This window comes from Pseudomonas sp. p1(2021b), from assembly GCF_020151015.1.
Lineage (GTDB): Bacteria > Pseudomonadota > Gammaproteobacteria > Pseudomonadales > Pseudomonadaceae > Aquipseudomonas > Aquipseudomonas putida_K.
Window position 1 is genome coordinate 4,267,789 of the sequence record NZ_CP083746.1, and the last position, 112,296, is coordinate 4,380,084.

The 112,296-nt window shown below is 64.5% G+C and carries 106 protein-coding genes, 2 tRNA genes, 2 pseudogenes and 1 riboswitch (2 of these 111 cut by a window edge); of the genes and pseudogenes, 47 read left to right on the forward strand and 63 right to left on the reverse strand.

Going from position 1 to position 112,296, the window contains the following annotated elements; translation table 11 throughout:
* Window positions 1–531: the 3' portion of a glycosyltransferase family 4 protein gene (locus tag K8374_RS19885; RefSeq protein WP_224456892.1), read on the forward strand. It extends 687 nt beyond the left edge of the window; the window shows 531 of its 1,218 coding nt (coding positions 688–1,218); its start codon lies off the left edge, out of view; the stop codon is at window positions 529–531.
* Between the two features lie 94 nt (window positions 532–625).
* Here the strand turns inward: K8374_RS19885 and K8374_RS19890 are convergent, their stop codons facing one another.
* On the reverse strand, window positions 626–1,108 hold the full coding sequence (locus tag K8374_RS19890) for a glutathione peroxidase (RefSeq protein WP_224456893.1): 483 nt from the start codon (window positions 1,106–1,108) through the stop codon (window positions 626–628).
* A 145-nt stretch (window positions 1,109–1,253) separates the two neighbouring features.
* Window positions 1,254–1,739 carry a peptidylprolyl isomerase gene (locus K8374_RS19895; RefSeq protein WP_084858548.1) on the reverse strand — a complete coding sequence of 162 codons (486 nt, stop codon included), beginning with the start codon at window positions 1,737–1,739 and terminating at the stop codon, window positions 1,254–1,256.
* On the opposite strand from K8374_RS19895, the gene K8374_RS19900 reads away from it, so the two are divergent.
* Window positions 1,738–2,040: a DUF3565 domain-containing protein gene (locus tag K8374_RS19900; RefSeq protein ID WP_224459369.1), complete on the forward strand. Its 303-nt coding sequence runs from the start codon at window positions 1,738–1,740 to the stop codon at window positions 2,038–2,040. The genes K8374_RS19895 and K8374_RS19900 overlap by 2 nt on opposite strands.
* 31 nt (window positions 2,041–2,071) lie before the next feature.
* The gene (gene pta / locus K8374_RS19905) at window positions 2,072–4,162 is read left to right on the forward strand and encodes a phosphate acetyltransferase (protein WP_224456894.1); all 2,091 of its coding nucleotides are present in this window, start codon (window positions 2,072–2,074) and stop codon (window positions 4,160–4,162) included.
* Window positions 4,163–4,305: 143 nt separating this feature from the next.
* On the opposite strand, the gene K8374_RS19910 is transcribed toward pta, so the two are convergent.
* From K8374_RS19910 to K8374_RS19955, 10 genes are all read right to left on the reverse strand, one after another.
* A complete protein-coding gene (locus tag K8374_RS19910; protein WP_084858551.1) occupies window positions 4,306–5,025 on the reverse strand; it encodes an OmpA family protein in 720 nt (239 codons plus the stop codon).
* Between the two features lie 95 nt (window positions 5,026–5,120).
* The gene (locus tag K8374_RS19915; RefSeq protein ID WP_224456895.1) at window positions 5,121–5,765 is read right to left on the reverse strand and encodes an MBL fold metallo-hydrolase; all 645 of its coding nucleotides are present in this window, start codon (window positions 5,763–5,765) and stop codon (window positions 5,121–5,123) included.
* A 22-nt stretch (window positions 5,766–5,787) separates the two neighbouring features.
* Complete coding sequence (locus K8374_RS19920; RefSeq protein WP_224456896.1) at window positions 5,788–6,138, reverse strand: type II toxin-antitoxin system ChpB family toxin; 351 nt, start codon at window positions 6,136–6,138, stop codon at window positions 5,788–5,790.
* Window positions 6,135–6,413 carry an AbrB/MazE/SpoVT family DNA-binding domain-containing protein gene (locus tag K8374_RS19925; RefSeq protein ID WP_411969558.1) on the reverse strand — a complete coding sequence of 93 codons (279 nt, stop codon included), beginning with the start codon at window positions 6,411–6,413 and terminating at the stop codon, window positions 6,135–6,137. The genes K8374_RS19920 and K8374_RS19925 overlap by 4 nt, the downstream gene beginning before the upstream one ends.
* Window positions 6,414–6,581: 168 nt before the next feature.
* A complete protein-coding gene (locus tag K8374_RS19930) occupies window positions 6,582–7,274 on the reverse strand; it encodes a sensor histidine kinase (protein WP_224456898.1) in 693 nt (230 codons plus the stop codon).
* Window positions 7,271–8,878 carry a tetratricopeptide repeat-containing response regulator gene (locus K8374_RS19935; RefSeq protein ID WP_224456899.1) on the reverse strand — a complete coding sequence of 536 codons (1,608 nt, stop codon included), beginning with the start codon at window positions 8,876–8,878 and terminating at the stop codon, window positions 7,271–7,273. The genes K8374_RS19930 and K8374_RS19935 overlap by 4 nt, the downstream gene beginning before the upstream one ends.
* Window positions 8,879–9,081: 203 nt before the next feature.
* Window positions 9,082–11,796: a LuxR C-terminal-related transcriptional regulator gene (locus K8374_RS19940; protein ID WP_224456900.1), complete on the reverse strand. Its 2,715-nt coding sequence runs from the start codon at window positions 11,794–11,796 to the stop codon at window positions 9,082–9,084.
* Window positions 11,797–12,115: 319 nt separating this feature from the next.
* On the reverse strand, window positions 12,116–13,480 hold the full coding sequence (locus tag K8374_RS19945) for a DUF1329 domain-containing protein (RefSeq protein WP_084858558.1): 1,365 nt from the start codon (window positions 13,478–13,480) through the stop codon (window positions 12,116–12,118).
* Window positions 13,481–13,504: 24 nt separating this feature from the next.
* Window positions 13,505–15,394 carry a DUF1302 domain-containing protein gene (locus tag K8374_RS19950; protein ID WP_224456901.1) on the reverse strand — a complete coding sequence of 630 codons (1,890 nt, stop codon included), beginning with the start codon at window positions 15,392–15,394 and terminating at the stop codon, window positions 13,505–13,507.
* 312 nt (window positions 15,395–15,706) lie between these two features.
* Entirely contained in the window at window positions 15,707–17,389 is a 1,683-nt protein-coding gene (locus tag K8374_RS19955; RefSeq protein WP_224456902.1) for a fatty acid--CoA ligase, read from the reverse strand.
* Window positions 17,390–17,697: 308 nt separating this feature from the next.
* Here K8374_RS19955 and K8374_RS19960 point away from each other — a divergent pair, with 308 nt between their 5' ends.
* From K8374_RS19960 to K8374_RS19970, 3 genes are all read left to right on the forward strand, one after another.
* Entirely contained in the window at window positions 17,698–18,663 is a 966-nt protein-coding gene (locus tag K8374_RS19960; RefSeq protein ID WP_224456903.1) for a 2-hydroxyacid dehydrogenase, read from the forward strand.
* A 48-nt stretch (window positions 18,664–18,711) separates the two neighbouring features.
* Complete coding sequence (locus K8374_RS19965; RefSeq protein WP_224456904.1) at window positions 18,712–19,710, forward strand: class I SAM-dependent methyltransferase; 999 nt, start codon at window positions 18,712–18,714, stop codon at window positions 19,708–19,710.
* Between the two features lie 39 nt (window positions 19,711–19,749).
* A riboswitch (yybP-ykoY riboswitch) is annotated at window positions 19,750–19,950 on the forward strand.
* A gap of 23 nt (window positions 19,951–19,973) precedes the next feature.
* Complete coding sequence (locus tag K8374_RS19970) at window positions 19,974–20,555, forward strand: TMEM165/GDT1 family protein (protein WP_196154629.1); 582 nt, start codon at window positions 19,974–19,976, stop codon at window positions 20,553–20,555.
* A 95-nt stretch (window positions 20,556–20,650) separates the two neighbouring features.
* Here K8374_RS19970 and K8374_RS19975 read toward each other — a convergent pair whose 3' ends face one another.
* Window positions 20,651–21,466: a M48 family metallopeptidase gene (locus K8374_RS19975; protein ID WP_224456905.1), complete on the reverse strand. Its 816-nt coding sequence runs from the start codon at window positions 21,464–21,466 to the stop codon at window positions 20,651–20,653.
* A 1,330-nt stretch (window positions 21,467–22,796) separates the two neighbouring features.
* Between K8374_RS19975 and K8374_RS26575 the strand changes: the two are divergent.
* Both K8374_RS26575 and K8374_RS26580 read left to right on the forward strand, forming a co-directional pair.
* Window positions 22,797–22,856: pseudogene (locus K8374_RS26575) on the forward strand (hypothetical protein); the annotation flags it as partial.
* A 198-nt stretch (window positions 22,857–23,054) separates the two neighbouring features.
* Window positions 23,055–23,759 carry a methyl-accepting chemotaxis protein gene (locus K8374_RS26580; RefSeq protein ID WP_411969660.1) on the forward strand — a complete coding sequence of 235 codons (705 nt, stop codon included), beginning with the start codon at window positions 23,055–23,057 and terminating at the stop codon, window positions 23,757–23,759.
* 66 nt (window positions 23,760–23,825) lie between these two features.
* Here K8374_RS26580 and K8374_RS19985 read toward each other — a convergent pair whose 3' ends face one another.
* Genes K8374_RS19985 through K8374_RS19995 form a run of 3 tightly spaced genes read right to left on the reverse strand, consistent with a single transcriptional unit; the run spans window position 23,826 to window position 24,905 of the window.
* Window positions 23,826–24,446, reverse strand: a complete 621-nt coding sequence (locus K8374_RS19985; protein ID WP_224456907.1) for an SOS response-associated peptidase — start codon at window positions 24,444–24,446, stop codon at window positions 23,826–23,828.
* A 13-nt stretch (window positions 24,447–24,459) separates the two neighbouring features.
* On the reverse strand, window positions 24,460–24,720 hold the full coding sequence (locus tag K8374_RS19990; RefSeq protein ID WP_084858568.1) for a putative signal transducing protein: 261 nt from the start codon (window positions 24,718–24,720) through the stop codon (window positions 24,460–24,462).
* Window positions 24,720–24,905, reverse strand: a complete 186-nt coding sequence (locus tag K8374_RS19995; protein ID WP_084858569.1) for a CPXCG motif-containing cysteine-rich protein — start codon at window positions 24,903–24,905, stop codon at window positions 24,720–24,722. Before K8374_RS19995 ends, K8374_RS19990 begins: the two co-directional genes overlap by 1 nt.
* Window positions 24,906–25,026: 121 nt before the next feature.
* Here K8374_RS19995 and K8374_RS20000 point away from each other — a divergent pair, with 121 nt between their 5' ends.
* Window positions 25,027–26,196 (forward strand): 1-acyl-sn-glycerol-3-phosphate acyltransferase, encoded by a 1,170-nt coding sequence (locus K8374_RS20000; protein ID WP_224456908.1) that lies wholly within the window; start codon window positions 25,027–25,029, stop codon window positions 26,194–26,196.
* A gap of 50 nt (window positions 26,197–26,246) precedes the next feature.
* On the opposite strand, the gene K8374_RS20005 is transcribed toward K8374_RS20000, so the two are convergent.
* Window positions 26,247–26,507 (reverse strand): hypothetical protein, encoded by a 261-nt coding sequence (locus K8374_RS20005; RefSeq protein WP_084858571.1) that lies wholly within the window; start codon window positions 26,505–26,507, stop codon window positions 26,247–26,249.
* A 166-nt stretch (window positions 26,508–26,673) separates the two neighbouring features.
* Here K8374_RS20005 and K8374_RS20010 point away from each other — a divergent pair, with 166 nt between their 5' ends.
* Window positions 26,674–26,880, forward strand: coding sequence for a hypothetical protein (locus K8374_RS20010; protein ID WP_224456909.1), 207 nt, complete (start codon window positions 26,674–26,676; stop codon window positions 26,878–26,880).
* 108 nt (window positions 26,881–26,988) lie between these two features.
* Here the strand turns inward: K8374_RS20010 and K8374_RS20015 are convergent, their stop codons facing one another.
* Window positions 26,989–27,573: a YajG family lipoprotein gene (locus tag K8374_RS20015; RefSeq protein ID WP_224456910.1), complete on the reverse strand. Its 585-nt coding sequence runs from the start codon at window positions 27,571–27,573 to the stop codon at window positions 26,989–26,991.
* A gap of 143 nt (window positions 27,574–27,716) precedes the next feature.
* On the opposite strand from K8374_RS20015, the gene K8374_RS20020 reads away from it, so the two are divergent.
* Both K8374_RS20020 and mqo read left to right on the forward strand, forming a co-directional pair.
* Window positions 27,717–27,950, forward strand: a complete 234-nt coding sequence (locus K8374_RS20020; RefSeq protein WP_224456911.1) for a hypothetical protein — start codon at window positions 27,717–27,719, stop codon at window positions 27,948–27,950.
* 601 nt (window positions 27,951–28,551) lie between these two features.
* Entirely contained in the window at window positions 28,552–30,060 is a 1,509-nt protein-coding gene (mqo, locus tag K8374_RS20025; protein WP_084858575.1) for a malate dehydrogenase (quinone), read from the forward strand.
* 153 nt (window positions 30,061–30,213) lie between these two features.
* Here the strand turns inward: mqo and K8374_RS20030 are convergent, their stop codons facing one another.
* From K8374_RS20030 to K8374_RS20045, 4 genes are all read right to left on the reverse strand, one after another.
* A complete protein-coding gene (locus K8374_RS20030; protein WP_224456912.1) occupies window positions 30,214–30,504 on the reverse strand; it encodes a PA4642 family protein in 291 nt (96 codons plus the stop codon).
* Between the two features lie 69 nt (window positions 30,505–30,573).
* Window positions 30,574–31,044 carry a hypothetical protein gene (locus K8374_RS20035; protein WP_224456913.1) on the reverse strand — a complete coding sequence of 157 codons (471 nt, stop codon included), beginning with the start codon at window positions 31,042–31,044 and terminating at the stop codon, window positions 30,574–30,576.
* A 99-nt stretch (window positions 31,045–31,143) separates the two neighbouring features.
* Window positions 31,144–31,617, reverse strand: coding sequence for a WbuC family cupin fold metalloprotein (locus tag K8374_RS20040; protein ID WP_224456914.1), 474 nt, complete (start codon window positions 31,615–31,617; stop codon window positions 31,144–31,146).
* A 2-nt stretch (window positions 31,618–31,619) separates the two neighbouring features.
* Window positions 31,620–32,177: a hypoxanthine-guanine phosphoribosyltransferase gene (locus K8374_RS20045; RefSeq protein ID WP_084858579.1), complete on the reverse strand. Its 558-nt coding sequence runs from the start codon at window positions 32,175–32,177 to the stop codon at window positions 31,620–31,622.
* Between the two features lie 165 nt (window positions 32,178–32,342).
* Here K8374_RS20045 and upp point away from each other — a divergent pair, with 165 nt between their 5' ends.
* Together upp and K8374_RS20055 are read left to right on the forward strand one after the other, a co-directional pair.
* Window positions 32,343–32,981 (forward strand): uracil phosphoribosyltransferase, encoded by a 639-nt coding sequence (upp, locus tag K8374_RS20050; RefSeq protein WP_028691132.1) that lies wholly within the window; start codon window positions 32,343–32,345, stop codon window positions 32,979–32,981.
* Window positions 32,982–32,983: 2 nt separating this feature from the next.
* A complete protein-coding gene (locus K8374_RS20055) occupies window positions 32,984–34,249 on the forward strand; it encodes a uracil-xanthine permease family protein (protein ID WP_224456915.1) in 1,266 nt (421 codons plus the stop codon).
* Between the two features lie 114 nt (window positions 34,250–34,363).
* Here the strand turns inward: K8374_RS20055 and hemH are convergent, their stop codons facing one another.
* Both hemH and K8374_RS20065 read right to left on the reverse strand, forming a co-directional pair.
* A complete protein-coding gene (hemH, locus tag K8374_RS20060) occupies window positions 34,364–35,377 on the reverse strand; it encodes a ferrochelatase (RefSeq protein WP_224456916.1) in 1,014 nt (337 codons plus the stop codon).
* A 13-nt stretch (window positions 35,378–35,390) separates the two neighbouring features.
* Window positions 35,391–36,296, reverse strand: coding sequence for a TIGR01777 family oxidoreductase (locus tag K8374_RS20065; protein ID WP_224456917.1), 906 nt, complete (start codon window positions 36,294–36,296; stop codon window positions 35,391–35,393).
* A 188-nt stretch (window positions 36,297–36,484) separates the two neighbouring features.
* Here K8374_RS20065 and K8374_RS20070 point away from each other — a divergent pair, with 188 nt between their 5' ends.
* From K8374_RS20070 to phrB, 3 genes and pseudogenes are all read left to right on the forward strand, one after another.
* On the forward strand, window positions 36,485–37,471 hold the full coding sequence (locus K8374_RS20070) for an NAD(P)/FAD-dependent oxidoreductase (protein WP_084858583.1): 987 nt from the start codon (window positions 36,485–36,487) through the stop codon (window positions 37,469–37,471).
* A 208-nt stretch (window positions 37,472–37,679) separates the two neighbouring features.
* A pseudogene (locus K8374_RS20075) lies at window positions 37,680–38,129 on the forward strand (YbgA family protein); the annotation flags it as partial.
* 19 nt (window positions 38,130–38,148) lie between these two features.
* On the forward strand, window positions 38,149–39,564 hold the full coding sequence (gene phrB, locus K8374_RS20080; RefSeq protein WP_224456918.1) for a deoxyribodipyrimidine photo-lyase: 1,416 nt from the start codon (window positions 38,149–38,151) through the stop codon (window positions 39,562–39,564).
* Window positions 39,565–39,672: 108 nt separating this feature from the next.
* On the opposite strand, the gene murI is transcribed toward phrB, so the two are convergent.
* Genes murI through hemA form a run of 5 tightly spaced genes read right to left on the reverse strand, consistent with a single transcriptional unit; the run spans window position 39,673 to window position 44,399 of the window.
* A complete protein-coding gene (gene murI / locus K8374_RS20085) occupies window positions 39,673–40,470 on the reverse strand; it encodes a glutamate racemase (protein ID WP_224456919.1) in 798 nt (265 codons plus the stop codon).
* Window positions 40,463–41,218 (reverse strand): molybdopterin-synthase adenylyltransferase MoeB, encoded by a 756-nt coding sequence (locus tag K8374_RS20090; RefSeq protein ID WP_224456920.1) that lies wholly within the window; start codon window positions 41,216–41,218, stop codon window positions 40,463–40,465. The genes murI and K8374_RS20090 overlap by 8 nt, the downstream gene beginning before the upstream one ends.
* Window positions 41,212–42,042 carry a peptide chain release factor N(5)-glutamine methyltransferase gene (gene prmC, locus K8374_RS20095; protein ID WP_224456921.1) on the reverse strand — a complete coding sequence of 277 codons (831 nt, stop codon included), beginning with the start codon at window positions 42,040–42,042 and terminating at the stop codon, window positions 41,212–41,214. The genes K8374_RS20090 and prmC overlap by 7 nt, the downstream gene beginning before the upstream one ends.
* Window positions 42,043–43,125, reverse strand: a complete 1,083-nt coding sequence (gene prfA, locus K8374_RS20100) for a peptide chain release factor 1 (RefSeq protein WP_224456922.1) — start codon at window positions 43,123–43,125, stop codon at window positions 42,043–42,045.
* A complete protein-coding gene (gene hemA / locus K8374_RS20105; RefSeq protein ID WP_224456923.1) occupies window positions 43,122–44,399 on the reverse strand; it encodes a glutamyl-tRNA reductase in 1,278 nt (425 codons plus the stop codon). Before hemA ends, prfA begins: the two co-directional genes overlap by 4 nt.
* Window positions 44,400–44,638: 239 nt before the next feature.
* Here hemA and K8374_RS20110 point away from each other — a divergent pair, with 239 nt between their 5' ends.
* The 8 genes from K8374_RS20110 (at window position 44,639) to ychF (ending at window position 51,438) form a co-directional block, all read left to right on the forward strand.
* Window positions 44,639–46,366, forward strand: a complete 1,728-nt coding sequence (locus K8374_RS20110; protein WP_224456924.1) for a tetratricopeptide repeat protein — start codon at window positions 44,639–44,641, stop codon at window positions 46,364–46,366.
* 3 nt (window positions 46,367–46,369) lie between these two features.
* Window positions 46,370–46,987, forward strand: coding sequence for a lipoprotein insertase outer membrane protein LolB (gene lolB / locus K8374_RS20115; protein ID WP_084858592.1), 618 nt, complete (start codon window positions 46,370–46,372; stop codon window positions 46,985–46,987).
* 2 nt (window positions 46,988–46,989) lie between these two features.
* A complete protein-coding gene (gene ispE / locus K8374_RS20120; protein WP_084858593.1) occupies window positions 46,990–47,850 on the forward strand; it encodes a 4-(cytidine 5'-diphospho)-2-C-methyl-D-erythritol kinase in 861 nt (286 codons plus the stop codon).
* 19 nt (window positions 47,851–47,869) lie between these two features.
* Window positions 47,870–47,944 (forward strand) — tRNA-Gln (locus tag K8374_RS20125).
* A gap of 47 nt (window positions 47,945–47,991) precedes the next feature.
* Entirely contained in the window at window positions 47,992–48,933 is a 942-nt protein-coding gene (locus K8374_RS20130; protein WP_016391678.1) for a ribose-phosphate pyrophosphokinase, read from the forward strand.
* 121 nt (window positions 48,934–49,054) lie between these two features.
* Window positions 49,055–49,651, forward strand: coding sequence for a 50S ribosomal protein L25/general stress protein Ctc (locus K8374_RS20135; RefSeq protein WP_084858594.1), 597 nt, complete (start codon window positions 49,055–49,057; stop codon window positions 49,649–49,651).
* Window positions 49,652–49,730: 79 nt separating this feature from the next.
* Window positions 49,731–50,315 (forward strand): aminoacyl-tRNA hydrolase, encoded by a 585-nt coding sequence (gene pth, locus K8374_RS20140; protein WP_084858595.1) that lies wholly within the window; start codon window positions 49,731–49,733, stop codon window positions 50,313–50,315.
* Window positions 50,316–50,337: 22 nt separating this feature from the next.
* The gene (ychF, locus tag K8374_RS20145) at window positions 50,338–51,438 is read left to right on the forward strand and encodes a redox-regulated ATPase YchF (RefSeq protein WP_084858596.1); all 1,101 of its coding nucleotides are present in this window, start codon (window positions 50,338–50,340) and stop codon (window positions 51,436–51,438) included.
* A gap of 163 nt (window positions 51,439–51,601) precedes the next feature.
* Here the strand turns inward: ychF and K8374_RS20150 are convergent, their stop codons facing one another.
* Genes K8374_RS20150 through ycaC form a run of 5 tightly spaced genes read right to left on the reverse strand, consistent with a single transcriptional unit; the run spans window position 51,602 to window position 56,552 of the window.
* Complete coding sequence (locus K8374_RS20150) at window positions 51,602–52,543, reverse strand: LysR substrate-binding domain-containing protein (RefSeq protein ID WP_224459370.1); 942 nt, start codon at window positions 52,541–52,543, stop codon at window positions 51,602–51,604.
* Between the two features lie 27 nt (window positions 52,544–52,570).
* Entirely contained in the window at window positions 52,571–53,518 is a 948-nt protein-coding gene (locus K8374_RS20155) for an HlyD family efflux transporter periplasmic adaptor subunit (protein ID WP_411969561.1), read from the reverse strand.
* A 1-nt stretch (window position 53,519) separates the two neighbouring features.
* Window positions 53,520–53,726: a DUF1656 domain-containing protein gene (locus K8374_RS20160; RefSeq protein WP_224456925.1), complete on the reverse strand. Its 207-nt coding sequence runs from the start codon at window positions 53,724–53,726 to the stop codon at window positions 53,520–53,522.
* Window positions 53,716–55,872, reverse strand: a complete 2,157-nt coding sequence (locus tag K8374_RS20165) for an FUSC family protein (RefSeq protein WP_224456926.1) — start codon at window positions 55,870–55,872, stop codon at window positions 53,716–53,718. Before K8374_RS20165 ends, K8374_RS20160 begins: the two co-directional genes overlap by 11 nt.
* A gap of 59 nt (window positions 55,873–55,931) precedes the next feature.
* Complete coding sequence (gene ycaC / locus K8374_RS20170; protein WP_084858599.1) at window positions 55,932–56,552, reverse strand: isochorismate family cysteine hydrolase YcaC; 621 nt, start codon at window positions 56,550–56,552, stop codon at window positions 55,932–55,934.
* 412 nt (window positions 56,553–56,964) lie between these two features.
* Between ycaC and K8374_RS20175 the strand changes: the two genes are divergently transcribed.
* From K8374_RS20175 to K8374_RS20190, 4 genes are all read left to right on the forward strand, one after another.
* Window positions 56,965–57,354: a YybH family protein gene (locus K8374_RS20175; protein WP_224456927.1), complete on the forward strand. Its 390-nt coding sequence runs from the start codon at window positions 56,965–56,967 to the stop codon at window positions 57,352–57,354.
* Between the two features lie 87 nt (window positions 57,355–57,441).
* On the forward strand, window positions 57,442–58,941 hold the full coding sequence (locus tag K8374_RS20180; RefSeq protein WP_224456928.1) for a purine-cytosine permease family protein: 1,500 nt from the start codon (window positions 57,442–57,444) through the stop codon (window positions 58,939–58,941).
* Window positions 58,942–58,954: 13 nt separating this feature from the next.
* Window positions 58,955–60,385, forward strand: a complete 1,431-nt coding sequence (locus K8374_RS20185) for an aldehyde dehydrogenase family protein (protein ID WP_224456929.1) — start codon at window positions 58,955–58,957, stop codon at window positions 60,383–60,385.
* 257 nt (window positions 60,386–60,642) lie between these two features.
* On the forward strand, window positions 60,643–61,860 hold the full coding sequence (locus K8374_RS20190; RefSeq protein WP_224456930.1) for a DUF3422 domain-containing protein: 1,218 nt from the start codon (window positions 60,643–60,645) through the stop codon (window positions 61,858–61,860).
* Between the two features lie 72 nt (window positions 61,861–61,932).
* On the opposite strand, the gene K8374_RS20195 is transcribed toward K8374_RS20190, so the two are convergent.
* The 6 genes from K8374_RS20195 to K8374_RS20220 form a co-directional block, all read right to left on the reverse strand.
* Window positions 61,933–64,326 carry a DUF3772 domain-containing protein gene (locus tag K8374_RS20195; protein ID WP_224456931.1) on the reverse strand — a complete coding sequence of 798 codons (2,394 nt, stop codon included), beginning with the start codon at window positions 64,324–64,326 and terminating at the stop codon, window positions 61,933–61,935.
* 56 nt (window positions 64,327–64,382) lie between these two features.
* A complete protein-coding gene (gene ada / locus K8374_RS20200) occupies window positions 64,383–65,450 on the reverse strand; it encodes a bifunctional DNA-binding transcriptional regulator/O6-methylguanine-DNA methyltransferase Ada (RefSeq protein WP_224456932.1) in 1,068 nt (355 codons plus the stop codon).
* Window positions 65,451–65,676: 226 nt separating this feature from the next.
* Complete coding sequence (locus K8374_RS20205; protein ID WP_224456933.1) at window positions 65,677–66,303, reverse strand: DNA-3-methyladenine glycosylase family protein; 627 nt, start codon at window positions 66,301–66,303, stop codon at window positions 65,677–65,679.
* Window positions 66,304–66,391: 88 nt separating this feature from the next.
* Complete coding sequence (locus K8374_RS20210) at window positions 66,392–67,549, reverse strand: MFS transporter (RefSeq protein ID WP_224456934.1); 1,158 nt, start codon at window positions 67,547–67,549, stop codon at window positions 66,392–66,394.
* Window positions 67,550–67,672: 123 nt separating this feature from the next.
* Window positions 67,673–67,816 carry a hypothetical protein gene (locus K8374_RS20215; protein WP_224456935.1) on the reverse strand — a complete coding sequence of 48 codons (144 nt, stop codon included), beginning with the start codon at window positions 67,814–67,816 and terminating at the stop codon, window positions 67,673–67,675.
* 115 nt (window positions 67,817–67,931) lie between these two features.
* A complete protein-coding gene (locus K8374_RS20220; RefSeq protein ID WP_224456936.1) occupies window positions 67,932–69,146 on the reverse strand; it encodes an MFS transporter in 1,215 nt (404 codons plus the stop codon).
* A gap of 238 nt (window positions 69,147–69,384) precedes the next feature.
* Between K8374_RS20220 and K8374_RS20225 the strand changes: the two genes are divergently transcribed.
* Window positions 69,385–69,461, forward strand: a tRNA-Met gene (locus K8374_RS20225).
* 57 nt (window positions 69,462–69,518) lie between these two features.
* On the opposite strand, the gene K8374_RS20230 is transcribed toward K8374_RS20225, so the two are convergent.
* Window positions 69,519–70,136: a LysE family translocator gene (locus K8374_RS20230; protein ID WP_224456937.1), complete on the reverse strand. Its 618-nt coding sequence runs from the start codon at window positions 70,134–70,136 to the stop codon at window positions 69,519–69,521.
* 231 nt (window positions 70,137–70,367) lie between these two features.
* On the opposite strand from K8374_RS20230, the gene K8374_RS20235 reads away from it, so the two are divergent.
* Entirely contained in the window at window positions 70,368–71,285 is a 918-nt protein-coding gene (locus K8374_RS20235; RefSeq protein WP_224456938.1) for a LysR substrate-binding domain-containing protein, read from the forward strand.
* On the opposite strand, the gene K8374_RS20240 is transcribed toward K8374_RS20235, so the two are convergent.
* The 4 genes from K8374_RS20240 to K8374_RS20255 all read right to left on the reverse strand — a co-directional run bounded on the left by K8374_RS20240 (window position 71,225) and on the right by K8374_RS20255 (window position 73,802).
* Window positions 71,225–71,797, reverse strand: a complete 573-nt coding sequence (locus tag K8374_RS20240) for a D-Ala-D-Ala carboxypeptidase family metallohydrolase (protein ID WP_224459372.1) — start codon at window positions 71,795–71,797, stop codon at window positions 71,225–71,227. The two genes, K8374_RS20235 and K8374_RS20240, sit on opposite strands and share 61 nt — an antisense overlap.
* Window positions 71,798–71,870: 73 nt before the next feature.
* Window positions 71,871–72,509 carry a carbonate dehydratase gene (gene can / locus K8374_RS20245; RefSeq protein WP_084858612.1) on the reverse strand — a complete coding sequence of 213 codons (639 nt, stop codon included), beginning with the start codon at window positions 72,507–72,509 and terminating at the stop codon, window positions 71,871–71,873.
* Between the two features lie 52 nt (window positions 72,510–72,561).
* Window positions 72,562–73,017 carry a ribosomal protein S18-alanine N-acetyltransferase gene (gene rimI / locus K8374_RS20250; protein ID WP_224456939.1) on the reverse strand — a complete coding sequence of 152 codons (456 nt, stop codon included), beginning with the start codon at window positions 73,015–73,017 and terminating at the stop codon, window positions 72,562–72,564.
* On the reverse strand, window positions 73,014–73,802 hold the full coding sequence (locus K8374_RS20255) for an energy transducer TonB (protein ID WP_224456940.1): 789 nt from the start codon (window positions 73,800–73,802) through the stop codon (window positions 73,014–73,016). The genes rimI and K8374_RS20255 overlap by 4 nt, the downstream gene beginning before the upstream one ends.
* Before the next feature lie 176 nt (window positions 73,803–73,978).
* Here K8374_RS20255 and mksB point away from each other — a divergent pair, with 176 nt between their 5' ends.
* The 3 genes from mksB to mksF are packed head-to-tail and all read left to right on the forward strand — an operon-like array spanning window position 73,979 to window position 78,793.
* Window positions 73,979–75,268, forward strand: a complete 1,290-nt coding sequence (mksB, locus tag K8374_RS20260) for an Mks condensin complex protein MksB (RefSeq protein WP_084858615.1) — start codon at window positions 73,979–73,981, stop codon at window positions 75,266–75,268.
* Window positions 75,258–75,965 carry an Mks condensin complex protein MksE gene (gene mksE, locus K8374_RS20265; RefSeq protein WP_224456941.1) on the forward strand — a complete coding sequence of 236 codons (708 nt, stop codon included), beginning with the start codon at window positions 75,258–75,260 and terminating at the stop codon, window positions 75,963–75,965. The genes mksB and mksE overlap by 11 nt, the downstream gene beginning before the upstream one ends.
* A complete protein-coding gene (mksF, locus tag K8374_RS20270) occupies window positions 75,962–78,793 on the forward strand; it encodes an Mks condensin complex protein MksF (RefSeq protein ID WP_224456942.1) in 2,832 nt (943 codons plus the stop codon). Before mksE ends, mksF begins: the two co-directional genes overlap by 4 nt.
* 137 nt (window positions 78,794–78,930) lie before the next feature.
* On the opposite strand, the gene K8374_RS20275 is transcribed toward mksF, so the two are convergent.
* From K8374_RS20275 to rplU, 5 genes are all read right to left on the reverse strand, one after another.
* Window positions 78,931–79,374 (reverse strand): CreA family protein, encoded by a 444-nt coding sequence (locus K8374_RS20275; RefSeq protein WP_224459373.1) that lies wholly within the window; start codon window positions 79,372–79,374, stop codon window positions 78,931–78,933.
* Between the two features lie 22 nt (window positions 79,375–79,396).
* Window positions 79,397–80,515 (reverse strand): glutamate 5-kinase, encoded by a 1,119-nt coding sequence (gene proB, locus K8374_RS20280; protein ID WP_196143764.1) that lies wholly within the window; start codon window positions 80,513–80,515, stop codon window positions 79,397–79,399.
* A gap of 216 nt (window positions 80,516–80,731) precedes the next feature.
* Complete coding sequence (gene cgtA / locus K8374_RS20285) at window positions 80,732–81,955, reverse strand: Obg family GTPase CgtA (protein ID WP_196143765.1); 1,224 nt, start codon at window positions 81,953–81,955, stop codon at window positions 80,732–80,734.
* 188 nt (window positions 81,956–82,143) lie between these two features.
* On the reverse strand, window positions 82,144–82,401 hold the full coding sequence (gene rpmA, locus K8374_RS20290) for a 50S ribosomal protein L27 (RefSeq protein ID WP_070092741.1): 258 nt from the start codon (window positions 82,399–82,401) through the stop codon (window positions 82,144–82,146).
* A gap of 38 nt (window positions 82,402–82,439) precedes the next feature.
* A complete protein-coding gene (gene rplU, locus K8374_RS20295; RefSeq protein WP_011532169.1) occupies window positions 82,440–82,754 on the reverse strand; it encodes a 50S ribosomal protein L21 in 315 nt (104 codons plus the stop codon).
* Window positions 82,755–82,998: 244 nt separating this feature from the next.
* Between rplU and K8374_RS20300 the strand changes: the two genes are divergently transcribed.
* The 3 genes from K8374_RS20300 (at window position 82,999) to K8374_RS20310 (ending at window position 84,874) form a co-directional block, all read left to right on the forward strand.
* The gene (locus tag K8374_RS20300) at window positions 82,999–83,967 is read left to right on the forward strand and encodes a polyprenyl synthetase family protein (RefSeq protein WP_084858621.1); all 969 of its coding nucleotides are present in this window, start codon (window positions 82,999–83,001) and stop codon (window positions 83,965–83,967) included.
* Between the two features lie 168 nt (window positions 83,968–84,135).
* A complete protein-coding gene (locus K8374_RS20305; protein WP_224456943.1) occupies window positions 84,136–84,477 on the forward strand; it encodes a zinc ribbon domain-containing protein YjdM in 342 nt (113 codons plus the stop codon).
* A 151-nt stretch (window positions 84,478–84,628) separates the two neighbouring features.
* Window positions 84,629–84,874, forward strand: a complete 246-nt coding sequence (locus K8374_RS20310) for a hypothetical protein (protein ID WP_224456944.1) — start codon at window positions 84,629–84,631, stop codon at window positions 84,872–84,874.
* A gap of 129 nt (window positions 84,875–85,003) precedes the next feature.
* Here the strand turns inward: K8374_RS20310 and K8374_RS20315 are convergent, their stop codons facing one another.
* The 5 genes from K8374_RS20315 to K8374_RS20335 form a co-directional block, all read right to left on the reverse strand.
* Window positions 85,004–85,621, reverse strand: a complete 618-nt coding sequence (locus K8374_RS20315) for an FKBP-type peptidyl-prolyl cis-trans isomerase (RefSeq protein WP_224456945.1) — start codon at window positions 85,619–85,621, stop codon at window positions 85,004–85,006.
* A 92-nt stretch (window positions 85,622–85,713) separates the two neighbouring features.
* Window positions 85,714–86,019 (reverse strand): DUF6482 family protein, encoded by a 306-nt coding sequence (locus K8374_RS20320; protein WP_084858625.1) that lies wholly within the window; start codon window positions 86,017–86,019, stop codon window positions 85,714–85,716.
* 134 nt (window positions 86,020–86,153) lie between these two features.
* Complete coding sequence (locus K8374_RS20325; RefSeq protein WP_084858626.1) at window positions 86,154–86,642, reverse strand: TIGR00645 family protein; 489 nt, start codon at window positions 86,640–86,642, stop codon at window positions 86,154–86,156.
* A 186-nt stretch (window positions 86,643–86,828) separates the two neighbouring features.
* Window positions 86,829–87,167, reverse strand: coding sequence for a hypothetical protein (locus K8374_RS20330; protein WP_224456946.1), 339 nt, complete (start codon window positions 87,165–87,167; stop codon window positions 86,829–86,831).
* A 162-nt stretch (window positions 87,168–87,329) separates the two neighbouring features.
* Complete coding sequence (locus K8374_RS20335; RefSeq protein WP_224456947.1) at window positions 87,330–89,768, reverse strand: Lon protease family protein; 2,439 nt, start codon at window positions 89,766–89,768, stop codon at window positions 87,330–87,332.
* Between the two features lie 253 nt (window positions 89,769–90,021).
* On the opposite strand from K8374_RS20335, the gene K8374_RS20340 reads away from it, so the two are divergent.
* The 4 genes from K8374_RS20340 to K8374_RS20355 all read left to right on the forward strand — a co-directional run bounded on the left by K8374_RS20340 (window position 90,022) and on the right by K8374_RS20355 (window position 93,506).
* The gene (locus K8374_RS20340; RefSeq protein ID WP_196154620.1) at window positions 90,022–90,510 is read left to right on the forward strand and encodes a DUF3015 domain-containing protein; all 489 of its coding nucleotides are present in this window, start codon (window positions 90,022–90,024) and stop codon (window positions 90,508–90,510) included.
* Window positions 90,511–90,589: 79 nt separating this feature from the next.
* Window positions 90,590–92,443 carry a DUF4105 domain-containing protein gene (locus K8374_RS20345; RefSeq protein WP_224456948.1) on the forward strand — a complete coding sequence of 618 codons (1,854 nt, stop codon included), beginning with the start codon at window positions 90,590–90,592 and terminating at the stop codon, window positions 92,441–92,443.
* Window positions 92,444–92,584: 141 nt separating this feature from the next.
* A complete protein-coding gene (locus K8374_RS20350; protein ID WP_224456949.1) occupies window positions 92,585–92,941 on the forward strand; it encodes a hypothetical protein in 357 nt (118 codons plus the stop codon).
* 67 nt (window positions 92,942–93,008) lie between these two features.
* A complete protein-coding gene (locus tag K8374_RS20355; RefSeq protein WP_224456950.1) occupies window positions 93,009–93,506 on the forward strand; it encodes a GreA/GreB family elongation factor in 498 nt (165 codons plus the stop codon).
* Window positions 93,507–93,629: 123 nt separating this feature from the next.
* Here the strand turns inward: K8374_RS20355 and gdhA are convergent, their stop codons facing one another.
* From gdhA to K8374_RS20370, 3 genes are all read right to left on the reverse strand, one after another.
* On the reverse strand, window positions 93,630–94,970 hold the full coding sequence (gdhA, locus tag K8374_RS20360) for an NADP-specific glutamate dehydrogenase (protein WP_224456951.1): 1,341 nt from the start codon (window positions 94,968–94,970) through the stop codon (window positions 93,630–93,632).
* Between the two features lie 339 nt (window positions 94,971–95,309).
* Window positions 95,310–96,977: an energy-dependent translational throttle protein EttA gene (ettA, locus tag K8374_RS20365; RefSeq protein ID WP_224456952.1), complete on the reverse strand. Its 1,668-nt coding sequence runs from the start codon at window positions 96,975–96,977 to the stop codon at window positions 95,310–95,312.
* A 238-nt stretch (window positions 96,978–97,215) separates the two neighbouring features.
* The gene (locus tag K8374_RS20370) at window positions 97,216–97,605 is read right to left on the reverse strand and encodes a hypothetical protein (RefSeq protein ID WP_224456953.1); all 390 of its coding nucleotides are present in this window, start codon (window positions 97,603–97,605) and stop codon (window positions 97,216–97,218) included.
* Window positions 97,606–97,853: 248 nt separating this feature from the next.
* Between K8374_RS20370 and K8374_RS20375 the strand changes: the two genes are divergently transcribed.
* Both K8374_RS20375 and glyA read left to right on the forward strand, forming a co-directional pair.
* Entirely contained in the window at window positions 97,854–101,684 is a 3,831-nt protein-coding gene (locus K8374_RS20375) for an EAL domain-containing protein (protein ID WP_224456954.1), read from the forward strand.
* 185 nt (window positions 101,685–101,869) lie between these two features.
* Window positions 101,870–103,123 carry a serine hydroxymethyltransferase gene (glyA, locus tag K8374_RS20380; protein ID WP_084858448.1) on the forward strand — a complete coding sequence of 418 codons (1,254 nt, stop codon included), beginning with the start codon at window positions 101,870–101,872 and terminating at the stop codon, window positions 103,121–103,123.
* Window positions 103,124–103,227: 104 nt separating this feature from the next.
* On the opposite strand, the gene yjiA is transcribed toward glyA, so the two are convergent.
* The 3 genes from yjiA to K8374_RS20395 all read right to left on the reverse strand — a co-directional run bounded on the left by yjiA (window position 103,228) and on the right by K8374_RS20395 (window position 106,648).
* Window positions 103,228–104,193, reverse strand: coding sequence for a GTPase (gene yjiA / locus K8374_RS20385; RefSeq protein WP_224456955.1), 966 nt, complete (start codon window positions 104,191–104,193; stop codon window positions 103,228–103,230).
* Between the two features lie 170 nt (window positions 104,194–104,363).
* The gene (locus K8374_RS20390; protein WP_008094130.1) at window positions 104,364–104,561 is read right to left on the reverse strand and encodes a YbdD/YjiX family protein; all 198 of its coding nucleotides are present in this window, start codon (window positions 104,559–104,561) and stop codon (window positions 104,364–104,366) included.
* Window positions 104,562–104,581: 20 nt separating this feature from the next.
* On the reverse strand, window positions 104,582–106,648 hold the full coding sequence (locus tag K8374_RS20395; RefSeq protein WP_084858449.1) for a carbon starvation CstA family protein: 2,067 nt from the start codon (window positions 106,646–106,648) through the stop codon (window positions 104,582–104,584).
* 168 nt (window positions 106,649–106,816) lie between these two features.
* Here K8374_RS20395 and K8374_RS20400 point away from each other — a divergent pair, with 168 nt between their 5' ends.
* Together K8374_RS20400 and K8374_RS20405 are read left to right on the forward strand one after the other, a co-directional pair.
* Entirely contained in the window at window positions 106,817–107,182 is a 366-nt protein-coding gene (locus tag K8374_RS20400) for a PilZ domain-containing protein (RefSeq protein ID WP_224456956.1), read from the forward strand.
* A gap of 261 nt (window positions 107,183–107,443) precedes the next feature.
* Window positions 107,444–108,961 carry a nucleobase:cation symporter-2 family protein gene (locus tag K8374_RS20405; protein WP_224456957.1) on the forward strand — a complete coding sequence of 506 codons (1,518 nt, stop codon included), beginning with the start codon at window positions 107,444–107,446 and terminating at the stop codon, window positions 108,959–108,961.
* A 118-nt stretch (window positions 108,962–109,079) separates the two neighbouring features.
* Here the strand turns inward: K8374_RS20405 and radA are convergent, their stop codons facing one another.
* Window positions 109,080–110,447 (reverse strand): DNA repair protein RadA, encoded by a 1,368-nt coding sequence (gene radA, locus K8374_RS20410; RefSeq protein WP_224456958.1) that lies wholly within the window; start codon window positions 110,445–110,447, stop codon window positions 109,080–109,082.
* Between the two features lie 162 nt (window positions 110,448–110,609).
* Between radA and mscL the strand changes: the two genes are divergently transcribed.
* Window positions 110,610–111,020 carry a large-conductance mechanosensitive channel protein MscL gene (mscL, locus tag K8374_RS20415; protein WP_224456959.1) on the forward strand — a complete coding sequence of 137 codons (411 nt, stop codon included), beginning with the start codon at window positions 110,610–110,612 and terminating at the stop codon, window positions 111,018–111,020.
* Window positions 111,021–111,127: 107 nt separating this feature from the next.
* Here the strand turns inward: mscL and K8374_RS20420 are convergent, their stop codons facing one another.
* Entirely contained in the window at window positions 111,128–111,904 is a 777-nt protein-coding gene (locus tag K8374_RS20420; protein WP_224456960.1) for a ferredoxin--NADP reductase, read from the reverse strand.
* A gap of 167 nt (window positions 111,905–112,071) precedes the next feature.
* On the opposite strand from K8374_RS20420, the gene K8374_RS20425 reads away from it, so the two are divergent.
* On the forward strand, window positions 112,072–112,296 hold the beginning of the coding sequence (locus K8374_RS20425) for a methyltransferase (RefSeq protein ID WP_224459374.1). It continues 900 nt past the right edge of the window; the window shows 225 of its 1,125 coding nt (coding positions 1–225); its start codon is at window positions 112,072–112,074; its stop codon lies beyond the right edge, outside the window.

The following is a 112,296-nucleotide window of genomic DNA, read 5'->3' on the forward strand; positions in this document are numbered from 1 at the left end:
GCGTTGCACAAGGCTTATCCACAGCGGCGCATGCGCTTGGTGGTCGTGGGCGACGGGCCACAACGCGAGCGCCTCGAGCAGTCGCTGCCCGATGCCGTGTTCTGCGGTGCGCAGCGGGGCGAAGCGCTGGCAGAGCACTATGCCAGCGGCGACCTGTTTCTGTTCCCCAGCCTGACCGAGACGTTCGGCAACGTGGTACTCGAGGCGTTGGCCTCAGGCCTGGCCGTGGTCGCCTACGACGAAGCGGCCGCCGCCCAGCATATCCGTCATGGGCATAGCGGGAGCCTGGCCATGCCGGGTGACCAGGCGGGGTTCATCGACGCGGCGTGCTGGTTGCTGGAGGAAGAGGAAACCTTGCGCAGGGTGCGCCTGAATGCACGCCAGCATGCCAGTCGACAAGGCTGGCCCACGATCATCGAGCAGTTCGAGGGATATCTGGCCGGTGCGTGCCGTCAGGTTGCCCGCCAGGATGGCGGAGCAGTGAAGGGAGCGTTGGCGACCAAGCCTGGCTCGACAGCACCGCACAGTTAATCACCTCAAGGCCCCATCGCGGGGCAAGCCCGCCCCACCGAGATTACGCCGCTCTCTTCTACGGGGGCTTTTCCCGCGATAGCCCCCCGGATATTCAGCCCAAGGCCTTCTCGATCGCCTGCACGACCGCCGGATCATCCGGTGCGGTACGCGGTGCGAAACGGGCCAGCACGCGCCCGTCCTTGCCCACCAGGAACTTCTCGAAGTTCCAGGTGATATCCCCTGGGAACTCGGCACCCTCGCCCGCCAGCAGCCGATACAGCGCATGACGCTGCGGCCCGTTGACCTCGAGCTTGGCGCCCAACGGGAAACTCACCCCGTAGTTGAGGCTGCAGAATTCCTGGATGTCCTTTTCGCTGCCCGGCTCTTGCCCGGCGAACTGGTTGCACGGCAGGCCCAGGACATTGAAGCCTTTGTCCTTATAGACCTGGTACAGGTTCTCCAGGGCTTTGTATTGCGGCGTCAGGCCACACTTGGAGGCGACATTGACCACCAACACCACCTGGCCCTTGAACGGTGCGAGGGGCAATTCCTCGCCGTTCAGCGCCTTCAACGTCAGGTCGTGAAATGCACTCATGATGACTCCCCTCTCAGGTTCCCGATGGTCGCAGGGGCGAATCGCGCCCACTAAAAAGGCGCGCGGCCAAACCGTCATCCTTCCCCAAGGAAGGCAAAACGGCTTGCCCGAGCGCCTGGCGACTCTCTGAGCTTAGCGCAGAAAATCAGTGGTGATGACCACCTTCACCGTGGATGTGACGGTGAGCGATTTCTTCGTCGCTGGCGTCACGCACGTTGACTACCTTGACCTTGAAGTTCAGGCGCTGGCCGGCCAGCGGGTGGTTGCCGTCGACGGTGATGTCGTCGCCGTCGATGTCGCGGATGGTGACGATCTGCATCTGACCGTCCGGCGCCGACGCGTGGAACTGCATGCCGACTTCCAGTTGGTCGACGCCTTCGAACAGGCTGCGGTTCAGGGTGCTGACCAGCTCGGCCAGGTATTCGCCGTAGGCTTCTTCAGGTTCGATGGCGACGTTCAGCTCGTCACCGGCCTGCTTGCCTTCCAGGGCTTTTTCCAGGCCCGGGATGATGTTGGCGGCACCGTGCAGGTACACCAGCGGCGCACCACCGGCGGAACTGTCGATGACCTCCCCGGCGTCGTTGGTCAGGGTATAGTCGATGGAGACAGCCTTGTTGGCGGCGATCAGCATGGGGCAAGACCTTTTGCAAAAGAATGTAGAGCGATCAAGTGTAACCAACGCATCGCCCGATTGCGAACGCGTGTCGGGGAATGACAAATCCGTCAGTCGGATCACCGGCTTTCACCAGGACGAAGAGGGCCATTGGGTGGTCGAGCTGTCGTGCGGCCATACCCAGCATTTGCGCCACCAGCCTCCATGGCAGGCGAGGCCCTGGGTGCTGGACCCGGCCGAGCGCCAGCGCCACATCGGCCAGGTATTTGCCTGCGGCTGGTGCGCCCAGGGGGTCGATAGCGATACCCTTGGCGGCTGACCCCTTGCACCGCTTATTTCGAGAAGCACGCATGCAGACATTTTTCATCGCGCCGACCGACTTCGGTGTCGGCCTGACCTCCATCAGCCTGGGCCTGGTGCGCACCTTGGAGCGCGGCGGGCTGAAGGTCGGCTTCTTCAAGCCGATCGCCCAGCATCACCCCGGCGATACCGGCCCCGAGCGCTCCAGCGAACTGGTGGCGCGCACCCATGGCATCCGCCCGCCGACGCCCCTGAGCCTGGCCCAGGTCGAGCGCATGCTCGGCGATGGCCAGCTGGACGAGCTGCTCGAGGAGATCATCCGTCTTTACCAACAGGCCTGCATCGGCAACGACGTGGTGGTGGTCGAGGGCATGGTGCCGACCCGCCACGCCAGCTACGCCGCGCGGGTCAACCTGCACTTGGCCAAGAGCCTGGACGCCGAGGTGATCCTGGTGTCGGCGCCGGAAAACGAAGTGCTCAGCGAGCTCTCCGGGCGTGTCGAGCTGCAGGCTCAGCTGTTCGGCGGCCCACGCGACCCGAAGGTGCTCGGGGTCGTGCTCAACAAGGTGCGCACCGACGAAAGCATGGCCGCCTTCGCCGCCCGCCTGCGCGAGCATTCGCCGCTGCTGCGCGGCGACGACTTCCGCCTGCTGGGGTGCATCCCCTACCAGCCCGAGCTCAACGCCCCGCGTACCCGCGACGTGGCCGAGCTGCTCGGCGCCCAGGTGCTCAATGCCGGGGACTACGAACAACGGCGCATGAACACCATCATCATCTGCGCCCGTACCGTGGCCAATACCGTGCCACTGCTCAAGCCCGGCACCCTGGTGGTGACCCCGGGCGATCGCGACGACATCATCCTCGCCGTGAGCCTGGCAGCCATCAATGGCGTACCGTTGGCTGGCCTGCTGCTGACCAGCGACAGCAAGCCCGACCCGCGCATCCTGGAACTGTGCCGAGGCGCCCTGCAGGCCGGGCTGCCAATTCTTTCGGTGGGTACCGGCTCGTATGACACCGCCAACCGTCTCAATTCGCTCAACCGGGAAATCCCGGTGGATGACCGTGAACGCGCCGAGTTCATCACCGACTTCGTCGCCAGCCACCTCGACGCGGCCTGGCTGCACCAGCGCTGCGGCACGCCGCGCGAGCTGCGCCTGTCGCCAGCGGTATTCCGCTACCAGCTGATCCAGCGCGCCCAGCAGGCGAACAAGCGCATTGTCCTGCCCGAGGGCGCCGAGCCGCTGCTGGTACAAGCAGCGGCCATCTGCCAGGCCCGCGGCATCGCCCGTTGCGTGCTGCTGGCCAAGCCCGAGGAGGTCGAGGCGGTAGCCCGCGCCCAGGGCATCACCCTGCCGCCTGACCTGGAAGTCCTCGATCCAGAGGCGATTCGCGGGCGCTACGTCGAGCCCATGGTGGAGCTGCGCCGCAGCCGCAACCTCAACGCGCCGATGGCCGAACAGCAGCTGGAAGACCCGGTGGTGGTCGGCACCATGATGCTGGCCCTGGATGAAGTCGACGGTCTGGTCTCGGGCCTGGTGCATTCCACTGCCAACACCATTCGCCCGGCCTTGCAGTTGATCAAGACCGCGCCGGGCAGCAGCCTGGTGTCCTCGGTGTTCTTCATGCTGTTCCCCGAGCAAGTGCTGGTATATGGCGACTGCGTGATGAACCCGCACCCCAGCGCCGCGGAGCTGGCCGAGATCGCGCGGCAGAGCGCCGAGTCGGCCCAGGCCTTGGGTATCGCGCCACGGGTGGCGATGCTCAGCTATTCAAGCGACTCGGCGGCCAGCGACGAAGAAGTGGAGAAGGTGCGCGAAGCCACGCGTCTGGCGCAGGAAGCCGAACATGACCTGCTGATCGACGGCCCGTTGCAGTACGACGCGGCGGCCAACCCTGAGATCGCGCGCCAGTTGGCACCGGCAAGCCCGGTGGCGGGCCGTGCCACGGTGTTCGTATTCCCGGACCTCAACACTGGCAACACTACCCACAAGGCGGTGCAGCGCAGTGCCGATTGTGTCAGCCTGGGGCCGATGCTGCAGGGGTTGCGCAAGCCGGTGAACGACCTGCCACGGGGGGCACAGGTGGACGATATCGTGCATACCATCGCCTTGACTGCGATTCAGGCCAGTACCGTGCGCTGACATGCAAAAAGGGGCCGCTATGCGCCCCAATCGCGGGACAAGCCCGCTCCCACAGGAGTTGCGCCATCTTGGAGGCAGCTAGAAACCTGTGGGAGCGGGCTTGTCCCGCGATTGGGGCGCGTAGCGGCCCCTCGTTTTCTGCCTTACGGATACTGCTGCACGGTACCCTGCTGGTCATACTGCTGGCCAGGAATCGGCTTAAGGTTCACTTCCACGCGACGGTTCTGGGCACGGCCATTGGCGTCGGCGTTGCTGGCGATCGGCTGGTCCGGGCCCATGCCGCGGACGGAAACGCGCGACGGGTCGACACCCTGGGAGGTCAGGTAGGTGCTGACGGCCTGGGCACGGCGCTGGGACAGGTCCATGTTGTGCTGACGGCTGCCGGTGCTGTCGGTGAAGCCCACCACCTCGATGGTGTTCTGGTTGAACTGCTTGAACGAGTTGGCCAGGTTGTTCAGCGGCGAATAGAAGCTTGGGGAGATGTTCGCCGAATCGGTGGCGAAGGTGATGTTGCCCGGCATGATCAGCTTGATCTGGTCACCCTGGCGCTGCACCTCGACACCGGTGTTGGCCATCTTCGCACGCAGCTCGGCTTCCTGTTTGTCGGCGTAGTAGCCGTATCCTGCAGCAGCGGCGCCCACCGCGGCGGCGCCGATCAGCGCACCCTTGCCACGGTTGTCATGGTCGATGGCGGCACCGGCGATGGCACCGGCCAGCGCGCCCAGGCCGCCGTACTTGGCGGTCTTGCTCATCCCGGTGGAGCCTTGAGCCTGGCCCTGGCTGTCATAGGGGTTCTGGCCGGCACAGCCAGTCATCAGGGCAGCAGCAGTAGCGACGATAATCAGACGACGCATGGTGAACATGGACAAGCTCCTACAGATATTCGAGAGTGCAACAGGTCATGGATGGCCCTATGCCAGCCTTGGACCCGGGCGAAACGGAAAAATTCCCTGAAACCTCAGGCCCGCACGAAAGGATTTTCGCGCATCTCGTCGCCAAGGCGGGTATCCGGGCCATGGCCAGTTACCACCACCGCCTCTTCATCCAGGCAATACAGCCGCGACTTGATGGAACGAACGATAGCCCGCTGGTCGCCACCCCACAAATCGGTACGGCCGATGCCGCGGCGGAACAGGGTGTCGCCGGCGATCAACAGCTTGGCATCGGCGAACCAGAAACTCATCGAGCCAGGCGTGTGCCCAGGCGTATGCAAGGCCACACCGCAACCGCACGCCAGCGCCTCGTCATCGCCCAGCCAACGGTCCGGCGACGGCACCGGCGTATAGGGCACACCGAACATCTGGCATTGCATCTCGAGGTTGTCCCACAACGGCTGGTCATCCTTGTGCAGGTGCAAGGTCGCGCCGGTCAGTTCCTTGAGCTTGCCCGAGGCGAGGAAGTGATCGAAATGGGCGTGGGTGTGGATGATGCTCACCAGCGTCAGACCATGGGCCTGAAGGCGCGCCAGGATCTTCTCCGGGTCACCGCCTGGGTCGACGACGATGGCCTTCTTGCTGACCGGGTCGCCGATCAGGGTGCAGTTGCATTGCAATGGGCCTACGGGGAAGGTTTCGCGGATGAGGGTGGTGTCTGGAGGATTCATGGAGGCCGAGGTCTTGGAAGGTCTAGTGGTCGAAAAGTGTCTGGACACGTGCCAAGGCGTCTTCGATGACCACCCCGGGCGCCGACTCGATACGCTTGGCGTTCCTGGCTTCGAGGTCGACGGCACGTAGCTGGTTACAAAGGATGACGCCTTGTGTTTGCGTGCCGACGCCACTCAGCGTCACGGCAAAACCTGCATGCCGCGCGAAATCACCGCCTTGGATGATAGGCACTATCACAGCCAGGCCGGAAGCATTGTACGCGGCAGGTGTCAGGACCAGCGCAGGTCGGGAATTGCCTTGCTGTTCCCGTCCAAGTGTCGGGTCAAGGCACACCCGAACGATATCACCTCTGGCGAACCTGCCCCGCCTCATACTTCACGACCTGCCGGGCGCATCGCGTTCCAGCCCTCCAGTTCCGTTGGCTCGGGGGCATCGAGATCGCATTGGGCGATAAGCTCCTCAAGCGTGTACTTGGGCTTGGCCCTCACTGGCTTGAGTACCATCGACTCACCTGCTGTATCGAGGCTCAATATGGAACCGACGCCCAGCTGCATCTGTTTGAGGACCGCTGCTGGCAACCGAATCGCGGCACTGTTGCCCCATTGCTGAATCTTGACTTCCATAAGTATCTCCAAAGGTAGATACATAGTAGAAACCCTCCGAATGACTGCAAGTAAAATGTAGAAACACCGTATCTACATTGTCATTCGGCAAGCCGTTGAAAGAGCCCTCAACGTACGAACCAGACATCTCCTACCGTACATCGAGAAAAACGGCGCAGGGTCAAGCCACCAGCAAGGCCTGCTCAGCCTAGGTCAAGGCAGATACAACCGGAACAACCCACCCCCCAGTGCCCCGCCGTTGGCAATCTCGATGCGCCCGCGTACACCGTTGCGTTCATGCAGGGCCGCGATACGCGCGGCGAAATACAGGCCAAGGCCTGTGCTGCCGGTACGTGAATCGATGCCCTGGAGGTAGTCCTGCTGGCGTTCGAGCATGCGCTCTGGATAACCCGGGCCGTCGTCGTTGACGCTGATGACCAGTTGCTCGCCCTGCTCCTCGATACTGATCAGCAAGGCATGGCCGGCATGGCGGATGGCATTGGTGAGCACATTGGCCACCACCGAGGCGACCAGTTCACGGTCGAAGAAACCCAGCGGGTTGTCGGTGTCGATGCGCCAGGTGGCGAGGATATCGCGATGCCTGAGCACCTCCTGATGCGCCGCAAGCTGGGCCTCGATGAAATCGTCCAGCTCATGATAGTCGGGGCAGATCGGCAACTGGTTGATGCCCAGCTTGTACAGGCCCAGCAGTTGCACCAGCATGCCGTTCAGATGACGAAACTCGTGCTCTATCACGCCTTGTTCGCTGCCACCGTGCAGCACCTCGGGCAAACGCGCCAACCACTGGTCGTGGGCCTGGATCAAGGCCGACAGCGAATTCTTCATGTCGTGCACGGTGGAGGCGATCACCGTGGAGAAGTCCAGCCCCTTTTCGTCTCGATTCATGCGCCGAAGATCCGGATGTGCAGTTTGCGGTAGCGGTCGTAGCGGCTGTCGCTGGCCGGAATGCCGGCAACGCTTTGCAGGCAGTTGCGGCATTCCTGCATGATCGCCGGCGTCGGGCTCTCGCCGCCCACACGCAGCAGCGCCTGAGCGGTGTTGAGGGCGATGCTGATGTTCTTCGGCTGTAATGCCAACGCCCGGCGGAACAGGTCCAGGGCCTCGCTGAGCTGGCCGGCCTGGTAGCTACGTACTCCCTGGCGGTTGAGGTCGACCGCCTCGGTGACCGCCCCGAGCACTGTCGGATCGTCCGTGATCTGGGCGACGCTCTGCATGACCTTCGGATCGTCGCCATAGGTTTCCACACAGCCTTTCAGGATGCTGGTACCCGCGGCTTGCTGGCCGAGCGCCTGCAACTGCCTGGCCACACTCAAGGCGGCCTCGACCGAGAAGAACTGGTCCATTTTCTCCAGCCGCTGCAGGGCCTGCTCGGTGAGCTTGCCGGCGGTTTCGGGGTCGCCGGCTTGCTGCAGGCTGGCGGCTTTCATCAGACGGGCGCGAACTTGCAGTCCCTGGTCCTCGACATGCTCCTTGGCGACATCGCTGAGCACGCTGTTGATCTCGACGCGGGTGCGCGCGTCCAGGCCGTTGCCAACGTTCTTGTTCATCAGCGCCTGGACCAGGCCCAGGTTGCTCTCCGGGTCCTTGTAGCGCGAACTCTGCCCTTGGTTGACCGCATGCCGATAGGCCTTGGAGGCGCTTTCGAAATCTTCGTTGTCCAGGGCCAGCTTGCCCAATGCCGCCTGCCGACGCACGGCCAGGGGCGACAGGCGCACCGCCTCCTCGAGCATGTGCTGGGCGCGCTTGGTCTCGCCCTGGGCCACCAATACCTCGGCCAGGCCGTCGTACAGGCTGGGCATGATCGGGAAGGCCTTGAGCGCTTGCTCGAAGACACCCTGGGCTTCGCCGTGCTGGCCGCGCTTGTGCAACAGGTTGCCCAGGGCGGCATAGACCCAAGGTTGCGGGCGGCTGGCCAGGATGGCCTTGAGGAACTTCTCCAGTTCCTCGACGCGGTTGAGGTCGCGCAGGGCATCGGCCCGATAGCGCAGGCACAGCGGTGCGAAGCGTGGGTCCTGCTTGCACAGCTCGGCGCAGGCCGCCAGCACCTCGGCCGGGCGACCGCGATCCAGGGCTTGGAGGATGGGCTTGAGCAACGTCTTGCGCTGCGCCAGCTTTTCCAGGCGCTGGGCCAGGCCCACACGGTTGAACGGCTTGGTCAGGTAGGCGTCCGGCTCATGCTCGAGGGCACTGAGCACGATCGCCTGGCTGCTCTCGGCAGTGACCATGATGAACACGCATTCATGGCTGATCAGCTTGTCCAGCAACAGGTCTTCGAGCACCTGCTGGCCGTTTTTCTTGCCGTCGCCGAGGTGAAAGTCCTGGAGCACGAAGTCGTAGCGCTTCTGCGCGCACATGCGCAGGGCCTGTTCACCGCTGTCTGCGGTGTCCACATCGCGTGCGCCCAGCTCCCGGAGCATGGAGCGGGTCGAGGTACGAAAGTCGGTGAAGTCATCGACGATCAGAAAGCTTTTTTGCCCGTACTGCAGCATCAATACGACCTGTATTGGCGAGTGGTTGGAGGGTGGCACGCGACGATGCCCGCCATCGGGTTCTGGCGCTGCCGGCGTACACCACTCCTTGTAGGAGCGGGCTTGTCCCGCGATGACGTCGGCACGGAATCCAGTAACCCGAACAGCTTATCGGCAGCAGGCGAGGAAAAATGAGGGCGCGATGACGCCGGCAGCGAGGGTGGTCAGACAAGCAACCCGAGCGACTTGGCCTTGGCCACCGCCTGGGTGCGCCGCTCCACGCCGAGCTTGCTATTGATGTGGCTGGCATGGGTCTTGACGGTATGCAGGGAGATGAACAGCCGCTCGCTGATCTGCTGGTTCGAGCAGCCCTGGGCAATCAGTTCGAGCACCGCCAGCTCGCGACCGCTGAGCGCTTCGGTACTTTCGTTGGCCGCTACCGGGCGCGGCAGGCTCGCCAGCAGGTCGACCTGGACGAGACAGGCCGGGCGCGCCGCCAGTTGCTCGCGCAGCCATACCGGGTGCGCCTCGAGCAACCGTTGGAAGGGCTGCAGCACCCCACCCCGCGCCGCCTCCAACGCCTTGGGCAGCAGCGCTGCGGCCTGCCCCTCCTGGCCTTGGGCAAGCAACTGTGCCATCCAATGGCACAGGGCGCAGACCACCAGCATCAGGCCGCCGCTGCCCTCGCCACGGCTCACCAGCGCCTGCAGACGCCCGCTGGCCTCCTGCGAGCGGCCCAGGACGCCATCGAGCAGGGCCTGCTGCAATTCGATATGCAACGGCAATAACGGGTGGAACTCTGGCGCCGCTGCCGGTTGTTCACCGCCGTAGGTCTGGCCCAGGCGTAGAAGCCAGGATTCGGCGAGGTCCGTGCGCCGCTGGGCAAGCCACAGCTCGCACTTCACCAGGGTGATCATGGCCAGGTAGAAGATCGGCGGCACATCCCAGATATGCATCAGCCGCTCGGCCTCGGCCAGTTCGGCGAAAGCCTCGGCAAAACGCCCTTCGCGACCGTCGAGCGAGGCGATCACGCAGTGGCCGATCAGCACGCTGATGTCGCGACAGGCCCGTGCCTCGCTGAGCCCGGCGCGCAATCGGGCACGACCCTGGGCAGGTTGCAGGCGGGTGACCAGCAGGTAGCCCTCATACAAGGTCAGCCTGGCCCGCACGGCATACAGGCGCTGGCCCGACAAACCCTGCAGGCGCTGCAGCCCCTGGCGGACTTCGTCCAGAGCACGCAGCACCTCGCCCCGCGCATGCAGGACCCGCGCGCGGTCATAGTGGGCCAAGGCCTCGAACAACGGGTTGCCGACCCGCTGCGCCAGCTCCAGGGCCTCGCGGTTCCAGCCACGTGCGCGCCAGAAGTCACCGTCGGCGATCGCCAGGTTGGACAAGGTCGACAGGCACACCAGGCGCTGGCCGTAACGCTTGTACGGCAGGCTCTGCAGCGCTTCGCCGCAGTAGTCCAGGGTCCGCTGGCGATCCCCCCGCCCCCGGGCGATCACACCGCTCAGCGCCAGCCACTGGGCCAGCATGGATTTTTGCGCAGTGGCCGAGGGCGCCGGCAGGAAGCGGCTGAGGTGAGCGGCCAGCTCCTCGGCCGCGTCCAGCTGGCAGGCCAGGCCCAGGGCCCAGCTGTACAGCACGATCAGCCGCGGCGTGCTGATCAGCAGGCTGTCGGGCAGGTCCATCTTCCAGCGCAGCAACATGCCGACATTTTGTTCGGCCAGCAGTTGTTCCTCGGAAAGGCTTTGCACCAGGTCGGCGGCCACGTCCAGGTGGCCGGCGCGCAGGGCCTGTTCGACCGCCTCGTCCAGCAGCCCGTGGGCCTGGAACCAGCGGCAGGCCCGTAGGTGCAGGGCAGCCAGCGGCTCGCTGGCCTGGCGGCTGCGCAACAGGTCGGAGAACAGATGATGGTAACGGAACCAGTGGCCATGTTCGTCCAGCGGCACCAGGAATACCTGGTGGGCCTGCAGGTAATGCAGGATGCCTAGGCTATCGTCGCGCTCGCGCAGCGCGTCGCACAACTCGGCGCAGAAACGCTCCTGGCAGGCGGTGTCGTAGAGGAAGGCCTGTACGTGCGCCGGCAGGATCTCGATGACCTCTTCGAGCAGGTAGTCGCGAATCAACCCTTCGCCACCGTGCAAGGCCTGGGGCAAGGCGTTGTCCTCGCCCGACTCGCTGGCCGCCAGTTGCCAGAAGCGCAGCCCGGCGACCCAACCGTCGCTGCGCTGGATCAGGTTGTCCAGGGCCTGGCCGCGCAAGCCCGTCGGTTGGCGGCCGATCACCGCCAGGGCTTCGTCGGGCGTCAGGCGCAGGTCTTGCTCGTTGAGCTCGACCAATTGGCGCGACAGGCGCAGCCGCGCCAGGTGCCAGTCAGGCCGTTGACGGCTGGTGACCAGCAGCATCAGCCCGTTTGGCAGATGGTTGAGGAAGAACTGCAGGCAGCGGTCAAGCACTGCCCCCTGGGCCAGGTGGTAGTCATCCAGCACCAGCAACACGGGCGACTCAGGCTGCAGGTAGAGGGCCAGTTCGTCGAGCAGACCGTCGAGCCACTCTTCGAAGGCGAACGGCTGGTGGCGCTGGCGCATCTTCAGAAGGCCCATGGCCTGGCCGCCAAGTGCCGGACAGAATTGCTGGAGCCCTTCGAGCAGGCGTTCGAGGAAGCGCCCCGGGTCGGCGTCCCGCTGGCTCAGCCCGAGCCATAGGCTGCGCCAATGGGCCGGCAGGGCCTGGCAGAACTCGATGGCCAGGGAACTCTTGCCGAAACCTGCCGGGGCATTGACCAGCAGCAGGCGCCCACTCAAGCCCGCGTGCAGCCGCTGGCACAGGCGCGACCTGGGGACATGCCCCTCCGGCAGCGGTGGCCGGAAGAAACGCCCGTCCAGCAGGCCCAGGGCCTGGCTGGCGAATCCATGCGTACGGGACAGGTCTGTCATGGCCGGCTCGTTCTGGGGTGGAGGACTATGGCAGTACGGATTGTTGCGAGACTAGCGGGTAACGCGGCGCATTTGAAGATGATGGGCGCGTCGGGCGAGGAAAAGACTACAACAAAAAGAAACAAGACCGATGGCGGGAATGGGTAGGTATTGGATGCATGAATGGGCGTTAGGGTAGGTCTTGAGATGGGTGCTGCCGGTGCGATCGAGCGCCGCGCGGGCGGCGCTCGATCTCACCGGCACCAAAGCTGCTACGGCGAACCGCGTGCATCACCAAAGGGCTGCGAAGCAGCCCCGTGGCTTCACACCCTGACGAACCTCAACGCACGCCATCCTGGCGCAGCGCCGCAGGCTGGAACTCGCTGCGGCTGGCACTGAAGCCGAAGTCGTAGGCGCGCTTTTCCTCGTTCTTCATGCCCAGCGCCAGGTAGCGGCCCGATTGCAGGTCGTAGATAGCCTCCAGCGTGTACCACGGCACCTGGACGTTGTAGTAGTCCTGGGCATGGGCCTCCGATACCCGCCACAACTGGCCACGGCCGTCGTACTGGTCGATCACCGCGGCCTGCCAGGTGTCCTCGTCGATGTAGAAGTCACGCTTGGCATAGATGTGCCGCTGGCCCGGCTTCAAGGTTGCGACCACATGCCAGACGCGGCGCAGCTCATAGCGGGCCAGGTCCTGGTTGATGTGCCCGGGCTTGAGGATGTCCGCGTACTTGAGCGTCGGCGAGTCGAGCTTGTAGGCGTTGGAGGCGATGTACATCTCCTTCTTGCCCTCGAGCTTCCAGTCGTAGCGGTCCGGCGCCCCGTTGTACATGTCCAGGTTGTCGGAAGTACGCAGGCCGTCGGCCGCGGTGCCCGGGCCGTCGTAGGAAACCTGCGGGGCCTGGCGCACACGGCGCTGGCCGGCGTTGTAGATCCACGCCTTGCGCGGCTCCTTGACCTGGTCGAGGGTCTCGTGAACCAGCAGCACGGTGCCCGCCAGGCGCGCCGGGGCGGTGACCTTCTGCTTGAAGTAGAACAGGATGTTGCCCGGATTGTTCGGGTCGTAGTCCTTCATGCGGTCACGGAAGACGAACTGGTCCTGGAAGTACACCAGGCTGTACGAACCGTTCTGCTGTGGCGTGGCCTGGGTGACCAGGCGTGTGACGCTGCCGCCTCGGTAGCGGGTGATGTGGTTCCAGATCACCTCCAGGCCGGTCTTGGGAATCGGGAATGGCACCGCAGTGCGGAAGTCCTTCAGGCCGTTGCCGCCTTCGACCAGGGTGGTCTTGGTGGCGTTCTCCTTGATGGCGGCGAACACTTCATCGGGCACGGTGGCGCCGCGATGGGTCTTGTACACCGGGATCTTGTAGGTGTCCGGGTAGCGCTTGAACATCGCCAGCTGGCCGGGGGACAGCTTGCTCTTGTACTGGTCGACGTTCTGCGCGGTGATGGTGTACAGCGGCTGCTCGCCCGCGTACGGGTCGGAGAGGAACCCCTTGGCATCGGCGCTGCCCGCGGTCTTGGACAGCGGCTGCCAGGGGCCGATGGTACCGTCGGCGTTGCCGGCCTTCTCCGCGCCCATCGGGGTCAGGGTCGTGCCCAGCTTGGCCGCCTCGTCGGCGGATACCGCAGCCATGACGCTGGTCGCCAGCAGGGACAGGCCCAACACACCGGCTTGCAGCAGACTTCTGGTCTTGTTCATTGTCGTCGTCCTGGATCAGTGTTCTTAGAAGTTCACGCCAAAGCTGAGGGCGATGAAGTCACGGTCGTCCACGGTGGTGTACTTGCCGTCGAAGAAGTTGGTGTACGACAGGCTCGCCGTATAGGTGTTCTGGTACTCGGCATCCAGGCCCAGGCTGATCGCCTTGCGGCCTTCCTCGAAGTTGCCCCCTGGGCCGGGCGAGTAGCCCGAGACGTCATGGGACCAGGCCACGTTGGGCTTGAGGTTGACCCCGGCGAAGACGTCGTTGTAGTCCCAGATGGCGCGGGCGCGATACCCCCAGGAGGTGGTGGTCGCGTAGCCGTCGTTCTCGCACTTGCGGCTGAGGTTGGCGGTCGAGGTATCCAGGCCCGAGTTGCCCAGGGTGCTGCCATTGAGCAGCTCGCAGGTGTTGAACGGGCCGGTGGCCGGCAGCGGGCCAGGCCCATAGACCGGGTCGCGGCCATAGCGGGCCTTGCTCGAGCTTTCCAGGCCGCCGATATGGGTCACGCCGATTTCACCCACAACGGTCAGGCGGCTGGCGCCCATCACTTGATCGAAGAAGTGCGTGAAGGTGGTCTGGAACTGGGTGATTTCCTTGCGCCGGTAGCCATGCAGGTCCTGGCCCGGGGTGCCGGTGAGCACCGAGGCGTTGCTGTACGGTGGCACCCCGATCGGGCCCACGCCAGCGAACAGGATGTCGGTGGTGTTCAGCTGCACCGGAGCGTTGGGCCGGTAGCTCAGTTCGCCGCTCCAGGCCGTACCGGTCGGCAGCGTGGTCGAGAAGCTCAGGCCGTACAAGCGGATGTCTTCGGGGTATTCGATGAAGTATTCCGAGTTGCCGGCGACGATCAGCGGTGCAAGACCGGCGAACGGGCCACCCAGCAAGGCGCGCGCGCGGTCGTAGGTCGCCTGGGATGCACCGCTGGCACTGAAGATCGGCGCGCGGCTGTGGTAGTTCATGAAGTAGGCGCCGAACTCGGTATCCAGCGGTTCGAACATGTAGCGGAACGCGACGCCGAACTGGCCGCTGTCACGGGCGTCGCGGTCAGCGCCACGGCGCACCAGCACGCCTTCTTCGTTGATGTCCACGCCCTGGCTGTTGAGGAACGGCACCGCGGTAGGGATCGCCCGGCTGCTGGCCAGCACACGCAGGTTGTCGGTGCAGCCGTCGGCCACGATGTCCGGCTGGGAGAAGAAGGTGCCGCAGTTGTCGACGACGGTCTGGTCCCACTCGATCTGGTAGAAGGCCTCGGCCGACAGGTTGTCGGTCAGGCTCTGGGACACATAGAACATGTTGACCGGAATCAGGCCTTCCTTGATTTCCGCGCCTGGGCGGCGAAACGCCGCCACGTCGATCGGGTTGACCGCGTTGATGCCGCCGCCGATGAAGGTACTTTCGCCCCAGCTGACCACCTGCTTGCCCAGGCGAACCGTACCTGGCAGGTCGGCGATGCTGTAGTTGTGGTAGACGAACGCATCGAGCAGCTCGGCGCCGGACGACTTGGCGCCTTCCTTGCGGTTGGAGTCGCTGATGTCCTTGAACTGGCGATGTTCGTCCTTGAGTTCGAAGTCGTACCAGTACTTGCCCCGTACGAACACGCCGGTGTCGCCGTACTTGAGCTCCAGGTCATGGATACCCTTGAAGATCTTCGAGAAGGTCTCGCCCTTCTTGAAGTTCAGGTGGCCATCGTCGGAGGTCTGGGACAGGCCCTTGCCGCCGTTGTTGGCACCGATCAGGTTCTTGTTCGGGTTGGCCGTCGACCAGCTGGCACCGATGGAGAGCGACGAATCGAACTGGCCTTCGATCTCACCGATATTGAAACTGACACCGAACGCGGGACTTGCGAGCGTGGAAGCGAGGCTGACGGCCAGGGGCAGCTTGGCCCGGCGCCAGAACAGGTTTGCAGATGTCATCGACGCTACTCCATGTACTTTATTGTTATGGCAGTGAGTCCTTCCAGAAACGGCCCGGGCGACCGGTGTGCAGGCTTTCGCCCACGGCGCTGCGACTTGCACGCAGCGCCCTCCCCCATTCCTGAAAATCCCCTGGCCCCGACTATAGCCAGCAGGCACAGGTGCTTGATCCCTCTAAAGTGTGATTTGACTGCACCCGCTGCAATGGCGGCCCGCAGGCCACGGCAAGCATGGCGCAATTCCTGCGTTTTACAAGCCGCCAGCCGCTCTGCAATGCGGGTCGCGTGGCAGTGCACGCGACCGGCACGTTTGTTAGAGGGTCGACAGGAAGGTGCTGTTGCTGGCCTGCCATTGGAGGATGTCCTGGCGGATGCGCTTCTTGTCGAGCTTGCCGACACTGGTCTTGGGAACTTCGGTAACAACGGCGATCTGGCTGGGGATCGCCCACTTGTTGATATGGCCCTGCTCGACGAACGGCTTGAGGTGCTCCTTGAGCGCCTTGGCGTCGATCGCCTGGCCTTCGCGCAGTACCAGCAAGGCGAACGGCCGCTCGCCCCATTGCGGGTCGGCGATGCCGACCACCGCCACCTCACGGACCGCCGGGTGCCGGCTGATCAGGTCTTCCAGGTCCAGCGAAGAAATCCATTCACCACCGGTCTTGATCACATCCTTGATGCGGTCGCGGATATCGATGTAGCCCATGCCGTCGAGGGTGGCGACATCGCCGGTATGCAGCCAGCCCCCGGCCCAGAGCTCCTCGCTCTTTTGCGCTTCCTTGAAATAGCCCATGGTCAGCCACGGGGCACGCAACACCAGCTCACCCTGGGTTTCCCCGTCGGCGGGCAGGAAGTTGCCCTCGCCGTCGACGATCGCCGCCTCCACCAACGGGACCGGCACGCCGGCCTTGATCCGGTAGGAAATGCGCTCGTTCTCGCTACCCGCCTGCAGTTCGTCGTTCAGGTGCGCGCAGGAGATCAGCGGGCAAGTCTCGGACATGCCGTACGCCGCGGTGAGCTGGATGCCCCGGGCCAGGGCCGCCTCGTACAGCGCGCGGTTCAGCGCACTGCCGCCGATGATGATCTTCCAGCCGCCGAAGTGTTCACCCTGGCCGGTTGGGCAGTTGAGCAGCATCTGCAGGATGGTCGGCACGCAGTGGGAGAAGGTGACTTTTTCCTCGCGCCACAGCTTGAGCAGCATGTCCGGCTCGTAGCGCCCCGGGTAGACCTGCTTGAGGCCGAGCATGGTGGCGGCGTAGGGAATGCCCCAGGCATGCACGTGGAACATTGGGGTGATGGGCATGTACACGTCATTGCTGCCCAGCAGGCGCACGCTGTCGATGCTGCCGGTCACCGACGCTTCGGCCAGGGTGTGCAGCACCAGTTGGCGGTGGGTGAAGTACACACCCTTGGGGTTGCCGGTGGTGCCGGTGGTGTAGAAGGTGGTGGCCACCGAATGCTCGTCGAAGTCGGGGAAGTCGTAGTGCGGGCTGGCGGCGGCCAGCAGTTGCTCGTACTCGCCGACCAGGTTGGGCAGGTCGGCGTGCTTGTCGGGGCCATCGGTCAGCAGCAGGGTCTTGTCCACCGTGGTCAATTGGTCGGCAATGGCCTGGTAGAGCCCGACGAAGTCGCTGTTGACCAGCACGAAGCGGTCCTCGGCATGGTTCATGGTGTAGAGGATCTGCTCCGGCGACAGGCGCACGTTGATGGTATGCACCACCGCGCCGATCATCGGGATGGCGAACATGCATTCGAGGTACCGGTGGCTGTCCCAGTCCATCACCGCCACGGTGTCGCCGGCCTTGACCCCGGCCTCGGTCAGCACGTTGGCCAGGCGTGCGATGCGCTCGACCAGTTGGGGGTAGGTCAGGCGCAACTGGTCGCGATAGACGATCTCGCGGGTCTTTTCGTAGCGCCCGCCGGACATCAGCAGGCGCTTGATCAGCAAGGGGAAGGTATAGGCGCCCTCGGTGGGCTGGATGATACGCGTCTGCAACATGGGTATCCCTTTTCTGCAATGCGGGCCGGAGAAGTCTGGCCGTTACTGTAGAACGCTGCTGCATCGGTCAAATCAGCCGAAGGAATGATTTGCCGGGCGCAAGGTATGAGTGGCCAGGTGCCGTGCGCTTGACACATCGCCTGCCCGCCGTCAGGTTGATAAACCTTGTGGGAGACAGCACAGCCCTTCTTGTGGAGGCGGGCTTGTCCCGCGATTGCCGCCTGGCAAGGGCTTCGCCCTTGATCGCGGGACAAGCCCGCTCCTACAAGGGTATGCGAAACCAGAACCTACCAGCCTCGGAGCCTGCCATGCCCAGCCCGCGTCGCGCCGTATTCCTCGATCACCAGTCCCTGGACCTCGGCGATCTCGACCTCTCGCCCCTGCATGCGCAGTTCGACGAGCTTCAGCTGTATGCCTCGACCCGCCCGGACCAGGTCGCCGAACGCCTGCGGGACGCCACCGCGGTGATCAGCAACAAGGTGATGATCGATGCCGCGGCGATGGAGGCCAACCCGCAGCTGCAATTGATCCTGGTCGCCGCCACCGGCACCAACAACGTCGACCTGGCCACCGCGCGCCTGCGTGGCGTCACGGTGTGCAATTGCCAAGGCTATGGCACGCCGTCGGTCGCCCAACACACCCTGGCCCTGCTGCTGGCACTGGCCACGCGCCTGTGCGACTACCGCCAGGCCGTCACCGACGGGCGCTGGGCCGCGGCCAGCCAGTTCTGTTTGCTGGATTTTCCCATCGTCGAACTACAGGGCAAGACCCTCGGCCTGCTCGGCCATGGCGAACTGGGCGGCGCGGTGGCACGCCTGGCCGAGGCCTTCGGCATGCGCGTGCTCAGCGGGCAGATTCCCGGCCGCCCGGCCCGCGCCGAACGCCTGCCGCTGGACGAGCTGCTGCCCCAGGTCGATGCGCTGACCCTGCACTGCCCACTCAACGATCACACCCGCCACATGATCGGCGCCCGCGAACTGGCGCTGCTCAAGCCCGGCGCCCTGGTGGTCAACACCGCCCGCGGCGGGCTGATCGACGAGCAGGCCCTGGCCAATGCCCTGCGCAGCGGCCACCTGGGCGGTGCAGCCACCGACGTGCTGAGCGTCGAGCCACCGGTCAACGGCAACCCACTGCTGCAGGCGGACGTACCGCGCCTGATCGTCACACCCCACAGTGCCTGGGGCGCGGTGGAGTCGCGCCAGCGCATCGTCGGCCAATTGAGCGAGAACGCCCAGGCATTCTTCGCCGGCCAACCACGGCGTGTGGTCGGCTGAAGCCAGGGCCTCTGGTACACTGCGCCACTTTTTCAGGAGACGCCGTCCATGGACCCGCGCAGTGAAGTGTTGCTTCGTCAGGCCGAACTGTTCCAAGGCCCGTTGCTGCTTGCCGGGCTCCCTGCCGATGACCTGCTCGGCCAATTGCCGGGTGCCCGCGGCTGGTCCTGGCATGCCGGCGACCAAGCGCTGCTCGACAGCCGTTTCGCAGGCCGCAGCCATTATGGCGTCGAGGTGCCGGACGTCGCGTTCGAGGCCGCCGTGCTGTTCCTGCCCAAGTCCCGCGAGCTGGCCGCCTATCTGCTCAACGCCCTGGCCTCGCGCCTGGCCGGCCGCGAGCTGTACCTGGTAGGCGAGAAGCGCGGCGGCATCGAAGGCGCGGCCAAGCAGCTGCAGGCCTTCGGCAAGCCACGCAAGCTCGACAGCGCCCGGCATTGCCAGCTGTGGCAGGTGACCGTGGATAACGCGCCGCAAGCCAAACCGCTGGAAAGCCTGGCCGAGCGCTTCGAGTTGCCGCTCGCCGACGGCCCGCTGCAAGTGGTCAGCCTGCCCGGTGTGTTCAGCCATGGCCGACTGGACCGCGGCACTGCCCTGTTGCTGCAGCACCTGGACAACCTGCCGGTCGGCCACGTGCTGGACTTCGGCTGCGGCGCCGGAGTGCTGGGCGCAACGGTCAAACGCCGTTACCCACAGAGCCAGGTCACCCTGCTTGACGTGGATGCCTTCGCAGTGGCCAGCAGCCGCCTGACCCTGGCGGCCAACGGCCTGGACGCCGAGGTGATCAGCGGCGATGGCATCGATGCCGCGCCCACCGGGCTGGCCCTGATCCTGAGCAATCCGCCGTTCCATACCGGCGTGCACACCAATTACCAGGCATCGGAAAACTTGCTGCGAAAATCAGGCGAGCACCTGCAAAAAGGCGGCGAAATGCGTCTTGTCGCCAACAGCTTCCTGCGCTACCAGCCACTGATCGAAGGGGCCCTGGGCAACTGCCGGACCTGCGCCGAGGCGGACGGTTTCCGTATCTACCAGGCAACACGCGATTAAAAACAGGGCTTGCCGAAACCCGTACTACTAGGCAGAATCCGCACCGTCCTAGGGGAGTAGTCTCCCGCGAGCGCCCAGCTCGCCTGGCACGCGTCAACACACTTGGCCCACAGGCCATGGCGCGTGCGACCCAAGCTCCATAGAGAGCGATCCGCACCGCCGGATCACGGGTTTGACAAGACCTATGACACGCACACCTTACCCGGGGCGGGGAGGTCGTACGTGTCATAGCCGTGTCGGCCCGCCCCGTAGGAATCCTGATGCTGGAATCGTTGCTCGTCCCCACCGCCATCGTTGCCCTCGCCGAGATCGGCGACAAGACGCAATTGCTCGCACTCATCCTCGCCGCCCGTTTCCGCAAGCCTTGGCCGATCATCGCCGGCATCATCGCCGCCACCCTGGCCAACCATGCCGCCGCCGGTGCCGTAGGCGCCTGGGTCAGTAGTTTCTTCAGCGACACGGTATTGCACTGGATCCTGGCTGCGAGCTTCGCCGCCACAGCCTTGTGGACCCTGGTACCGGACAAGATGGACGATGATGAGAACAGCGCCGCACGCCGCTTCGGCCCGTTCGTCACGACCTTGATCGCGTTCTTCCTGGCCGAGATCGGTGACAAGACCCAGGTGGCCACGGTCATGCTGGCGGCCCAGTATCCTCACCTGATCATGGTCATCATCGGCACCACCCTGGGCATGCTGATCGCCAACGTGCCGGTGGTATTGGCGGGTAACTTCGCGGCGGAAAAACTGCCGCTGACCCTGATTCGTCGCCTGGCAGCGACGGCGTTCTTCGTGCTGGCCATCGTCGCGGTGTATTCGGCGATGAAGGCCAGCGGTTGGGTCTGAGACAGGGGGCGCTTTGCGCCCCTTTCGCGGCACAAGGCCGCTCCAGGATCTTGCGCAACCCTGGAGCGGGCTTGTGCCGCGATGGGCTTCTTTGTTTACTTCCGAGCCGCCTCATACAGCGGCATCACCTTCGGAATCGCCGCCTGCAGCGAAGCGATCCGGCTGCTGGATGCCGGGTGGGTGCTCATGAACTCGGGCGGCGCGCCGTTCGATGCCTGGTCCATCTTGTTCCACAAGGTGATCGCGGCATTCGGGTCGTAGCCGGCACGGGCCGCCAGTTCCAGGCCGATCAGATCAGCCTCGTTCTCGTTGGAACGGCTGTTGGGCAGGGTCATGGCGTAGTTGACCACGGTATCGGCCAGCGCCATGCCCCCCTGGCCCAGGCCGAACAGGGCTCCGGCGCCCTGGCGCGCCATTTCCACGCCATAGGCCTTGGACATCGCCTCGCGGCCATGCTCACGCAGGGCGTGGGCGATTTCATGGCCCAGCACCGCGGCGATCTCGGCATCGGTGAGCTTCAGTTTATCCATCAGGCCGGTATAGAAGATGATCTTGCCGCCTGGGCCGCAGTTGGCGTTGAGCTCATCGCTCTTGATCAGGTTGACCTCCCAGTTCCATTGCGCGGCATCGGGCCGGAACTTCGGCGCCTGGGCGATCAGGCGGTCGGCGATGGCCTGGATGCGCTTGGCCTTGGCGCTGGTCTTGTCCAGTTCACCCTTGGTCGACGCCTCGCTGAGGGTCTGCTGGTAGGACTGGGCATACATCTGGTTGACCTGGTCGGTCGAGAGCATGCTGAACATGTACTGCTGACGGTCCACACCCACGGCACCACCACTGGTGGTATTCACCGCCTGGCAACCGGCCAGCAGGATACTGGTGCCCAGCAGGCTGGCAACGAATGATCTACGCATGAAAACACTCCCTTTCTACATGCCGCGTATCCTAGGCCGAGTCGCCTGGCCTCGCCAGAGCCGCAGGGAAGATTTATCCGCGCCCCCTCATGCTTTGGTATTACCCCGCCGATAACCCGGGATAACGACCCTCCTGAGTGCGCGGTGCCCCATGAAGTTCAAGTCGATCCAGTTTTCCGTGGCAGCCCTTGCCGGCGCCATCGTGTTGAGCATTGTCGCGGCCCTGGTGCTGTATGCCGTGTATGCCGGCGAACGCACCCAGGCGCTGGTGCAGGAGCGCACCCGCCAGCAGTTCGAGAGCGTGATCGAGCAACGCCTGGCCGCCCTCGCCCGCACCCAGGTCAGCGAGATCCAGCGCGGCCTCGAAGCGCCCCTGCTGATCGCCCGCAGCATGGCCACCAGCAACGCGATGATAGGCATGCAAGGTGCTGACGGCCAGCCGCTGATGCGCATCGACCGCGAGCACCTGGCCAACCAGCTCAAGCGCACCGTGGAAGTCAACCCGACGGTGCTCGGCGCCTACCTGGGCTGGGAGCCCAACGCGCTGGACCACGACGATGCGCGCTATGTCGGCAGCAACCTGGTGGGCGTCGACAGCGCCACCGGCCGCTTCCTGCCCTGGTGGTTCCGCAATGGTGACGGCAGCCTCGGCCAGGACAAGCTGATCGATGTCGACGACCACACGGTGTTGGCCACCGGCGTGCGTGCCAGTGAGTACTACCTGTGCCCGAAGGAGTCGAAAAAGGCCTGCGTGATCGACCCGGCGCCGTACAAGGTCGGCGACAAGACCGTCATGCTCGCCTCCTTCGTCGAACCGATCCTGGTCAACGGCCAGTTCCAGGGCATCGCCGGTGCCGACCTGTCGGTGGACTTCATCCAGGACCTGCTCAATGCCGCCGACCAGCAGCTGTACGGCGGCGCCGGCGAACTGGCCCTGGTATCGAGCAATGGCCGCCTGGTGGCCTACACCCGCGACGCATCCAAGTTCGGCGAAAAGGCCGATGACGTACTGGACGCCGAGCAGGCCGGTACGCTGAAGAACCTGAGCGGCGAAGACCTGCACTACGAAGTCGACGAGGCCAAGGACCGCATCGAGCTGTACCTGCCGTTCCGGGTCGCCAACACGGCTGCACGCTGGTCCCTGCTGCTGGAGCTGCCGCTGAGCACCGTCATGGCGGACGTGCACAAACTGCAGCAGGACCTGGCCGAGCAACGCCGTACCGATATCACCGGCATGACCCTGGTAGGCCTGGGCATCGCCGCCGTCGGCCTGCTGGTGATCTGGTTGCTGGCCCACGGCATCGCCCGCCCGCTGCGCCAGATGGTCGCCATGCTCGATGACATCGCCCAGGGCGAAGGCGACCTGACCCGTCGCCTGCACAGCGACCGCGCCGACGAACTGGGCGCCATCGCCAAGGGCTTCAACACCTTCCTGGCCAAGCTGCAGGCGATGATCAGCCAGGTGGTCGGCTCGGTGCAGAAGGTCAGTGACTCGTCGGAGCACACTGCCGACATCGCCATCCGCACCAACCAGGGCGTGCACAAGCAAATGGCCGAGATCGACCAGGTGGCCACTGCGGTGCAGGAAATGACCGCCACTGCACAAGACGTGGCACGCAACGCCACCCATGCCGCCCAGGCCGCGAACAACGCCGATCAGGCCGCCAACCAAGGCCTGCTGATCGTGCGCGACACGTCCCACTCGATCAGCGCCCTGGCCACCGAGATCGGCCGCGCGGTCACCGTGGTGCAGACCCTGGCCCGCGACAGCGAGAACATCAATGCGATCCTGGTGGCGATCCGCGCCATCGCCGAGCAGACCAACCTGCTGGCGCTCAACGCCGCCATCGAAGCCGCCCGAGCTGGCGAGCAGGGCCGAGGGTTCGCGGTGGTCGCCGACGAGGTGCGCAACCTGGCGCAGAAGACCCAGCAGGCCACCGAGGAAATCCAGCAGATGATCCAGCAGCTGCAACAGGGAACCCGTGAAGTGGTCCGGGTGATGGAAGACAGCCAGGGCAAGACCGACGACAGCGTGCAGCAGGCCAGCCGCGCCGCCGAAGCACTGGAAAGCATTACCCAGGCGGTGTCGGTGATCAATGACATGAACACCCAGATCGCCAGCGCTGCCGAGCAGCAGAGCGCAGTGGCCGAGGACATCAACCGCAACGTCATCAATATCGGCCAGGTGGCCGGTGAAGTGGCCGGCGGTGCGGACGAGTCCAGTCAGGCCAGTGCCGAGCTGACCAAGCTGGCCGAGCAGCAGCGCCGGTTGATCAATCAGTTCCGGGTCTGAGGAATCAGGCCCCAGCGCGGGTGTAGGAGCGGGCTTGTCCCGCGATTGGGGCGCAAAGCGCCCTCGTCAAGCCGGCGTCAGGCACTCCGGCCCATCGAGCTTCGGATCGTTGACGAAATGCGCCAGCGCCCGCTCGCGCAACGCTGCTGGCCGGCTGGCCAGCAGCTCATGCAAGCGCGCCAATGGTGTATCCGGGTCGAGCCAGGCCGCCTGCCCCGCTTCGTCGAGGATCAATGGCCGGCGCTGATTCATCGCCGCCTGGGTCACCACCGCGCAGCTCAGCCATACCTGGCCCTGCACCGGATATTCTTCCCACACCCCGGCGAAAAACAGTGATGCCCCCTCTCCCGGTGTGAGCCAGTACGGGCGCTTGCGCACGGTGCCGCGCCATTCGTAGAAGCCGTTGGCCGGCATCAGGCAGCGTCGCTGGCGAAAGGCGTCGCGGAACATCGGCTGCTCGGCCAAGGTTTCGGCGCGGGCCTGGGCCGGGGTGCGGGAAAGGTCGGTGAGCCACGCCGGGGTCAGCCCCCAGCGGGCCCTGGCCAGCTGCAGCTGGCCATCGAGCTGGCGCTGGATCAGCACCGAAGCGCCTGGGGCGATGCTCCATTGCGCCTGCTGGTCGGCGGGGTAGCCCGGCAAGGCGGCAAAGGCCGGGGACCAGCGAAACAGGGCGTAGCGTCCACACATGGCGATAAAAAACTCAGCAGATCAGGGTTCCGGGAAAACTCTCCGGTTCGTCGCCGGCAAGTGGCAGGGCCGCATTGTACGCATCGATCAGCTGCCGTGCGTACCCGGCCTGTTCATCAGGCACCGCCAGGCCCAGCAATCCCTGCATCGGCAATTCACCCACGCCGCCGACCAGGTCGCGCCCCACCAGGTGCACCTCGACGCCCTCGCTGGCGAGCATGCCCACCAGCAACTGCGCCTCCATCAGGCTTTCCGGTTCGTAGATCCGTTTCATCAAGCGTCATCCTCGCGTCGTGCTTCGAGCATCCATTCGTCACCATGCACCTGCAAGATGAACACGATGGGCTGGCAACAGACCTGGCAGTCTTCGGTATAGACCTGGTCGCCACCGGAAATGTCCACGGTGGTCTCCACCGTTTCGCCGCAATAGGGACAACGATAGAAGTCGATCTCCAGCATCGCGGCCTCCGCGCTGACTTATGCGTATAATTGCCGGTCTGTTTACAGGGCCTGCGTGTGTCCGAGCCGTTTTTCGGGCCCCACCCCTACTTATTACCCTAGCCGTTTCCAACAAGAGAGCATGATGGGCGAATTCGATGCCATCCGACCGTACGACGACGCTGAGGTGCCTGCTGTCCTGGCACGCCTGCTCAGCGACCCGGCATTCCTGGATATCCTCACCCACTTCCGCTTCCCGCGCGCAGCCGGCGCCTTCGGCTGGCTGCTCAAGCCGCTGATCGCCCGTCGCCTGCGCAAGGAGTTCGCCGGCGTCAAATGCGTCTCGACCCTGCAGGACAAGGTCGAGTACTACGTCGACCAGACCATCGAGCGAGCCACGGACGGCGTGACCTATTCCGGCGTCGAACAGCTCAAGTCGGGCACCGCCTACCTGTTCCTGGCCAACCACCGGGACATCGTCATGGACCCGGCCTTCGTCAATTACGCGGTGTACCACGCCGGCTTGCCGACGCCACGCATCGCCATTGGCGACAACCTGCTGCAAAAGCCCTTCGTCAGCGACATGATGCGCCTGAACAAGAGCTTCATCGTGCATCGCTCGCTGAGCGGTCGCCGGGAGAAGCTGGCCGCCTATCAGCTGCTGTCGGCCTACATCAACCACTCGATCCGCAATGATTGCGTATCGATCTGGATCGCCCAGGCCGAAGGGCGAGCCAAGGACGGCGACGACCGTACCGATTCGGCGATCCTCAAGATGTTCCACATGAGCCGCAAGGACGAGCCGTTCGGCGCGGTGATCCAGGGCCTGAACCTGATCCCGGTGTCGATCAGCTACGAGTACGACCCATGCGACCTGGCCAAGGCCCGAGAGCTGTACATCCGCGCGACCACCGGCACCTACAAGAAGGCGCCCGGCGAAGACGACAACAGCATCGCCCAGGGCATCACCGGCTACAAGGGCCGGGTCCACATCAATTTCGCGCCCCCGGTGACCGAGTACTACGAGGACACCAAGCAGCTGGCGCAAGAAATCGACCGGCAGATTCTCGGCGGCTATCGCCTGTTCCCGGTGCATTACCTGGCGTATGAGATGTGGAGCGAGGCAGACCCGGCCTTGCAGGTGCCGAGTGCGCAGCAGCTGTTCCCGGCCGAGGAGTTGGCCAAGGCCAAGGAAGAATGGCAGCGCCGCCTGGACGCCTGCCCGACCGAGCAGCAGCCGTACCTGGTGCAGCAGTACGCAACGCCGGTGCGCAACCAGTATCAGGTCAAGGCGCAAAGCCCGGTTGCCTGACAGGCTTGCCGTGGGTGCGGGCTCGCCCGCCCCACAGGGTTATCAGGTGTTCAGATCCAGGTGCTGAACCAGGACAGCAGCAGCGCCATGGCCAGGCAGGAAAAACCGAGGATGTAGTAATAGCGCGGCACGCGTTGACCGAAGGCATCGACCGCCACCTCGTCACTCACCACGCGCTCGCGCACCACCGCCTCTCGCCGCCGGGCACTGTGCAGCAACATGCCGCCCGGGCAGGTGATCAGCAGGGCAAGCAGGTTGATCAACTTGGCTGGATGGGCGGCCAGGAATCCCCAGAGCACTTGCAAGGACATCGCAACAACCTCGGTAAAGACAAAGAACGACAGCGAAGGCCGGCATTCTACCCAAGCCCGCCTCTGACGCCCGGTTTTTGCGACCAGCTGTCGTTAATTTCATCTGTCACACGCTCGTCATGAGAAGACGCCACTCTGTCGGCCTTTTCCTACAACGGAGCGAGACATGCTGCACGCCGAAAACCAGGACCGCCTCTATCTCGTCACCCAGAGCGATGAACAGCAGGCGCTGATCGACGGCTTAGCCATCAACGTCCAGGATCACCAGTGGTTGGTCTATTGCGCGCTGGGCGGCCATGCCCACCAGGACCTGCCGGAAGTCGACCCGGGCACAGGCCTGAGCGTGATCGATTTCCACATCGCCGCAGCCTGACGCCACATCTGCAAGGAGCGGCCTTACGCCGCCCCGACAATCGCCAGACACACAAAAAAGCCCGCCGCCGGATGACCGAGCAGCGGGCTTTTTATTAACGCGTAACGCTTATTCGCCCAGCACCTGACCGATGGTCGGGTCCTTGAACAGGCGGGTCAGGGCATCGCTGAGCACGTCACCCACCAGCTTGGTGTTGGTTTCCTGGTTCGGCGCCATGCCGAAGCGTTGGTCCAGCGAGGCGCCGTAGCGGCCGCTGTAGCGGCGGTTGGCGTTGGACACGTCGGCACGGAAGGTGGCGCCAATGGTGGCTTCGGTCACGTACAGGTTGTCCTTGGGCGACTGGTACTTGAGCTCGGCCAGGGTCACGGTCAGCTGCGGGGCATTGTAGGCGTTGGGCGTCGGGGTGAAGCCGAGCAGGCGCACCGCCGCCTCGGCCTGGGCCTGCAGCTTGGGCACGATGTCATTGCCACTGACGCTGATGGTGCTGGTTTCAGGGTACATGCCACCGCGGGTGCCCAGGGACTGCGAAGCACGCCCGTCGACCACCTTGACCACCACCGGCTGGCCACGACCGACCGGGTTGAGCTGGGCGGTGAGCTTGGGTTGCGGGCTGAGTTGTTGCGGGCTGTGGGCACAACCGACCAGGCTCAGGCTGGTCACCGCGATCAAACCGAACAACAGTCGTTGCAACATGCGCGTTTCTCCAGAAAATGCGGCAAAGGCCCACAGTATACCCAGTCGCGCGCGAACCAGTCATCGGAGCGGGCGCGCTGTCACATTGGTTTCATGCCCTGCACCTATCCTGTGGCCAGACCGAACGAACAGGATCGCTCGCCATGGCCTCGCTCTGGAACCTGCTTTTCTCCCGCCCCCGCCAGAACACCTACGCCCGCCTCGACGCCGACGGCAGATGCCTTGGGTTCATGCACTGCACTCGGCTGCCCGACGGCAGCAGCTGGGTCCAGGTCAACGAAGCGCACCTGGGCTGGCTGGGCCAGCCACTACCGGCCAGTGCCCGGGTTTGCGCACGCGCAAGCCGTCGCTGGCAACAACGCACCCTGCCGGCCTGACAAACGCAGCAATAAAAAGCCATTAAGCGCACCTTTCTGCCCGCGACATCGTTATAATCTCCCCCCGATTATAAGGACGTCTCCTGATCGGGCCCCGCATCGCCGTTGACCACGGCACCTTCGACGCTTCGCCCACAGAGAGCCTTCCACTCAGGTCTTGCATCGGCTGTCGTGCCTGCTGTTCCCGGCCTTCGCACTGCATGAACCTGTGGGTTGCCATCGCGCAGTCCCTTTTGAGGTTCACGTTCCAAAAGAACGTGAAAAAACGGGTTTTTCAAACTTCACAAGAGTGTGGCGAGCAAAATGAACAGTCTGGCATGTGCAAAAGCGACAGATGCGTCCCGAACAGCCTCGAACAGACGACAACAGCCTTCATCCTCGATGGGGTGCTGAGGCCGGTCCATACCGCACGGCGGACACCTTGACCATAAGTCGCATTGCCGCACCCGTGGCAAACGGCGTTCACTATGTGAACACCAAGACTGAATTGGCAGTGTCCGCGGAAGTGGCAAGAACTGCGAAGAGTCGGACATGGCGATCCTGGCCACCCCAGTGATCCTATGCTGTCAATTAGGTGCTGTAGATTGTGGAGACGCGTTAAATGGCGCAGAACGAATCGGTTGATGTAGTACTGGTAGGCGCGGGCATCATGAGTGCCACCCTGGCCGTACTGCTCAAGGAACTCGACCCGTCGATCAAGCTGGAGGTCGTCGAGGCGATGGACTCCGGTGCCGCGGAAAGTTCCAACCCCTGGAACAACGCAGGGACGGGCCATGCTGGCCTGTGCGAGCTGAACTATACGCCCCAGGCCGCCGATGGCAGCATCGACATCAAGAAGGCCGTGCATATCAATACCCAGTTCGAGGTGTCCCGCCAGTTCTGGGCCTATCTCATTCGCAAGGGCGGCTTCGGCTCGCCACGCGCCTTCATCAACCCGGTGCCGCATTTGAGCTACGTCGAAGGCGACAAGGGCGTTGCGTTCCTCAAGAAGCGCTTCGAGCTGCTCAAGCAGCATCACGCCTTCGCCGAGATGGAGTACACCGAAGACAAGGCCGTGATGAACGAGTGGATGCCACTGATGATGCCAGGCCGCCCAGCCGACCAGCACATCGCCGCCACCCGCGTGATCAAAGGTACCGACGTCAATTTCGGCGCCCTGACCAACAAGCTGCTCAAGCAACTGGGCAACTGCCCGGACGCCCAGGTCAAGTACAGCAAGAAAGTCGTCGGCCTGCGTCGCAACGGCAGCGGCTGGACCGTCAGCATCAAGGACGTCAACAGCGGCGGCAGCCGTGAAGTCGATGCCCGCTTCGTGTTCCTCGGCGCCGGCGGTGCGGCCCTGCCGCTGCTGCAGATGTCCGGTATCCCCGAGAGCAAGGGCTTCGGTGGCTTCCCGGTCAGCGGCCAGTGGCTGCGCTGTGACAACCCGGAGATCGTCAAGCAGCACCAGGCCAAGGTCTACAGCCAGGCTGCGGTCGGCGCGCCGCCCATGTCGGTCCCGCACCTCGATACCCGCGTGGTGGATGGCAAGAAGTCCCTGCTGTTCGGCCCGTACGCAGGCTTCACCACCAAGTTCCTCAAGCATGGCTCCCTGCTCGACCTGCCGTTGTCGGTACGTATGGGCAACATCGGCCCGATGCTGGCCGTGGCCCGCGACAACATGGACCTGACCAAGTATCTGGTCAGCGAAGTGATGCAGTCGATGGAACAGCGCCTGGAGTCCCTGCGCCGCTTCTACCCTGAAGCCAAGGCCGAGGACTGGCGCCTGGAAGTCGCCGGCCAACGCGTGCAGATCATCAAGAAGGACCCGAAGAAGGGCGGTATCCTGCAGTTCGGTACCGAGCTGGTGTCGGCCCAGGATGGCAGCCTCGCGGCGCTGCTCGGCGCCTCGCCAGGCGCTTCGGTGACCGTGTCGATCATGCTCGAGCTGATCGAACGCTGCTTCCCCGAGCAGGCCAAGGGTGCCTGGGCTGCCAAGCTCAAGGAGATCTTCCCGGCCCGCGAGAAGGTCCTGGCGACCGATGCTGCGCTCTATCACAAGATCAGCGCGCAGAACGACGAAGCGCTGGAAATGGTCGAGGACAGCAGCCCGGCGCAGCACTACGCCTGAGTCGGCCTGCAACGAAAAAACGCCCTTCGGGGCGTTTTTTGTGGCTGATGTATCGGTGTCAGCCCTATCGCGGGACAGGCCCGCGTCTACAGGTGTACGAGTACCTGGTGGGAGCGGGCTTGCCCCGCGATAGGGCCGGTACAGGCCTACATCTCAGCCTCGGGCGTTATTGATGATCTCGATGTACTCGGCCGCATTACGCTGGTCGGCAATCAGCTCGACGAAGGTCTTGCCCTGTTCGTCCTTGCCGTCCAGGTCCAGGCCAGCCTCGACGAAGAAGCCGACGAAGCGCTCGAAGTCGTCGACGCGCAGGCCACGGTAGGCTTTGACCAGCTTGTGCAGCGAAGGCGAGGTCAGCGCATCGGCCGGCTCGAACCGAAGGAACGTCTTGACGTAGTCGTCGCTGATCTCGTCACCAATCACCTGCTTCTTGTCTTTACGCATTGCCGACTCCAAGTGGACCATCACGGACATTTCAAAGGCCGGCAGTGTACCCCTCGTGGGCCACGGGCCTCAACGCGTACGAACGGTGCCGGTATGCAGGTCGGCCCACACGTGGCCGTTGGGGTAGGTGAGAAACTGCACGTACAGGGTTTCGTTGCGCAGCAGATCCATGATCACGCGGTAGTTGGCCATCGGGTAGCTCAACGTCAAGGTCCGCGTTTTCTCATCGTAGGCAGGCTTCTTCAGGCTCTTGCCGCCTTCCCCATCGAAATTGACCAGCACCTGGCTGATGGTCGCCCCCTTGCTCAGCGGCTTGCCCTTCAGACGCAGCAACAGCGAGGAGGTGATCGGGATCGGTTGCTGGTCGGACTGGCGCTGGATGCCGGCCACCACCGAATAGTCGGTGACCTGCAACAATTGCTGAGCCGAAGGGGCTTGCTGGCGCAGGGTCAGATCGTCGGGCGGCAGGAATTGGCCATGCAACGGTGCCGCGGACAGCGGCAGGCTCACCACCAGCAGGAAGGGAAGAATCGCACGCATGTGAGGCTCCTTGGCAGGGAGGAGCACTCTAGCATGGTGCTGGGCGCAAGCGCGTGGGGACGCGTTGCGCCGCGAAAGGGCCGCAACGCAGCCGCGGAATCACTCGAACTGCGTGCGCATCCAGGCGTGGTACTCGGCCACGCCTTCTTCGCCTTCGCGCGGCGCCCAGTGGGCATGCTCGCCCCCGCCCACCGGCCGATACGGTCCGGCCTTGCACTCGAACAGAATGCTGTCGGCCTCCAGCACCACCAGCCCATGGTAGGTGCCTGGCGCCAGGTCGACGCCCAGGCAATCGCCCCCGGCCGCCAATACGCGCTTGTCGATCACCACGCCATGGTCGTCGAAGATCAGCAGGCCAAGGCGCCCCTTGAGCACGATCAATGCCTCGGCCTTGTCATCGCTCAGGTGACGATGGGGCGGGATGTAGGTGGTCGGTTGCAGGCCGACGGCCATCCGGTGGCAGGGCTCTTCCATCTGGTGGAAGTTGTGGTGCTGGCGGCCGCGCGGGTTGCCGGCGGCCTTCTGCGCCAACCCGGCAAACAGCGTGTGGTCGATGAATGCGGGCTGGCGCATGGTCACAGGCCCTTGACGGCGAAGATGCCGTTGGCGTTGCGCCAGTAGCCTTTGTAGTCCATGCCGTAGCCGAAGATGTAGCGGTCGACGCACGGCAGACCCACGTAGTTCGCCTTCAGGTCCGGGCTGGCCTTGCGGTCGTGGTCCTTGTCGATCAGCACGGCGGTGTGCACCGAGCGGGCACCGGCATGCTTGCAAAAGTCGATGATGGCGCTGAGGGTATGGCCTTCGTCGAGGATGTCGTCGACGATCAACACGTCGCGGTCAATGAACGAGATCTCGGGCTTGGCTTTCCAGAACAGTTCGCCGCCGCTGGTTTGGTTGCGGTAGCGCGAAGCGTGCAGGTAGGAGGCTTCCAGCGGGAACTGCAGGTGGGTCAGCAGCTTGCCGGCGAAGATCAGGCCGCCGTTCATGACGCAGAAGACCACCGGGTTCTTGTCGTGCAGGTCTTGGCAGATCTGCTGGCCGACCTTGGCGATGGCCGCTTCGACCTCGGCTTCGGTGTACAGGCAGTCAGCCTCGCGCATGACTTGACGGATATGCTCGAGATCGGCGGACATGGCGCTCTCCAGGGGGCTCGGAATTGGAAAAGCGGGCAAAGGTACGCATCCGCTCGTCACAGATCAAGCATTTATGGACTAACGTGCAGAATGACTGGACGACAGCTCAGGCTGAATAGATTAATCTAGCGCGGTTTTTTTGCCCGCCTCCCGGAGCCCTCCCCTATGCCTACTCGTGAGATCCGCCATCCGCTGATCCGCCACAAGCTCGGCCTGATGCGCCGTGCCGATATCAGCACCAAGAACTTTCGCGAACTCGCCCAGGAAGTCGGCGCCCTCCTGACCTATGAAGCCACCCAGGACCTGCCGCTCGAAACCTACGAGATCGACGGCTGGTGCGGTAAGGTGCAGGTCGAGAAGATCGCCGGCAAGAAGATCACCGTGGTCCCGATCCTGCGCGCCGGCATCGGCATGCTCGACGGCGTGCTCAGCCTGGTGCCGGGCGCCAAGGTGAGCGCCGTGGGCGTCGCCCGTAACGAGGAAACCCTCGAAGCGCACACTTACCTGGAAAAACTCGCGCCGGACATCAACCAGCGCCTGGCCCTGATCATCGACCCGATGCTGGCCACCGGCGGCTCGATGGTCGCCACCATCGACCTGCTGAAAAAGGCCGGCTGCAAGGAGATCCGCGCCATGGTCCTGGTCGCGGCCCCCGAAGGCATCGCCGTGGTGGAAAAAGCCCACCCCGACGTGCAGATCTACACCGCCTCGATCGACCAGCGCCTGAACGAACACGGCTATATCGTCCCAGGCCTGGGCGATGCCGGCGACAAGATCTTCGGCACCAAGCAGAAGGACGCCTGATCATGCAGGACGGCTTCAACGACCCGCTTTGGCGCCAGGTCGTCTCGGGCGCGCAGATGCTCTTCGTAGCATTCGGCGCGCTGGTGCTGATGCCGCTGATCACCGGCCTGGACCCCAACGTAGCCCTGTTCACCGCGGGTATCGGCACCCTGCTGTTCCAGCTGGTCACCGGGCGTCAGGTTCCGGTCTTCCTGGCTTCGAGCTTCGCCTTCATCACCCCGATCATCCTCGCCAAGGGCCAGTTCGGCCTGGCCGAGACCATGGGCGGCGTGATGGCGGCCGGCTTCGTGTACACCTTCATGGGCCTGATGGTGAAGATCAAGGGCACCGGCTTCATCGACCGCATGCTGCCGCCGGTGGTGATCGGCCCGGTGATCATCTCCATCGGCCTTGCCATGGCGCCGATCGCCGCCAACATGGCCATGGGCAAGGGCGGCGACGGCAGCGTATTGATGCCGTACAAGACCGCGATGCTGATCTCCATGCCGGCGTTGCTGACCACGCTGATCGTGGCCGTGTTCGGCAAGGGCATCTTCCGCCTGGTGCCGATCATCGCCGGCGTGCTGGTGGGCTTTGGCCTGTCGTTCGCCTTCGGCGTGGTCGACACCGCCAAGATCGCGGCCGCGCCTTGGCTGGAGCTGCCCAGGTTCACGGCCCCGGCCTTCAACTGGCAGGCGATCCTGTTCATCGTTCCGGTGGCGCTTGCACCGGCCATCGAGCATATCGGCGGGGTGATCGCCGTGGGCAGCGTGACCGGCCGCGACTACCTGAAGAAGCCCGGCCTGCACCGCACCCTGCTCGGTGACGGCCTGGCCACCACCGCAGCCGGCCTGTTTGGCGGCCCGCCCAACACCACCTATGCCGAAGTGACTGGCGCGGTGATGCTGACCAAGAACTACAACCCGAAGATCATGACTTGGGCGGCAATCTTCGCCATCACCCTGGCCTTCATCGGCAAGTTCGGCGCACTGCTGCAAAGCATCCCGGTACCGGTGATGGGCGGCATTCTGTGCCTGCTGTTCGGCTCGATCGCCGCGGTGGGCATGAACACCATGATCCGCCACAAGATCGACCTGGCCGAGGCACGCAACCTGGTGATCGTCTCGGTGACCTTGGTGTTCGGTATCGGCGGCGTGCTCATCGGCAGCGGCGACGGCCCGGACGACTGGGGCCTGAAGGGCATCGCCTTGTGTGCCATCGTGGCCATCGCGCTGAACCTGATCCTGCCGGGCAACGACAGCTGGAAGCACAAGCAGCTGGATAACTGAGATCGCGGGGGCTGCTGCGCAGCCCTTTCGCGGCACCAGGCCGCTCCTATAAGGGACCGCGCGCTCCTGTAGCGGCCTTGCGCCGCGAAAGACCGCAAGGCGGCCCCAGTTATATCAGGCCTTTTCGCACATCCCCGCCAGCACCTTCACCCACTGCGGGTGGTCATTCAGGCAAGGCACCAGCACCAGCTCCCTGCCGCCAGCCTCGACAAACTGCTCACTCCCCCGCATGCCGATCTCTTCCAGCGTCTCGATGCAATCGGCGACGAACGCCGGGCACATCACCAGCAGCTTCTTCACCCCCGCCTTGCCCAACTCGTCCAGACGCGTCTCGGTGTAGGGCTCGATCCATTTGGCGCGCCCCAGGCGCGACTGGAACGACACCGACCACTTGCCGTCCGGGATACCCATCCTCTGCGCAAAGGCCCGCGCGGTGGCCAGGCATTGGCCGCGATAGCAGACCGCACGCATCTGCGCGCTGGCATCCTTGCAGCAATCGGCGGCCTGGAAGTCATGCTGGCCGGTCGGGTCGAGCTTCTTCAGGTGCCGCTCAGGCAGGCCATGGAAGCTCAGCAGCAAGTGGTCGTAGTCCTGCTCCAGGTACGGCCTGGCACTGGCGGCCAGCGCTTCGATGTAGTCGGGGTGTTCGTAGAACGGCTGCAGCACGCGCATCTGCAGCGGCAGCCGTCGCTCGGCAATGGTCTGCTTCGCCAGCTCCACCACCGTGGTCACGGTGCTGTCGGCGAACTGCGGATAAAGCGGCGCCAGGGTGACCTTGCGCACGCCTTGGGCCGCCAGGCGCTCCAGCACCTCGGGCAAGGCTGGTTCGCCGTAGCGCATGGCGATGTCCACCGGGCCATGGGGCCAATGCTCGGCCATCGCCGCCTGCAGGCGGCGGGTCAGCACCACCAGGGGCGAGCCCTCGTCCCACCAGATCGAGGCGTAGGCGTGGGCCGACTGTTCCGGGCGCTTGATCAGGATCAGCGACACCAGCAGGCGCCGCACGGGCCAAGGCAGGTCGATCACGTAGGGGTCCATGAGGAACTGGTTGAGGTAACGGCGCACGTCGGCCACCGAGGTGGAGGCCGGCGAACCCAGGTTGACCAGCAGCAGGGCGTGATCGGTCATGCAGCGTCCTATGTCAGAGGCGGCTGGACAAGTTGTCCAGCGCCGATTGCAGATCGTTGAAGCGGAACGTGAAACCCGCCGCCAGCAGGCGAACCGGGCGAGCGCGCTGGCCACCGAGCAACAGCGTCGACAGTTCGCCCAACCCAGCCTTGAGCAGCAACGCCGGCACCGGCAGCACAGCGGGCCGATGCAGCGTGCGGCCCAGGCGCTTGGCGAATTCGCGGTTGCGCACCGGCTCCGGCGCGCAGGCATTATAAGGACCGCTGCAGTCCTTGTGCTGCAAGAGAAAATCAATCAAGGCGATCTGGTCTTCTATATGAACCCAGGGCATCCACTGTCGACCATCGCCCAAGGGCCCGCCGAGCCCCAGCTTGAAGGGCATGCGCAGACGCGACAAAAAGCCGCCATCGCTGGCCAGTACCAGGCCGGTGCGCACCAACACCACGCGGATCCCCAGCCGTTGCGCACGCTGGGCGGTTTCTTCCCAGGCGATGCACAACTGGCTGGCGAAGTCCTCCTTCACCGGCGGCGACGCCTCGGTCAGTTCGCGTTCGCCACCGTCGCCATACCAGCCCACCGCCGAGCCCGAAACCAGCACCTCGGGGCGCTGCTCGCGGCTTTCCAACCAGGCCAGCACCTGCTCGGTGAGGGTGATGCGGCTGGCCCACAGCAACGTCCGCCGCGCAGCCGTCCACGGGCGATCGGCGATGGGCGCACCTGCCAGGTTGACCACTGCATCCACCCTGTCGTCCGCAGCCAGTTCATCCAGACGGGCGATGCCGAGCACACCCGTACCGCAGATGCCTGGCACCTGCTCGGGGCGCCTGCTCCAGACCGTCAGGCGATGTCCCTGGTCGCGCCAGTACTGGCAGAGGTGGTGGCCAATCAAACCTGTACCGCCGGTCAGCAATATATGCATGGCTGTGTCCTCGCAAGCTGCGCCCGTGGTCTATTTTTAAGAACAAGGCACTTTTTAGACCGGATGCTCTCGGATAAACATAGGCCAACCTGCCCTATCGAGCGGAATAACCTTATACAAAAATTGTGCATTGTACAGGTTTGCCTGACCGCGTAGTCTGCTAACAGCAAGGTTTCGAAGAGGCCATCATGACAGTACCTATTGCCATCATCGGTGCCGGAATCGCCGGCCTTTCCGCCGCACAGGCCCTGCAGAAAGCCGGGCAGACCGTCCACCTGTTCGACAAGGGTCATGGCAGCGGCGGCCGCATGGCCAGCAAGCGCAGCGAGGCCGGTGCGCTGGACCTCGGTGCCCAGTATTTCACCGCGCGCGACCGGCGCTTCGTCGAGCAGGTGCAGCACTGGGTCGCCGCAGGCTGGGCCGAGCAGTGGAAGCCGCAGCTGTACAACTACCGCGACGGCGAGCTGACGCCCTCCCCCGACGAGCAGATACGCTGGGTGGGCGTGCCGCGCATGAGCGCCATCACCCGTGGCCTGCTCAAGGATGTGACGGTGAACTTTGGCTGCCGCATCGCCGAAGTGTTCCGCGGCAAGCAGTACTGGCACCTGCAGGACACCGAAGGTTGCAGCCATGGCCCGTTCAGCCGCGTGGTGATCGCCGTGCCCGCACCGCAGGCCACGCCCCTGCTGGCTGCGACGCCGAAACTCGCCGCCGTGGCCGCGGGCGTGCAGATGGAACCGACCTGGGCCGTTGCCCTGGCGTTCCAGTCCGCCCTCGATACGCCCATGCAAGGCTGTTTCGTGCAGGACAACCCCCTCGACTGGCTGGCCCGCAACCGCAGCAAGCCGGGACGCGACGAGCACCTGGACACCTGGGTGCTGCACGCCACCTCCAGCTGGAGCAAACAGCACATCGACCTGCCCAAGGAAGACGTGATCGAACAGCTGTGGGGTGAGTTCGCCGAACTGGTGGGCTGCGTGGTACCCGCCCCTACCTTTGCCCTGGCGCACCGCTGGCTCTATGCCCGCCCGGCCGGCAACCACGAATGGGGCGCCCTGGCCGATGCCGACCTGGGCCTGTATGCCTGTGGCGACTGGTGCTTGTCCGGCCGCGTCGAAGGCGCCTGGCTCAGCGGTCAGGAAGCTGCCAGGCGGCTGTTGGAACACCTGGAGTGAACCTGCCTGTAAAGGCTTGAGCCAAGCATCGCACCGGCGATGCTCGAGCTCGAACGCCCTTTCACGGTACACCCTGTTTGAAAATCGCTTGCATAACCTCGGCGCTGTGTTGAAATCAGCTTGTACAAAAATATATGAATGTACAAGTTTTATGGACACAGCGATGAAGGATGCCGACAACCTTACCACCACCCCCTTTCAAGCCCAGGCGCACGCGCAATGGCAACATTTGCTTGCCGAAGGCCTGAGCCGTGGCGCGCTGGTGCGCTTCCATTCGCGCTACAAGTACTTGGTAATGGCCTGCAGCCCCCAGGCCTACCGGGAACTGGGGCGCCTGCTGGGCAGCATGTCCGGCGATGACGATCCGCAGCAGCTCGGCGCGAACTACTTCAACCTGTTGCTGCAGGCCCTGCAGCACACGCCCAGCCGGGGTACCCACACCAATGTGCTGCAGCATCTGAGCGGTTACCTGCGCCCCGTGCTGGCGCAGCACGAGCGCAGACAGTTGCAGGAAACCATCAGCCACTACCAGCAAGGCATCGTGCCGCTGACGGTGCCCCTGGCCCTGCTCAGGCACCACCTGCACGGACACCCTGACCCCTACTTGCTGCAGCAGGTCTACCTGCAACCGGCCCTCCATTCACCCGATGCTGCATAACCGGACGAGGCGCTTCACCATGCAATTGATCTGGCTGCGCACCGACCTGCGCGTCGATGACAACCACGCCTTGAGCGCCGCCTGCGCGCGCGGGCCGACCCTCGCCCTGTGGCTGGCCAGCCCCGGCCAATGGCAGGCCCATGACGATGCCGCCTGCAAGGTCGATTTCTGGCTGCGTAACCTGGAGGCCCTGCGCCAGTCGCTGGAGCGCCTGGAGATACCGTTGCTGGTTCGCCAGGTCGACACCTGGCAGCAAGCGCCCCAGGCGGTGCTGGAGGTCTGCCGGCAATACCGGGTGCAAGGCGTGCACTGGAACGAGGAATACGGCGTCAACGAACAGCAGCGCGACGCACGTACCCAGGCGTTGCTGCACGAGGCCGGCATCGCAGCCCAGGGCCATCTGGACCAACTGCTGCTGCGCCCGGGTTCGGTGCTCACCCGCAGCGGTCATTACTTCCAGGTGTTCGGCCAGTTCCGAAAGGCGTGCCTGGAACACCTGTACCTGAGCCTGCCGCCCCTGGCCCCGAGGGTGACGGGCCAGGCACCGACGGGCATCGCCAGCGATCCGATTCCCCAGGCCTTCTCCGGCTTTGCCGCACCGTCGCGAAGTCTGCGCGAGCATTGGCCAGCAGGTGAAAACGAAGCGCAGCGCCGCCTCACCCGTTTCATCGATGAAATCGTCGAGGACTATCCTCGTCTGCGCGACCTGCCCGCCAGAACCGGTACCAGCCAGCTGTCGCCTTACCTGGCCGCCGGTGTGATCTCGCCACGCCAATGCCTGCATGCAGCCCTGCTCTGCAACCAAGGCGAGCTGGACAGCGGCAACGCCGGCGTACGAACCTGGATCAACGAGCTGCTCTGGCGGGAGTTCTACAAGCACATCCTGGTGGGTTATCCACAGGTCGCCCGGCATCGGGCCTTCCGCGCCCATACTGAAGCCTTGCCCTGGCGCGACGCCCCCGAAGACCTGGAAGCCTGGAAGGCGGGGCGCACCGGCTTTCCGCTGATCGATGCGGCCATGCGCCAGCTGCACCATACCGGCTGGATGCACAACCGCCTGCGCATGGTGGTCGCCATGTTCCTGAGCAAGAACCTGCTGATCGACTGGCGATTGGGCGAACGCCATTTCATGCGGCACCTGATCGATGGCGACCTGGCCGCCAACAATGGCGGCTGGCAGTGGAGCGCCTCCACCGGGACCGATGCGGTGCCGTACTTCCGGCTCTTCAACCCGATCAGCCAGTCACGTCGCTTCGACCCACAGGGGCAGTTCATCCGCCATTGGCTGCCGGAGCTGCAGGGGCTGGATGACAAGACCGTTCATGAGCCCGGGGGCAGCGGCGACTTGTTCGCGGCGCCCTACCCTCGGCCGAACGTCGACTTGGCCAGCAGCCGGGCGCGGGCCTTGGCGGCGTTTCAGGCCCTTAAAGGTTGAGCCGGGGGCGCTGCGCGCCCCTTTCGCGGCACAAGGCCGCTTACAGGAACAACACCGACCTGTGTAGGAGCGGCCTTGTGCCGCGAAAGGGCTGCACAGCAGCCCCATTCACAGCGGGAAAGAATGAACCGAGACGTCCCCACCCCAGAGCAGCGGCAGCACCTTGCCCAACGATTGTGGCTGGGCACTGGTCCAGAATACGGCCCCCCGCGCAGGCCCTTCGGCCAGCAGGTCCCGTGCGACCAACAGGCGCTGCAACTGCCGCGCGACGGCGGCGCCGGTATCGATGATCGCCACGTCCGAGGGCACCATCTGCGCCAGCAGCGGGCGCAGGAAGGGGTAGTGGGTGCAGCCGAGGATGACGGTATCGCAGCCGGCCGCCAGCAACGGCTGCACATAACCCAGCAGCAGTTGGCGCAGCTCGGGGCTGTCGAGGTCCCCGGCCTCGATGCGTTCGACCAGACCAGGACACGGCTGTGTCACTACCTGCACGTCATTGGCGAAACGATCGAGCAAGGCCGCGAACTTGGCACTCTGCAAGGTGCCGGTGGTGGCCAGGACACCAACCACGCCCGAGCGGGTCGCCGCCGCCGCCGGCTTGACCGCAGGCTCCATGCCCACCAGGGGCCAGTCCGGATACAGCTCACGCAGGTCGGCGACCGCGGCCACCGTAGCGGTGTTGCAGGCCAGCACCATGGCCTTGGCGCCCTGCTCGCGGAAGAACCCGGCGATGTGGCGCAGGCGTTGGCGGATGTAGTCCGGGGATTTCTCACCATAGGGCACATGGCCGCTGTCGGCGACATATAGCAGCGACTCGCTGGGCAGCAGGCGCTGGATCTCGGCAAGCACCGACAGGCCGCCGACCCCCGAGTCCATCACGCCGATCGGCGCCGAACGCTCAGCCATGCCGGCTGCCACACACAGGGCACGCCGGGTCGCGCTTGACGCGCAGTTCGCGCATGCGCGTGCCGAGGGCATCGATCAGCAGCAGGCGGCCGACCAGCGGGTCACCGAAACCGGCCAGCAACTTCATTGCCTCCAGGGCCTGGAGGCTGCCGACCAGGCCAACCAACGGCCCGAGCACGCCGGCCTCGCTGCAGGTCAGCTCGGCGTCGCTGCCATGGCCATAGAGGCAGTGGTAGCACGGGCTGTAGTCACGACGTGGGTCGAACACCGACAACTGCCCCTCCAGGCGAATCGCCGCACCACTGACCAACGGCTTGCCGGCCGCGACACACGCGGCGTTGACCGCCTCGCGGGTGGAGAAGTTGTCGGAGCAGTCCAGCACCACATCGACCGCCGCCACGGCCGCGGCGAGAGAGTCTTCGTCCAGTGCCTGACGATGGGCGACCAGGCCGATCTCGGGGTTGATCGCCTGCAGGCGCTTGAGCGCCGAGTCGACCTTGCTCATGCCCACGCTGTCGCTGTCATGGATGACCTGGCGCTGCAGGTTGGTCAGGTCGACGGTATCGAAGTCGGCCAGGTGCAGCTCGCCCACCCCGGCAGCGGCAAGGTACAAGGCCACCGGCGAGCCGAGCCCACCCAGGCCGACCACCAGCGCCTTGCTGCGCTTGAGCCGCAACTGGCCGTCGATATCCACTTGGGCCAGCAGGATCTGCCGGCTGTAGCGCAACAGTTCCTGATCACTCAACATGGCAGTCGCCCCATGGAAATGCGTTCGTGGTCGGCCAGGTCGCGCTGGCTGGCCACCTCGACGAAGCCGTGGCTGGCCAGCAGTTCGCGCACCGCCGGGGCCTGATCGTAGCCGTGCTCGAGCAGCAGCCAGCCACCGGGCAGCAGGTGCTCGGGCGCCTGGGCGATGATCACGCGCAGGTCGTCCAGGCCATCGGTGCCGGCCACCAATGCGCTGCTGGGCTCGAAACGTACATCGCCGGCCACCAGGTGCGGGTCATCTGCCGCGATATAGGGCGGGTTGCTGAGGATCAGGTCGAAGCGCTCGCCGGCCACGGCGCCGTACCAGTCGCTCAGGCGCACCTGGGCATTACCCAGGCCAAGGCGCTCACGGTTGCGCTCGGCCAGGGCCACGGCCTCCGGGACGCGGTCCAGTGCCGTGACCTGCCAGGCCGGGCATTCGCTTGCCAGGGCCAGGGCAATGGCGCCGGTGCCGGTCCCCAGGTCGAGCACGCGCGCAGGGCGGGGCGGCACCCGGGCCAGGGCGGCTTCCACCAGCAGCTCGGTTTCCGGGCGTGGAATCAACGTGTGCGGCGCCACCTCCAGGTCCAGCTTCCAGAACCCTTGCTGGCCGAGGATATAGGCCACCGGCTCACCGGCTCGGCGGCGGGCCAGGTAGCCGGCGAACGTCTCGGCCGCTTCGCTGCCGACGATGCGCTCGGGCCAGGTGTGCAGGTAGCTGCGCGACTTGCCCAAGGCCGCAGCGAGCAGCAGCTCGGCATCCAGTCGGGCGGTCGGGGAATCCGGCAGCTGCGCGTTGCGCAGCAGGCTGGCGATGATGGTCATTCAATCCCCCAGGGCGGCCAGCTGGTCGGCCTGGTACTCGGCCAGCAGGGGCTCGATCACGGCATCGACACCGCCGGCCAGGATATCGTCGAGCGAATACAGGGTCAGGTTGATGCGGTGATCGGTCACCCGGCCCTGTGGATAATTGTAGGTGCGGATACGCTCGGAGCGGTCGCCCGAGCCCACCAGCAGCTTGCGCTCGCTGGCGATGGCGTTCTGTGCAGCACTGGTCTGCATGTCGTTGAGCTTGGCCGACAACCACGACATGGCCCGGGCGCGGTTCTTGTGCTGGGAACGTTCCTCCTGGCACTCGACCACGATCCCGGTGGGCAAGTGGGTGATGCGGATCGCCGAATCGGTCTTGTTGACGTGCTGGCCACCGGCACCGGAGGCACGGTAGGTGTCGATCCGCAGGTCGGCCGGGTTGATCTCGATGGCGACCTGCTCATCCGGCTCGGGCAGCACGGCCACGGTGCAGGCGGAGGTGTGGATACGGCCTTGGGATTCGGTCTCCGGCACCCGCTGCACGCGGTGCGCGCCAGACTCGAACTTGAGCTTGCCATACACGTTCTCGCCCTCGACCCGGGCGATGATTTCCTTGTAGCCGCCGTGCTCGCCTTCGTTCTCGGAGAGAATTTCCAGGCGCCAGCCACGCTTCTCGGCATAGCGCGAATACATGCGGAACAGGTCGCCGGAGAAAATCGCCGCCTCGTCACCGCCGGTGCCGGCACGGATTTCCAGGAACACGTTGCGACCGTCGTTGGGGTCCTTGGGCAGCAGCATGCGCTGCAGTTGCGACTCCAGGCCGACCAGCTGTTCCTTGGCCTCGCGAACCTCCTCGACGGCCATCTCGCGCAGGTCCGGGTCGCTGTCCTTGAGCAACGCCTGGGCGCCTTCCAGGTCGTCCTGGACCTTGCGCCATTCCTTATAGGCGTCGATCACCGGCTCGACTTCGGCGTACTCGCGCGAATAGGCGCGAAAACGGGTCTGGTCGGTGATGACTTCGGCATCGCCCAGCAGGGCGGTGAGTTCCTCGAAGCGGTCCTGGAGCGTATCCAGCTTATTGAGCAGCGACGCTTTCATTGCGGGGTCTTGTCCGTCGAGCCCTCGTTGAGGGCAAAGAGTTCCTGAGCCATGGCCAGCGCATCGAGGCGGCCTTCGGCAGAGAGCTTTTTCAGTTGCACGCTGGGCGCATGCAGGAGTTTGTTGGTCAGCCCCCGAGCCAGTTGGGCCAGTACCTCTTCGGGGTTGCCGCCATTGGCCAGCAGACGCTGGGCCTTTTGCAATTCTTCGTCACGCAGCCGTTCGCTTTGCTGGCGATAGGCCTTGAGCACATCCACCGCCGCCAGCTCGCGCAGGCGTGCCATGAAGTCCTCGGCCCCCACCGACACCAACTCCTCCGCTGCCTGGGCAGCGCCCTGGCGGCTCTTGAGATTTTCCGCGACCACTTCGTGCAGGTCGTCGACGGTATAGAGGTAGACGTCGTCCAGCTCGCCGACCTGCGGCTCGATATCCCGTGGTACGGCGATGTCGACCATGAAGATCGGCTTGTGCCGGCGCTGTTTCAGGGCGCTTTCCACCGCGCCCTTGCCGAGGATCGGCAGTTGGCTGGCGGTGGAGCTGATGACGATGTCGCTGTTGGCCAGCTCCTGGGGAATGTCGGACAGCAGCACCGCATGGGCACCGAACTGCTCGGCCAGGGTGCTGGCCCGTTCGAGGGTGCGGTTGGCCACGACGATCCGGCGCACGCCCTGCTCGTGCAGGTGGCGGGCAACCAGGGTGATGGTCTCGCCGGCACCGATCAGCAGTGCCTGGCTGCGCCCCAGGTCGCTGAAGATCTGCTTGGCCAGGCTGACAGCGGCGAAGGCCACCGAAACCGGGTTTTCGCCGATGGCGGTGTCGGTGCGCACTTGCTTGGCGGCGCTGAAGGTCGCCTGGAACAGGCGCCCGAGCAGCGGGCCGATGGTACCGGCCTCGCGGGCGACAGCATAAGCGGACTTCATCTGGCCGAGGATCTGCGGCTCGCCGAGCACCAGGGAATCCAGGCCGGAGGCCACGCGCATCATGTGCTTGACGGCGTCGTGTTCCTCGTGGATGTAGGCGCTGGCGCGCAGCTCGTCGAGGCTCAGCTGGTGGTACTCGGCCAGCCATTGCAGCACGGCGTCGGCGGCCAGGTGGTCCTGTTCTATATAGAGTTCACTGCGGTTGCAGGTCGACAGGATCGCCGCCTCGCGGCTGGCGGTCAGTCGGCAGAGCTGCTGCAGGGCATCGACCAGCTGCTCTGGCGTAAACGCCACGCGCTCGCGTACGTCTACCGAGGCAGTCTTATGGTTGATACCAAGTGCAAGAAAGGCCATGCAAGGTCGCTGGTTGTGACGAGAAGCCGATAATTGTCCTACTTCGCAGGTTCCAGAACAACCACCGTTCGCTATTGTCGCGATAGCAAGGGTGTATGCCTGGGGCTGCGTTCATGAGGACAGCTATCGTGGAACCCTGCTCCCCCCAAAAGGTCGCAGTTAACCAGACACCGCACTGGTGGGTTTGCCCTCGCGCTTGTGTCATCATGCTCCGACCGCCGGTATCCAAAGCCTCCTTTATGAACAAGTCCTACGCATTGCTGCTTGCCCTTGCCCTGCTCCAGGGTTGCCAAAGCCTGGCCCCGCAGAACAACGAGGCCGAGTCGCCCGTGGCCGAGGCCGGCAAGGACGAACCACAAAAGCCCGTGGTGTATGGATCGTTCAAGCAGGAAACCCTGTACAGCCTGCTGGTGGCCGAACTTGCCGGCCAACGCAACCGCTTCGACATCGCCCTGGCCAACTATGTCGACCAGGCCGAGAAGACCCAGGACCCGGCGGTCTCCGAGCGGGCCTACCGCATCGCCGAGTACCTGGGCGCCGACGAGCCGTCCCTGGACACCGCCCTGATCTGGGCCCGTAACGATACACAGAACCTCGACGCGCAACGCGCCGCCGCCATCCAGCTGGCCCGCGCCGGGCGCTACGACGAATCCATGACCTACATGGAGAAAGTCCTCCAGGGCAAAGGCGACACCCATTTCGACTTCCTTGCCCTGTCGGCTGCAGAAACCGACCAGAACACCCGCGATGGCTTGCTGCAAAGCTTCGACCGCCTGCTGGTCAAACACCCGGACAACGGCCAGCTGGTGTTCGGCAAGGCCCTGCTGCTCAACCAGGACGGCAAGCCCCAGCAAGCCCTCGACCTGCTCGAGGCGCACCCGCCACAAAATGGCGAAGTGGCCCCGGTGCTGCTGCGCGCACGCCTGCTGCAGGCGCTGGACCGTGGTCCGGAAGCCCTGCCGCTGCTGCGCGGGGCAATACGCGACAACCCCGACGACAAGCGCCTGCGCCTGACCTATGCCCGTACCCTGGTCGAACAGGACCGCATGGCCGATGCCAAGGCCGAGTTCGAAAGCCTGCTGCAGCAGTACCCCGAGGATGACGAGCTGCGCTATTCGCTCGCCCTGGTGTGCATGGAGAACAAAAGCTGGGACGAAGCCGAAGGCTACCTGCAGGAACTGGTCGAGCGCGACAGCAATGTCGACGCCGCGCACCTGAACCTGGGCCGCATCCGCGAAGAGCGCAGCGACCCCGAGGCGGCGCTGCGCGAATACGCCCTGGTCGGCCCGGGCCCCGACTACCTGCCGGCACAGCTGCGCCAGGCCGACATCCTCATCGCCAACGGCCGTGCCACCGAGGCCTCGCGCCTGCTCGCCGAGGCTCGCGAAGCCCAGCCCGACTACGCCATCCAGCTGTACCTGATCGAAGCCGAGAGCTACGGCAACAACAGCAAGGACGCCCAGGCCGAGCAAGTCCTGGCCCAGGCCATCAAGCGCTATCCGGACGACCTCAACCTGCTCTACACCCGCGCCATGCTGGCCGAGAAACGTGACGACCTGCCGCAGATGGAAAAGGACCTGCGGGCCATCATCGAGCGCGAGCCGGAGAACGCCATGGCCCTGAATGCCCTCGGCTATACCCTGGCCGACCGTACCACCCGCTACACCGAAGCCAAGGCGCTGATCGAAAAAGCCCACCAGCTCACCCCGGATGACCCGGCAGTGCTCGACAGCCTGGGCTGGGTGAACTACCGCCTGGGCAACCTCGACGAGGCCGAACGCCTGCTGCGCCAGGCCCTGGAACGCTTCCCTGACCATGAAGTGGCCGCCCACCTGGGCGAAGTCCTCTGGGCCAACGGCAAGCGCCGTGAAGCCCGACAGGTCTGGGCCAAAGCCTTCGAAGGCCAGCCCGACAGCCCCATCCTGCGCAAGACCCTCCTGCGCCTGACCGGATCAGAGACCCTGTAGATCATGTTTTTGCGTCATTGCATCACCTTCACCCTGATCGCCCTGCTCGCCGGCTGCGCCGGCTTCACAAGCCGCGAAGCCCTGCAAGGCCAAGGCGACCCGCAGCAGTGGCGTGCCCACAAAGCGCAGTTGAGCACCCTCGACGGCTGGCAGATCAACGGCAAGGTCGGTATCCGCGCACCGCGTGACTCCGGCAGCGGCACCCTGTTCTGGCTGCAACGCCAGGACTACTACGACATTCGCCTGGCCGGCCCCCTGGGCCGTGGCGCCGCCCGCCTGACCGGGCGCCCCGGCGGCGTGGTGCTGGAAGTGGCCAACCAAGGCCGCTACGAAGCGCCAAGCCCCGAAGCCCTGCTCGAAGAGCAGCTGGGCTGGCAGCTACCGGTCTCGCACCTGGTGTGGTGGGTCCGCGGCCTGCCCGCGCCCGACAGCAAGAGCCAATTGACCCTGGACAGCGACAGCCGCCTGGCCAGCCTGAGCCAGGACGGCTGGCAGGTGCAATACCTGAGCTACACCCAGCAGAACGGCTATTGGCTGCCCGAGCGCCTGAAGCTGCATGGCCAGGACCTGGACGTCACCCTGGTGGTCAAGGACTGGCAACCCCGCCAGCTGGGGCATTGACCATGGCCACGCTCACCCTGCCCGCCCCGGCCAAGCTCAACCTGTGGCTGCACATCACCGGCCGACGCCCGGATGGCTACCACGAGCTGGAAACCGTGTTCCAGTTCCTCGACCACGGCGATGAGCTCAGCTTCGCCCTGCGTGATGATGGCCAGATCCACCTGCACACCGAGATCGAAGCAGTCCCCCATGACAGCAACCTGATCGTGCGCGCAGCCCGCATGCTCAAGGCGCAATCCGGCACCTCGCTGGGCGCCGACATCTGGCTCGACAAGGTCCTGCCCATGGGCGGCGGCATCGGTGGCGGCAGCTCCGATGCCGCCACCACCCTGCTGGCGCTGGCGCACCTGTGGCAGTTGGACTGGGACGAAGACCGCCTGGCCGCCCTGGGCCTTGCCCTTGGCGCCGATGTGCCGGTGTTCGTGCGTGGCCATGCCGCCTTCGCCCAGGGTGTGGGCGAGCAACTGACCCCGGTCGACCCCGAAGAGCCCTGGTACGTCGTGCTGGTGCCGCAAGTGTCTGTCAGCACAGCGGAAATTTTTTCGCATCCAGAGTTGACACGTGATTCCCTCCCCCTTAAGATGCGCCCCGTTCCCGAGGGAAACAGTCGAAATGACTGCCAACCGGTAGTTGAGCAACGTTATCCAGAAGTTCGCAACGCATTGAATTCACTGGGTAAATATACGGAAGCTCGAATGACCGGCACTGGAAGTTGTGTGTTTGGGGCCTTCCCAAGCAAAGCCGAAGCTGATAAAGTTCTGGCCCTTCTTTCAGAGACCCAAACAGGGTTTGTGGCAAAGGGAAGCAATGTTTCGATGTTGCATCGCAAGCTGCAAAGTCTGATCAAGAAGTCGAGTGCCTAGCGCTCGCAGCAACAGATACAGGGGCGTCGCCAAGCGGTAAGGCAGCAGGTTTTGATCCTGCCATGCGTTGGTTCGAATCCAGCCGCCCCTGCCATTTTCCTTATACTCATCCAGGTTACCCTCAGCCTTCAGGTACTGCGCGTGTCCAAGATGATGGTCTTCACGGGGAATGCCAACCCCGATCTGGCTCGGCGTGTCGTACGTCAGCTGCATATTCCACTGGGTGATGTTTCTGTCGGTAAATTCTCCGACGGCGAAATCAGTGCTGAGATCAATGAAAATGTTCGTGGTAAGGACGTCTTCATCATCCAGCCAACCTGTGCTCCTACCAATGACAATCTGATGGAACTGGTGGTGATGGCCGACGCCTTCCGCCGCTCCTCAGCGTCTCGAATCACCGCCGTGATTCCCTACTTCGGATACGCCCGCCAGGACCGCCGTCCGCGTTCGGCACGTGTAGCCATCAGCGCCAAAGTCGTCGCTGACATGCTCACTGTCGTGGGTATCGACCGTGTACTCACCGTCGACCTGCACGCTGACCAGATCCAGGGCTTCTTCGATATCCCCGTCGACAACATCTACGGCTCGCCCGTACTGGTCGACGACATCGAAGACCAGCGTTTCGAGAACCTGATGATCGTCTCCCCGGACATCGGTGGCGTGGTACGTGCGCGTGCCGTGGCCAAGTCCCTGGGCGTCGACCTCGGGATCATCGACAAACGCCGCGAAAAGGCCAACCACTCCGAGGTCATGCACATCATCGGCGACGTCGAGGGGCGCACCTGCATCCTGGTAGACGATATGGTCGATACCGCCGGCACCCTGTGCCACGCGGCCAAGGCCCTGAAAGAACATGGCGCTGCCAAGGTTTACGCCTACTGCACGCACCCTGTCCTGTCGGGTCGTGCGATCGAGAACATCGAGAAGTCGGTACTGGACGAGCTGGTGGTGACCAACACCGTCCCGCTGTCCGCCGCTGCTCAAGCCTGTGACCGTATCCGCCAGCTGGATATCGCACCGGTTGTCGCTGAGGCGGTCCGCCGCATCAGCAACGAAGAATCGATCAGCGCGATGTTCCGCTAAGCGGAACACTCGCTGACGAGAAGCGCCCTGCCCCGACACTGGTTGTCGGGGCGGGGCTTTTTTGCCATCCCCGTTGGCGCTGGTCGCAAACGCCCTCGGGAGGCTATTTTGGAGAAACAAAATGACTAACTTCACCCTGAACGCCCAAGCGCGTACTGACCTGGGGAAAGGTGCGAGCCGCCGCCTGCGTCATTCCGCCAGCATCCCTGCCGTTGTCTACGGTGGCGATAAAGAAGCCCAGTCCCTGACCATCGTGGCCAAGGAAATCGCCAAGCTGTTCGAAAACGAAGCTGCCTTCAGCCACGTTCTGGAACTGAATGTCGACGGCGCCAAGCAGAACGTCGTGGTCAAGGCCCTGCAGCGTCACCCGGCCAAAGGCTTCATCATGCACGCCGACTTCGTTCGCGTCGTTGCAGGCCAGAAGCTGACCGCCAAGGTACCGGTTCACTTCATCAACGAAGAAGCCCCGGTCAAGAAAGGCGGCGAGATCTCCCACGTCGAGTCCGAGATCGAAGTGTCCTGCGAAGCCAAGGACCTGCCTGAGTTCATCGAGGTCGACCTGGCCAACGCTGAAATCGGCACCATCATCCACCTGTCGGACCTGAAAGCTCCGAAAGGCGTAGAGTTCGTCGCTCTGGCCCACGGTGATGACAAAGCGGTTGCCAACGTCCACGCTCCGCGCGTTGCCGCTGAAGCTGCTGAAGGCGCTGCCGAGTAATCCACTCGCGCGCCGGCGTTGATCGGGTTACAGTGCCGCGCGCACCGTAACCCACCAACTCCAAGGAAGAGCCCCTGACGTGACCGCCATCCAGTTGATCGTCGGCCTGGGTAACCCCGGCCCCGAATACGAACAGACCCGGCATAACGCAGGGGCTCTTTTCGTTGAACGCCTTGCCAGTGCCCAGCGCGTTTCGCTGTCCGCTGACAAAAAGTATTTCGGCCTGACGGCTAAGTTCAGCCATCAGGGCAACGATGTTCGCCTGCTGATCCCCACCACCTACATGAACCGCAGCGGCCAGTCCGTGGCGGCTCTGGCCAATTTCTTCCGCATCAAGCCGGAAGCGATCCTGGTGGCGCATGACGAACTCGACCTGCCTCCTGGCATTGCCAAGCTCAAGAAGGGCGGCGGCCATGGTGGGCACAACGGCCTGCGCGACATCATCGCGCAGCTCGGCAACCAGAACGACTTCCACCGCCTGCGGCTTGGCATCGGCCACCCGGGCGACGCCAAACTGGTCTCCAACTTCGTCCTGGGCCGCGCACCGCGCGCCGAGCAGGAGAAGCTCGACGCCAGCATCGATTTTGCCCTCGGCGTGATGCCGGACGTCCTCGCCGGCGACTTCGCCAAGGCGATGCGCGAACTGCACAGCCAGAAGGCCTGATTTCCTAGAGAGGGGAACACCCATGGGTTTCAATTGCGGCATCGTCGGCCTGCCCAACGTCGGCAAGTCCACCCTGTTCAACGCCCTGACCAAGTCCGGCATCGCGGCGGAGAACTTCCCCTTCTGCACCATCGAGCCGAACAGCGGCATCGTACCGATGCCCGACGCACGCCTGGACGCCCTGGCTGCCATCGTCAAGCCTGAGCGCGTGCTGCCTACCACCATGGAATTCGTCGACATCGCCGGCCTGGTCGCCGGCGCGTCGAAAGGTGAAGGCCTGGGCAACAAGTTCCTCGCCAACATCCGCGAGACCGACGCCATCGCCCACGTGGTGCGCTGCTTCGAAGACGAGAACGTGATCCACGTCTCCAACAGCGTCGACCCCAAGCGTGACATCGAGATCATCGACCTGGAACTGATCTTCGCCGACCTCGACAGCTGCGAGAAGCAACTGCAGAAGGTCGCGCGCAACGCCAAGGGCGGCGACAAGGACGCCCTGGCACAGAAGGCCCTGCTGGAGCAACTCATCGCCCACTTCACCGACGGCAAGCCGGCGCGCAGCCTGATGAAGAACATGAGCGTCGAAGAGAAGGCCGTCATCCGCGGCTTCCACCTGCTGACCAGCAAGCCTGTGATGTACATCGCCAACGTTGCCGAAGACGGCTTCGAGAACAACCCGCACCTGGACGTGGTCAAGGCCATCGCCGAAGAAGAAGGCGCGGTCGTGGTGCCGGTGTGCAACAAGATCGAAGCCGAGATCGCCGAGCTGGAAGAAGGTGAAGAGAAGGATATGTTCCTCGAGGCCCTGGGCCTGGAAGAGCCTGGCCTGAACCGTGTGATCCGCGCCGGCTACAGCCTGCTCAACCTGCAGACCTACTTCACCGCCGGTGTGAAGGAAGTCCGCGCCTGGACCGTCCGCGTCGGCGCCACCGCCCCGCAGGCCGCTGCCGTTATCCACACCGACTTCGAAAAAGGCTTCATCCGCGCCGAAGTGGTGGCCTACGACGACTTCATCCAGTTCAAGGGTGAGAGCGGCGCCAAGGAAGCCGGCAAGTGGCGCCTGGAAGGCAAGGACTACATCGTCAAGGATGGCGATGTGATGCACTTCCGCTTTAACGTGTGATCGCCACACGATAGAAAAAACCCCTTGAGGACAGGCGCCTCAAGGGGTTTTTCTTTTGGCAGACCGCCCTTGTAGGGTTTGTCCCGCGAATCGGACCGGCCTGCCTTCGCAGCAGTATGCCAATGGCAAGGGCTTCGCCCTTGATCGCGGGACAAGCCCGCTCCTACAGTGATTGCGCTGCCTGCATATTGTTACCCCCTTCGCGCGCCGCCTCCTGCTCGAACGCCTCGACCAGAAAGTCGATCAGCTTGCGCACCGCGGGCATCAGGCCCCGGCGAGAAGGAAACAGCGCAACGATTTCCCCGAGCCTCGGCGTCCAGCCTTCCAACGCGTGCACCAAGCGGCCAGCAGCCAGGTCGGCGCGCACCAGCTCCTCCGGCAACAGCGCCACGCCCACACCGCCCAACGCGCCCCGGTGCAGAACCGCCAGGTCATCCGACACCAGGCGAGGCCGGAAGCGAATGGAGGCCACGCTGCCGTCCGGCCCATCCAGGTCCCAGGTGTATTCCTGCACGTTGGCACCCCAGCCAAGGCTGGGCAGACCGAACAGGTCCGAGGGCAGCAAGGGCTGGTCCAGGCCGGCCAGCAGCCTTGGCGCTACCACCAGGCACTGCCGGCTCAAGGCCAGCCTGCGCATGATCAGCTCACTGCTCTCCAGGGGACGATGGCGCACGCTCAGGACCAGGTCGAAGCCTTCGCCGATCACGTCCACCCGCCGGTTATAGCTCTTGACCAGCAGCTCCACCACCGGGCATTCGACCATGAACCGCGCCAGCATCGGCGCCAGGCGCGAGTCCAGCAACGCGGTGCTGCAGGCCACGCGAACGATGCCGCTGGGCACGGCACGGCTGCGCTCGATGGCATCCTCGGCGGCAAATGCCCTGTCCATCATCGACACGCAGTGGTGGTAGTACTCCAGGCCCACTTCAGTGACAGCGAACTGCCGGGTCGAACGCTGGATCAGGCGCACGCCCAGGCGCTCCTCGAGCTTGGCCACGCGCCGGCTCAGGCGTGACTTGGGCAAGCCCAGCACTCTGCCCGCCGGGGCGAAACCACCATGCTCGACGACCTTGCTGTAGAGGTACAGGTCATTGAGGTCAAACATCATGCTCATCGACGGCCCACCCAAACACTATTCAAGGATGGTGACCGTCGCGGTAGTGCCCGCGCGCAGTGGTGGTGCATCGGCGTCGCGCTCCAGGCGCAGACGCACCGGGATGCGCTGGGCCAGCTTGACCCAGGTGTAGCTCGGGTTGACGTTGGCCAGCAAGCGGTTGCCCGGCTGGTTCTCCCGGTCGGTGATCGCGTAGGCGATGCTTTCCACCGTGCCTTGCAGCCGCTCGCCGCTCATCAGTTCGATGCGTGCCCGGCTGCCGACCTTGATCTTCGGCAGCTTGGTTTCCTCGAAGTAACCGCTGACATGGAACGACTCGCTGTCCACCAGGGCCAGCAGCGGCGCGCCGGGTTGGGCGAAGTCGCCCTGGCGGGTCAGCAGGTTGGTCACATAGCCATTGACCGGGGCACTCACGCGGGTACGTTCGAGGTCCAGGCGCGCCTGCTTGAGGGTGGCTTCGGCGAGTTGCACGTTAGCCTGCGCCAGGCCCAGATTGGACTGTTCGCGCAGCAGGTCGGCCTGGGCCACGGCCACCTCGGTGCCGGACTTCTCCCATTCTTCGGCAGAAATCGCCGACATCGATTGCAGCTTGCGGCGCCGTTGTTCCTCGCTGCGCCGCTGCTTGAGCAGCGCTTCGCTGGCGACGATGGCAGCCTGGGATTGGCCCAGGGTGGCACGGGCCACCTCGACTGCGCGCTCGGCGTGCAGCACAGCGAGTTCGTAGCGGGCCGGATCGATCTGCAGCAACAGGTCGCCACGGTGGACGAACTGGTTGTCCTGCACGGGCAGTTCGATGATGCGCCCGGCGACCTCCGCCGACAGCGTCACCACGTCCGCCCGTACCCGCGCATCACGCGTCCATGGCGCGCGGGTGTAGTAGTCCCAGGCGAGCCAGACCAGGCCGGCGGCAATCGCCAACACCACCAAGGTCAAGGCCTTGGCCACAACAGGTTTCAACGCAGGCATTTCAGACGCTCGCTCCCATCGTCAACACGAGGGCCGCGCAGATCGCGGCATACAGGGCTCCCTGGAACAGCGCCGGGTGCCAGACCCGCGCCAGCACGCCAAGCCGCCGCAGCGCGGCATCGGCGACCAGGAACAACACCAGGCCCAACAGCAGGGCCTGGGCAATGGGCGGCAGGTAGACACCGCCAAATTCGAAATCAATGGGCATGGGCGCCCTCCTTTTCAGGCAACGACGCAGGCCCTGCCAGGACTGACCGATAGCGCTGCAGCAACTGGCCGGCAACCGAGAGCGCCACGCGCAGGATGAACAAACGCCGCAGCGCTTCCCGATCAGCGTCCAGGTGCGCCTCGTGCAACGCATCCAGGGCCAGGCCTATCTGTTCGGCCTCCCGTAACAGCCCGTCGATGTCTACCTGGTGTTGCCCGCCGATGACCTCGGCCATCTCTTGCAACACTAGGCCTAAACGAGCCTTCGTGCCCTCCGGCAGCGCTACGCTGGTCACGCACTGGGTACGCGCCTGGACCAGGGCAATGGCCAGTGCCGGGCAGACCAGGCTGCAGTCGAACAGCTCCCGCGAGCGCGGGTCGGTGGCGGCAGGCAGCAGGCCGATCATTGCTGACAGGCGGTCGAGCGTGCGGCTTTCGAAGTCGAACTGGTGGGTCAGCCCGTTGCCCTCGGTCACCTGCCGGTACACATCGTCACGGGTCAGGCGGAACAGCCGGGCCATGCGTTTTGCTGCATTGAATGGAAAGACCAGGGCGAACACCACCATCGCCAGCGCCCCGGCGACCACGTAGCCGCCAGCGAACTCGAACCATTGGATGGCGCTGTTGTGGTAGGTGCCGACGTTCTGCGGCCCGATCATCAACAGGCTGATCAGGCCGATGCCCATGCCGATGCCGGCGGTCATCGGGTTGGCCAGGCCAACAGCCGCCAGGTAAAGCAACGGCGCCAGGCACAGGGCGAGCATTTCGAAATCGGTGAAAATCGGCAGCAGTGCGAACTGGTAGAGGGCCGACAGCACCAACGCCACCAGCAGGCCACGGTTGTAGTTCTGGCTCGCCAGCAAGGGTCGCGGCAGGGTCGCCATCAGCGAACACATCACACCGATCAGGATCACCCCGGAGCGTGCGCCGTCCCAGGCGGTCTCGACCCACAACCAGCCGGCCAGGAACAAGGCCAGGAATGCCCGCACGGCGTTCATGCCGGCCAGGCGAAAATCCAAGTGCAGCGCGCTGACCCGCCCTTGGTCATGGGGGCAACTGGCCGCCCTCCCCTGCTGGATCGCCTCGTTGAGTTCGATCAGTTCATCGAGCTGCTGCAACAGGCGCGCCTGCTCCCAGCGCAAAGCCCAGGCCAGCGAACGCATGCGCGGCGGCAGCGACTCGTTGAGAAACTCGGCGCGGTCGGCAGCCTGGTCGAAGCCCTGGTGCAAGCTACGGATCGCCTTGCGCCCACTCGCCGACAAGGCGACGCCATCACGGGCCAATGCGTCCAGACTGTCCAGTTCGGCCAGGCGCAGCAGCTGGATGTCGGCCGGCAACGGCCCTTGCCAGTGCTGCTTGATCAGTTCGCGTTGCTGGCGCAACACCAGCAGACGCGACACCAGCAGCACCAGCTGGTTGGCCAGCAACTGCACCAGCCCATCAGCGCTGCGCAGGTGCGGCGCATCGAAATACAGGTGGCGGCGCAGGCCTTCCAGCGCGCTGATCTCGGCGATCAGCTGCGCCTGGCGTTGACGGAACGCCGCTTCGTCTTCCTCGGTACGGACCACCTCGGCGGCGTGGCGGGCGATCAGCTTGACCAAGCTGTCGACCTTGTTGAAATACCCCTGCGCCACCGCCTGGGGGCGAGCGGTCAACAGGCTGACCACGGCCACACAGACCACAGCCAGCAAGGTTTCGGTCAAGCGGGTGATGGCCAACAGGAAAATGCCGTCCGGCTCCGGGACCGCCAGCATCGCCACCACCACGGCAGTGAAGCCGCTCAGGACGAAAGCATGGGAATCGGTGTAGCGCAACAAGGTGCCCCCGGCCGTGCAGAACGCCAGCCAGAGGGACAGGCAGACGATGAAGGGCATCGGTGCCTGGGGGAACAACGCCATGATCGCCACCGCCACGGCCGCCCCCGCCGCGGTACCCAGTACCTGGGCGAAGCTGCGCTTGAGGGTCATGCCGGCCAGCGGCAGGCTGATGATGATCACGGTCATCAGCGCCCACTTCGGTTGTTCCAGATCGAAGATGAACGCCAAATATAGGCACAGGAGACCCGCGACGATGGTGCGCAGTGCGAATAACAGCACCCCGCGCCCAGGGTTCAAGGCCAGCTTGAAGTAGGAAATCAGTGGACCCATCCGGTACCTCGAAACACGGATGGAGAGCCATGCGCCACGCCATGGCTCCCCAAACCGGGTTACTTCGTCAGCAGGCTGTAGCTGGTCATCAGGTTACGGTAGTCCGGAATGTGGTTGGAGAACAGCGTGCCCAGGCCCTCGATGTCGTTGCGCCAGTCGCGGTGCAGCTCGCAGGCCACGCCGAACCAAGTCATCAGCTGCGCACCGGCAGCTTCCATGCGGCGCCAGGCCGAGTCGCGGGTCAGTTCGTTGAAGGTGCCCGATGCATCGGTCACCACGAACACATCGAAACCTTCTTCCAGGGCCGACAGGGCCGGGAAGGCCACGCACACTTCGGTCACTACACCAGCGATGATCAGTTGCTTCTTGCCGGTGGCCTTGACCGCCTTGACGAAGTCTTCGTTGTCCCAGGCATTGATGTTGCCTGGGCGTGCGATGTACGGCGCGTCAGGGAACTGCTCCTTGAGCTCGGGCACCAGCGGGCCGTTGGGGCCGTTTTCGAAGCTGGTGGTGAGGATGGTCGGCAGCTTGAAGTACTTGGCGAGGTCCGACAGGGCCAGCACGTTGTTCTTGAAACGGTCGGGCTCGATGTCCCGTACCAGGGAGAGCAGGCCAGTCTGGTGGTCGACCAGCAGAACAGCGGCGTTGTTCTTGTCCAGACGCTTGTATTGGAAGGCCATGATGTTTCTCCTTGCTTGGTGGGTAGGTAACTCAGCTCGTTCGGAGTCCAGTCGCTCGTGGCGGGTGGCCACGGCCTGGGCGTTCATGTAAATGCGGGCGTGGGACTGTCAGCGTAGGCAACGTCTGCCGAACCAGGCGACCGTTAGTCGCCGAAGGCCGCGCTTGACGGCTGCCTGCAAAAATACAGGCACAACGTTAGTTCGATGAACGGCGCGTCGGTAGAGGCCGAATTCGAACCTCTGCGTTCCATTTCGTGAACGCTGTTACGGGACGCCCGCCCTACAAGAATGCGTGCGGCCATGAAATTGGTTCACAAATTCCTGAACTGATTATTTATCCCCAGCGATTTTTCCCCCCGCCAACCCTCACCAGAATCGCTTCAACAATCACAATAACCGTGAGGCCACTCCCGTGGACCAGACCCTCCAGGTGCGCCAGGCCGCCGCCGATCTCGTCGATGCCTTCGCCAGCAACGACACCGCCTGCTACTTCGCCTGCTTCAGCGAAGACGCCACCTTCCTCTTCCATACCTTGGCGCAACCGCTGCTCTCACGCCGTGCCTATGAAACGCTGTGGGCACAATGGCAGGCCGAAGGCTTCGCCGTGCTGGGCTGCCAGTCCAGCAACGTCCAGGTGAGCCTGCAAGGTGAGGTGGCGATCTTCATGCACGACGTGGCCACGCACATTCGCATCGCGGGCCAGGAGCACCGGCTGGCCGAGCGCGAGACCATCGTCTTCAAGCGCCAGGGCGGACGTTGGCTGGCTTGTCACGAACACCTGTCGGTCGCCTCCGACATCTGATGTTTCGCGGCCCTGCCGCACTGCCAACGCACCACAAGAAAGTCCGCGCACCGCGCCGACTCACAACAACCGCGCTGGAGCCTTGCCATGAGCCATTCGACCGGTATCGAGACCAATGGCGTCGAACAGATCCCCGACGATCAACGCGACGCGACCCCGCTGGACCTGTTCCGCCTGATCTTCGGCGGTGCCAACACCTTCGCCACCGCTGTGCTGGGCAGCTTCCCGGTACTGTTCGGCCTGTCGTTCCAGGCCGGGCTGTGGGCCATCCTGCTCGGCGTCGGGGTGGGCGCCTTGATCCTCGCCCCCATGGGCCTGTTCGGTGCGCTCAACGGCACCAACAATGCGGTGTCGTCCGGCGCACACTTCGGCGTGCATGGGCGCATCGTCGGTTCGTTCCTGTCGCTGCTCACCGCCGTGGCGTTCTTCTCGCTGTCGGTGTGGAGCTCTGGCGACGCCCTGGTCGGTGGCGCCAAGCGCCTGGCGGGGCTGCCGGAAACCGACCTGACCCTGGGCCTGGCCTACGGCCTGTTCGCAGTGCTGGTGCTGGTGGTGTGCATCTTCGGCTTCCGCTTCATGCTGTGGGTCAACAAGATCGCGGTGTGGGCATCGAGCTTGCTGTTCCTGCTGGGCATCCTGGCGTTCGCCAGCCCCTTCGATGTGCACTTCGCCGGTAGCGTCAACCTCGGCCAGCCCGGTTTCTGGGCCGCCTTCGTCGGCGCAGCGATCCTGGCCATGAGCAACCCGGTGTCGTTCGGCGCGTTCCTCGGCGACTGGTCGCGCTATATCCCGCGCCAGACACCCAAGGCGCGCATCATGCTGGCCGTGATCGCCGCCCAGGCGGCGACACTGATCCCGTTCCTGTTCGGCCTGTGCACCGCGACCCTGGTCGCCACCCAGGCCCCGGACTACATCGCCGCCAATAACTATGTGGGCGGCCTGCTGGCGATCTCGCCGGGTTGGTTCTTTCTGCCGGTTTGCCTGATCGCGGTGATCGGCGGCATGTCCACCGGCACCACTTCGCTGTATGGCACCGGCCTGGACATGTCCAGCGTATTCCCGCGCTTGCTCAGCCGCGCCGGCGCGACCCTGCTGATAGGCGTCGCCGCCATCGCCTTCATCTTCATCGGCCGCTTCACCTTCAACCTGGTGCAGAGCGTGTCCACCTTCGCCGTGCTGATCATCACCTGCACCAGCCCCTGGATGGTGATCATGATCCTCGGCCTGGTCACCCGTCGCGGCTTCTACCATGCCGACGACCTGCAGGTGTTCACCCGCGGCCAACGCGGCGGGCACTACTGGTTCACCCATGGCTGGAACTGGCGCGGCATGGGCGCCTGGATCCCCAGCGCAGCGGTGGGCCTGTGCTTCGTCAACCTGCCAGGGCAGTTCGTCGGCCCACTGGGCGAGCTGGCCGGCGGAATCGACCTGAGCCTGCCGGTCACCCTGGGCATGGCTGGCCTGCTGTATATCGTCCTGCTCAACCTGTTCCCTGAACCCGCCGGCGTCTATGGCCCCCATGGCCCACGCTGGGTGCGTTGCAAAAGCGCCCCGCGCACGCCGGTAACCACCGCCGAAACCGCCTGACTGGAACCCGATCATGACCACACCCCACTACATCGACGGCCGCTGGGTCGAAGGCCAAGGCAGCGACTGCATCACCGTGCATGACCCCGCGCTGGGCCAGCCGTTCGCCGAGCTGATGTCCGCCAGCACCGCCCAGGTCGACCAGGCCGTGGCTGCCGCCCGGCGCGCCCTGCCCGCCTGGAAAGCCACTGCTCCGGGCGAACGTGCCGCGCTGCTGCGTGGCTTCGCCGAACAACTTGGCCAACGCCGCGAAGCACTGATTACCCTGCAGATGCGCAACAACGGCAAGCCACGCCACGAAGCCGAGATCGACCTCGACGATGCCGTGGCCACGTTCGCCTACTACGCAGACCTTGCCGAGCAGCTGCCTGGCAAGAACCGCGAGGTCCCCCTGGCCGCCCCCGGCTTCACGGCCCGTACGCGCCTTGAACCGGTGGGCGTGGTCGGCTTGATCGTGCCGTGGAACTTCCCCCTGGTGACCAGCGCCTGGAAGCTTGCCCCGGCATTGGCCGCCGGCTGCACGGTGGTGCTCAAGCCCTCGGAAGTCACGCCGCTGATCGAACAGGCTTACGGCCAGATCGCCGATACCCTGGGCCTGCCCGCCGGCGTGCTGAACATCGTCAACGGCAAGGCCGAGACCGGTGCCGCCCTGAGCGGCCACAACGGGCTGGACAAGCTGTCATTCACCGGCAGCAATGGAGTAGGCAGCCAAGTCATGCGCGCCGCCGCAGCCCAGTGCCGCCCCGTGACCCTGGAGTTGGGCGGTAAATCGGCGATCGTGGTGTTCGATGACTGCGACGTGGACCAGGCCGTGGAATGGATCGTCGCCGGCATCACCTGGAACGCCGGGCAGATGTGCTCGGCCACCTCGCGCCTGCTGGTCCAGGACGGCATTGCCGATACTCTGCTGCCCCGCCTGCAGGCGGCCCTGGAACAGATGCACGTGGGCAACCCGCTGGTCGAGGACGTGGCCATGGGCCCGCTGACCAGCCAGGCACAATGGCTCAAGGTCGCCAGCTATTTCGCCATTGCCCGCGAAGAAGGCCTGCATTGCCTCACCGGTGGCCAGGTGCTGGACCGCGAGGGCTGGTTCGTCAGCCCGACCCTGTACAGCGATGTGCCGGAAGGTAGCCGCCTGTGGAACGAAGAGATCTTCGGCCCGGTATTGTGCGCCCGCCGCTTCGCCACCGAGGCACAGGCCATTGCGCTGGCCAACGACAGCCGCTTCGGCCTGGTCGCCACCGTATGCTCCGCCGACCTGGACCGCGCCGAACGTGTAGCCGACGCACTGGAGGTTGGCCATGTATGGATCAACTCGGTGCAGGCGGTGTTCGTCGAGACCTCCTGGGGCGGGACCAAGGGCAGCGGCATCGGCCGCGAACTCGGGCCCTGGGGGCTGTCGGCGTACCAGTCGGTCAAGCATGTGACGCGTTGCCTGGGGTAATTCCCGAAATCCCCGACCATGTGCCGTGACAAGGGCTACTGCATTAGGATGGGTAGCCCGTCACCTACGTAATGGAGGAATGAGACGAGGCCACATGCCTGCAACGCAATTGTATAGCTGTACGTCTATTGTCGTTACAGATGATCAATTGCAAGCCGACGATGGCGGCCACTTTGCCCGCGCAGGTGACTTTTACCCATCTGCGCGAAGTCCCACCCCTGGTAGCCCAATAATCACAACACCAGGCCAGACCTCCCATGCATCCGCAACGCACCGCCCTGCATAACGAACTGCACGCTCGTCCATCGCTGTACTTCGACGAGCCTGCCCATGTCCACCACCTGGCCGTGCTGGGCGACGACGCCGCCTGCCTGGCCCTGCTGCAACGCTGCTGCCCCGACGCCGTCGACAGGGAGGCCGCCCAGGGCATTACCCGGCTGGATGGCAACCCCTTCAAATGGGAGCGCCACGCGGAGTTCTTCACGCTGACCTTGGTGGTGCCCTGCGCCAGCCACGATGCCGGCTGGCAGGCGCTGCCCCAGGTCCTGGCCGAAGCCATCGCCCCACAGGCCGACCAGGTGATCAATGCCGTGCAGGTGCTGGTGCGTGGCGAACAGGGCCTGGACCTGACGCGCTACGGTTTCAAAGACCCCTGCGGCTCGCTGGTCGGTGGCGGTGATGCGGTGGTGTGGAGCGACTTTCGCCTGACCGAGGACGGCACCAACCGCCTGTTGTTCATCAACCGCCGCCTCAACGCCTACCGCCAGGGCCGGATGATCCGCCGCCTGCTGGAAATCGAGACCTACCGCATGATGGCCTCGCTCACCCTCAGCACGGCAAAGGCGCTGAGCCAGGAGCTGGACGCCTTCGACCGGACCCTGGTGAGCCTCTCCGAGCGCAGCGCCAGCGTCGATGGCCACGACTCCAAGACCTTGCTCGAAGCCATCGCCCACCTCTCACGCCAGGTGGTCAGCCGTACGGTGAAAACCCGCCATCGCTTCGGTGCGACCCAGGCCTATGCGCAACTGGTGTTCGAGCGCCTGGGCGAACTGCGCGAGAGCCATGTGGGGGATTGCCAGCGGCTGGGGGTGTTCATCGAGCGACGCTTCAAACCGACGGTGCGCTATTGCGCCGCCACCGAGCAGCGTCTGGAGCAACTGGCCAAGAATGTCGCCAACCTGGGCGACCTGCTGCAGGCGCGGGTGCAGGTGGAGATGGAGGAGCAGAACGCCGAGATCCTGCGCAGCCTCAATGCCCGCGCCGATGCCCAGGTGAAGATCCAGCGGGCAGTGGAAGGGCTGTCGATCATCGCCATCACCTATTACCTGCTGAACCTGTTCAAGCTGCTGTATGGCGGCCTGAACGTGCTGGGCGCAGGGCTGACGGCGCGCGAGGCATTGCTGGGGATGGCAGTGCCAGTGATGCTGCTGCTGGGAATGATCCTGCTACGGATCAGGCGGGCGAAGCAGCATTGACCCAGGCACAAGGCCGCTCCTCCGGTAGGAGCGGCCTTGTGCCGCGAAAGGGCCGCAAAGCGGCCCCTGGCCTCATTCCGCCCCATCCACCGACCGTGCACTGTCCTGCAACAACACCATGCTCTGCGGCGAAGACAAGGCGATCCCTTCCTCGCGCAACCGCCCCAGCACCGTGAACAACAGGTCGCTGCGCGCCCCCGACACCTGCCGCGGACTGGCCACGTAACCGCTGACGCTGAGCACCATGCCACTGGCGGTGAGGTCCTTGAAGGTCACTGACGAGGCCGGCGCATCGAGGATCGATTCATGCTCGCGGAACGCCGTCAGCAGCAGATCACGCACCTTGTTCGCGTCGGTATCCAGCGGCAGGGTCAGGGTGATGCCGACCACGCCCAGGGCATTGCCCATGGTCACGTTGCGCACGTTCTGGGAAATGAACTGCGAGTTGGGCACGATCACCGTGGAACGGTCGGACATCTGGATTTCCGTGGCGCGCACGTTGATCCGACGGATGTCGCCCTCCACCCCGGCCAGGCTCACCCAGTCGCCCACCTTGACCGGGCGCTCGGTGAGCAGGATCAGGCCGGAGATGAAGTTCTGCACGATCTGCTGCAGGCCGAAACCGATACCCACCGACAGCGCACTGACCACCCAGGTCAGGCTGGTGAGGTTGATACGCAGGGTCGACATCACCAGCATGGCCAGGAACAGGAAGCCCAGGTAGCCGACCAGGGTCACCAGGGATGCACGCATGCCGGCATCCATGTCGGTCTCCGGCAGCAGGCGCTCGCTCAGCCAACGCTTGACCACGCGGATGGCGAACAGCCCACCGAGGAACATGGCCACCGCCAGGAAGATGTCCTGCGGCACGATGTTCAGGTTGCCGAGCACCTTGCCCCCGCTGCCGTCCCATTCCGCCAGGCTCAACAGCAGCTCGCCGGGGCTGGTGCCCGAGGGCATGAGTACCAGCAGGCCGGCGATGAACAGCAACAACGTACGCCCGATGCCCGCCAGGATGGTGCTGGCCTGGGCCTGGTGCCGTGGCTGCAGGCCAAGGGCCGCGGACAAGGCCAGACCACTGGGCTGGCGCGGCGACAACAGGGTTTCGCACAGGTCGCCGAACACCGTGATGAGCAGGTAGGCGCAGGTGGCCACCACGCTGATCCACAGCAGCTTGGCGGTGAGGAAGTAGGCCAGGGTCAGGTAGCCGGTGAGCAGCGCCAGCAGGATCAGCCCCACCCAGACCACGATCACGAACGGAATCAGCCCGGCCAACCCAGTCGGGCGCTCCAACTGGTGCCGTGTGCGGGCGCGGCGGTAGCACACCAGCGCCGCAACGAAGATCAGCGACACCACCAGGGCGGTCAGGCCGTTGGTGGCCACGGTCAGCGCCAGGCTGGTGCCGATCACGCTGTTGATACGCTCCTGGGTCAGCAGCACCATCAGCGCCAGGGCCAGGACCTGGGGGAACCAGCCCAGGGCACTGGCCACTTCATCCGGGATCGGCGGCAAGCGCCAGGAGGGGCGCTGCAGCATCAGCATGGCGCGGCCGAGGCCGGCGATGAAGGCGCTGAACACCACCAGGGTGAGGATATGGTTGATCAGGCTGGCGATATCGCTGCCCAGCTCGGCGCTGTTCTCCAGGCCCCAGCGCACCAGCGACACCGAGCCGCCGATGGTGCTCAGGGTCGCCAGGCTGACGCTCAAGGCCAGGGCACTGCGCCGCAGGCGGCCCTCGGGCAGCCAGCGGATCATGGCATCGGCCAGCAGCCGCTCGAGCACCTTGCGCACCAGTGTCCATACCAGCAGGGCCGCCACCAGGCTGCTGATGAATAGCCAGCGGTGCTCGGCGCTGAAGGCGCTGGCCACGGCATCGGCGGCCTCGCCGCGCAGGTCGCGCAGGCGTGCCACGTCCTCGTCGGTCGGGCGGATCAGGCTCGACCAGAATGCTGGGCTCAGGGGGCTGGCGGCGCGGGTGGTGACCTGCGAGTTGAACTGGCTGCGACGCAGGTTGACGATCTGCGTGGCCAGGTCACGAGCCGATTGGGTCAGCTTCACCGCCTGCTGTTGCTCGGCCAGTACCGACTTCTTTTCATCGCTCAACTGCTTGCGCTGGCGGGTGATGCTGTCGGCTTCGTCGGGCAGCACTGGGCCGAGCACCTGGAGCTGGTCGTCCAGGCGCTCCACGTCGGAGGTGCGTTGCGTACCCAGGGCGTCAGCCTGGCGTTGCACCTGCAAGGCGGCCTGACGCAGCTGGGACAGCAGGTCATCGTTCGCCTCGCTGGTAAGCCCCTGGCGGACCTGGTCCAGGCGGTCGCTCAACTGCTCCAGGCTGGCGTTCTCGTCCAGCGTGGGCAGTTCACCGGCGCTCAACGGCCCGACCTGTGCCGACCAGGCTGGCGTGGCCACCCACAACAGCACGGCAAGCGTTGCTACACAAAAACGGTAAAGGCTCAGGCGCCTCATCGAATTCCCCTATTTACACGCTCGATTGGGCGGGGATTCTACGCTGCTCGCAGCGCTCAGGTGAGTGCCGTTTCTCGCGTCAGCAATTGCCGTTTACGCTCCACTCCCCAGCGGTAGCCACTGAGGTCGCCGTCACGGCGTACCACCCGGTGGCAGGGGATGGCCACGGCGAGGCAGTTGGCGGCGCAGGCCTGGGCGACGGCGCGCACGGCCTTGGGTGCGCCGATGCGTTCGGCGATGTCGGTGTAGCTGACGGTGCTGCCGGCGGGTACCTCGCGCAGCGCCTGCCAGACGCGCTCCTGGAAGGCCGTGCCTTGTACGTCCAACGGCAACGCCAGGCCCAGGGCCGGCTGCTCGACGAACCCCACCACTTCGGCGACCAGGCGTTCGAAACCGGCGTCGCCGCCGATCAGCCGAGCCTTGCTGAACTGGTCTTGCAGGTCCTTGAGCAGGCGTTCAGGGTCCTCGCCCAACAGGATGGCGCAGATGCCCCGTTCACTCTGCGCCACCAGGATCGCCCCGAGCGAGCACTGGCCAATGGCGAAGTGAATGGTCGAGCCCGCGCCCTTGGCCCGGTATTCCCTCGGGCGCATGCCCAGGCGTTGGCCGGCGCTCTCGTAGAAGCGGCTGTTGGAGTTGTAGCCGGCGTCATAGATGGCCTCGGTCACGGAGCTTGCGCGGTCGTCGAGCCGCTCGCGCAAGCGCCGGGCGCGATAGCCCGAAGCATAGGCCTTGGGCGTGAGCCCGGTCTCGGCCTTGAACACGCGGTGCAGGTGGAAGGGGCTGACGGCCAGTTGCGCACCGAGCTGGTCGAGGTTGGGTGGCGTCTCGCTGGCCTCGATCAGGCGGCAGGCGCGGGCCACCAGTTCGGTACGGCGCATCATCTGCAGGGCCTTGCCCTCCGTGCAGCGGCGACAGGCGCGATAGCCGGCCGCTTCGGCCGCGTCGGCATCATTGAAGAATTCGACGTTCTCACGCTTGGCCAGGCGTGACTTGCAGCCAGGCTGACAGTAGACGCCCGTGGTGCGTACGGCATAGACGAAATGGCCGCTGGCCGCTGTGTCGCGGCGTTGCACGGCGAGCCAGCGGTCGGCGTCGGTGGCGTAGGCGGTGGCAGGCTTCATGAAATCTCTCCTGGGCGGCTGATGTTGCAAGCCTGACAGGCTGGGTCGGGGCTGGCACTCCGTTTATTGCACGGCAATCCGGCAGAAGTGCATCGCCCTGTAGGAGCGGGCTTGCCCCGCGAAAGGGCTGCCAAGCAGCCCCGACATCCTGGGCGTCAACGCTGACATCCCGGGGCCGCCCTGCGGCCCTTTCGCGGGGCAAGCCCGCTCCTACAAGGGGGCAGCGCTAGGCGCGCCACAGGTACCAGGACGCCACGGTCCGATACGGGCTCCAGCCACCTCCCAGCGAACGCATCTGCGCCGGTGTCGGCGCCTTGTCCATGCCCTTGAGCCGACGATACCCCTCGCGCATGCCAAAGTCGTCCACCGGCAGGATATCGGAGCGCTCCAGGCAATAGATCAGCAGCATCTCCACCGTCCAGCGCCCGACGCCACGCAGGCTCACCAGACGCTCGATCAGCGCATCGTCATGCATCGTCAGCGCTTGCTCGCGGCTGGGGACGATACCGTCCAGGCGCGCCTGGGCAATCCCCTGCACCGTAGCCAGCTTGTTCGCGGATAAGCCACAGCCACGCAGCACCTCGGGCGGCGTGGCCAACAGTTGCTCGGGGCTAGGGAAGGCGGCCCCCGGGAACAACGCCAGCAAGCGCGCCAGGATCGCTTCGGCCGCCCGGGCGTGCAACTGCTGGTAGGCCACCGCCCGTACCAGCGCCTCGAAGGGCTCGCGCTCCGGCACAGCACTGTGCTGGCACGGACCGATTGTAGCGATGTGTCGGGCCCAGTCCGGGTCCAACGCCGCGAGGAAGTCCGTGGCCTGGCGATAGGCCGAGGGCGAGAGGTCGGCGTGGATCATGCGCGATAGTCTCGAATGATCGGAAAAAGACCAGCTTAGACCAACCTGTCATCGACGGAACGACGGTTCTTGCGCAGGTAATTGCGCCTCAGTCTGTCACAGCCCGCAGCTTCCCCGCCCGGCGATACGACTGCCGGGCGAAGCACACGAACAACCCTGCCATCACCGCCAAGGCCATGGGCAGCCCGTGCGGCGCCACGTCCATCGCCGCCCCGCTGACCAGCGGCCCGACCAGGCTGCCGACACCCCACAGCAAGCCAACGCTGGCATTGGCCGTCACCAGGTCCTGGCCCTTGAAGCGCTGGCCGATCAGCACCAACGCCAAGGTATAGATACCGCCAGCCACAGCGCCCAGCACCACCAGCAGCGGCCACAGCAGCCAGCTCATCTGCAGCAGCCACGGCAGGCCGATGCCGATCGCCATGGCCACCACACCGCACACCAGGTGCAGCCCGGTACGCTCGACCCGGTCGGCCAGCCAGCCCAGGGGCAATTGGAAGATCATGTCGCCAGCGAACACCACGGTCACCATCAACGCCGCCACACCCACCGCAAAACCATGGCTGGTGGCGTAGACCGGCAGCAGCGACAGCACCACGGCATCGAAGAAGGAGAAGAACAGCACCGCCACGCACAACGCCGGCGCGACCCGGAAGAACCCGGCCAGGCCAAAGCTCTTTTCGCCTTCCTCGTGCGCCACATGGTCATTGGGAACGGTCAACAGGATGCACAGCAACGCCAGGCCGTAGCAGCCGGTGACCACACCGGTGACCCACGGGCTGTTGGCGCCGAGCAGTGCCAGCATGGCCGGCCCCAGCACCTGGAAACCGGTGAAGCTGGTGGCGTAGAGCGCCATGATCTTGCCGCGGTTGTGCTCCGGGCACAGCTCGTTGACCCAGGACTCGCCAAGGATGATGGCGATGCCCATGCCGATACCCAGCGCCAGGCGCAGCACCGCCAGGTACCAGATCGAGGTGAAGGCACCTTCGAGCAGCGCGATGCTCAGGGTGCACAGGCTGAAGCACAGCAAATAGATGGTGCGCCGGGTCAGGTGTCGGCAGCAGGCATCGACCATGAACGCCGAGAGCATCATGCCCGCTGCGGGGATGGCCGAGATGATACCGATCTCGAGGGTGCCCGCCCCCGCCTCGTGCAGACGCAACGACACCAGCGGCAGGCTCGCCCCCAGGCTGAACCCCACCACCGACACGGCGAACAACAGGCCCGCCAGCAAACGCATGTTCATTACCACTCCTTGCTCGCCGCCCACGTGCACCCTGGGCCGGGGCGGCTGGAAAAACCACTGGAAAGATGTGCGAACGCAGACACCCGCAGCCACGCCGGCAGGCGGACACGCAGGGGCGCAGGATCAGTTCAGGGCAAGGTGTGGCGAGAAGGTGAAGGCGAACAGCACGCTGCGCCGACGCTTGAGCACCGTGTCGCTCGGCCACGCACGACGCACCGCCTGGATGACAGGCTGGTGGACAAGGCGAAGGCTCTGGGAACGGCGCATTGCATCGACTACGTGAATTGAAAGGAGGCGGCACTCTAGGCCAAGGGGGCTTGGCGCGTCAATCGCCAAGGCCCCTTGTGGGAAATCACCCAGCCCATTGGGGTTGAGACCCGGATCAGCGTTTACCGGTGGAAGGCAGGAACACTGCCAGCAAGCCAAACAGCGGCAGGAACGAGCACAGCCCATAGACGTACTCGATACCTCGCAAATCAGCCAGGTAACCCAGCAACGCCGCGCCGATGCCACCGAAACCGAACATCAGGCCGAAGAAGATCCCGGCGATCATGCCGACGCTGCCCGGCACCAGTTCCTGGGCATAGACCACGATGGCCGAGAACGCCGAGGCCAGGATGAAGCCGATCACCACGCTGAGCACACTGGTCCAGAACAGGTCGGCGTACGGCAGGGCCAGGGTGAACGGCGCCACACCCAGGATCGAGAACCAGATCACCGCCTTGCGCCCGATCCGGTCGCCGATCGGCCCGCCGAAGAAGGTACCGGCCGCCACCGCGCCCAGGAACAGGAACAGGTGCAGCTGGGAGCTGGCCACCGACACACCGAACTTCTCGATCAGGTAGAAGGTGAAATAGCTGGTGAAGCTGGCCATGTAGAAATACTTGGAGAACACCAGCAGGCCCAGCACCACCAACGCCAGGATCACACGCTGGCGCGAAATCCCATGGCTGGCCTGCACAGCCTTGCGGGCCTTGAACTGGTTGAGATGGCCCTTGTACCAACCCCGCAGCAACAAAGTCACAGCGAAGAAGAACAGTCCGGCCAGGCCGAACCAGGCCACATGGCTCTGACCGAAGGGAATGACGATGGCCGCCGCCAGCAGCGGGCCGAGGGCAGAGCCGGCGTTACCGCCGACCTGGAAAGTCGACTGGGCCAGGCCAAAGCGCCCTCCCGACGCCAGGCGGGCGATGCGCGAGGTCTCGGGGTGGAAGGTCGAGGAGCCGATGCCCACCAACGCCGATGCCAGCAAGATCATCGGGAAGCTGCCCACGAATGCCAGCATCACGATCCCCACCAGGGTGCACAACGTCCCCAACGGCAGCAGGTTCGGCGCCGGCCGCCGGTCGGTGAAGAAGCCGACCCACGGCTGCAGCAGCGACGCCGTGATCTGGAACGTCAGGGTGATCAGGCCGATCTGGGCGAAACTCAGGTTGTAGTTGGCCTTGAGCATCGGGTAGATGGCCGGCAGCACCGCCTGGATCAAATCATTGATCAGGTGTGCCAGGGCACAGAAGCCGATGATGCGCATCACCAGTGGGGTGGCCTGTGCGGCGGTGCTGGTGCCGGTGGAGGTCTGGGCGCTGCTGATGGCCATGACTATGTCCTTTCCGCGGATTTGGGATCCGATTATCAGGAAAGAACTAGATACTTAGCTACCTTTTTATGCGATCGGCCGCCCCGCGGCTCGACTCACCAGGTCTGCGTAGCGCATTCTTTGCAGGTTGGCGGGCGCACCGAGCGGCCCGCCCCGCTAAGCGTTTGAAAGGCCGGAAATTTTTTTCACAACGAGTGTTGACAGAGTCGCGATTCGAGCTAATAATGCGCGCCATGTCGGCTACATAGCTCAGTTGGTTAGAGCATAGCATTCATAATGCTGGGGTCCGGGGTTCAAGTCCCTGTGTAGCCACCACCTTCAAAAAAGGGCTTATCGAAAGATAAGCCCTTTTTTATTGCGCTGAAAAAACCGTCAACGCACGCCCGCCACTACCACGGCCAGGCCCAGCCCGATCAGGGCTACGCCGATCACCCGGTCGACCACCCCTTGTCGCTCGATCATCGCCTGGCGCAATCCGTCACTCGAGAACAACACCGCCACCAGGCTGAACCATGCCCAATGGGCGAACGACATGAATGCCCCATAGGCTAAATCCAGCGCCAGCGGACTGCCTGGCCGCACCACCTGGGTGTAGGCACTGACGACAAATAGCATCGTCTTGGGGTTCAGCGCATTGGTCAAAAAACCTGTGCGCAGGCCTTGCAGCACACCGGCCCGAGGGCTCTGGCCGATACCATCGAGTGAGATCCGTGAGGTGTTGGTCAACGATTTGTAGCCCAGGTAGACCAGGTAACCGGCTCCCACCACCTTCATGGCCAAGAACAGCGCCGGGCTCTGGCTGATGATCACAGCGATGCCGAGCACGGTGTACAACACATGCACCTGCACGCCCAGGGCGATCCCCAAGGCTGCGGCCAGGCCAGCCGTACGCCCTTGGGCATAACTGCTGCGGGTGACCATGGCGAAGTCGGCCCCTGGGCTGATGACGGCCAGCACGGTGAACAGGGCGACGGCGATCAGTTCGTTCACGAAAAAGCTCCTCGATTGGCGATGAAAATGCACAGGGCACTGATTATCGAAGGCTTATTCGTGGCGAAAAATCGATTTATAGTGCGGCAGACCTGCTAGTTTTTTTCACAGATAGGCGTAAGCCTTGCTGGCCCAATCGCGGGACAAGCCCGCTCCTACAGGAAGAGCCCAGACAGCCTTGGTGGGAGCGGGCTTGCCCCGCGATTGGGCCGCCACAGACGACACACGATCATGAAACTGCCGCCACTCACCGCCCTGCGCTATTTCGATGTCGCCGCCCAAACTGAAAGCTTCGTGCGCGCCGCCGAGCACCTGCACGTGACCCATGGCGCCGTCAGCCGCCAGGTACGCCTGCTGGAGGAAAGCCTGGGCATCGAGCTGTTCGAGCGGCGTAACCGGGCCCTGTTCCTGACACCGGCCGGCCGCAGCCTGCATGGCACCACCCAGTCGATCTTCGAGCAGCTCGAAGGCGCGGTGCAGCGCCTACAAGCGCAGACGCAAGACAATGTGCTGGTGGTGTCCTGCGAGCCGACCATCGCCATGCGCTGGCTCATCCCTCGCCTGCCCCGCTTCCATGCAGCCCATCCAGACCTGCAACTGCACCTGGTCGCCGCAGGCGGGCCGCTGGACTTCGGCCGTGCCGGGGTAGACCTGGCCCTGCGGCGCGACGACTTTCATTGGGAACGGAAGCTGCACAGCCTGAAGGTCTGCGCGGAGTGGATCGGCCCAGTCTGCCGGCAAGGCTCCGACACCGGCCTCGACAGCCACCGCCTGCTCCACAGCGCCACCCGCCCTGACGCCTGGAGCACCTGGCAGCGCCTGGCCGGGGCGAAGGCGCGCCATACCGAGCGCAGCGACTTCGAACACTTCTATCTGTCGATCCAGGCCGCCAGCGCCGGGCTGGGGCTGGCCATCGCGTCAGCGCTGATGGTCCGTGACGAACTGGACAGCGGGCAACTGGTGGCGCCCTACGGCTTCCTGCGTGACGGCTCGGCCTACCACCTGCTCAGCCCCTTGCCCCTGGATGACGGCGGCAAGCGCCAGCGCTTCGCCGAGTGGGTGATGGGCGAATGCCAGGCGTGCCTGGCTCACCTGGGCCTGGTGCAGAACGACGACCCCGAGCGGCCGTCACCGCCCCAGGTGCGATAACCGGCCGTATCGAGGTGGATGCGCCCGGAAGGATAACGCCCCAGCCCCATGTTCCAGGCCTGGCCATGCTGCTGCCAGAACCGGCACAACGGATTGGGATCGGCCCAGTCGGGCAGCAGCACATCGACTGCGAAAGCCCGGGTATGGGCGCTGCCCACCGCGCCACCGGCACAGGCATTCAGGCGCGGGTCACGGTAGGCCGACACCACCTCGAACTGGCGCAGGATGCCTTGTTCGTCGAGGGTCTTGAGCAGCATCAGGGTAGCGCGCACCTGGGGCCAATGGGTGGCCGGCGGTACGGCGAAGGGTGAGGCCCTGCACAGGCGCCAGTCGGAGGCCGAACGTAGCAGTTGATGGATCGGTACCACGCCATAGAGGCGAGCATCCACCAACATCTGGCGGAAGGCACGGGTCGGGTGGTCGCCTGCCCACTGGGCGAACATCCAGACATCCCGCTCATCGGCGTGGGCGATACCTGCCAGCAGCCCTGCCACGCAGGCCAGCAGCTTCATGCCTTTCATTCTTCACTCCTGTATATGCCACTACAGCGAGTAAAGCACGGGGCCGCTGCACGGCCCCAAAAACCTACTCCAAAGGCCGCAGGCGATACTGTGGCGGCAATTGGGCGAACCCGCTGATGGTGGTGTCCAGGCTCTTCCAGCGGCCATCCTTGATGCCATAGATGCAACCATGGATCGACAGCTCCTGCCCCCGGTGCCAGGCGTTCTGCACGATGCTGGTGTGGGCCACGTTGGCCACCTGCTGGATCACGTTCAGCTCGCACAGGCGGTCGACCTTGGCCTCCTCGGTATCGAGCTTGGCCAGCTCGCCGCGCTTTTCGTAGTACAGGTCGCGGATCGAACGCAGCCAGCCGTCGATCAGGCCCAACTGGCGGTCCTGCATCGCTGCGCGCACACCGCCGCAGCCATAGTGGCCGGTGACCAGGATGTGCTTGACCTTGAGCACCTCCACCGCGTACTGGATCACCGACAGGCAGTTCAGGTCGGTGTGCAGCACCACGTTGGCCACATTGCGGTGCACGAACAGGTCGCCCGGCAGCATGCCGACGATCTCGTTGGCCGGCACGCGAGCGTCGGAGCAGCCGATCCAAAGGAATTCGGGCGTCTGCTGGCGGGCCAGCTTGGCGAAGAAGTCCGGGTCGCGCTGCTTGATCGCATCGGCCCAGCGCTCGTTGTTGTCGATCAGTTCCTGCAGGTCATGCATGGTCGTTGCCTCATCAGGGTATGCCTGTGTGACACGGCCAGCACCTGCAAGGTCACTCCTCGAACAGGGTGCAGGCCATCACCAGGGCGTCTTCGCGACCGCCGGCAACGGGATAGTAGTCGCGCCGGCGGCCGATTTCGTTGAATCCGTAGCGCTCGTACAGGCGGTAGGCCGCCTGGTTGCTGGCGCGCACCTCCAGGAAGCATTCCCGGCCATTGAGCTGGTAGGCCCGGCCCATCAGATGCTGCAGCAGGCGCAAGCCCAGGCCACGGCCCTGGTTCTCCGGCTTGACGGTGATGTTGAGCAGGTGGGCCTCGTCGATGATCACGTTGATCACGCCATGGCCGACCTGCTGCTGGCCGTCGAACATCAGCCAGACCTCATAGGACTTGAGCGCATCCTGGAAGATGCCGCGCGTCCACGGATGGCTGAACGCGGCATATTCGATTTTAAGCACGGCATCCAGATCCGCCTCGGTCATCGGGCGGAAACTGATCGAGTCACTCATTCAACGCTCTTCCAGCGCGCCATCAGCCGGCGCATCGCTTGCCAGACGTCCGCCTTGCGCTGCGGCTCGTCCATCAACAGTTCAAGGCCCGGCAGGGCCCAGGCGTCGCCCAGGCCTTCGACCTTCAGTTCTTGGTAGTAGGCCTCGCCGTCGGCCTGGCCTGCGAAGCGCACGGCCGGCAAGCCGACCAGCCACAGGCAGGTGCAAGGTGCCTCTTCCAGGCGTGCAGCGATGAAACCCTGGACGAAGTCGCGCGCCGCCTCCGGCCCCTGGTCCATGTTGCCGCGTACCAGCAACGGCCAGCGCACCGGCTCGCCGATGATCTGCGGCGCATCGGGCAAGCCGGCGGCACGCAGCATGTCCTTGAGCAGCAGGTACGACGGGTCGCGGCTCTGGAAGGGCTGGCCGGTGGCCAGCTCGACCAGCACCAGGCAGCGACCGGCGCGCAGCAATTGCAGGGCAAAACGCGGTGGCGGTAACGGTGCCGGACGAGGCGCTGGCACCTGCTCCTGGGCTTCGACCGGCGTGCTGGCGGGCTTGGGCGTGCTGCCCGGCCGGGGGATCTCGATCTTGGGGCGCTCGACGGAGCGGGCTTGTGGGGCGATAGGTGGTGCGTCAGGCGCAGGTGCGCTTGGCCGTACCTCGATGGCGGCGTCTTCGACCGGCGCCAACGGCAGCAGCAGTTCCGGGCGCGACGGTGCAGCGAACGGCAGTTCGGCGCGCGGCAGCCAGTGCACCACTTGCATGGCGGAAAGGTAGGCGCGGCGGCGGGGCTCGGTCAGCAAGGCACGGGGTCCGGGGGTGAGGATTGGCGGGTATTCTAGCGCGTACGCCTTGGGTTTTGCAGGGGTTGTGAGACCGAGCGCCGCCCGTGCGATCCCATTACAGACCAAGGGGTGAAATCCTCCCCCCCGGATGCAGTACAATCGCCCCTTTTATTTGGCAACGAGTCGACCCGCCAATGATCGAACCCAAGCGCGTCCTGCGCGCCCTAGCCGAACACTGGGCCTTGATCGAGCCGCTGTGCGAGCGCTTCGACCAAGGCACCCTGAGCCTGGTCGAGCTGCGCCAGCAACTGGCCCGGCAGCAGGTGGAAAGCACGCCGCAGGACATCACCCAGTTGCTCGACGTGTGGATCCGCCTGGACATTCTGGTACCGGTGGCCAAGAGCCCGAACCGCTTCGAGCTCAACGCCCAGATCCACGATTTCCTCGCCTACCTGCGCCGCGAGCACCGCCTGGGCCTGTGCCTGGAGATCGAAGCCTACCTGCGCCACCTGGAGCGTCTGGCCGGGCATATCCAGGACGCCTTCGACAACCGCGACAGCGACGACCTGGCGCGCCAGCTGCGCCTGCTCGACATGCGCGTGCGCGACGTCCTCAAGAAACTCGACAACGACGAGCAGGCGCTGGTGGCCGTGGCCGAGCGGGCCAAGACCAGCAACCGCCAGATCCCCCTGCGCCAGCGCTACGCGGAGGTCCTGGCGACCTGGGACGAGTACGTCGAGCCGATGATCCAGCTGGTCAATGCCGACGGCGCCTTCGAGCAAGGCGTGCGCAAGGTCGAGACCGTGCTGCTGCGCCTGCTGGGCGAGCAGGCGCGCCTGGGCCACCTGGTCGACGACGACATGCTGCTGCGCACCCACGCCCGTATCCTCGAGATGCAAACCAGCGCTCAGCTCACCCTGCGCCACGCCCGTGAACTGCTGCTGCCCCTGCGCGAGGAAGCACGCCGGCACAACGCCGTGACCCGCGGCGCCGCCCTGGCCCTGTCGGTGATCCGCAAGAAAGGCATCGATGCCGTGCCGCAAGCGGCCATGCCGATGTTCACCCGCCCGCAGAGCACCTTCCTCGGCAGTGCCAGCCAGGTCGAAGCGTACGTTTATGCCCTGGCCCGCTTCGAGCCCAAGCCGGCGCGCTTCCCCAAGGCCCACAAGTCGCAGAAGGGCCCGCTGCCCCGCGCCCCACGCACGGTCAAGGAAATGCTCGAGCGCTGCGAAGACGCCCTGCCCCTGCCAGACCTGATGGTCTGGCTGCTGGAGCAGGAGCCCGAAGGCGCCACCGACGAATTGCTGTACTGGTTCTCGCGCCTGTCGCGGGAGAAGCGCTTCAGCCGCGAGCGCCTCGAACGCCAGGAATACACCACCCGCGAACACCTGGTCAGCCTGCGCTCCTTCGCCCTGACGTCCAGCCGCCAAGCCACGCCAACGACCACGTCCGACTCCAACGCGAGCCCAGCCAATGCATCTTGATCTTTCCGAACTGTCCCAGCTCGCGCCGATCTTCCGCGAGCTGTTCAAGGGCTTCCACATCAGCCGCCGCGACCCTGAACTGTACGCCCAGCTGTCGAGCTTCCAGGACCAGTACCGCACCCTGTTCAAGGCCCTGGGCTTCGAGCTGGTGTGCGACACCCGCGGCTTCTACTACTTCGTGCCCGAGCAGGCCGCCGCCCAGGTCAACAAGACCGCGCAGCGCCTGTCGCTGTTCACCTTCATCCTGGTCGAGCACCTGGCCGACCAGGGCCGCGACCCGATGGCCGTGCTCGATGGCGGCAGCGTCGGCCGCGACGAGCTGCCGTCCTTGCTGGAAAAGTACCGCGACCTGTTCATCCAGGCCGAGGTGCAGACCGTCGACGAGCTGGAAGAGAAAATCCTGCGGCGCATGACTCAGCTGGGCTTCGCCCATGAGGAAGGCGGCATCTACCGTTTCCTGCCGCCGATGCACCGCTTCCTCGACGTGTGCCTGTCGGTCCAGCAGGACCGGGACCTGGCCGCCACCCTGCACAGCGACCTGCCGCTGCCAACGCCAGTGCTGGTCGAGGAAGAGAGCCCGGAAGCACTCAACCGTACCGACGACCCGCTCGACCTGTCCCCGTTCGACAGCGAAGAGAGCGAGGAAGAAGCCCTGGCCCGGGCCATCCGCGAAGAGCAACAGGAGATTGACGCATGAGCCAGGAACGCTACGGTATTCGCCGCTTCGCACTGCTCAACACCGCCGGCTACAGCCTGGGCCTGTTCCCCCTGGAACACCCGCTGTCGGTCTACGGCGCCAACAACCTGGGCAAGTCCGCCTCGATCAACGCCCTGCAGTTCCCGATCCTGGCGCGCATGTCCGACATGAGCTTCGGCAAGTACAGCCTGGAGCAGTCGCGCCGGTTCTACTTCGCCAGCGACACCAGCTACATCCTCTGCGAGCTGAACCTGCCCCACGGCCCGCACGTGATCGGCGTGGTCGGGCGCGGCCCGGGCGGCGGCTTCGGTCACCAGTTCTTCGCCTACCAGGGCCAGCTGGACCTGGCGCACTACCAGAAGAACGACACCTGCCTGCGCCAGAAGGAGCTGTTCACCAACCTCGAGCAGCACGGCCTGAAGGCCTACGAGCTCAAGCCCGACGAACTGCGTCGGCTGCTGGTCGGTGGCCACACCTCGGTGCCGCTGGACCTGACCCTGATCCCGCTGCGCTCGACCAGCGAGCAGAGCCTGAAGACTTTCCGTGCGCTGTTCATCAACCTGCTGCACATGCGCGAGATCACCGCGGCCAAACTCAAGCAGCTGTTCCTCGATGCCTTCGAGCACAGCCTGCGCTCAGGCAGCGTCGACTACATCGCCGCCTGTGAGGAAGCCTTCCGCGACGTACGCCGCATGGAACAGGACTACAACGCCCTGGTCGCCGCCGGCCCCCTGGTCGAGGCCCTGGCCGGCGGCGTGGCCCAGCGAGACATCCTGCGCGGCAAGCTGCACCGTATCTCGCCATTGCTCGATAACCTGCTGGGCACCTGGCAGGAATACGCCATGGCCCGCAAGGAAGAGCTGGTCATCCAGTCCGAGCACTACCGCAGCGAGCAGGACCGCCTGCAGAACGACCAGCGCGGCGGTACCCAGGAGCTGATGCGCCTGGAACGCGAGATCACCGGCATCCAGCGCTGGCTGGGCGAACTGTCGGTACTCAAGCACCGCTTTGCCCTGGTCACCGACGTGAAAACCCTGGAGCAGCAACTGCTGGCCGCCAAGGATGCCCACGACGAACTGGCCGGCGCCCTGGCCCAGTCACGGCAGTTCTCCGCCGAGGACCTGGACGAGCGTGTACGCGACCTGGAAAAACGTCTCAAGCAGGTCAAGCAGCAACTCGACCACGCCGACAACAACAGCTACGCCCGCCTGCGCGAGGAGTTCTCGCAACAAGACGTCGACCGCCTGATGCGCCTGTTCAACGGCGCGCTGTTCAGCCTGCCGCTGGGCGACCGGGGCATCGAGCTGGACGACAGCGATGTCTGGGTGAAAACCCTGGAAGCGGTGCTCGACAGCTTCAAGGGCGAGCGTTTCGAGGCGCCGGGCCTGTCCATCGATCTGTCGCACATCGACCCACCGGCCCTCCAGGCCCTGGCTGACCGCGCCGCTCTGCGCGACCAGAAAGAGCGCCTGGAAAAAGAACTCAAGCAACTCAAGACCCAGCAGGCCGTTGCCGCCGACCGCAGCGCCTCCAAAGCGCAGACCGAAGCCCTGTACCAGCAGGTGCTCGATGCCCAGAAGGCCCTGGAGGATTATCGCCGTACCGAGACCCTGAGTGCCGAGGAACCGGAAAAGCTGGAACAGCTCGCTCAGCTGGAAGCCGCCCAGGACGAACTCAAGCGTTCCAGCGACGCTTTCACCGAGCGCGTCCAGCAGCTGTCGGCCAAACTGCAGCTGGTGGGCCGGCAGATCGCCGACCTGGAAGCCAAGCAGCGCACCCTGGAAGACGCCCTGCGCCGTCGTCAACTGCTGCCGGCCGACCTGCCGTTCGGCACCCCGTTCATGGAAGCGATCGACGATTCCATGGACAACCTGCTGCCGCTGCTCAACGACTACCAGGACAGCTGGCAGGCCTTGCAACGCGTGGACAACCAGATCGAGGCGCTGTACGCCCAGGTGCGCCTCAAGGGCGTGGCCAAGTTCGACAGCGAAGACGACATGGAGCGCCGCCTGCAACTGCTGATCAACGCCTACTCGCACCGCACCGAGGAAGCCCTGACCCTGGCCAAGGCACGCCGCGCGGCGGTCACCGACATCGCCCGGACCTTGCGCAACATCCGCAGCGACTACGACAGCCTCGAGCACCAGCTGGCTTTGTTCAACCGCGAGATCAACAAGCGCCAGGTGTCCAACCTGGAAAGCTTCCGCGTGGTCCTGGCACCGAACAAGGAAGCGCTCAAGCACATCGACCAGATCATCCACAGCGCCGGCCAGTACGAGGAAGGTGAAACCCTGTCGGTGTTCGACCTGACCCAGAGCGCCGAGCAGGACCACAAGAACGAAGAGGCCAAGGAGTACCTGGCGCGGCTGGTGGCGGCCAACCACAACCAGTTGGGCCTAAAGGACCTGTTCGAGCTGGCGTTCGAGATCACCAAGATCAACGGCCAGCCGGTGATCCATGCCGACATCGACGGCGCCGCGTCCAACGGCACCACCATGACCATCAAGGCGCTGACCAACATGTATCTGTTGCTGCACCTGATGGATCGCGACCTGGCCGGGCGCATTCGCCTGCCCTACTACCTCGACGAGGCGGCGGACATCGACGAACGCAACCAGGCAGCGCTGCTGGAGACCAGCCAGCAGCTGGGCTTCGTGCCGATCCTGGCGAGCGTGAAGCCGCAGGTGTCGGCGCGGGTGGCGATCGACCTGGAAGGCGGCAGCGGGCCGAACGGTATCTACATCGACGAGGCGGACTGGAAGTACATCAGCCGGCTCGATGAGGTGAAGGCGATCGTGCGTGAGGATCAGGCCGAGGAGCTGGCCTGAGACAGCCGGGGCCGCTTTGCGGCCCAATCGCGGGACAAGCCCGCTCCCACAGGGACTTCACAAGCCTCAAGCCTGTGAGGTACCTGTAGGAGCGGGCTTGCCCCGCGAATGGAGGCCAAAGGCCTCCCACTGGGGCATCAGTGATTCCAGGGCAGGATCGGGATCGCCGTCACCGCGTTCTGCGGGCTGCCTTCGATCAGCCGGTCGCTGTACACCAGGTACACCAGCGTGTTGCGCTTCTCATCCAGGAAACGCACCACCTGCATGGTCTTGAACACCAGCGAGGTGCGCTCCTTGAACACCTCCTCGCCGTCCTTCAATTCCCCCTTGAAGTGGATCGGCCCCACCTGGCGGCAGGCGATCGACGCCTCGGCGCGGTCCTCGGCCAGGCCCAACCCACCCTTCACACCGCCAGTCTTGGCTCGCGACAGGTAGCAGGTCACGCCCTCGACCTTGGGGTCGTCGAACGCCTCGACCACGATGCGGTCGTTCGGCCCGAGGAACTTGAACACGGTCGAGACCTGGCCGATTTCCTCGGCCCCGGCCAGCATCGGCAGCGCCAACGCCGCCACGGCAATCATCCTTTTCAGCACGCTCACGCCCTCAGACCAGCACCAGGTTGTCGCGGTGCACCAGTTCCGGCTCGGCGCTGTAGCCCAGCAGGCTCTCGATGGCATCGGACGGCTGGCCGATGATCTTCTGTGCTTCCAGGGCACTGTAGTTGGCCAAGCCACGGGCTACTTCAAGGCCGTCAGGGCCGACGCACACCACCATCTCGCCGCGACGGAAGCTGCCCTGCACGGTCTTCACCCCCACCGGCAACAGGCTCTTGTTGGCCTGACGCAGGGCCTGCACGGCACCTGCATCGAGCACCAGGGTGCCGCGGGTCTGGAGGTGGCCGGCCAGCCACTGCTTGCGGGCGGCGAGCATGCCGCGCTCCGGCGACAGCAACGTGCCCAGGCGCTCACCGGCCTTGAGGCGATCGAGCACACGCTCGATGCGGCCACCGATGATGATGGTGTGAGCACCGGAACGGGCCGCCAGGCGGGCAGCACGCAGCTTGGTCTGCATGCCGCCGCGGCCCAGGGCGCCGCCGGTACCGCCGGCCACGGCATCCAGGGCCGGGTCGTCGGCGCGGGCTTCGTAGATCAGCTGCGCTTCGGGGTTGTTGCGTGGGTCGGCATCGAACATGCCGTCGCGGTCGGTGAGGATCACCAGCAGGTCGGCTTCCACCAGGTTGGCCACCAGGGCCGCCAAAGTGTCGTTGTCGCCGAAGCGGATCTCGTCGGTGACCACGGTGTCGTTCTCGTTGATCACCGGCACCACGCCCAGGTCGACCAAGGTACGCAGCGTGCTGCGGGCGTTGAGGTAACGCTTGCGATCGGAGAGGTCGTCATGGGTCAGGAGGATCTGCGCGGTGTGCTTGCCATGCTCGCCGAAGCTCGACTCCCAGGCCTGCACCAGGCGCATCTGGCCAAGGGCGGCGGCGGCCTGCAGCTCGTTCATCGCGCTCGGTCGCGAAGTCCAGCCCAGTTGGCTCATGCCCGCGGCCACGGCCCCGGAGGAGACCAGCACCAACTCCACGCCCGCTTCCCGCAGCGCGACCATCTGCTCGACCCAGACGGCCATGGCGCCGCGATCCAGGCCTTTGCCATCCGCCGTCAGCAGGGCACTGCCGATCTTCACGACCCAGCGCTTGGCGCCTGTCACCTTGCTTCGCATCTTCTCTTCCAACCTATGTCGAATCTGTAGATACCAAAACGCCGCTCATTGGAGCGGCGTGCCGTGAAAATGGTGTGCCCTCAATCGCGGGACAAGCCCGCTCCCACAAGGATCGCACGGACCTGTAGGAGCGGGCTTGTCCCGCGATAGGTTCAACGCCCAAGCCTGATCAACGGCACACTGCTCGCAGAGCGGCGTTTAGTGTACTGCAACCGATCAGTCGCGCACGTAAATGATTTCCGGGCCGTCTTCGTCGTCCTCGAAATCATCCCAGTCGTCATCGTCGCCGATGTCATGCACGCTCTTGACGCCCGTGCGCCGCAGGGTGCGGGCATCGTCCAGCGCCTGCAGCTGGGCACGGGCCTCGTCTTCGATGCGCTGGTCGAGCTCGGCCAGCTCCTCGGCGTAGGCCGGGTCGTTGGCCAGGCGGTCGGCACGGTCTTCGAGGTAGCGCATCAGGTCGTGGCTCAATTGCTCGGTACCCTGCTTGGCGATGGCCGAGATCACGTACACCGGGCCGTCCCAGTTCAGGCGCTCGACCACTTCCTTGACGCGCTCGTCACGCTCCTCGTCCATGATCATGTCGGCCTTGTTCAGCACCAGCCAGCGCTCGCGGTCGACCAGTGCCGGGCTGAACTGCGCCAGCTCGTTGATGATGACCTCGGCGGCATCGGCCGGGCTGCTGCCGTCCAGAGGCGCCAGGTCGACCAGGTGCAGCAGGACGCGGGTACGCGCCAGGTGCTTGAGGAAGCGGATACCCAGGCCCGCCCCTTCGGAAGCGCCTTCGATCAGGCCGGGGATGTCGGCGATGACGAAACTCTTCCAGCGGTCGACGCTGACCACACCCAGGTTCGGCACCAGGGTGGTGAACGGGTAGTCGGCGACCTTCGGCTTGGCAGCCGAGACCGAGCGGATGAAGGTGCTCTTGCCGGCATTCGGCAAGCCCAGCAGGCCGACGTCGGCCAGCACCTTCAGCTCCATCTTCAGGTCGCGCTGCTCGCCTGGCTTGCCTGGCGTGGTCTGGCGCGGCGCGCGGTTGGTGCTGGACTTGAAGCGGGTATTGCCCAGGCCGTGCCAGCCGCCCTGGGCGACCATCAGCTTCTGGCCCGGGGTGACCAGGTCACCGATCACTTCCTGGGTCGAAGCGTCGATCACGGTGGTGCCGACCGGCACGCGCAGGAACAGGTCTTCACCCTTCTTGCCGGTGCAGTCGGTACTGCCACCGTTCTGGCCACGCTGAGCTTCGTGGTGGCGGGTGTAGCGGTAGTCGACCAGGGTATTGAGGTTCTCGTCGGCCACCATGTACACCGAGCCACCGTCACCACCGTCGCCACCATTGGGGCCACCGTTCTCGATGAACTTCTCGCGGCGGAAGCTCATGCAACCATTGCCGCCATCACCGGCTTTGACCCGGATCGATACTTCGTCAACAAACTTCATAAAAACCGCCTCTCGCCTTCCGACGAGCTGAATAGCTTGAACACCTGAGGCTCTTGCAAAAATGAGCGCGGCGGCCCCGTACGACCGTAGAAACCCACGCCGGCAGCCCATACAAACAGCTTTGCAAGAGGCTCACCACAAACGAAAAAGCCCCGTCGCATGACGGGGCTTCTGGAGCGACGTCGCGATTAGGCTGCGACGATGCTCACGTAACGGCGGTTGAACTCGCCTTTCTTCTCGAACTTGATCACGCCTTCGATCTTGGCGAACAAGGTGTGGTCCTTGCCCATGCCAACACCGTAGCCAGCGTGGAATTCGGTGCCGCGCTGACGGACGATGATGTTGCCCGGCTTGATGACCTGGCCGCCATACATCTTCACGCCAAGGCGTTTCGATTCTGAGTCGCGACCGTTACGAGTACTACCACCAGCCTTTTTGTGAGCCATGGTTCAATTCTCCAAATAAATTCAGGGGACCTAGGCGATTAAGCCTGGATACCGGTGATTTTGATCTCGGTGAACCACTGGCGGTGGCCCATGCGCTTCATGTGGTGCTTACGACGACGGAACTTGATGATGCGAACCTTGTCGTGACGACCTTGCGAAACGACTTCAGCCACAACCTTGGCACCTGCGACGACTGGAGCGCCGATGGTGACGTCGTCGCCGTTGGCGACCAGCAGAACGCGATCGAAGGTCACGGATTCGCCAGTGGCGACTTCCAGCTTCTCGATCTTGAGGAATTCACCTTCAGCGACTTTGTACTGCTTGCCGCCGGTAACGATTACTGCGTAAGACATGGTATTTCTCCGATAATCCTGCTCACCCAGCGCTTTATATGATGAGTATTGGCTGGCATGGCTGCACTGGGCTGGAACGGCCCGGTGCAATTGCGTAAGGCAGGTGCTGCCCAGGAAGTTAGGGTGCGCGATTGTACGCAACCCGATAAATGCTTGCAAGTGGCGGCCCCGGGCCACGGGCAGCGCGCCTTGACACACCGGGACCCGCGACCTAGCATGCCGCGCAACCTCAATGGAGCAGCCGATGCAACCCCAATCCTTCTACCGCGCGGTAGCTGACGATTTCAGCGCCGTCGACGAGATCATCAAGAAGCAGCTGACCTCGCGCGTGCCGCTGGTATCGAAGATCGGCGACTATATCACGTCCGCTGGCGGCAAGCGCCTGCGCCCGCTGCTGGTGCTGCTGTGCGGCAAGGCCCTGGGGCGCGAAGGCGACGACCTGCGCCTGCTGGCGGCGACCATCGAGTTCCTGCACACCGCCACCTTGCTGCACGACGACGTGGTCGACATGTCCGGCATGCGCCGTGGCCGCTCCACCGCCAACGCCCTGTGGGGCAATGCGCCGAGCGTGCTGGTGGGCGACTTCCTGTATTCGCGCTCGTTCGAGATGATGGTCGAGCTCGGCTCGATGCCAGTCATGCAGATCCTCTCCAAGGCCACCCGGGTGATCGCCGAGGGCGAAGTGCTACAGCTGTCGCGGGTACGCGACGCCAGCACCACCGAAGAGGTGTACATGGACGTGATCCGCGGCAAGACCGCGATGCTGTTCGAGGCCTCGACCCACAGCGCCGCTGCGCTGGCCGGTGCCAGCGACGAACAGCGCGAAGCCCTGCGCACCTTCGGCGACCACTTGGGCGTGGCCTTCCAGCTGGTCGACGACCTGCTGGACTACAAGGGCGACTCGCAGACCCTGGGCAAGAACGTCGGCGACGACCTGGCCGAAGGTAAACCGACCCTGCCGCTGATCTACACCATGCGCGAAGGCACCGCCGAGCAGGCTGCCCTGGTGCGCCAGGCGATCCAGAAGGGTGGCCTGGAGGACCTGGAGCAGATCCGCGTCGCCGTGGAAGCCTCCGGCGCCCTGGACTACACCGCCCAGTTGGCCCGCGACTACGTCAAGCGCGCCATCGAGTGCCTGGAAGTGCTGCCCGCCAGCGAATACCGCGATGCACTGGTCGAGCTGAGCGAGTTTTCGGTAGCCCGTACCCACTGATTTCGCGTCGCCCCCATCGCGGGACAAGCCCGCTCCTACAGGTCCACTGCATAGAGGACCTTGTGGGAGCGGGCTTGTCCCGCGATTGCATTTGCACAGCAAGCCACATCTGCCAGCCAAAACCTTATACAATGTGGGCTTTATTTCTCCCGTCTTTGAGGACCCTCCGTGAGCACTTTGCCACCCTGCCCAAAATGCAACTCCGAATACACCTATGAGGATGGCACCCAACTGATTTGCCCCGAATGCGCCCATGAGTGGTCGCCCAACGCCGAAGCCGAGGCCGGCAGCGACGACGTGGTGAAGAAGGATTCGGTCGGCAACGTCCTGCAGGATGGCGACACCGTCACCGTGATCAAGGACCTCAAGGTCAAGGGCTCGTCCCTGGTGGTAAAGGTCGGCACCAAGGTCAAGAACATCCGCCTGTGCGACGGCGACCATGACATCGACTGCAAGATCGACGGCATCGGCGCCATGAAGCTGAAGTCGGAGTTCGTCCGCAAGGTCTGACGGCCTGCCGCTCGGGGTTGCCGCTCAGGCAGCCCCGACAGATCCTGAAACAAGGCCCCTGCCCCGCCTGGAAGAAAATAGCCAATAGGGCCTTGCCATTCTGATAATAAGAATTATTCTCATTGGAACCCGCTTTCCAAGGAGAACAGCCATGACCTATCTGATCGATGCCTGGCTCGACCGGCCCCACCCCTACCTGAGAATCCTGCATCGGGACACCGGCGAAGTGTGCGCCGTGCTCGAAGAAGACGCGCTCGACGAACTGCGCGACCAGGGCGACCTGGACATCAGTGGCCTGAATTCAAGCGAGCCTGGGGTGCTCAAGGAGCTGGTACGCAATCTGTTCCTGTTCTGCTATGCGCGGGCGTTGCGCCCTGGGGGAACGGACTGGAACTGAGGCTGGGTTGAAAGATAGGGGGCGCGTTGCGCCCCTTTCGCGGCACAAGGCCGCTCCTACAGTCACCACGCAGGCCTCTGTAGGAGCAGCCTTGTGCCGCGAAAGGGCCGCAACGCGGCCCCAAGGGCATTACAGAACGTCGAGCAACTCGACGTCGAACACCAGCACGCTGTGCGGCGGGATGCTACCGACGCCCTGGGCACCGTAGGCCAGTTCGCTCGGTACGTACAGGCGCCACTTGCTGCCGGCGTTCATCAGCTGCAGGGCTTCGGTCCAGCCAGCGATCACGCCACCGACCGGGAATTCAGCCGGTTGGCCACGCTCGTAGGAGCTGTCGAACACGGTGCCGTCGATCAGGGTGCCGTGGTAATGGGTACGCACGTTGTCTTCACGGCTCGGCTTGGCGCCTTCGCCTGCGGTCAGGACTTCGTACTGCAGGCCCGAGGCCAGGGTGGTGATGCCTTCACGCTTGGCGTTCTCGACCAGGAAGGCCTTGCCGGCAGCAGCGGCGGCTTCGGCCTTGGCAGCGGCTTCGGCCTGCATCACTTCACGGATGACCTTGAAGCTGGCCGACAGGTCGGCCTCGCTGACGCGGCTGTCGGCGCCGTTGAAGGCGTCGGTCAGGCCGGCCAGAATGGCGTCCAGGCTCACGCCTGGTGGTGGGTTGTCGCGCAGCTGGCCGCCCAGCTGACGGCCGATGCCGTAGCTGACGCGCGATTCGTCGGTGGTCAGGTTGAGTTCGGACATTTCACTCTCCGCTTGAGGGCGAAGGTAATCCGCCCTGCATGAAAAAGGGCGAGAAGCCTAGCACACAGCGGCGCAGTGATCAGCTATCGGAACTACCAGGCCGAACGCTGGGAAATCGGCACCTTCAGGTCTTCTTCCGGGTGCGTGCCCATTCCGCACATCTCGTCCTGGACGGACCAGTGCACCAAGTTCATGGACAACAGCGGCACGGCACTGAGCAGGCTGCGCGCATCCTCCACCGAATGCACCCGCAGCCGTTCGCCACGGACATCGGCCAGCGGATGGGCGTGCCCCTTTACCCGGGCCTCGAGCAAGTAGTCGCCGCCTTCGATGGCGATGAGGTTGAGTTCATCGACATGGCCGGCCCTGGCCTCGACGTTGAGCTGATGCAGGTTCATGAGAGCACCTCGCAACGGGAACCACGCATTTCTGCTCATTTTTTGTACAGCCCAGGCAAAACCACAAGCCATGAACGCGACCGCCCGTCCGTTTTGCAACGGACGGGCGGCGGGTACAGCCGACAGCAGCGCTGTCAGTGCTTGGTGACTTTATCCAGGTAGCCCATGACGAAGGCCGAGATGACGAACGTCATGTGGATGATCACGTACCACATCAGGTAGTCGGTAGAGATGTTCTGGGCATCCATGAACACCCGCAGCAGGTGGATGGAGGAGATCGCCACGATCGATGCGGCGACCTTCATCTTCAACGAGGAAGAGTCCATCTTGCCCAGCCAGTTGAGCTTCTCCTTGCTGTCGTCGATGTCCAGCTGCGAGACGAAGTTTTCGTAGCCAGAGATCATCACCATGACCAGCAAACCGCCGACCAGCGACATATCGATCAGCGAGAGGATCACCAGGATCAGGTCGGCTTCGCTCAGGGAGAACACGTTGGGCAGGACGTGGACGACTTCCTGGAAGAATTTCAGCGCCAGGGCCAACAGGCCCAGGGACAGGCCGAAGTAGATCGGGGCGAGCAGCCAGCGCGAGGCATACATCGCGTTTTCGAGGAAACGTTCCATGGGAGGTAGAGACTCGTGAGATGACGAAAAAGCGAGGCGCGAGTATAGCCATCCACGTCCCGACAGCAAAAGCCTGGCAGTGTCGAGGTCGTTTGCGGCCCAATCGCCGGCAAGCAACTCAAAACAGTTGCCCACCTGTTCTGTGCTGTTTTCAGAACAGCGACCGTGCCAACGCCCCCCTCGGCCTCAGGTTTCGGGATGGAACTGGAAATCCCCAAGGTTGCGGCAACGCTCGCCATTGATCTTGCGCAGCTGCGCCTGCAGGTGCAGGCACCAGATCTGTGGATCATCGGCGACCTGGTAGCCGTGCAGGGTCAGACTGTCGACAATGGCATTGAGCACCGACTCGGCCACCATCGGCCCGTGGAAAGGCCCTTGGGCCTTGATGGCTGAAGGCTGCTCCCCCGCCATGCCGGCGGCGAACAGCAGGGTCCACATACCGGTGTCGCCGGCCAGCGGGCGTATGCTGCATTCGATGCGGGTCACCAGGCCCAGGCACTGGCGGGTGAGGCTGAGGTTGCGCATGGCGGCGTCCCCTCCGTGAAGCCTTGTTCAGCCCGGAACCCAGGGCTGTTTCCATCCTGAACGCTGCTGCCGTCCTTAAGTTCCAGCATAGAAGACCAACGGGAAAAGATGGAAAACCGGCGCTAAACGGTAGCCACTAGCCGCTAGCGCCGGTTAATTGACTCAGGCTGGGTTGGCCTGGGCCACCACCTCCTCCAGGCGTTCCTTCTCGGCTTCCTTGACGTCTTCTTCGCTGATCATCTCGGCGATCACCCGTAGACGCTCCACCACCCGGGCGTTGACGCTGCCCTCGGGGAACTGGCCCTTCTCGTCCGGCGCACCGGCTTCCTCGCCCACCAGCAGGCTCAAGGCCTCATCGGCCTGGCTGACGGCGTAGACATGGAAGCGCCCGGCCTCGACGGCCTGCAGCACGCGCTCATCGAGCATCAGCGTAGCGACGTTGGCACGGGGGATGATCACCCCCTGCTCGCCGGTCAGGCCGCGCGCTTCGCAGAGCCGGAAGAAGCCCTCGATCTTCTCGTTGACCCCACCGACCGCTTGCACCTCGCCGAACTGGTTGATCGACCCGGTGATGGCGAAGCACTGCTTGAGCGGGGTGCGCGACAGCGCCGAGATCAGGGTGCAGACTTCGCCGAGCGAGGCACTGTCGCCATCGACATAGCCATAGGACTGCTCCAGGGCGATGCTTGCCGAGATCGCCAGGGGGAATTCCTGGGCATAGCGGCTGCCCAGGTAGCCGGTGAGGATCATCACGCCCTTGGAGTGGATAGGCTGGCCCAGGTTGACCTCGCGCTCGATGTCGACGATGCCGCTACCGCCCGGGTAGACGGTGGCGGAGATACGTGCCGGCATGCCGAACGCCGAATCGCCCACTTCGAGCACGGTCAGGCCGTTGCACTTGCCGATGGCCGCGCCTTCGGTGTCGATCAGGATGATCCCGGCGAGCATATCGTCGAGCACCCGCTGGGAAACGCGCCCGGTGCGGGTGGCCTTGGCCTTGAGAGCGCGCTCGATGTGCCCGGCGTCGGTCATCTCCTCGTTGGCCAACTGACGGATGAAGTCCGCCTCGCTGACCAACTGGAACAAATCGCCGATACGTGCCGACAGGCGCGACTGGTTTTCTGCCAGGCGGGCGCTATAGGTGGCCAGGCGCGCCACCGCATCCCCCGTCAACGGCGCCATGCCTTCCTCGTTGGTGCGCGTACGCAGCAACTGGGCGAACTGCTCGAGGTTCTCATCGACCAGCGGCATGTCTTCGTCGAAGTCCACCAATACCCGGAACATCTCCTGGAAGTCCGGGTCGTGGTCCTGCAGGGCGTAGTAGAGCTGGCGCGAACCGATGATCACCAGCTTGACGTTGAGCGGGATCATCTGCGGCGTGAGGGTCACCGTCGCGACCCGGCCCAGCTCGCCCAGGGGCGACTCCATCTTCAGCTTGCGCGACTGCAGGGCCCGCTTGAGGGCGTCCCAGACAAACGGCTCGCCGAGCATCTTCTCCGCTTCCAGGATCAGGAAGCCGCCATTGGCGCGGTGCAGCGCGCCCGGGCGCAGCTGGCGATAGGAGGTGTAGAGCGCGCCTTGGTCGGTGCTGTACTCGATGCGCCCGAACAGGTTGTCGTAGGTCGGGTGAGGTTCGAACACCATCGGCGCACCGCCGCTGGCGTGGTGGCCGACCACCAGGCTCGGCGCATACTGCTCCTCGAGCATCTTGCGCGCCACGGCGTCGGGCTTGCTGTCGTCGACCAGTTGCTCGACCACGGTGCGCAGCAGGTTCAACTGCATGGACTGCAGGTAGGCGCAGACCGCGGCGTTCTCGGCGTATTTCTCCGACAAGGGCGCCAGCAACGGCTGCAACGCCAGGGTGATGGTTTCCTCGTTGAGCTGGCGCAGCTGGTTGTTCGACTCACGCTTCCATTGCGGCAGGCTGGCCAGCTCCTCGTTGAGGCGCTCCTCGAGCTCGGCGATGTCCTCGTGGAAGCGCTCGCGCACCTCCTCGGGCAACTGGGCGAACTCGGCTTCGTCCAGGGCCTTGCCCTCGCTCATGGGGGTGAAGGCGACATTGCTGGCATCGCGGTACAGGGCCACGTCCTTTTCCAGCGACGCCCGCTCGATCACATCAAGGGCGCGGTCGTAGCGCTGGTTGAAGGCGCGGTCGATGGCGCCCTTCTTCTGCTGGTAGGACGGGTGCTCGAACACCGCCGGGAAGGTCGACAGCAGGTTGTCGATCAGGCCGTTCATGTCGGCGATGAATTCGCTGGCGCTGCCGGCCGGCAGTTCCAGGGCCCGGGGCTCGCGGGTTTCGTCGAAATTGTTGACGTAGACCCAGTCGGCGGGGGTCTGCTGGCGCTTGCCCTCGGCCTTGAGGTAGCGCTTGACGAACGAGAAGCGGCCGGTGCCGGGCTCGCCCATTACATACACGTTGTAGCCGGGGCGCGGCATGGCCACGCCGAATTGCAGAGCCTCGACGGCTCGCTCCTGGCCCAGGACGCCTCGAAACGGCTCCAGATCGTCGGTGGTGGCAAAGGCAAACTGTTCAGCGGAGAAACGCCGGGTCAGGGCTTCGGGCGCGAGACGCAGGCGCGAGGCGACAGGATCGGGCATTGGGTTTCCTTACTTCGGCGGGGCGGATGACAGGCATTCTGGCGCTGCCTGCGCGCAGCTTGCAAGGCTTGCCGGGACTTTATGTCGCAGGGCGCAGGTACGTCCACGCATGCAATTTTTCGCAATAAATAACGCAACCTTTGGATCGTGCCTAAACTCCAACCTGCGCGGGTGGGCGTATTTGCTTCCCCGACCTGGCAACCGCGTTGCCAGAACCCTGACCATTGGTACGTCTACGAAAGAGAACAAAGCTATGAAACGGATTCTTCTGGGTACTCTGTTCGCCGCTGTCTCGATCAACGCCATGGCCGAAGCGCCAGGTGGTCCGAACTGCGGCTGGGGCAACATGCTCTTCGAGGGCCAGCGCGGCACACCGGCCCACTTCCTGGCCTCCACCACCAACGGCACCTCCGGCAACGCGACGTTCGGCATGACCTCGGGCACCAACGGCTGCTCGACCAAGGCCTCCCTGACCTATGGCGGCAAATCCTGGTTCGCCATGAACGGGATGATGAACGAACTCTCCGAAGACATGGCCCAGGGCCAGGGCGAAGCCCTGACCACCTACGCCGTGGTCCTCGGCGTGGCACCTGAAGACCGCGCGCACTTCGCCGCCGTCACCCACCAGCACTTCAGCGAAATCTTCAACAGCGCCGATGTCACTGCCGAAACCGTCCACAGCAACACCCTGGCTGTGCTCAAGAGCGACCCACGCCTGGCCAAGTACGCCACCGAGGCCTGAGTCCTGCCCTTCCCGCCCCGGCTTCGGGGCGGGTTCGGTCAATTTCACCTTCGGCATCATCCAGACGTAGTTGCCCGATATGCTCAAACGCCTCGCTTGCCTGGCGCTGGTCGCCAGTGCCCCGCTTCATGCCGCGCCACAGCTCGACCCGGCCCGTGTAAGACAACTGGCCTCGACGCCCTACTGGATCGCCCTCGGCCATTACGAGACGGCCAAGCTCGGTGGCTGGCGCAGCTATGTGGACGACGATGCCTTCTTCCTCGCCGAAGACGGCGCCCACCACCCCGAGCAGGAGCTTCAGGCTACGGTCCAGGCGCTGTATGCCCCGGCCAGCCTGGGTGACAAGCATGCCCAGTGCGTGTTTCCGGCGCGCACCCGCTGGCTGCGTGAGCAACTGCAGCTCACCGACTTGCCGCAACCCAATTGCCAGGAGTTCGCGACCTGGTACCGGTCCATCGACCCGCACAGTGCCGTGCTGGTGTTCCCGGCAGCGTACCTGAACAGCCCCTCGTCGATGTTCGGCCATACCCTGCTGCGCATCGACCAATCGAAAACCCGTAGTGACGACACGGCGCTGCTGAGCTACGCGATCAATTTCGGCGCCTATATCGAAGGCAGTGACAACAGCATCCTCTATGCCTGGAAAGGCCTGATGGGCGGCTACCCCGGCCTGTTCGCACTGATGCCCTACCAAGAGAAGCTCTCCGAATACCGCAGCCTGGAAAACCGCGACCTGTGGGAGTACCAGCTGGACCTCACTCCGGAAGAAACCGGGCGCATGGTCGAGCACGTGTGGGAACTCAAGCAGATCCAGTTCGACTACTTCTTCTTCGACGAGAACTGCTCCTACCGCCTGCTGGAACTGCTGCAGGTGGCGCGCCCGAGCCTGGACCTGACCTCGCAGTTCCCGCTGACCGCCATCCCCACCGACACGGTCAAGGCGGTCAAGCAATCGGGCCTGGTGGCCAGCGTTCACTACCGGCCTTCCCGCGAACGCGAGCTGCTGGCCCGCGCCGAGCCGCTGGACCATGAGGAAAAACAACAGGTGCTGGCCGTCAGCGCCGACACCGGCCTGTTGCAGTCGCCGGCCTTCACCGCCCTGCCCCGTGAGCGCCAGGCCCTGGTACAGGACGCGGCCTACCGGCTGGAACGCTACCGCGCCAACGGCCAGCAACGCGACCCAGCCCAGGCCAGGCGCAGCTTCGAGCTGTTGCGGGCGATCAACCGCAACCCGCCGCCGCCCCTGCAAATCGAGCGCCCAGGCCTGCCCGAGGATGGCCACCAGTCGCGCACCTGGCAGCTGGGTGTCGGCACCCGGGAAGACCGCGCCTACGCCGAATATGGCCTGCGCATGGCCTATCACGACCTCAACGACAACGCCTATGGCTTCCCTCTGGGCGCGCAGATCGAGATTCTCCAGCTCAAGCTGCGCCAGTACGAAGGCAACGACTGGCAGGTGCAGCGCCTGGACTTGGCGACCATCCGCTCCCTGACGCCGCGCAACGCGTTGTTGCAGCCCTGGTCATGGCAGGTGGCAGGCGGGCTGGAGCGAGTGCCAGGCAAGCATGACGACGAGGTGCTGGTCAGCCATGTCAATGGCGGGGCCGGCGCCACCTGGCAGCTGGCCGACGGCCTGCTGGGCTTTGCCCTGGGCACGCTGCGGGTCGAACATCACAACGACTTCGCCCAGTTCGTCGCCCCGGCTGCCGGCTTCAATGGAGGCCTGCTGTGGCGCAACGGGCTGGGCAACCTGACCTTGGAGGCCAAGGGGGACTACTTCGCCAATGGCGAGGTACGTCGCAGCCTGAGCCTCAACCAGCAGTGGGAGATCAGCCAGAACCTGGGGCTGCGCCTGAGTGCCAGCCGCGCGTTCAGCCACCTGGCTAGCGCGCAGAACGAGGTGATGCTCGAATTGAAGTGGTACCACTATTGACATGAACGGGGCCGCTTTGCGGCCCAATCGCGGGCTTGCCCCGCGATTGGGCTATCACCGCATCGAGCCTTTGACACTGTTTTGACAGCCCCCTGACAAATCGCCACCTAGACTTTCACCTGTCGGTCGGAGGTTGTGGATATGTGGCGGTACGGGTTCGGTTTGTGGATAACGTTGCTCTTGATGGGTTGCCAGTCGGCCCATGAACAGATGATCGACCAAGGCTATCCACCGGCCTATGCCGACGGCTTCGGCGACGGCTGCAGCAGCGGCCGCCAGGCTGCAGGGCTGATGGTCGGGGATTTTCGCAAGAACGTGCCGCGCTACCTGCACGAGCGCCAGTACGCCAGCGGCTGGGACGACGGCTTCCGCCAATGCCACGCCATGCAGAGCAACGAAGACCTGCGCCAGTACCGCGAACGCTACTGGGACGAACGTGACCGGGACTGGCAGCAGGAGAAGGATCGCGGCGCCGCGCGCGCCTATCGCCGCCAATGAGTCGCAAACGGACAACCGTTGAAACCCGCCCCCTGCCACCATGGTCTCCTGCACAAGGAGGCCTTTCATGAGCCGAGCATTCGTCAACGAAGACCAGGCCGCCGCCCAGGCCAGCCAGCCGGTGGAGCGGCGGGTCAGCGACCAGCCCAACTATGTCACCGCCACCGGCCTTGCCCAGCTGCAGCAACGGGTGGCCGAGCTCAATGCCCTGCGCAGCGAGCTGCTGGGCCAGGGCGAACGTACCGACAAGCAGCGCCTGGCCGACACCGAGCGCGACCTGCGCTATTTCACCGCCCGGGTACAGAGTGCCCAGGTGGTCCCACCGGCCACATCCACGGAAAAGGTACAGATCGGTAGCCGGGTGCGCTTCGTCGATGACGAGGGCCAGGAGCAGCAGGTGCAACTGGTGGGTGAGGACCAAGCCGATGCGCTGCGTGGGTTGGTCAATTGGGGATCGCCCCTGGGGCGAGCGCTGCTGGGGGCTGGGCCTGGGGACGAGGTGCTGTGGCGAAGGCCGGCAGGGGATCAGATGATCGAAGTGGTGGCCATTTTGACTGAAGATTAAGATGGCTGGGGCTGCGTTGCAGCCCTTTCGCGGCACAAGGCCGTTCCTACAGGGGGACGCGAATCTTCTGTAGGAGCGGCCTTGTGCCGCGAAAGGGCCGCAAAGCGGCCCCCGGTTCTCGAATCAGACCACGCCCTGCGCCAGCATGGCATCGGCCACTTTCACGAAGCCCGCGATATTGGCGCCCTTGACGTAGTTGATGGTGCCGTCGGCCTCTTCGCCATAGTGCACGCACGCGTGGTGGATCGACTGCATGATGTTGTGCAGCTTGCTGTCCACTTCACCGGCCGTCCACAGCAGGCGCATGGCGTTCTGCGACATCTCCAGGCCCGACACGGCTACGCCACCGGCATTGGAGGCCTTGCCCGGGGCATACAGGATCCCGGCTTCCAGGAAGATATCCACAGCCTCGAGGGTGGTCGGCATGTTGGCGCCTTCGGCCACGCAGATGCAGCCGTTGGCCAGCAGGGTGCGTGCGTCTTCAGCGTTCAGCTCGTTCTGGGTGGCACATGGCAAGGCGATGTCGCACGGCAGGCTCCATGGGGTCTGGCCCTTGCGGAACTCCAGGCCGTACAGGCCGGCCAGCTCGCTGATACGGCCGCGCTTGACGTTCTTGAGCTCCATCAGGGCATCCCACTGCTCGTCGGTCAGGCCGGCTTCACAGAACAGGGTGCCTTCGGAGTCGGACAGCGAGATCACCTTGCCGCCCAGGTCCATGACCTTGCGTGCGGCGTACTGGGCCACGTTGCCGGAGCCGGAAATAGCCACGCGACGGCCATCGATGCGCAGGTCGCGGCGTTTGAGCATCTCTTCGGCGAAGTACACGCAGCCGTAGCCGGTGGCCTCCGGACGGATCAGGCTGCCGCCGTAGGTCATGCCCTTGCCGGTCAGCACCGAGGTGAACTGGTTGGCCAGGCGCTTGTACTGGCCGAACATGTAGCCGATCTCGCGGGCCCCGACACCAATATCACCGGCCGGCACGTCCAGGTCGGCGCCGATGTGGCGGTACAGCTCGCTCATGAAGGCCTGGCAGAAGCGCATGACCTCAGCGTCGCTCTTGCCCTTCGGATCGAAGTCCGAACCACCCTTGCCGCCGCCCATGGGCAGCGAGGTCAGCGAGTTCTTGAACACCTGTTCGAAGGCCAGGAACTTCAGCACACCCAGATTCACCGACGGGTGGAAGCGCAAGCCGCCCTTGTACGGGCCGATGGCGCTGCTCATCTGGATACGGTAGCCGCGATTGACCTGCACCTTGCCTTGGTCATCGACCCATGACACGCGGAACAATACGGCGCGCTCCGGTTCGACCATGCGCTCGAGAATGCCGGCCTTCAGGTAACGGGGGTTGGCTTCAAGGAAGGGCCAGAGGCTGCGCAGCACTTCTTCCACGGCCTGGTGGAACTCAGGCTGGGCCGGATCGCGCTGCTTGAGGCGGGCCAGGAAATCGTCGACGGATTCGATCATGGTAGACATCTCACCAAGAGGATTGGGACTTGTTGGTTTTTTTCCGGACTTTACCAAGAACCAATCGCACCGGAACAGGGCGATATGTCGTTTTTCTGAAATTTTTTAGTGCATTTTCTATAACTGTATACAAATCCTGTAGGAGCGGCCTTGTGCCGCGATCGGGCGCGCAGCGGCCGTAAAACCAGGCATCCCGGTTGTACCTGATAGCCCGCGTTTGCAGCGTTTGCGGCCGCTGCGCGCCCGATCGCGGCACAAGGCCGCTCCTACACGGGGCGGACATAGGGCGCACGAAAATGGGGCCTCGAAAGGCCCCATTGTTGTGCAACGCTTGCCGGCTTACTGAGCCAGCTTCTTGTGCCGAACCCGGTGCGGCTGGGCAGCGGCGTCGCCCAGGCGCTTCTTGCGGTCGGCTTCGTACTCAGTGTAGTTGCCCTCGAAGAACACCACGTTCGAGTCGTCCTCGTAGGCCAGGATGTGGGTGGCCACACGGTCCAGGAACCAACGGTCGTGGGAAATCACGATCGCGGCGCCCGGGAAGTCCAGCAGGGCTTCTTCCAGCGAACGCAGGGTTTCGACGTCCAGGTCGTTGGACGGTTCGTCGAGCAGCAGGACGTTACCGCCCTCCTTCAGGGTCAGGGCCAGGTGCAGGCGACCACGCTCACCACCGGAGAGGTCCTTGACGAACTTCTGCTGGTCCCCGCCCTTGAAGTTGAAGCGACCGACGTAGGTGCGCGACGGGATCTCGTAGTTGCCGATGCGGATCATGTCCGAACCGTCGGAGATCTGCTGGAACACGGTCTTGGCACCGTCCAGGTCCTCGCGGCTCTGGTCGACGCAGGCCAGCTGCACGGTTTCACCGATCTCGATGCTGCCCGAGTCCGGCTGCTCCTTGCCCATGATCATGCGGAACAGGGTCGACTTACCGGCACCGTTACCGCCGATCACACCGACAATGGCGCCCTTGGGCATGGCGAACGACAGGTTGTCGATCAGCACGCGATCGCCATAGCCCTTGGTGACGTTCTTGAACTCGATGACCTTGTCGCCCAGGCGCGGGCCTGCCGGGATGTAGATCTCGTTGGTCTCGCTGCGCTTCTGGAATTCCTGCGACTGCATTTCTTCGAAGCGCGCCAGACGGGCCTTGGACTTGGACTGGCGGGCCTTGGCGCCTTTGCGCACCCACTCCAGTTCCTCTTTCATGGCCTTCTCGTGGGCGCTCTGCTGCTTGGATTCCTGCTCCAGACGCGCCGACTTGGCCTCCAGCCAGCCCGAGTAGTTGCCTTCGTACGGGATGCCGGCGCCGCGGTCCAGTTCCAGGATCCAGCCGGCGACGTTGTCCAGGAAGTAACGGTCGTGGGTGATCGCCACCACGGTGCCGGGGAAGTCGTGCAGGAAGCGCTCGAGCCAGGCCACCGAGTCGGCGTCCAGGTGGTTGGTCGGTTCGTCCAGCAGGAGCATGTCGGGGGCCGACAGCAGCAGGCGGCACAGGGCCACGCGACGCTTTTCACCACCGGAGAGGTGCTCGATCTTCGCCTCCCATGGCGGCAGGCGCAGAGCGTCGGCGGCGACGTCCAGCTGGCGCTCCAGGTTATGGCCGTCGGCGGCCTGCAGGATGGCTTCGAGCTTGGCCTGTTCGGCCGCCAGCTTGTCGAAGTCGGCATCAGGCTCGGCGTAGGCGGCATAGACTTCGTCCAGACGCGCCTGGGCATCCTTGATCACGCTGACCGCTTCCTCGACCACTTCGCGAACGGTCTTGGTCGGGTCCAGCTGCGGCTCCTGGGGCAGATAGCCGACATTGATGTCGGGCATCGGACGGGCTTCGCCGTCGAACTCCTTGTCGACGCCGGCCATGATCCGCAGCAGGGTCGATTTACCCGCGCCGTTCAGGCCGAGCACGCCGATCTTGGCGCCCGGGAAGAACGACAGGGAAATGTTCTTGAGAATTTCCCGCTTCGGCGGCACGACCTTGCTCAGCCGATGCATGGTGTAGACGTATTGAGCCAAAACCAAGCCCTCTATCAGATAGGTAAAGACATCGACCCCGGCAATGGCCAGGGGACGCATGTGTTTACGGGGTGACGTTGAACAAAGTGGGCCATTCTACGCCAACTGGTGGCGATTCACAGATGGCTGGGGCTGCTTTGCAGCCCAATCGCGGGACAAGCCCGCTCCTACAAAGACAGCACAGGGCCTGTGGGAGCGGGCTTGTCCCGCGATTGGGCCATTACTGCCGGCGCAGCGCTCAGACGTGAGACTGCTTCGCCTTGCCGCGCGGCAGGCGGCAACGGTCGTTCTGCTCGGCCAGGCGTGCAGCCCAGGCGGCCTTGACGCTGAAACCGCCGGAACGGGCCGGCGTGTTCGCCACCGGCTTGGCGGCAGGCTTGGCAGCAGGTTTCGCCGCTACGGCCGCCGGTGCGACCGTTGCAGCAGCCGGCTCGGCGACGGCCTTGGCTGACTTGCGCAGCTCAGCCAGCGACGGGCTCTTGCGCACGGCAGCGGCGGCGTCCGGCTTGGCCAGGGAGCGCTGGCAGGACTTGCAGGATACGTCATCGGCCACGACAGTGCTGACCAGGGTCTGACTGCTGCGCCCGCAGGCGGAATCGAGGCCATTGGTGGAATAGTGGGTAACCAAAACCGTACATCTCCAAAAAGCGTTGACTATGAAGCGGCCGGCATTCTCGCACAGCTTGCAGGGTCTTGCCGAATGGCCGTCGCTCGCCACGACCATCGGCAGCGGACAGATGAGTGGCACTTTGCCATAATTGCGCGCATGCTAGTCGGCTTCATGCGTCACCTTATATAGTGCGCCCGGCCCTGTGCTCGGGCACGGCCCATGCATAGTCCGCCCTGCCATCGCCAGCCAAATCGCAGGTCCAACGCTTGACCAATCTCACCCAACCACCGTCGCTGTGCCCTGCTCCAGCCGTTCCGGCCAGTGCCTTGCGTGGCTCGCTCAAGGGGGCGCTGGCTTTGCTGGCCCTGGTCCTGCTGGGGCTGTTGTTATGGCAGTTGTTCGCCCAATACCGCCATACCCAGGCCGACCTGTACCAGCAGAGCCTGAAGGCGAGCGCGGAGCTGGCCGACCACCTGAACCTGAACATGGCGCTCAAGGCCCAGCAAGCGGCGAACCTGGTCCAGCCTTATACCGACGCACTGCCAGCAAAGGCGCTGCCACCTGTGCTCGGCACCCTGCGCGCACGTCTGCCCGGGCTGCGCCACCTGGCCTGGCTGGACAGCGCCGGACGAGTCCTGGGCGACAGCCTCTCCGGCAGCCCCGACCGCCAATTGCTTGACGAGCTGGTGCGGCTCAACCAGGGAGGCGCCTATTTCTTCGGCAACTCGGCCGACAACCGCGTCATCTACCTGCTGCTGCGCCAGCCAGCCGACCCGGATCACGGCTACTGGCTGCTGCGCCTGTCCAGCGGCGACTACTACCAGCAGCTCACCGAACACCTCACTGGCGAGGGCCGCCTCTGGCTGCTGGAAAACAGCCGCAGCGGCCAGGTGCTCCAGGGGCCAGGCGCGCCTGACCGCGACAAGGACAACCTGCAAAGCGTGATGCTGGCCTTCATCGACAACAGTACCTGGCAACTGCGCGGCCTGTTCGATGCCGGGCAAGCCCGGGCCGAGCTGCTTCCGGCATTGATCGGCAAATGCCTGCTGGTTTTGTTCTGTGCCCTGTTGCCGGTATTGGCCCTGATCAACATGCGTCGCCGGCAGCGGGCCTTGCAGGAAGACCGCCGGCGCTACCACGAGATCTTCGAAGGCACGGGCGTGGCGCTGTGCGTGCTCGACCTCTCCAGCCTGCCCGGCCAACTCGACCGCTACCATCTGCGCAACCGTGCCGCACTCCGGCACAGCCTGGCCCTGGACGCCAGCCTGCGCCGCACGCTGTTGCAGGAACTGAAGATCACCGAAATCAACCAGGTCGCCCGCCAATTGCTCAACGTGCACTGCCATGACGGCGCCTGGCAGCGCCTGATCGATGGCAGTGGCGACAGCCGTGAAAGCGTCGGCATGCAATTGATCGACGCGCTGATCGAACAGCGCAGCTTGCTGGAACTCGAAGTGCGCCTGCCCGCCCCCCTGGGCGGCGAGTTGCACCTGTGGCTGATGGCGCGCCTGCCATTGCAACGGCGCGACTACCAGGCCGTTATCTTGAGCATCAGCGATATCACCAGCCGCAAGCAGGTGGAGCTGTCGCTGCTCGAACGCGAAAGCTTCTGGTCGGACGTGGTCCGCACCGTTCCCGACCAGCTCTACGTGCAGGACGTGCACAGCCAGCGGATCATCTTCAGCAACCGCCACCTGGGCCAGACGCTGGGCTACGACCGGGTGGAGCTGGCGCAGATGGGCGACCGTTTCTGGGAACTGCTGCTGCACCCCGAGGATGCCGACCATTATCGTCAACTGCGCCGGCAACAGCGCGACACCAGCCATGATCAGTCGCTGCACTGCCAGTTGCGTTTCCGTCACCGCGACGGGGGTTGGCGCTGGTACGAAATCCGCGAACAAGTGCTGACCCGTGACACCGATGGCCTGGTCACCCGTATCATCGGCGTGGGCAAGGACGTGACGGTACAGATCGAAGCCAGCGAGTCGCTGCGCGACAGCGAGCAGCGCTACCGCATGCTGGCCGAGAGCATCAGCGACGTGATCTTCTCCACCGACAGCCAGCTGCAGCTCAATTACGTCAGCCCCTCGGTACAGGCCGTGCTGGGCTACCCGGCCGACTGGATCTTCGAGCACGGCTGGCAGTCGATCATCGCCAACCCGGCCCAGCTCACCGGCATCTACAGCCTGCTGGAGCGGGTCAGCAAGGCCCTGGGCGACACCGAGCAACTGGCCCAGCTGCGCAGCCAGCTGCCCACCCAGATCTTCCTGTTCGACTGCCTGCGCGCCGATGGCCGCAAGATCCCCATCGAACTGCGCCTGGTGCTGGTGTGGGACGACCACGAGCACTTCGAGGGCGTGCTCGGCGTGGGCCGCGACATCAGTCAGCAACGCCGCGCAGAAAAAGACCTGCGCATGGCTGCAACGGTATTCGAGCACTCCACCTCGGCCATCCTCATCACCGACCCGGCCGGCTACATCGTGCAGGCCAACGAAGCGTTCAGCCGGGTCAGCGGCTATGACGTCAGCGAAGTGCTCGATCAACTGCCGAGCCTGCTCACCGTCGACGAGCAGCAAGAGGCGCACCTGCGCTACGTGGTCAAGCAACTGCACCAGCATGGCAGTTGGGAGGGCGAGGTCTGGCTCAAGCGTCGCGACGGTGAACACTACCCGGCCTGGGTCGGCATCACCGCAGTGCTCGACGACGAGGGCGACCTGGCCAGCTACGTATGCTTCTTCACCGACATCAGCGAGCGCAAGGCCAGCGAGCAGCGCATCCATCGCCTGGCCTACTACGATGCCCTGACCCACCTGCCCAACCGCACCCTGTTCCAGGACCGCCTGTATACGGCGCTGCAACAGGCCGAGCGGCACAAGGCGTGGGTGGTGCTGATGTTCCTGGACCTGGACCGCTTCAAGCCGATCAACGACTCCCTCGGCCATGCCGCAGGCGACCGCATGCTCAAGGACATGGCTCAGCGCCTGCTGGCCTGCGTCGATGACGACGACACCGTGGCGCGCATGGGCGGCGATGAATTCACCCTGCTGCTGCAGCCCCGGGCCAGCCGCGAAATGGCCCTGAACCGCGCCATCCATGTGGCTGAGAACATTCTCGGCAGCCTGGTGCGGCCGTTCGTGCTGGAAAACCGCGAGTTCTTCGTCACCGCCAGCATCGGCATCGCCCTGAGCCCGCAGGACGGCAGCGAACTGAGCCAGTTGATGAAGAACGCCGACACCGCCATGTACCACGCCAAGGAACGCGGCAAGAACAACTTCCAGTTCTACCAGGCCGACATGAACGCCAGCGCCCTGGAGCGCCTGGAGCTGGAGAGCGACCTGCGCCATGCGTTGGAGCAGAACGAATTCATTCTCTACTACCAGCCGCAGTTCAGCGGCGATGGCAAGCGGCTGACCGGGGCCGAGGCCCTGCTGCGCTGGCGCCACCCGCGCCGGGGGCTGGTACCGCCGGGCGACTTCATCCCGGTGATCGAGGAGCTGGGCCTGGTAGTGGATGTCGGCGACTGGGTGCTGCGCGAAGCCAGCCGCCAGCTCAAGGCCTGGCACAAGGCCAAGGTGCGGGTGCCCAAGGTCTCGGTGAACATTTCGGCACGGCAGTTTTCCGACGGCCAACTGGGCACGCGCATCGCCACCATCCTAGAGGAAACCGGCCTGCCGCCGGCCTGCCTGGAGCTGGAACTGACCGAGAGTATTCTGATGCGCGACGTCGACGAGGCCATGCAGATCCTCGACGGTCTGAAGGTGCTGGGCCTGAGCATCGCGGTCGATGATTTCGGCACCGGCTATTCGTCGCTGAACTACCTCAAGCAGTTCCCCATCGACGTGTTGAAGATCGACCGCACCTTCGTCGACGGCCTGCCCGAAGGCGAGCAGGATGCGCAGATCGCCCGGGCGATCATCGCCATGGCCCACAGCCTGAACCTGGCGGTGATCGCCGAGGGTGTGGAAACCCACGAGCAGCTGGAGTTCCTGCGCGAACACGGCTGCGACGAGGTGCAGGGCTATCTGTTCGGGCGGCCGATGCCGGCCGGCCAGTTCGAGGCGCAGTTCAGCAACGAGGCCCTGTTCATGTTCCAATGACCGTGGTGCCATACGGCCCCTGAGCAGCAGGCAAAAACCGGACCCAAAAGTCAACTGAAGCCCAGTCGCCACGCGGCCTGCAACATGAGCCCCACCGGTCCGCAACTTGATGCCACTTCATATGCCAGGCGTCGATCAATCGGTTAGAATGCCCCCCCAATTCAGCCCGATCCTTGAGGACCGCCATGTTCAGCCGTGATTTGACCATTGCCAAGTACGACGCCGAGCTCTTCGAAGCCATGCAGCAAGAAGCTCTGCGCCAGGAAGAGCACATCGAGCTGATCGCTTCTGAAAACTACACCAGCCCCGCGGTCATGGAAGCGCAGGGCTCGGTACTGACCAACAAGTACGCCGAAGGCTACCCGGGCAAGCGCTACTACGGTGGCTGCGAGTACGTCGATGTCGTCGAGCAGCTGGCCATCGATCGCGCCAAGCAACTGTTCGGCGCCGACTACGCCAACGTCCAGCCGCACGCCGGCTCCCAGGCCAACGCCGCGGTCTACCTGGCCCTGCTGTCGGCCGGCGACACCATCCTGGGCATGAGCCTGGCCCACGGCGGCCACCTGACCCACGGCGCCAGCGTCAGCTCCTCGGGCAAGCTGTACAACGCCATCCAGTACGGCATCGATGCCAACGGCCTGATCGACTACGACGAAGTCGAGCGCCTGGCGGTCGAGCACAAGCCGAAGATGATCGTCGCCGGCTTCTCGGCCTACTCCCAGGTCCTGGACTTCGCCCGCTTCCGCGCCATCGCCGACAAGGTCGGTGCCTACCTGTTCGTCGACATGGCCCACGTGGCCGGCCTGGTCGCCGCTGGCGTCTACCCGAACCCAGTGCCGTTCGCCGACGTGGTCACCACCACCACCCACAAGACCCTGCGCGGCCCACGTGGCGGCCTGATCCTCGCTCGCAAGAACGAAGAGATCGAGAAGAAGCTCAACGCAGCCGTCTTCCCGGGCGCCCAGGGCGGCCCGCTGGAGCACGTCATCGCTGCCAAGGCCATCTGCTTCAAGGAAGCCCTGCAGCCTGAGTTCAAGGCCTACCAGCAGCAAGTGGTGAAGAACGCCCAGGCCATGGCCAGCGTGTTCATCGAGCGTGGCTTCGACGTCGTATCCGGCGGCACCCAGAACCACCTGTTCCTGCTGTCGCTGATCAAGCAAGACATCTCCGGCAAAGACGCCGACGCGGCCTTGGGCAAAGCGTTCATCACCGTCAACAAGAACTCGGTACCGAACGACCCACGCTCCCCGTTCGTCACCTCGGGCCTGCGTTTCGGCACCCCGGCCGTGACCACCCGCGGCTTCAAGGAAGCCGAGTGCCGTGAGCTGGCTGGCTGGATCTGCGACATCCTGGCTGACCTGAACAACGAAGCGGTGATCGATGCCGTTCGCGAGAAGGTCAAGGCGATCTGCAAGAAGCTGCCGGTGTACGGCAACTGATCGACCGTTGGGGCCAAGCCCGCGCCTACAGGTTCACGCAACCTCTGTAGGAGCGGGCTTGCCCCGCGAAAGGGCTGCGAAGCAGCCCCAATCGTTTTCGAACCTTAACCCAGCGCCTCGAACCCCGCCCGGATCTTCTCTTCCGGCAATTCGTCGGCGATGAACACCATCACGCTCTCGCGCGCCTCCCCTTCCCCCCACTCGGCATCCCAGTCGAAGCCATACAGCTTGAGCACGCCCTGGAACACCAGGCGGCGATCCTCACCGGCGATATTCAGCACGCCTTTGTAGCGCAGCAACTGCTTGCCATGATTTTCCAGCAACTCGTTCATGAAGTCGCTGAGCCGGTCGATGTCCAGCGGGGTATCGGTGCGCAGCACCAATGTCGAGATGCGGTCCGTGTGCTTGAGCACCGGGCGCAAGGCCGGCTTGAGGTTGGCGCCCAGGTCAGTGTTGAGGTTGAAGCCACGCACGTCGAGCAATTCGGCCAGCTCGATACGGCCATGCTCGACCACACGGATCGCAGCGCGGCCATTGATGCGCGCCAAACGCGCTTGCAAGGCCTCGACCGTTGCGGGCTCGACCAGGTCGGTCTTGCTCAGCAGCAGGCGGTCGGCGAAACCCACCTGGGCCTGGGCGATGGCCTGGGCGAGGTGCACGTCGGCATGGGCGGCGTCCACCAGGGTGATGATGCCGTCGAGGAGGTAGCGTTCACGCAGGTCTTCGTCGATGAAGAAGGTTTGCGCCACAGGCGCAGGGTCGGCCAGGCCCGTGCATTCGATCACCAGGCGGTCGAAGGCGATCTCGCCGGCATCCAGGCGCTCGAGCAGCAGGTACAGGGCCTTGGTCAGGTCGGTATGGATGGTGCAGCACACGCAGCCATTGGCCAGGGTCATGACCTGCACCGGTTCGTCGCCCAGCAGTTGGCTGTCGATGCCGGCTTCGCTGAACTCGTTTTCGATCACGGCGATCTTCAGACCGTGCTCGGCCTTGAGCATGTGCTTGAGCAACGTGGTCTTGCCGGCACCGAGAAAGCCTGTGAGTACGGTTACGGGAATAGGCGTCTGCACGCAGTACATCTCCTGTGCAGTGGATAAAAGAAAAGGCCGCATCCCTGTAGGAGCGGCCTTGTGCCGCGAAAGGGCCGCAAAGCGGCCCCAGGGACAGTGGCGATGATGCTGAAGACAAGGGGCGCTGCGCGCCCCTTTCGCGGCACAAGGCCGCTCCTACAACCTCAAGTTCAACAACACTTGGGCCCGGACTTGCCACCGTAACGCGCTTCCTGGCGTTCCCGGAAGAACGCCTCGTAGCTCATCACCGGCTTGTCCGGATGCTTGGTCTGCATGTGCTCGACATAGTTGTCGTAGTCAGGCATGCCGACCATCAGGCGGGCTGCCTGCCCCAGGTATTTACCCAGTCGCCCAAGGTCGTTGAACATCACGGTTTTCCTCTTGTGTGTCACGCATCAGGCAACGCCTGGAACGGGGTTTCCTTGTCGCTGCGTTCCTTGCGCCCCAGGGCGGCGATGCCGACCTTGATGGCGAAGAACAGCACGCTGAACACCACCAACAGGAACAGCACGGTCAGGCCCGCGTTGGTGTACGCGTTGTAGATCACGTGTTGCATCTGGTCGATGTTCTTGGCCGGTGCCAGCACCTGGCCTGCGTCCAGGGCCACGCTGTACTTGTTGGCCAGGGCCAGGAAGCCCACGGCCGGGTTCGGGTCGAACAGCTTGATCAGGCCCGCGGCGGTGGTGCAGATCAGCAGCCAGACAGCCGGCAGCAAGGTGACCCAGACGTACTGCTGACGCTTCATCTTGATCAGCACCACGGTGCCGAGCATCAGGGCGATACCGGCCAGCATCTGGTTGGAGATGCCGAACAGCGGCCACAGGGTATTGATGCCGCCCAGCGGGTCGATCACACCTTGGTACAGCAGGTAGCCCCACAGCGCCACGCAACCGGCGGTGCCGATCAGGTTGGCGCCCCACGAGTCGGTACGCTTGAGCGCCGGGACGAAGCTGCCCAACAGATCCTGCAGCATGAAGCGACCGGCACGGGTACCGGCGTCCACCGCGGTGAGGATGAACAGCGCCTCGAACAGGATCGCGAAGTGGTACCAGAACGCCATGGTGTTCTCACCCGGCAGCACCTGGTGAAGGATCTGTGCGATCCCCACCGCCAGGGTCGGTGCACCACCGGCACGGGCCAGCACGGTGTGCTCGCCGATGTCGCGGGCGGTCGCCTCGAGCTGTTCGGGGGTGATCATGAAGCCCCAGCTGCTGACGGTCTGGGCCACCGACGCGACATCGGCGCCGACCACTGCGGCCGGGCTGTTCATGGCGAAGTACACGCCCGGCTCGATGACCGAGGCAGCGACCATGGCCATGATGGCGACGAACGACTCCATCAGCATGCCGCCGTAGCCGATGTAGCGGGCGTTGACCTCATTGTCCAGCAGCTTGGGCGTGGTCCCCGAGGAGATCAGCGCGTGGAAGCCGGACACCGCACCACAGGCGATGGTGATGAACAGGAACGGGAACAGGGTGCCCTTCCACACCGGGCCGGTACCGTCGGTGAACTGGGTCAGGGCCGGCATCTTCAGCTCAGGTGCGATGATCAGGATACCGATGGCCAAGCCCACGATGGTGCCGATCTTGAGGAAGGTCGACAGGTAGTCACGCGGCGCCAGTACCAGCCATACCGGCAGTACAGCGGCGACGAAACCATAGCCCACCAGCATCCAGGTGATCTGCACGCCGGTGAAGGTGAACGCCGGGCCCCAGGTCGGATCTGCCGCCACCTGGCCCCCCAGCCAGATCGACAGCAGCAGCAGGACCACGCCGATGACCGAGATCTCGCCGATGCGGCCCGGGCGGATGTAGCGCATGTAGACGCCCATGAACATCGCGATCGGGATGGTCGCCATCACCGTGAACATGCCCCAGGGGCTCTCGGCCAGGGCCTTGACCACGATCAGCGCCAGCACCGCGAGGATGATGATCATGATCAGGAAGCAGCCGAACAGGGCGATGGTGCCCGGGATACGGCCCATCTCCTCGCGGACCATGTCCCCCAGGGACCGGCCGTTGCGACGGGTGGAGAGGAACAGGACCATGAAGTCCTGCACCGCACCGGCCAGGACCACGCCGGCGATCAGCCAGAGCGTGCCGGGCAGGTAGCCCATCTGCGCCGCGAGCACCGGGCCCACCAGGGGGCCGGCGCCGGCGATGGCGGCGAAGTGGTGGCCGAACAGAATGTGCTTGTTGGTCGGGACGTAGTCCAGGCCATCGTTGTTGAGGACCGCCGGGGTGGCCCGACGAGGATCGAGCTGCATCACCTTGGTGGCGATGAACAGGCTGTAGTAGCGATAGGCGACCAGGTAGAGGGCCACTGCCGCGACCACGATCCACAAGGCGTTGATCGCCTCGCCGCGACGCAGGGCGACCACGCCCAGCGCACAGGCGCCTATGACTGCCAGCGCCAGCCACGGAATGTGGCGTAGCAGGCTATTATTGTTGTTCATGGTTTGCTTCCAGCTGGTGGATTGGAAAAGACCGCCCATCGAGTCTAGGGCCACTCACCGCGCATTGCCATACTTGCTTTGGTCTAGAGCCTTCGCGGCCTGATTGCGGTACCTGAACGACACACACCATCAACTATAGTCAGGAAGTACCCTCAGGAGGGCCGCCCCATGAGCGAACACGATGAACGCCGCCGTTTCCTGCGCATCGACTTCGATGCGCCCACCGAGCTGCGCCAAGGCCTCAAGCGCTGGCCGGTCAAGCTGCTGGACCTGTCGCTCAAGGGCCTGCTGATAGAGCGCCCTTCCCCATGGGACGCCGACCTCACCCAGGATTTCGATGCCATCGTCCACCTCGACACGGAAACCCAAGTGCGCATGCAAGTGGAGCTACGCCACGAAGAACCTACGCGGCTGGGCTTCGTCTGCCTCTACATCGATATCGATTCAATGAGCCATTTGCACCGTCTTGTTGAGCTGAACGTGGCCGACAGCACCGAAATGATGCGTGAACTGCGCGAACTCATCGAATATTGATATCTCTTAGCTTGCTAACGTTCTGACTCCCAAGTGTTTCCTGTCTACCCAGACAGCTTTCTGCGCTGGGTATAGTGGGTTGTACACACCCCTCTAGTACCGCCTTTGCCACCTTGGAACGCATTCTGCATTCACTTGAACCGCGCCCGGCGGTTACCCCGGTTGGTGCTCCGATCAAAATCTTGTATACAATTCCTGTGGTATTTGTTTGTAGGAATTGTCTACAGTAGCGGCACAACAATAAACAAGTGAGCCTGCTCCATGACTACGTCCCCTAGCACGTCTCCCGCCAAGCGCCCCGAAGATGAAAATCTCGGCGTTGGTGCCAACTTGGCTTATGGTCTGCAACATGTATTGACCATGTATGGGGGCATCGTCGCCGTACCCCTGATCCTGGGTCAGGCTGCCGGCCTGGCCCCGGCCGAAATCGGCATTCTGATCGCCGCCTCGTTGTTCGCCGGTGGCCTGGCGACCTTGCTGCAGACTCTGGGCCTGCCGTTCTTCGGTTGTCAGCTGCCGCTGGTTCAAGGGGTTTCGTTCGCAGGCGTGGCGACCATGGGCGCGATCCTCAGCAGCCAGGATGGCGGTGGCCTGCCAGGTGTACTCGGTGCGGTCATGGCAGCCTCGCTCATCGGCTTCCTGATCACCCCGGTGTTCTCGCGCATCACCAAGTTCTTCCCGCCGCTGGTGACCGGTATCGTCATCACCACCATCGGCCTGACGCTCATGCCGGTCGCCGCGCGCTGGGTCATGGGTGGCAACAGCGCATCGCCGGAGTTCGGCAGCGTGGCCAACATCGGCCTGGCGGCACTGACCTTCGCCATCGTCCTGCTGCTGAGCAAGCTGGGCAGCGCGGCCATCTCGCGCCTGTCGATCCTCCTGGCCATGGTGATCGGCACCCTGATCGCCTGGTCCCTGGGCATGACCGACTTCAGCAAGGTCACCGAAGGCCCGATCTTCGCCTTCCCCACCCCCTTCCACTTCGGCATGCCGACCTTCCATATCGCTGCGATCCTGTCGATGTGCATCGTGATCATGGTGACCTTGGTGGAAACCTCGGCCGACATCCTCGCCGTGGGTGAGATCATCGACACCAAGGTCGACTCCAAGCGCCTGGGCAACGGCCTGCGCGCCGACATGGCCTCGAGCATCCTGGCACCGATCTTCGGCTCGTTCACCCAGAGTGCCTTCGCCCAGAACGTGGGCCTGGTGGCCGTGACCGGCGTGAAGAGCCGCTACGTGGTGGCCACCGGCGGCGTGATCCTGGTGGTGCTGGGCCTGCTGCCGATCATGGGCCGGGTGATTGCCGCGGTACCGACCCCAGTACTGGGTGGTGCGGGCATCGTATTGTTCGGCACCGTGGCGGCCAGTGGCATCCGCACCCTGGCGACGGTCAACTACAAGAACAACGTCAACCTGATCATCGTCGCCGCCTCCCTGGGCTTCGGCATGATCCCGATCGCCGCACCGACCTTCTACCACCACTTCCCGAGCTGGTTCGAAACCATCTTCCACTCGGGCATCAGCTCCGCGGCGATCATGGCGATTCTGCTGAACCTGATCTTCAACCACATCAAGACCGGCAACTCGGACCAGCAGTCGGTGTTCGCCGCCGGTTACGAGCGTACCATCCAGTATTCGGACATCTCGTGCCTGCGCGATGGTGATTACTTCAAGGATGGCAAGCTGTTCGATGCCGATGGCAACGAAGTGCCGGTGATGGAACTCGACGAGCACGGCAACGAAGCGCCCCGGCGCAAGGCGCTAGCCGAGCACTGATCGCCCGCAGGGGTGATCGAGGGGAGCCGATGCGCATCGTCGGCTCCCCTTTTTCTTTATAAATGGGGGCGCTTTGCGCCCCTTTCGCGGCACAAGGCAGCCCCAGCAACGGCGCGTCCTATTCGAACAATGCATCCAGCGCCTGCTCCAGGCGCGTCACGGCAATGACTTGCAACCCCGCCGGCGCTTCCTTGGGTGCGTTGCCCTTGGGCACGATGGCCCGTTTGAAGCCATGCTTGGCGGCTTCCTTCAGGCGCTCCTGGCCGCTGGGCACCGGGCGTACCTCGCCCGACAGGCCGATCTCACCGAACACCAGCAGCCCATGGGCCAGCGGGCGATTGCGCAGGCTGGACATCACTGCGGCCAGCAAGGCCAGGTCCGAAGCGGTCTCCAGCACCTTCACCCCACCTACCACGTTGAGGAACACGTCCTGGTCATGGGTGGGAATACCACCATGGCGGTGCAGGACCGCCAGCAACATGGCCAGGCGGTTCTGGTCCAGGCCCAGGGTCACGCGCCGAGGGTTGGCCAGGTGGCTGTCGTCCACCAGCGCCTGCACTTCCACCAGCATCGGCCGGGTACCCTCCCAGGTGGCCATGACCACGCTACCGGGGACTTCTTCCTGGGTGCGGTTGAGGAAGATCGCCGACGGGTTGGACACCTCCTTCAAGCCTCGGTCGGTCATGCCGAACACGCCCAGCTCGTTGACCGCGCCAAAGCGGTTCTTCACCGCACGCAACAGGCGCAGACGCCCATCCGATTCCCCTTCGAAGTACAGCACCGTATCGACCATGTGCTCGAGCACGCGCGGGCCGGCCAGGGAGCCTTCCTTGGTCACATGGCCGACCAGGAAGATCGCCGTGCCGCTCTGCTTGGCATAGCGCACCAGCAAGGCCGTGCTCTCGCGCACCTGGGCCACGCCGCCAGGGGCCGACTGCAGTTGTTCGGTGAAAATGGTCTGGATCGAGTCGATGACCATGACCCGCGGTTTTTCCTGGCGCGCGGTGGCGATGATCGACTCGATGCAGGTCTCGGTCATGACCTTGAGCTGGTCCTGGGGCAGGCCCAGGCGGCGCGAGCGCATGGCCACCTGCTGCTGGGACTCCTCGCCGGTGACGTAGAGCGCCGGCATCCGCGTGGCGATGTTGCACAGCGTCTGCAGCAGGATCGTCGACTTGCCGATACCCGGGTCACCACCGATCAGCACCACCGAACCGTCCACCAGCCCGCCGCCGAGCACACGGTCCAGCTCGGCGCTGCTGGTGGTGAAGCGCGGGATCTCCTCGACACTGACCTCGGCCAAGGTCTTGATCTGCGCCTGCTGCCCGGCCCAACCGGTGCGCCCGGCAGGTGCCGCGGCACCGCCGCTTTCGATCATGGTCTCGACCAGGGTGTTCCAGGCCCCGCACTCGCCGCATTGGCCGGCCCATTTGGGGAAGGTCGCGCCGCACTCGGTGCAGCCATACAAGCGCTTGGCCTTGGCCATGGGCTCAGTCTCCTGGAAAAAATCGCCATGATAACTGAGCCGGACGTGTCTCGAACGCGCCTTCGGACGACAAAACTATTCGCACCTGGCCGCAGCGCAACGCACGAAGCGATTTGCTGGCTACACTGCGAATACCTCTCCATTTGTTACAAGGAATAAACCATGGGAATGCTCAGTGAATTCAAGGCCTTCGCGGTCAAGGGAAATGTCGTCGACATGGCAGTCGGTATCATCATCGGCGCGGCCTTCGGCAAGATCGTATCGTCCTTCGTAGGCGACGTGATCATGCCGCCGCTGGGCTTGCTGATCGGGGGTGTGGATTTCAGCGACCTGGCCATCACGCTCAAGGCAGCCGAGGGTGACATTCCTGCGGTGGTACTGGCCTACGGCAAGTTCATCCAGACCGTGATCGATTTCCTGATCGTGGCCTTCGCCATTTTCATGGGTGTGAAGGTGATCAACCGCCTCAAGCGCGAGGAAGCCGTGGCCCCGAGCGCTCCGCCAGTACCGAGCGCCGAGGAAACCCTGCTGACCGAGATTCGCGACCTGCTCAAGACGCAGAATCGGCAGTAAGCCTATGGGGGCTGCTTCGCAGCCCAATCGCGGGACAAGCCCGCTCCTACAGGAATCGTGCAACCTGTGTGGGAGCGGGCTTGTCCCGCGATGAATCCAGCGCCGCTTTACCAGTAGTTCTCCACCGCCACCTGCCCCGGCCGCTTGCTCAGGCTCAACTGCAGGTCGCGCGCCTTCAGTACCTTGCGCGTGTCGTCGATCATCTCCGGGTTGCCGCACAGCATGATCCGCGAATGCTCCGGCGACAGCGCCAGCCCCGCCGCCCTTTCCAGCTCGCCGTTTTCGATCAACGTGGTGATCCGCGCGTTCAATGCCCCCGGGTGCTGCTCGCGAGTGACCACCGGGATGAACTGCAGCTTGCCCGCGAATTCCGCCAGGTAGTCGCGCTGCTCGAGCCCTGCGATCAGGTCCAGGTAGGCCAGCTCCTTCGCTTCGCGCACCGAGTACACCAGCTTGATGTTGTCGAACCGCTCCCAGGCCTCGAAGTCCTGCAGGATCGACATGAACGGCGCGATGCCGGTACCGGTGGCCAGCAGCCACAGGTCGCGGCCGCCGACGAAGCGGTCAAGGGTCAGGTAGCCGAAGGCCTGGCGGTCGATCAGCAGGCTGTCGCCCTCGCCCAGGCGGCTCAGCTCGCTGGTGAACTCACCGCCCGGCACGACGATGGAGAAGAAGTCGAGGAACTCGTCATGGGGGGCACTGACCATCGAATAGGCCCGCCATACCACGCTGCCATCGGCCTTGGTCACGCCCAGGCGGGCAAACTGCCCGGCGCGAAAGCGAAACCCTGCGTCGCGGGTGACCCGCAAGGTGAACAGGCTGGGGGTCAACGGCTGGACGTCGAGCAGGGTCTGGCGGGTGAACTTGTCGGCGCTGGCGGTCATGACGGACTCCATCGGGCAGGTGCGCCCAGTGTCGCGCAAAGCGCCAGGGATGAACACCGACGGTTTGTAGGGCCTCGTCGTACAAGTCGGCGGCAAAGCCCTGTAGAATCGCGCCCCTGAAGCTCGTCGTGGTTCGCGCCGAGCAGACCCGCACCGAGCCCTACGCCATGCCCCTGCTGACCAGCCCCTTCGCCGAACTTGACCTGATCCGCCAGCCGGACCAGGCCAACGATCCCCTGCAAGCCTTCGACGCAGCCGACGAGTACCTGCTGGCGCACCTGGCCAGCCAGACGCCTGCCGCCGATTGCCGGGTGCTGGTGCTCAACGACAGCTTCGGTGCCCTGGCCGCCAGCCTGGTCGGCCACGTAGCGGTGACCAGCAGCGGCGACTCG

Bases quoted from the DNA above. Each gene is read 5' to 3' on its own strand.
- K8374_RS20355 (WP_224456950.1), top strand. From the start codon at position 93,009: ATGAGCCGAGCATTCGTCAACGAAGACCAGGCCGCCGCCCAGGCCAGC.
- K8374_RS19995 (WP_084858569.1), bottom strand. From the start codon at position 24,905: ATGCTGGAGATCGACTTCTATCGTTGTCCCTATTGCGGCGAAACGGTG.
- K8374_RS20010 (WP_224456909.1), top strand. From the start codon at position 26,674: ATGCTGCACGCCGAAAACCAGGACCGCCTCTATCTCGTCACCCAGAGC.
- K8374_RS20395 (WP_084858449.1), bottom strand. From the start codon at position 106,648: ATGAACAACAATAATAGCCTGCTACGCCACATTCCGTGGCTGGCGCTG.
- K8374_RS20215 (WP_224456935.1), bottom strand. From the start codon at position 67,816: ATGCGCCGTTCCCAGAGCCTTCGCCTTGTCCACCAGCCTGTCATCCAG.
- K8374_RS19985 (WP_224456907.1), bottom strand. From the start codon at position 24,446: ATGTGTGGACGCTACGCCCTGTTTCGCTGGTCCCCGGCCTTTGCCGCC.
- K8374_RS19940 (WP_224456900.1), bottom strand. From the start codon at position 11,796: ATGACAGACCTGTCCCGTACGCATGGATTCGCCAGCCAGGCCCTGGGC.
- ycaC (WP_084858599.1), bottom strand. From the start codon at position 56,552: ATGGCCTTCCAATACAAGCGTCTGGACAAGAACAACGCCGCTGTTCTG.
- K8374_RS20235 (WP_224456938.1), top strand. From the start codon at position 70,368: ATGAAACTGCCGCCACTCACCGCCCTGCGCTATTTCGATGTCGCCGCC.
- K8374_RS20405 (WP_224456957.1), top strand. From the start codon at position 107,444: ATGACTACGTCCCCTAGCACGTCTCCCGCCAAGCGCCCCGAAGATGAA.
- K8374_RS20090 (WP_224456920.1), bottom strand. From the start codon at position 41,218: ATGTTGAGTGATCAGGAACTGTTGCGCTACAGCCGGCAGATCCTGCTG.
- K8374_RS20005 (WP_084858571.1), bottom strand. From the start codon at position 26,507: ATGTCCTTGCAAGTGCTCTGGGGATTCCTGGCCGCCCATCCAGCCAAG.
- K8374_RS20155 (WP_411969561.1), bottom strand. From the start codon at position 53,518: ATGCCTGCGTTGAAACCTGTTGTGGCCAAGGCCTTGACCTTGGTGGTG.
- prfA (WP_224456922.1), bottom strand. From the start codon at position 43,125: ATGAAAGCGTCGCTGCTCAATAAGCTGGATACGCTCCAGGACCGCTTC.
- K8374_RS20340 (WP_196154620.1), top strand. From the start codon at position 90,022: ATGAAACGGATTCTTCTGGGTACTCTGTTCGCCGCTGTCTCGATCAAC.
- K8374_RS19950 (WP_224456901.1), bottom strand. From the start codon at position 15,394: ATGACATCTGCAAACCTGTTCTGGCGCCGGGCCAAGCTGCCCCTGGCC.
- K8374_RS19890 (WP_224456893.1), bottom strand. From the start codon at position 1,108: ATGAGTGCATTTCACGACCTGACGTTGAAGGCGCTGAACGGCGAGGAA.
- gdhA (WP_224456951.1), bottom strand. From the start codon at position 94,970: ATGATCGAATCCGTCGACGATTTCCTGGCCCGCCTCAAGCAGCGCGAT.
- mksF (WP_224456942.1), top strand. From the start codon at position 75,962: ATGAGCCAGGAACGCTACGGTATTCGCCGCTTCGCACTGCTCAACACC.
- hemH (WP_224456916.1), bottom strand. From the start codon at position 35,377: ATGACCGATCACGCCCTGCTGCTGGTCAACCTGGGTTCGCCGGCCTCC.
- K8374_RS19990 (WP_084858568.1), bottom strand. From the start codon at position 24,720: ATGAAACGGATCTACGAACCGGAAAGCCTGATGGAGGCGCAGTTGCTG.
- K8374_RS20195 (WP_224456931.1), bottom strand. From the start codon at position 64,326: ATGAGGCGCCTGAGCCTTTACCGTTTTTGTGTAGCAACGCTTGCCGTG.
- K8374_RS20180 (WP_224456928.1), top strand. From the start codon at position 57,442: ATGAGCCATTCGACCGGTATCGAGACCAATGGCGTCGAACAGATCCCC.
- K8374_RS19910 (WP_084858551.1), bottom strand. From the start codon at position 5,025: ATGTTCACCATGCGTCGTCTGATTATCGTCGCTACTGCTGCTGCCCTG.
- rplU (WP_011532169.1), bottom strand. From the start codon at position 82,754: ATGTCTTACGCAGTAATCGTTACCGGCGGCAAGCAGTACAAAGTCGCT.
- K8374_RS20335 (WP_224456947.1), bottom strand. From the start codon at position 89,768: ATGCCCGATCCTGTCGCCTCGCGCCTGCGTCTCGCGCCCGAAGCCCTG.
- cgtA (WP_196143765.1), bottom strand. From the start codon at position 81,955: ATGAAGTTTGTTGACGAAGTATCGATCCGGGTCAAAGCCGGTGATGGC.
- ychF (WP_084858596.1), top strand. From the start codon at position 50,338: ATGGGTTTCAATTGCGGCATCGTCGGCCTGCCCAACGTCGGCAAGTCC.
- K8374_RS20185 (WP_224456929.1), top strand. From the start codon at position 58,955: ATGACCACACCCCACTACATCGACGGCCGCTGGGTCGAAGGCCAAGGC.
- mksB (WP_084858615.1), top strand. From the start codon at position 73,979: ATGATCGAACCCAAGCGCGTCCTGCGCGCCCTAGCCGAACACTGGGCC.
- K8374_RS20390 (WP_008094130.1), bottom strand. From the start codon at position 104,561: ATGTTCAACGACCTTGGGCGACTGGGTAAATACCTGGGGCAGGCAGCC.
- K8374_RS19925 (WP_411969558.1), bottom strand. From the start codon at position 6,413: ATGTATCTACCTTTGGAGATACTTATGGAAGTCAAGATTCAGCAATGG.
- proB (WP_196143764.1), bottom strand. From the start codon at position 80,515: ATGCGAAGCAAGGTGACAGGCGCCAAGCGCTGGGTCGTGAAGATCGGC.
- K8374_RS20045 (WP_084858579.1), bottom strand. From the start codon at position 32,177: ATGTCCGCCGATCTCGAGCATATCCGTCAAGTCATGCGCGAGGCTGAC.
- K8374_RS20220 (WP_224456936.1), bottom strand. From the start codon at position 69,146: ATGGCCATCAGCAGCGCCCAGACCTCCACCGGCACCAGCACCGCCGCA.
- K8374_RS20055 (WP_224456915.1), top strand. From the start codon at position 32,984: ATGCAGGACGGCTTCAACGACCCGCTTTGGCGCCAGGTCGTCTCGGGC.
- mqo (WP_084858575.1), top strand. From the start codon at position 28,552: ATGGCGCAGAACGAATCGGTTGATGTAGTACTGGTAGGCGCGGGCATC.
- K8374_RS20165 (WP_224456926.1), bottom strand. From the start codon at position 55,872: ATGGGTCCACTGATTTCCTACTTCAAGCTGGCCTTGAACCCTGGGCGC.
- glyA (WP_084858448.1), top strand. From the start codon at position 101,870: ATGTTCAGCCGTGATTTGACCATTGCCAAGTACGACGCCGAGCTCTTC.
- K8374_RS20190 (WP_224456930.1), top strand. From the start codon at position 60,643: ATGCATCCGCAACGCACCGCCCTGCATAACGAACTGCACGCTCGTCCA.
- K8374_RS20030 (WP_224456912.1), bottom strand. From the start codon at position 30,504: ATGCGTAAAGACAAGAAGCAGGTGATTGGTGACGAGATCAGCGACGAC.
- K8374_RS19915 (WP_224456895.1), bottom strand. From the start codon at position 5,765: ATGAATCCTCCAGACACCACCCTCATCCGCGAAACCTTCCCCGTAGGC.
- K8374_RS20325 (WP_084858626.1), bottom strand. From the start codon at position 86,642: ATGGAACGTTTCCTCGAAAACGCGATGTATGCCTCGCGCTGGCTGCTC.
- K8374_RS20110 (WP_224456924.1), top strand. From the start codon at position 44,639: ATGAACAAGTCCTACGCATTGCTGCTTGCCCTTGCCCTGCTCCAGGGT.
- pta (WP_224456894.1), top strand. From the start codon at position 2,072: ATGCAGACATTTTTCATCGCGCCGACCGACTTCGGTGTCGGCCTGACC.
- K8374_RS19935 (WP_224456899.1), bottom strand. From the start codon at position 8,878: ATGCTGCAGTACGGGCAAAAAAGCTTTCTGATCGTCGATGACTTCACC.
- K8374_RS20240 (WP_224459372.1), bottom strand. From the start codon at position 71,797: ATGAAGCTGCTGGCCTGCGTGGCAGGGCTGCTGGCAGGTATCGCCCAC.
- K8374_RS19930 (WP_224456898.1), bottom strand. From the start codon at position 7,274: ATGAATCGAGACGAAAAGGGGCTGGACTTCTCCACGGTGATCGCCTCC.
- K8374_RS19900 (WP_224459369.1), top strand. From the start codon at position 1,738: ATGGGGCAAGACCTTTTGCAAAAGAATGTAGAGCGATCAAGTGTAACC.
- K8374_RS20065 (WP_224456917.1), bottom strand. From the start codon at position 36,296: ATGCATATATTGCTGACCGGCGGTACAGGTTTGATTGGCCACCACCTC.
- K8374_RS20070 (WP_084858583.1), top strand. From the start codon at position 36,485: ATGACAGTACCTATTGCCATCATCGGTGCCGGAATCGCCGGCCTTTCC.
- K8374_RS20040 (WP_224456914.1), bottom strand. From the start codon at position 31,617: ATGCGCCAGCCCGCATTCATCGACCACACGCTGTTTGCCGGGTTGGCG.
- K8374_RS20345 (WP_224456948.1), top strand. From the start codon at position 90,590: ATGCTCAAACGCCTCGCTTGCCTGGCGCTGGTCGCCAGTGCCCCGCTT.
- K8374_RS20205 (WP_224456933.1), bottom strand. From the start codon at position 66,303: ATGATCCACGCCGACCTCTCGCCCTCGGCCTATCGCCAGGCCACGGAC.
- K8374_RS20350 (WP_224456949.1), top strand. From the start codon at position 92,585: ATGTGGCGGTACGGGTTCGGTTTGTGGATAACGTTGCTCTTGATGGGT.
- K8374_RS19920 (WP_224456896.1), bottom strand. From the start codon at position 6,138: ATGAGGCGGGGCAGGTTCGCCAGAGGTGATATCGTTCGGGTGTGCCTT.
- K8374_RS20020 (WP_224456911.1), top strand. From the start codon at position 27,717: ATGGCCTCGCTCTGGAACCTGCTTTTCTCCCGCCCCCGCCAGAACACC.
- K8374_RS20000 (WP_224456908.1), top strand. From the start codon at position 25,027: ATGATGGGCGAATTCGATGCCATCCGACCGTACGACGACGCTGAGGTG.
- rpmA (WP_070092741.1), bottom strand. From the start codon at position 82,401: ATGGCTCACAAAAAGGCTGGTGGTAGTACTCGTAACGGTCGCGACTCA.
- K8374_RS20210 (WP_224456934.1), bottom strand. From the start codon at position 67,549: ATGAACATGCGTTTGCTGGCGGGCCTGTTGTTCGCCGTGTCGGTGGTG.
- K8374_RS20315 (WP_224456945.1), bottom strand. From the start codon at position 85,621: ATGTCCGAACTCAACCTGACCACCGACGAATCGCGCGTCAGCTACGGC.
- K8374_RS19895 (WP_084858548.1), bottom strand. From the start codon at position 1,739: ATGCTGATCGCCGCCAACAAGGCTGTCTCCATCGACTATACCCTGACC.
- K8374_RS20310 (WP_224456944.1), top strand. From the start codon at position 84,629: ATGACCTATCTGATCGATGCCTGGCTCGACCGGCCCCACCCCTACCTG.
- upp (WP_028691132.1), top strand. From the start codon at position 32,343: ATGCCTACTCGTGAGATCCGCCATCCGCTGATCCGCCACAAGCTCGGC.
- K8374_RS20300 (WP_084858621.1), top strand. From the start codon at position 82,999: ATGCAACCCCAATCCTTCTACCGCGCGGTAGCTGACGATTTCAGCGCC.
- K8374_RS20160 (WP_224456925.1), bottom strand. From the start codon at position 53,726: ATGCCCATTGATTTCGAATTTGGCGGTGTCTACCTGCCGCCCATTGCC.
- K8374_RS20035 (WP_224456913.1), bottom strand. From the start codon at position 31,044: ATGCGTGCGATTCTTCCCTTCCTGCTGGTGGTGAGCCTGCCGCTGTCC.
- K8374_RS19960 (WP_224456903.1), top strand. From the start codon at position 17,698: ATGCCCAGCCCGCGTCGCGCCGTATTCCTCGATCACCAGTCCCTGGAC.
- K8374_RS19965 (WP_224456904.1), top strand. From the start codon at position 18,712: ATGGACCCGCGCAGTGAAGTGTTGCTTCGTCAGGCCGAACTGTTCCAA.
- ispE (WP_084858593.1), top strand. From the start codon at position 46,990: ATGGCCACGCTCACCCTGCCCGCCCCGGCCAAGCTCAACCTGTGGCTG.
- K8374_RS20275 (WP_224459373.1), bottom strand. From the start codon at position 79,374: ATGATTGCCGTGGCGGCGTTGGCGCTGCCGATGCTGGCCGGGGCCGAG.
- K8374_RS20135 (WP_084858594.1), top strand. From the start codon at position 49,055: ATGACTAACTTCACCCTGAACGCCCAAGCGCGTACTGACCTGGGGAAA.
- rimI (WP_224456939.1), bottom strand. From the start codon at position 73,017: ATGAGTGACTCGATCAGTTTCCGCCCGATGACCGAGGCGGATCTGGAT.
- mscL (WP_224456959.1), top strand. From the start codon at position 110,610: ATGGGAATGCTCAGTGAATTCAAGGCCTTCGCGGTCAAGGGAAATGTC.
- K8374_RS20150 (WP_224459370.1), bottom strand. From the start codon at position 52,543: ATGTTTGACCTCAATGACCTGTACCTCTACAGCAAGGTCGTCGAGCAT.
- K8374_RS20330 (WP_224456946.1), bottom strand. From the start codon at position 87,167: ATGCGCAACCTCAGCCTCACCCGCCAGTGCCTGGGCCTGGTGACCCGC.
- prmC (WP_224456921.1), bottom strand. From the start codon at position 42,042: ATGACCATCATCGCCAGCCTGCTGCGCAACGCGCAGCTGCCGGATTCC.
- K8374_RS20015 (WP_224456910.1), bottom strand. From the start codon at position 27,573: ATGTTGCAACGACTGTTGTTCGGTTTGATCGCGGTGACCAGCCTGAGC.
- K8374_RS20420 (WP_224456960.1), bottom strand. From the start codon at position 111,904: ATGACCGCCAGCGCCGACAAGTTCACCCGCCAGACCCTGCTCGACGTC.
- radA (WP_224456958.1), bottom strand. From the start codon at position 110,447: ATGGCCAAGGCCAAGCGCTTGTATGGCTGCACCGAGTGCGGCGCGACC.
- K8374_RS19955 (WP_224456902.1), bottom strand. From the start codon at position 17,389: ATGTTGCAGACGCGTATCATCCAGCCCACCGAGGGCGCCTATACCTTC.
- mksE (WP_224456941.1), top strand. From the start codon at position 75,258: ATGCATCTTGATCTTTCCGAACTGTCCCAGCTCGCGCCGATCTTCCGC.
- K8374_RS19945 (WP_084858558.1), bottom strand. From the start codon at position 13,480: ATGAACAAGACCAGAAGTCTGCTGCAAGCCGGTGTGTTGGGCCTGTCC.
- lolB (WP_084858592.1), top strand. From the start codon at position 46,370: ATGTTTTTGCGTCATTGCATCACCTTCACCCTGATCGCCCTGCTCGCC.
- K8374_RS20400 (WP_224456956.1), top strand. From the start codon at position 106,817: ATGAGCGAACACGATGAACGCCGCCGTTTCCTGCGCATCGACTTCGAT.
- can (WP_084858612.1), bottom strand. From the start codon at position 72,509: ATGCATGACCTGCAGGAACTGATCGACAACAACGAGCGCTGGGCCGAT.
- ada (WP_224456932.1), bottom strand. From the start codon at position 65,450: ATGAAGCCTGCCACCGCCTACGCCACCGACGCCGACCGCTGGCTCGCC.
- K8374_RS20320 (WP_084858625.1), bottom strand. From the start codon at position 86,019: ATGAACCTGCATCAGCTCAACGTCGAGGCCAGGGCCGGCCATGTCGAT.
- hemA (WP_224456923.1), bottom strand. From the start codon at position 44,399: ATGGCCTTTCTTGCACTTGGTATCAACCATAAGACTGCCTCGGTAGAC.
- K8374_RS19975 (WP_224456905.1), bottom strand. From the start codon at position 21,466: ATGCGTAGATCATTCGTTGCCAGCCTGCTGGGCACCAGTATCCTGCTG.
- K8374_RS26580 (WP_411969660.1), top strand. From the start codon at position 23,055: ATGACCGCCACTGCACAAGACGTGGCACGCAACGCCACCCATGCCGCC.
- phrB (WP_224456918.1), top strand. From the start codon at position 38,149: ATGCAATTGATCTGGCTGCGCACCGACCTGCGCGTCGATGACAACCAC.
- murI (WP_224456919.1), bottom strand. From the start codon at position 40,470: ATGGCTGAGCGTTCGGCGCCGATCGGCGTGATGGACTCGGGGGTCGGC.